The following is a 112,893-nucleotide window of genomic DNA, read 5'->3' as shown; positions in this document are numbered from 1 at the left end:
GGATCCGTCAGCGCCGCCGAGGTCGGGATCGGCACCAGACCCGCCCAGATGGCCCCAAGGTAGGCAATCGGGAAATCCACCGTATTGCCCAGCCGCATCAACACCATCTGCCCGGCCTCGGCGTGCTGCAGCAGCCCCGTCGCGGTGCCACGAATGGCGGCAATCAGGTCGGCATAGGTCCAGTCGTCGGAATGATCCGAATGCAGGATGCTCAGCGCCGGATGATCAGGTCGCGCGGCACCTGCACGCAGGACGTGATCGGCCATGTTGAACGGAGCGGGGCAGCGGGGGTGAACCCCTTGGGCAAAGATGGACAGCATGGCAAATCGGTAGCCCGCCCGCAGCGTCGTTGCAAGGCGTTGGGGCGCAGCTTATAGAAACGGTCATGACCGGAAAAAGCCCCAGATCTCTGATCGAAATCGCCCGCACCAGCGGCGAGGATATGCCTGCGCAGCCTCTCGACCTGGGGGCGCGGGTGCGCGATCTGCGCAAGGCGCGCGACTGGACGCTGGAACAGGCGGCGAAACAGGCGGGCATTGCGCGCTCGACCCTGTCCAAGATCGAGAACGGTCAGATGTCGCCCACCTATGACGCACTGAAAAAGCTGGCGGTGGGCTTGCAGATTTCTGTGCCACAGCTGTTCACCCCGCCACAGGCCGAGCGTGTGAACGGGCGTATGGCAGTCACCAAGAACGGGCAGGGCAACCAGCAGGCCACGGCGACCTATGAGCACGAACTGCTGGCCGAAACGCTGGTGAAAAAGCAGATGTTGCCGTACCGCGCCCGCGTGCGCGCCCGCAGCATGGACGAATTCGACGGCTGGGTGCGCCATGACGGCGAAGAGTTTCTCTATGTGCTGACGGGTGTCATCACCCTTTACACCGAGTTCTACGAGCCCATCGAGATGCGCCGTGGCGACAGTGCCTATTACGACGCCACCATGGGCCACAACGTGGTCAGCACCAGCCCCGAGGATGCGATGATCCTTTGGGTGACCTCGCTGACCTGACTAGTCACGGAACAGCCACGTCAGGATCAGGTGCGCCAGCGGCACCGTGACCAGCTGCACCACGATAAAGGCCGCGATATGGCCGGGATAGATGCCCGCAAACGTGTCGGAAAAGCCGCGTGCAATGGTCACCGCAGGGTTGGCAAAGCTGGTGGATGCGGTGAACCAATAGGCCCCCGTGATGTAGAAGGCGACCAACGCAGGCACTGCCTCGGGACGTGATTTCAGGCCGCCGAAGATCACGAACAACAGCCCGAACGTCGCCATCGCCTCGGACCACCATTGCGCGATACCGGTGCGGTGCATGGTGGTCGAGGCTTGCAGGATCGGTTGATCGAACATCGCATGTGTCGCCCAGACGCCGACGATCCCGCCCGCGATCTGAACCAGAACGTAACCGACGGCGGGGCGCGTCGTGATCTCGCCGCGCAGCCAAAAGGCCAGCGTCACAGCGGGGTTGAAATGCGCGCCCGAAACCGGCCCCAGCGTGGTGATGATCACGTAAAGCATACAGCCCGTGGCCACCGCATTGGCCAAGAGCGCGATGGCGGTGTTTCCGTCCGCCAGCGTCTGTCCCATGATGCCAGAGCCGACCACGCCCACCAACAGCAATGCGGTGCCCAGCCCTTCGGCCGCCAGTTTGCGCATCATTGCAGGGTGCCCGCCCGTTTCAGATGGGTCCGCAATGCGCCGGTCTTCCTGGAGCCGACCGGATGAACGAGAAAGGCGTGCAGGCGGCCAGGGCCGGTTTCATTCAGGATATGTTCCAACAGGATCGACCGGGCCGGGTTTCCGGTGCACAGCACAGCTACATTCATGCGACTGCCGCTACTGCCTGAATGTAACGGAGTCGTGACATCAATCCTGCCACCACCAGATTTCAGGCATGTAATTGGGCCCGTCACCGTAAATCGGGATTATTTCGGGGTGTTTCATCTGTTTGATATGGGCAATGCGCCCTTCCGAGTATTGCCAGAACGGAATGACATAGCGCCCCGCTGTCAGCACTCGGTCCAGCGCGCGGGTGGCGGCGACAAACTGGTCCTGTCCTTCGGCCCCCAGCATTGCGTCGATCATTGCATCGACGGCGGGGCTATTGATGCCGGGCAGATTGCGCGAGCCTTCGGCGTCGGCGGCTTCACTGCTCCAGTAATAGCGCTGTTCGTTGCCCGGAGACAGCGACAGGGCGCGGCGGAAATAGGTCATATCGAAATCGAAACTGTTGGTGCGGGCCAGAAACTGCGCATCGTCAACGGTTTCGATGGTGGCCGTGATGCCCAGACGTGCCAGCGCGCCCACATAGATATCGGCAATGGCGATGTTTTCGGTACTGCCTTTGGGCAGCAGGATGTCAAAGGTGAATGGCGTACCGTCGGGGCCGCGCAGGGTGCCGCCCTCGGCGGAAAATCCGGCCTCTTGCAGCAGTTTGGTGGCGGCCCGCAGACCCTTGCGATTGCGCGCGCTGCCGTCGGAAACGGGCAGGGCATAACCCGCAAGCGTGCCCTCGGGCAGATCGGCGGCAAAGGGGGTCAGCAGCGCGGCGACGTCGGGTGCGGCAGGGCCGGGTTGCATCGCCAGAACCGAATTCGAGAAATACGAGGTGATGCGCGGCTGCGCGCCCCCGGTCAGCGTGTCGTTGATATATTCAAAGTTGAACGCATGGATCAGTGCAGCACGCACCCGCCAGTCGTCAAAGGGCGCACGGCGGGTGTTCATGGCAAGGCCTGTCATGCCCGACGGCTTGCCATGGGGGATCTCTGTCTGCACCACATCGCCGTTCAGCGCGCGGGGGAAATCATATTGCGAGGTCCAGCGTTCGGCGTTGAACTCGCGGATTGCGGAAATCTCGCCCGCCTTGAACCCTTCAAGCAGCACGGTGCTGTCGCCGTAGAAATCAATGCGGATGCTGTCAAAGTTGTTGGTCCCGCGCCGCACCGGCACATCCGCGCCCCAATAGTCGGGGTTGCGGGTCAGTTGCACAAACCGCCCGCCTTCGTAATCGCTGACCACATAGGGACCAGTGCCCAGGGGCACATCCGAGAGCGGTGCATTGGCAAAATCGCGCCCCTCCCACTGGGCCTTGCTGAGGATCGGGCGCATACCCGCCAGCAGGGCCAGTTCGCGGTTTCCGGGCGCAAAGGTCATCTTGACCGCGCGCGGCCCGTCCTGCGTGATCGAGGTGATCTGCGCCCACAGCCCGTGGTATCTTGGATGCCCTTCGGTGCCCAAGGTCTTGTAACTCCAGATCACGTCTTCAACCGTAACGGGTGTTCCATCGGAAAAAGCCGCCTCGGGGCGCAGGACGAATCGCACTTCGGTCCGGTCGTCGGAAACCTCGACCGATTCGGCCAGCAGACCGTACAAAGTGAACGGTTCGTCCAGAGAGCGGCCCATCAAACTTTCGTGCGTGAAGGTGGCCAGCTGCCAGGGCACGTTGCCTTTTCGCACGAAGGGATTGAGGGAATCAAAGCCGCCGGTGTTGCCCAGCACGATGGCCCCGCCGCGCGGTGCGTCGGCGTTCACATAAGGGAGTGACACAAAATCGGGTGGCAGGGCGGGATCGCCATACATAGCTATGCCATGCAGGGGTTCGGTTGCAGCGGCGCCACCGCAGAGAATCAGTGCCGCAATTGTGATATTGCGAAGACCTTTTTGGAAAATATTGGAGCCCATTTTGGCGACAATTCCCTTCTGCCCTTGTTTTGCTTGCTCCAGCGGTATCTGGGCTTTCGGGTGATTTCAAACTTTTAGCTTGGCCCTGCGCCACAGATTGCTTATAAAGAACTCACTGCTCGATAGGTTTCTTGCCTGTATGAAACCTGCCTCAATAACTTAACGCCAGCTTCGTGCTGGCGTTTTTTTTGGCTCGGCGTCAACTGGCCGGTGCGACAGATGCATCCAGATCCCCCGCGCCGCACGGTTGGAACCGCGATCTGCGCTTTGGCGTTCCTTTTGCAGGTGCAGCATGGCAGAGTTGCCGCAGCATTCAGAAAACCCCGAAGGAGCATATCATGGCCATCACAACCGATCTGTCTGGCAAAACCGCCGTTATCACCGGGTCCAACTCGGGAATCGGGCTGGGCATTGCCAAGGAAATGGGCAAGGCGGGGGCCAATCTGGTTCTCAACAGCTTTACCGATTCCGAGGAAGATCACGATCTGGCCGCCGAGCTGGCGCGCAGTCTGGGTGTGGATGTGCGCTATATTCAGGCGGACATGTCCAAGGCCGAGGATTGCCGCCGTCTGGTTGTGGCCGCGGGCGGCTGCGACATTCTGGTGAACAACGCAGGCATCCAGCATGTCGCCGCAATCGAAGAGTTTCCGGTCGACAAGTGGGATGCGATCATCGCGATCAATCTCAGCTCGGCCTTTCACACCAGCGCGGTTGCGGTCACAGGTATGCGTGAACGCGGCTGGGGGCGGATCATCAACATCGCCTCGGCTCATGGTCTGACCGCATCGCCCTATAAATCCGCCTATGTTGCGGCGAAACATGGCATCGTCGGGCTGACCAAAACAGTCGCGCTGGAAACCGCGACCGATCCGATCACGGTCAACGCCATCTGTCCGGGCTATGTGCTGACTCCCATCGTCGAAAAGCAGATCCCCGACACGATGAAAGAATACAACATGACCCGCGAAGAGGTGATCCAGAACGTGATGCTGACCCGCCAGCCCAGCAAGGAATTTGCGACTACGGAACAGGTTGGCGGCACGGCGGCCTTCCTGTGCTCGGACGCGGCGGCACAGATCACCGGCACCACGATCAGCGTCGACGGCGGCTGGACGGCGCTTTAACGCGGGTCCGCCGATTTCATCTTGCCAATAAACTCCCGCCGGAGGCTCCTGAAGTCTGCGGCGGACCGAAAGGCTCTGATATGACACGCAAACGCATCAACCTGGCCCTGCAAGGTGGCGGCGCGCATGGCGCATTCACCTGGGGGGCGCTGGACCGCATTCTGGAGGACGACAGGATTGAAATCGCCGCCATTTCCGGCACCTCTGCGGGCGCGCTGAACGGCGCGGCGTTGAAATCCGGCATTGTCACCGGCGGGGCCGAGGGCGCGCGGGCGGCGCTGGATGCGCTGTGGCACGAGGTTGCGGGGCTGCAAGGTGTCGAGGCCGAAAGCTGGATGGCCCCTTTTGGGGTGCGCGGTGTCAGTCGGGCGATGGAGATGAATCCGCTCTATCTGATGGGCGAGGCGATCAGCCACGGGCTGTCGCCCTATGCGTTGGGGCCGTTCTATACCAATCCGCTTACCCCGATCGTCAAGGCGTTCAACTACGACAAGGTGTGCGCTGACGCTGGCCCCGAATTCTTCGTCAACGCCACGCGGGTGCGCAATGGCAAGCTGCGGGTGTTCAAGGCAGACGAGGTGAACGCTGATGTCATCATGGCTTCGGCCTGTCTGCCGACGCTGTTTCAGGCGGTCGAGGTGTTCGACAGCCAGACCGGACGCACCGAAGCGTTCTGGGACGGCGGTTATACCGGAAACCCCGCGCTGTTCCCGTTCTTCGAGAAAAGGCTGCCACCGGATATTGTGGTGATCAACATCAACCCGCTGGAGCGCGAGGATGTCCCTTATACGCCGCAACAGATCCAGAACCGGATCAACGAGATCAGTTTCAATTCGTCCCTGTTGCGCGAGATGCGGGCGATTGCGCTGGTGCAGCGGTTGCTGGACGACGGCACCATCCCCGAGGAGCGTATGGCGCGTGTGCACATGCACATGATTGCCGACGATGATCTGATGAACGATTTGTCGGTGGCCACCAAGACTGTGCCCAACGGTTATGTTCTGGGGCGGCTCAAGGAAGCGGGCCGTTTGGCGGCTGACACGTTTCTAAAGCAGCATTTCGATGATCTGAGCCAACGTTCCAGCATTGATATGCGGGCGATGTACAGCTGATCCTATTCCGGGGGCTGGGTCGGATCCTTGGCGTTCGGGTAAACCAGCCCTGCCGAGATCACCAGTTTTGCGGCGTCTTCTACGCTCATGTCCAGTTCGATGACCTCTTCGGCAGGGACAAAAAGCAAAAAGCCCGAGGTCGGGTTTGGCGTGGTTGGCAAAAAGATCGACATCAACGGGCCCAGATCGCCCGCACGGTTCCTGATTTCGCCTTTGGCGGTTGTCGAGACAAAGCCGATGGCCCAGATGCCGCGCCGGGGATATTCGACCAGACAGGCTTTTTCAAAGCTGCGCTCGGACTGGGCAAAGACGGTTTCGGAAATCTGTTTGATCCCCGAATAGATCGAGCGCACCACCGGCGTGCGTTCCACCAGGCTTTCGCCAAAGCGCAGGACCGAGCGGCCGATCAGCCCCTTGGCCATCCAGCCGACAACGATGGTGAACACCAGAAAGATGATCACTCCGATGCCGCGCACGTTGATCTGCGAGTCGCGGGCGAAGCCGAAGAAATCCTGGATCATCCGGTCGGGATGATAGGCGCGTGGCACGAAAGGCAGCACCATGCCGTCAATCCAGCCGACAACGGTCCAGATCAGCCAGATTGTCAGCCCCACGGGCGCAATCACCACAAGTCCGGTCAGGAAGGATGCGCGCAAACGCCCGAGCAGGCTGGCTTTGCGGCGTGGTTCCTCGTCAAAAGGTGTGTTCATCAGGTTCCCGGAAAAAGTGGATTCTACGATCCAGCGGCAGACGCTTCGAAAATAGGGATTTTACCGCCGCCTTCAACACCGGTTGGTGATTTGCAACAACGTCTTTCAGGTCAAATGGGTCATTTCGACTGCAATCTGTGCAGCCAGCCGTGCATTATTGCGCACAAGTGCGATGTTTGCGGTCAGCGAACGGCCTTCGGTCAGCTCGAAAATACGTTGCAACAGGAAGGGCGTGACCGCCTTGGCGCTGATGCCTTGGGCGTCGGCCTCGGCCTGGGCCTGTGCGATGATCGGGGCCAGCACTTGGGGTGCGATCTCGTCGCTTTCGGGGATCGGGTTGGCCACCAGTTGCCCGCCGGGCACGGCGAGGCGGGCGCGCATCTTGTGGGCGGCGGCGATCTCGGCGGCGTTGTCCATGCGCAGGGGCGCGTCAAAACCGGCGCTGCGCGACCAGAAGGCCGGCAGCGCGTCCTGGCCAAAGGCGATGACGGGCACGCCCTGGGTTTCCAGAACTTCCAGCGTTTTGGGGATGTCCAGAATCGCCTTGGGGCCTGCCGCCACCACGGTGACGGCGGTCTGTGCCAGTTCCATCAGGTCGGCGGAGATGTCAAAGGTCTGGTCCGCGCCCATGTGTACACCGCCGATGCCGCCGGTGGCAAAGACGCTGATGTTGGCCAGACGGGCGGCGATCATCGTGGCGGCGACGGTGGTGGCGCCGGTGCGTCCCTTGGCCATGCACACGGCCATGTCGGCGCGGCTGATCTTGTCCACATCCTTGGCCTGCGCCAATGCTTCCAGTTGCTTGTCGGTCAGACCCACATGCAAGCGGCCCTTGATGACAGCCATTGTCGCAGGCGTGGCCCCGGCGGCGCGCACGTCTTCCTCGACCTGCCGCGCAACCTCAAGGTTTTGCGGATAGGGCATTCCGTGGGTGATGATCGTGCTTTCCAGCGCGACAACGGGCGATCCGCTGGCCTGGGCGTTGGCGACTTCGGAGGAGCGGGCGTAGGAATGGGTCAATTTGGGGTGTCTCCTGAGACATAGATGGCGGCTGCTTCCAGAGCTTGCGCAAGGGCCGCGTGGCGGTCTGCGCCGCGGGCTTCTGCAGCGATATGGGCGGCCATGAAGGTATCGCCGGCGCCGGTCACGCGGGTGACCAGCACTTGCGGCGGTGTGGCGTGAATGACGCCGCCCGTGGCATCGCCTTCGGCGGCATCATCGCCGCCATTGGTAACCAGAACGCGGGCAGCGCCGCGGTCCAGCAGGGCGGCGGCGGCGTCGGGGGCGGTCGCAAAGGTTGTCTGACACAAAAGGCCGGCCTCTTCGCAGTTCACATAAAGCGTGCCACGGCGGTTGTTCAGAAAGGGCGTCAGCCGCTCGGCCTTGCCGGGCGAGGCGGGGGCGACGCGCAGATCGGCCTGTGCCAGCGCGTCGCCGGTGGCGATCTCGGCCAGCAGGTCCAGTGTCAGGTTGCCATCCAGCGCGACCAGCCCGGCGTAGGGCGCGGGCAGGGTGCCATCGGTCAGCGGGCGCAGGATCTTGGCGCCTGCGGCCTCAAGTGAATGGGCGTCTGCGATGGCAGCGATCAGCCCGTTTGCCCCCTCGACCGCCATGTAGCGGTCGGTCGGCAGGTCGTCCGACCGGTAAATGGTGTCGGTGATCATGCCACGCGCGGCGCAGGCGGCCATCAGCTCGTCGCCCTCGGCGTCGCGGCCAATCGCCGTCAGCAGCGCAGGCGTCAGGCCGAACCGCGCCAGTGTCATCGCGATGTTCATCGCCACGCCACCGGGCAGGCGGGTGATCCGTCCCGGCACGTCCGACCCCTGTCGCATGACCGAGGCAGAGCGCCCGATCACATCCCACAGGACCGATCCGATACACAAAATGTCTGCTGTCTTTTTCATCCGCGTTTCATGGCTGTTAGCGCTGCATTATGCAAGGCATTCGCTCCCTATTCGGGCACCTTGAACGTCAGCGCCGCCCACAGCGTTTCCCACATCGCGTCCTTGTCCCCCGCATAGGGGCGCAGCACCACCGCATCCAGCAGGTATTCGCTGCCCGGAGTGACGGGAATGGTGGCGACGCCCTGATCGTCGGTGCGGGTGGTGGTTACGTTAACGTCGCCTGCTGGATCGCGGTGGAAAATTTCGACCTGCGCATCGGTGCGCGGCGCGCCCTGATACAGCACCTGCACCTGCATGGTGCCGTCAAAGGCGGCGGAATATGGGTTGGTCAGGGCAACAAACTCGGTCTCCATGCCGGTGACCTTATCCGCGCCTTCACCATTGCCGACCCCCACCAGCGATTTGATGTAGCGGGCATAAACCTCGCGGAAATCCTGCTGTGGCCAGCCCGCGGCGATGTGGTCGGCCTCGGCGGTCCTGAAATCCTTGTGCTTGGCGAAAGACAGGAATTTTTCCCATTCGCTGTATTTCAGCGAGGATACAGTGGATTGATAGACCAGCACCAGCAGACCGTCGACCGCAGGCGCCGGGGTGTCGAGCGCGGGAATATCGCCCAGACGCCCGTCGACGGGCACGGATGTCTCGCCCATGATCATGTCAAAGCGGACGATGTTGCTTTTGAAGAAGGCCAGCGTCGATCCGGCAAAATTCTGACCGTTTTTCAGGTCAGCTTTCAGGTCTCCGCCGCTTTCGACTTGATACTGTTGCGGTTCGAGCCAAGACTCATGGGCAATGACCGCATTGGCCCCCGCAAAGGAGGCGAGGAACATGGCGGCGAGAAACACGAACCGGGACAAACGCATGATAAACCCTTTTGTTAAGTTAACGAGAAAGCTGCGCCGTATTGCAGCAATGTCAACCCTGTGGCTGCTGACGGTTGCGTCAGCGGCGAACGCGCACGAGATCCTGCCAACCATTGCGGACCTCAGCGATGAGGGCGGCACTGTCACGATCCAGATGCGCGCCAACGTCGAGGCGTTTCTTGCCGGCATCGACATGGACGCGGTCAGCGACACGGACGAGGCCGCGCAGGCCGAGGATTACGACGCCCTGCGCGCGCGGCCCGTGGAAGAGATTGAAGCGCAGATGACAGGGCTGGTCCAGCAGTGGAACGCCCTGCCGATGCTGCGGGCGGATGGCGAAGCGGTGCCGCTGGTGCTGCAAGGTTTCGAGGTCGCCGAAGCGCCTGACCCCGCGCAGCCGCGCCAGTCGTTGCTGACGCTGGTGGGGCAGCTGCCGTCGGGTGCATCCGAGGTGGTGGTGGCCTGGCCAAAGGGGCAGGGGTCGCTGGTGTTGCGCCAGCAGGGCGTCGATGATCCGTTCACCGGTTATGTGGAAAGCGGCGCGGACAGCGGTGCAATTGCCCTGTCAGGTGGCGGTGCGCTGACCGGTTGGGGCACTTTCGCGGGCTATATCCCCGTGGGGTTCGATCACATTCTGCCGCAGGGGCTAGACCATATCCTGTTTGTGCTGGGGCTGTTCCTGCTGAGCACTGCATGGCGGCCTTTGCTGTTGCAGATCAGTGCCTTCACCGTGGCGCATACGGTCACGCTGGCGCTGGGGGCGCTGGGGATCGTCAGCATACCGGGCAGCATTGTCGAGCCGCTGATTGCCGCCAGCATCGTTTACGTTGCGGTCGAGAATATATTCTGGCGCAAGCTGTCGCCGTGGCGGCCCTTTGTGATCTTCGGCTTTGGCCTGTTGCACGGGCTGGGGTTTGCCTCGGTGCTGGGCGAATTTGGTCTGCCTGCGGATCAGTTCATTCCGGCGTTGCTGGGGTTCAACGTGGGCGTCGAGGTGGGACAGCTGACTGTGGTGGCGCTGGCGGCGATCATCGTTGCACTGTCCGTCGCGGCGGCCCGTTCGGTCGAGCTGGACGGAGACGAGATCTTTGTGCAGGAGCGGGATGTGATGTTCCGCGCCATCTCGATCACGGGATCACTGGTGATCGCGCTGATCGGCGCGTGGTGGGTGGTCGAGCGGGTGTTCTTGTAACACCCGCCGCCTGTCGGTTTTTACATATCGGCCAACAGGGCCGTCAGGGCGGCCGAAGGGTCGTCCTGACCCCAGATTTCCGCACCAATGCCGAAAAAGTCGGTGAACGGAGCAAGGGCCGCGATTTGTGCGCGGTCCAGGTTGCCCTCGGCTATGACAGGGATTTCAATGACTTCGGACCACCACTGGAACAGCTCTGCCTCGGCAAAGCTGTCATCGTCGGGCGTCTTGCCCTGCACCGGACCAAAGGCGATGTAATCCGCACCCGCTTCGCCCGCCGACAGCCCGTCGTGGCGCGATCCGCCGCAGAAGGCGCCGACGATGGCATCGGGGCCCAGCACCTTGCGCGCATCTCGCACCGATCCGGGGATCGTCAGGTGCACCCCGTCCAGTCCCAGCCGTTCGGCCAGCGGCACGTTGTCGGTGATCACCAGTGCCACATCGCGCGCATCGGTCACCGCACGCAGCGCATCGGCGGCGCGGGACAGGCGGTCTTCGTCTTTGGTGTCCAGCGCCAGCCGCACACAGGCGATGGCATGGGCGTCCAGAACCCGCGCCAGCGTGTCGGGAAACTGCGACAGTTCCAGCTCGGGCGGGCTGATAAGGTAAAGTTGCGGCTGCTGCTCGGTCTCGGCCATGATCGTCTGATCCTTTGTCGTCACTGGCAGCGCAGATAGCGGATCGTGCGGGGAAAGGAAACACGCGCGTGCATGTGTCGGGGGGCTTTTCCACCGGCGCGGGGCTGTGTATGGGGGCGGCATGAGCGATATTCCTTTCTTTGTGCTGGTGCGCCCGCAGATGGGCGAAAACATCGGGTCCGCCGCGCGGGCGATGTGGAACTTTGGTCTGGACCGGATGCGCATCGTCGCACCCCGCGATGGCTGGCCGAACCAATCGGCTGTGGCGTTGGCCTCGGGGGCGGGGCGGTTGCTGGACGAGGCGCAGCTGTCGCCGGATCTGCCGGATGCTTTGGCCGACTGCACCTATGTCTATGCCACCACCGCGCGGGCGCGCGATTTGACCAAGCCGGTGCTGTCGCCCGAAGCGGCGATGCGTGATGCCGCTGACCGGATTTCACAGGGCCAGAAGGTCGCCGTGATGTTCGGCCCGGAACGCGCAGGGCTGGAGAACGAGGACATCGCGCGGGCCAATGCGATCATATCGGTGCCGGTGAACCCGAAATTCGCCTCGCTCAATCTGGCGCAATGCGTGTTGCTGGTGGGATACGAGTGGATGCGCGCCAGCGGCGAGGTTGTGCACCGCAGCGACGAGATGGCGGGCACCGACTGGGCGCAGGGCGTCGAGGTCGAGCATCTGGCCGTGCACTACGAGGATGCGCTGGACGAGGCGGGCTTTTTCTTTCCCGAACACAAGTCGGCCAGCATGCGCACCAACCTGCGCAACATGTGGAGCCGGATGCCGCTGACCCGCGCCGATGTGCAGATGTTGCATGGGGTGATGCGGCAGATGGTCCGATGGGCGCAAAAGCGGCCCTGATGGGGCATGATGGTTCTGGACCATCGCGCGGCGCGGCCCTAGGTTGCGCGTCAAAGACGAGGACCAGACAATGAGCGGCAAACGTAGCATTTTCGAAGAGGTCGCAAGCCCCGAGGCGGCGGCCAAAACCGCACCGGCCACTGGTGTGATCGACCGTGGACGGCGCGGCGCGCGGCGGGGCATCCGCATCTGGCTGATGGTGCTGTTTGCGCTGGTCTTTGTGATGATCGCCGTGGGCGGGCTGACGCGGCTGACCGACAGCGGATTGTCGATCACCGAGTGGAAACCCTTCACCGGCGCGATGCCGCCGCTGACGCAGGCTCATTGGGAAGAGGAATTTGCCAAATATCAGGCCATTGACCAGTTCCGCATCATGAACCAGTGGATGGATCTGGCTGATTTCAAAGCGATTTACTGGTGGGAATGGGGCCATCGCCAGCTGGGCCGTGTGATCGGGCTGGTCTGGGCCTTGGGCTTTGCCTATTTTGCCGTGCGCCGTCAGGTGCCGGTGGGCTGGAGCAAACGTCTGTGGCTGGTGGGGCTGCTGGGCGGCGCGCAGGGCGCGATTGGCTGGTGGATGGTGTCCAGCGGTGTAACGCAAGGCGAGGGCGCGACCAGTGTTGCCAGCTACCGGCTGGCCACCCATCTGGGGCTGGCGTTCATTATCCTGGGCGTGCTGACGTGGTACATATTACAGTTGGGCCGCACCGAACGCGACCTGATGCAAACGCGCCGCAGCAAAGAGGCCAGGCTGTTCGGCCTGTCCACCGGATTGCTGCATTTCGCGTTCCTGCAAATCCTGATCGGCGCGCTGGTCGCGGGCATTGACGCAGGCCGCAGCTATACCGACTGGCCGATGATGGGCGGGCAATGGTTCCCGCCCAATGCGTTTCCGGTCGAGCCGATGTGGCGCAACATCTTTGAAAGCCCCGGACTGGTGCAGTTCATTCACCGTATCACCGGCTATCTGCTGGCGGTCTTTGGCGTTGTGGTCTGGCTGCGCGGACGGCGCAGCGCGCACCGGCGCACGCGGTTTGCGTTCAACGCTGTCTTTGCCGCGCTGGCTTTGCAGATCGCCCTTGGCATCACCACCGTGCTGTATGGCGCGCCGTGGCAGGTGGCGATCCTGCATCAATGTCTGGCCGTGGTCCTGTGGGTCTTGATCCTGCGGGCGCGGTTCCTCACTGCTTACCCTATCCAATCCTCAATTCGTGAAGGCTGATCTTATATGACCCTCTATGACGCGCTGATGGCTTACGACCGTGATACACAGGCTTTGGCCCAGGTGGCGGGGCGTCTGGGGTGGGATCAGGAAACCATGATGCCACGCGGTGCCGCAGACCAGCGCGGCGAGGAAATGGCGGCGATGGAATCCGTGCTGCACGCGCGCCGTACCGCGCCGCAGGTGGGCGACTGGCTGGACGGGATCGACGACAGCACGCTGGACGCGGTGGGACAGGCGCAGATGCGCCATATCCGGCGTAGCCATGCCCGCGCGACCAAGGTGCCCGCTGCATTGGCCAGCAAACTGGCGCGGCTGACGTCGGTTGCCCAAGGCAAGTGGGCCGAAGCGCGCGCCGAGGATGATTTTGCCGCCTTTGCGCCGGTGCTAGACGAAGTTGTGGCGCTGAAGCGCGAAGAGGGCGCGGCGCTTGCTGCTGGCGGCGATCTGTATGACGCGATGCTGCAAGACTATGAACCCGGCACCACCGGAGCCGAGCTTGAGGCGATGTTTTCGGCCATGCGACCGGTTCTGGCAGAGCTGCGTGCCGCCGTGCTGGAGGCGGAAAAACCTGCCAGCCTGACCGGCACATTTGACGAAGCGGCGCAGATGAAGCTGAGCCGCCAGCTGGCGCGCACCTTTGGTTATGACATGCAGCGGGGCCGCGTCGACAAGGCGGTGCATCCGTTCAGCTCGGGCAGCGGCAACGATGTGCGCATTACTACGCGCACCAACCCGACCGACCCGTTCAATTGCTTTTATTCGACCATCCACGAGGTCGGCCACGCCACCTATGAGCAGAACATCGACCAGGCCTATCTGCTGACACCGCTGGGGCAGGGCGTGTCGATGGGCGTGCACGAAAGCCAAAGCCGCATTTACGAGAACCAGATCGGCCGCAGCCGCGCCTTTACCGGCTGGTTGTTCGGGCAGATGAAGGACACCTTTGGCGATTTTGGCATTGCCGACGAAGATGCGTTTTATGCCTGTGTGAACAGCGTCAACAACGGATATATCCGCACCGAGGCCGACGAAGTGCAATACAACCTTCATGTTCTGTTGCGCTTTGATCTGGAACGCGCGCTGATGTCGGGTGATCTGGCGGTTGCCGATCTGGAAGCCGCATGGAACGACCGGTTCAAGGCCGACTTTGGCTATGCTGTCGACAAGGCCAGCAACGGTGTGTTGCAGGATGTGCACTGGTCGGTGGGCCTGTTTGGATACTTCCCGACCTATTCGCTGGGCAATGTCTATGCGGGCTGCCTGCACCAGACGCTGCGCACCGCTGTGCCGGATCTGGATGACCATCTGGCGCAGGGCAACACCGCACCTGCCACTGACTGGCTGCGTGACAATGTGCAGGTCAATGGTGGGTTGTACGATCCGCGTGTGACCATCACAATGGCAAGCGGAATCGAGCCGACAGAGCTGCCGCTGATAGCCTATCTCAAGGAAAAATTTTCAGGCATCTATAACCTGTAGTATTTTGGTTTCAGTTGCGTTTGATTTGCACTGCATGATGTTTGTCAAAAGCCTTTTCGCATTGCAAATTGCACGCAAATCTATCAAATTCGGCAAAGGTAAGGCCGCAGGGTCCGACCTGCGCAGTTTTGGCTATGGAACAGATGCAATCTTCTGTGTGTTAGTCTAGTAAGAGAGAATTAACGAATCAAATGGAGGTTCATATGAAGAAGTTCATTTCAGCAGTCGCATTGAGCGCACTGATGGCGGGCTCGGCGATGGCGCAAGGCGTAGTGCGTCAGGTTGAAGTCGATGGCGCAACAGGTAACCCCGAATACCCCGTCTACGTGCTGGGTTCGAACGGTGTTAATTACATGTGCAAAGCAGACACCTTTGTGGATGATGGCGTTGTGAAACGTCTGTGCATCCGTGACGACGACGATGGTGCGGTTCTGTCGGCTGGGGATCTTGGCCCAGTTGCTGCCGGTGCTGGCGCATTGGTTCTGATCGCTCTGGCTGCGGGTGGCGGCAACGACTCGACAACAACTTCGACTTCGGCTTCGGACTAAGTCATAAGTATTTCCGCGCGGAAGCGCGGCCCGAAATAGAAAATGGCGGCTCTGTAAAGAGCCGCCATTTTGCGTTTTGACTGGTGTGGCCGACGCCGGATCAGCTGTCGCTGTCCGGCGTTTCACCTGCATCTTCGATAGCCGCAGTTGCGTCATCACCCTGATCGGCAATCCAGGCAACGCTGACAACTTCTTCGTTCTTGCCTGTGTTGAACACCCGCACACCGCCTGCACTGCGCGAGCGGAAGCTGATGCCTTCGACCGGCACGCGGATCGACTGGCCTTTGGATGTGGCCAGCATGATCTGGTCATCCATCTCGACCGGGAACGAGGCCACGATCTCGCCGCCGCGCATCGCCTTGTCCATCGCTGTAACACCCAGGCCACCACGTCCACGCACGGGGTAGTCGTGGCTGGAGCTCAGCTTGCCTGCGCCGTTCGCGGTGATGGTCAGGATCAGGTTTTCAGCCGCCGACATCTCGACATAACGTTCGTTCGAGAAGTTCGGATCGGCGGGGGCTTCTTCCTCGTCGCTATCCTCATCCGCCAGACCGGCCATGGCGCGACGCATCTTCAGATAGGCGGTGCGTTCTTCGGATGTGGCATCAAAGTGGCGGATGATCGACATGGACACCACGGATTCCTTGGCACCCAGTTTGATCCCGCGCACCCCGACCGAAGCGCGTGAGTTGAACACCCGCACGTCTGTTGCAGGGAAGCGGATGGCGCGGCCCGAGTTGCTGATCAGCATGACATCGTCGTCGTTCGACGCAATCCGCGCATTGATCAGCGTGGTGCCTTCATGCTCGCCCTCGAACTTCATCGCGATCTTGCCGTTGCGCATGACGTTGGTGAAATCCGACAGCTTGTTGCGGCGCACGGTGCCGGCCGAGGTGGCAAAGACCACCTGCAAGTCGTCCCAGTCGGCCTCGTCACGGTCCACCGGCATGATCGCCGCAACCGAGACTCCGGCCGGGATCGGCAGGATGTTGACGATTGCCTTGCCCTTGGAGGTGCGGCCCCCCTGAGGCAGGCGCCATGTCTTGAGCTTGTAGGACATGCCATCGGTGGTGAAGAACAGCAGCTGCGTATGGGTGTTGGCCACAAAGAGGGTGGTGATGACATCCTCTTCCTTGGTTTGCATCCCCGACACACCTTTGCCACCGCGTTTCTGGCTGCGGAAATCGGCAAGCGGCGTGCGTTTGATATAGCCGCCCGAGGTGACGGTCACGACCATGTCCTCGCGGGCGATCAGATCTTCGTCGTCCATGTCGCCGGACCAGTCCACAATCTCGGTGCGGCGGGGCACGGCGAACTGGTCTTTGACCTCGGCCAGCTCGTCCGAGATGATGCGCATGATCTTTTCGCGGCTGCTCAGGATTTCAAGGTATTCCTTGATCTTGCGGGCCAGCTCTTCCAACTCGTCGGTGACTTCCTTGACGCCGATCTGGGTCAGACGCTGCAAGCGCAGTTCCAGGATCGCGCGCGCCTGCGCTTCGGAGAGGTTATAGGTGCCGTCGTCGTTGGCGGTGTGGGTCGGATCGTCGATCAGCGCGATATAGGGCAGGATCGATTCCGCAGGCCACCGCCGCGTCATCAGCTTTTCACGCGCCTCGGCGGCGTCGGCCGACGACCGGATCGTTGCCACGACTTCGTCGATGTTGGTGACCGCAACCGCCAGACCACACAGGATGTGGCTGCGTTCGCGGGCCTTGCGCAGCAGGAAGGCCGTGCGGCGGGCCACCACGTCTTCGCGGAAATCAATGAAGTACGTCAGGAATTTGCGCAGGGTCAGCTGTTCGGGGCGGCCACCGTTCAGGGCCAGCATGTTGCAGCCGAAATAGGTTTGCATCGGAGTGAAGCGGAACAGCTGGTTCATCACCACTTCGGCGGTTGCATCACGCTTGAGCTCGATCACCACGCGCACACCGTTGCGGTCGGATTCATCCTGAACATGGGCGATGCCATCGATCTTTTTCTCGCGCACTTGTTCGGCGATTTTTTCGATCATCGTCGACTTGTTCACCTGATAGCAAATCTCGTCGATGATGATGGCAAAGCGGTCCTTGCGGATTTCTTCGACACGGGTCTTGGCGCGCATGATGACGCTGCCACGCCCCTCAAGATAGGCTTTGCGCGCGCCCGAACGGCCCAGCATGATGCCGCCCGTCGGGAAATCGGGGCCGGGGATATAGTCGATCAGCTCTTCCGAGGTCAGATCGGGGTTTTCAATCAGCGCCTGACAGGCGTCGATCACCTCGCCCAGATTGTGCGGCGGAATGTTGGTGGCCATGCCGACGGCGATACCACCGGCGCCATTCACCAGCATGTTGGGAAAACGGGCGGGCAGGACCGTGGGTTCGCGTTCTTTACCGTCGTAGTTGTCGATAAAGTTTACGGTTTCCTTGTCCAGATCGCTGGTCATGTAGGACGCGACCTTGTCCAGGCGGGATTCTGTGTAGCGCATCGCCGCAGCACTGTCGCCGTCCATCGAGCCAAAGTTACCCTGACCGTCGATCAAGGGCAGCGACATCGAGAAATCCTGCGCCATGCGCACCAGCGCGTCATAAATCGCGCTGTCGCCGTGCGGGTGATACGAACCCATGACGTCGCCCACCGATTTGGCGGACTTGCGATAGGTCTTGTCGTGCGTGATGCCTTTTTCGTACATCGAATAGATGATGCGGCGGTGAACCGGTTTCAGCCCGTCGCGCAGATCGGGGATTGCGCGGCTGACGATGACCGACATGGCATAATCCAGATAGGATGTGCGCATCTCGTGTTCGATGGTGACCGAGGGCCCGGAGAAAACGGGACGCTCTGGCGGCATTTCATCATTGTTCTCAGGTGTTTCTGGCGTGTCGTTCACTTGGCTGCCCGTCTTTTTCTGAGTGTCTATATGTTGTGAGCAACCCTATCAGAAGCGGTATATGAGGTGCAATGGCAGGCGTCTCTGTGACATTGGCAGCACAGCGGGTAGAGTGCCAACACATTGTTTTTATTGAAAATTAATCTGGCTGTGGCAGGATGAAAGAAAAGCAGCATGAAAGGTGCGCAAAATGCAGGTCTCGGAAACGGAAATGATGCTGAAGGGATACGGGCTGACCACGGCTGAATTCTTCTATCACATGCCCGATTATGCCCATGTGCTGAACAGCTATACATGGCAGGACTACGACACCGCCCCCGACCATCCGCGGCTGTTCGAATTTGTCGAATTCTGGCAGCGCGAGATCGAGGGGCCGCTACATTCGGTGCGTTTTACCCATCGCAAGCTGATTGCGCCGGGGGAATGGCGCAACCAGGTCGGTGAATTCCGAATTCATTGAACCGGATCAGAATCCGATGTGTTCCTTGAAGCTGTCCACCGCATTGTTCCAGCGCGACAGAATGCGTTCGAACGTATAGCGCGACATGCCGTCAACACCAGCGACGGCATGTTCGATCACGGCAAGGCCCTCATTGTTTTCATAGGCTTTGCCGAGATAGAAGTCGCGGTTCCAGTCGTGCAGAGTGCGCATAGATACGTTGCCTGAGGTTTGAAAGCTGGCCCGGAACTGGATATCGCGGCAATTGCGTCCGTCGTCGCAGCCGTAAAAATTGATATCGACCTTGGTGCCTTCCATCTCGGTCTTGATCTGCGGATCACCGTAGCTGTCAGTGACGATTTCAGTGGGATAGCCGGACTCGCCCAGCAATTTTGTCAACGTTTCAGGGTTCGACGCGCTGACGGACTGGGCCGATGACACTTGCGCCGAGGCCAGAACAAGAGCGGTTGCGGCGCTGGCAATATATGATTTCATATCCGGTTTCCTTTTGATCAGGGCCCCAGTCTCGCCAGCGTAACTGTCTATGTCAAATGAAGAAACCCGTCACGCAGAGCAGCTTGCGCCGCCCAGCACACAGAATTTCGCGCAGTGCGGGTGGTTCAGCGCGACGGGGCCTTCGGCCTGTTGCAAAGTGGTGCCCAGTTCGAATGCAGGGCTATAGGGCAGCAGGGTACAGGCCAGCACCGCAGGGCTGTCAGCGCCCTTGCGTTTGACCACCATGCGCGATGAGGAACACATGACCGCATCGGGGGACTTGTTCAGAATGCCCCAGCAGGCCGTGGTAATTTCGGGGACGTCAACCCGTTCGTCCATTTCAGGAAAAAGCACAGTCATTCCAGGGTTGTATGCGTCAATGTCAAAGTCGTGTCTGGCAAAGAAAGCGGCATATCCGGCGCGCGATTGGGTTTCGTCCTCTTCAAAGATCGAGCGCCCGGCAACCGCCATGCGAAAGCCGTTGTCGCGCAACCATTCCATGCCTTTCAGCGTATTGGCAAAACTGCCCGCGCCGCGTTCGGCGTCATGCAGGCTGGCGCGGTGGTGATCGACGGAAATGCGCAGGGTCAGCTTGCCGGGAAAGCGCGCATTCAGCTGTACCAATCCGTCCTGCATCCGTTTGCGCATCATCGGACGCATCGCGTTGGTCAATATCAACACATCATAGCCGCGTTCCAGCGCGGCCTGCGCCATGTCGATCATCTGGGGGTTCATGAACGGTTCGCCGCCGGTAAAGGCAATCTCGTGCACACCCCAATTGCGGTCGGCCAGCTGGTCCAGGTAATCGCGCACGTCATCAGCCGTGATATAGACCAATGCATCATTGGTCGGGCTGCTTTCGATATAGCAGTTCACGCATTCGATGTTGCACAGGGTGCCGGTGTTGAACCACAGCGTTTCGGGGTGGGTCAGCGCGACGGTTGCGCGTTCCTCGCCCTTGGCTGTGCGCTGTGGGTCTTGAAATTTGCCCGCGTTGCCCTGTGATTGAGCATCTGCAATGTCTTTCATTCCGGCGCACCCTCTGGTCTTTGCCTCTGTTTCTTTTGTGGTAGGGTAACCGAAAAGGCGTGAATAGCCGAAGCACTTGGCCTGACACTATTGTGATCGGGGCGGGTTTAGGGCATGTTTGCGCTAACATATCATGAAACAAGGGCCTACAGCATGGTTTCGCGCGTTATTCCGGTCGATCCTTTTGATCTGGTCATCTTCGGGGGCACGGGTGATCTGGCCCGTCGTAAAATCCTGCCGGGCTTGTTCCGGCGCTTCTGTTCGGGGCAAATGCCCGATGATGCGCGCGTTATCGGGGCCGCACGGTCCGAGATGACGCGGGAAGAATATCGCGCCTTTGTTGCCGAAGCGATTCGTGAATTTGGTGGTGGCAAGTCCTGCGAGAACGGCACGCTTGAGGCGTTCCAGACGCGGCTGGAATATGTCACGGTCGATGCCAAGGGGGACGATGGCTGGGCCGAGATGGTCAAGCTGATGGACGGGCGCGACGTGGTGCGGGCCTTTTACTTTTCGGTTGCACCCGGTCTGTTCGGCGATCTGGCGTCGCGCCTGCATCATTGGAAGCTGACCAATGACCAGACGCGGATTGTGGTCGAAAAACCCTTTGGCCGTGATCTGGCCACGGCCAAGGCGCTGAACGCCTCGCTGGCCGCGCATTTCGACGAAAGCCAGATTTACCGTATCGACCACTATCTGGGCAAGGAGACCGTGCAAAACCTGATGGCGGTGCGCTTTGGCAATATGCTGTTCGAACCGCTGTGGAACTCCCAATACGTCGATCACATCCAGATCACCGTGGCGGAAACCGTCGGAGTCGGGGGCAGGGGCGATTATTATGACCGTTCGGGTGCGATGCGCGACATGGTGCAGAACCACCTGATGCAGCTTTTGTGTCTGATCGCCATGGAACCGCCCAGCAAGTTCGACCCCGACGCGGTGCGGGACGAAAAGCTGAAAGTGATCCGGGCGCTTGATCCGGTTGCACCGCACCATGTGGTGCGCGGCCAATACGAAGCCAGCGAGGAGGGCCCCAGCTATCGCGAAGCTGTGGAAGACCCGCGTTCGCGCACCGAAAGCTATGTGGCAATGAAGGTCGGTATTTCAAACTGGCGGTGGGCGGGCACGCCGTTCTATCTGCGCACCGGCAAACGTCTGGTGGCGCGTTCCAGCGAGATTTCGGTGGTGTTCAAAGAGCTGAACCATTCAATCTTTGGCGAAAAGCAGGACCACCGCAACACCCTGTCGATCCGGCTGCAACCCAACGAAGGCATCACGCTGAATGTAACCATCAAAGAGCCGGGACCGGGCGGGATGCGGCTGGTTGATGTGCCCTTGGACATGACCTTTGCCGAAGCGCTTGGCGAGGACGCCGAAGAGACGCCTGACGCCTACGAACGGCTGATCATGGATGTGATCCGTGGCAACCAGACCCTGTTCATGCGCGGCGACGAGGTCGAGGCGGCATGGGCTTGGACCGACCCGATCATCGCAGGATGGGAGGCGCGCGGCGAAGTGCCCAAGCCCTATGAAAGCGGCAGTGCAGGCCCCGGTGATGCGGTGCAGATGCTGGCCCGCGACACCCGCGTCTGGCGCGAGGTAAAGCCATGATCTTACAAGAGTATCTTGACCGTGATTTGCTGGCGATGGAAGTGGCCAGAAAGATGGCGGGCGCTTTGGAAAACATCTTGTTGACCCATGATCGCGCCACTTTGGTGGTGCCGGGGGGGACAACTCCGGGCCCGATTTTCGACGTGCTGTCGGCGGCGCGGCTGGATTGGGACCGGGTCGATGTCACCCTGACCGATGAACGCTGGGTTGACGAAACTTCGGACCGCTCGAACGGGGCGCTGTTGCGGCGTCGGCTGCTGGTCGACCGTGCGGTGGCCGCGACGTTCAAACCGCTGTATCGCGACGGTCTGGATGTCGACGCCGGCGCTGTGCTGGTCAGCGAGGATCTGGATGCACATTTGCCGATTTCGGTGTTGCTGTTGGGGATGGGTGCAGACATGCACACCGCATCGCTGTTTCCAGGGGCCGAGGGGCTTGAGGCTGCTTTGGCCGCAGATGCCCCTGTGGCGCTGCCGATCTACGCCGAGGGTCAGGAGCCGCGCATCAGCCTGTCGGCGCATGTGCTGGATGGGGCAATGTCCAAACATCTGGTGATTTTTGGTGCCGAAAAACGTGCCGCTCTTGAACGCGCAGCCGATCTCACCCCCCGGAACGCCCCGATTGCGGCTGTTCTGGATGAATTGACCGTACATTGGGCAGAATGAACCATGTGGACTGATTTGAAGGCCAAAGCCGCAGCCGTGGCCGGGCGGCATATGCTTGACCTGTTTGAAACCAACCCGAACCGCGCTGAGGATTTCAGCGTACAGACGGGTGACATGCGTCTGGACTACTCCAAGACCAATCTGGATGATGAAAGCCGTGATGCCCTGCTGGCGCTGGCCGAAGCCGCAGGCTGGCAGGCAAAACGCGACGCGATGTTTGCGGGGGCGGCGATCAACGAAACCGAGGGGCGGGCAGTGCTGCACACGGCGTTGCGCAATCTTGATGGCGGCGCTGTCATGGTGGATGGCGCTGATGTGATGCCCGGCGTTCTGGACACGCTGGCGCGGATGCGGGCCTATGCGGATGCTGTACGTGCCTCGGGTATCACGGATGTGGTGAATATCGGCATCGGCGGTTCGGACCTTGGGCCTGCCATGGCTGCACGGGCCTTGTCCCCCTATTATGACGGGCCGCAGGTTCATTTTGTGTCCAACGTGGATGGTGCGCATATTGCCGACACGCTGGGCGGTTTGGATGCAAAGACGACGCTGGTGATTGTCGCGTCAAAAACATTTACCACCATTGAAACCATGACCAACGCCCGCACCGCGCGCGCGTGGATGCATGACCACGGCGGCGATCCGAAAGCGCAGTTTGCGGCTGTGTCCACAAGTCTGGAAAAAACCGCCGCGTTCGGAATTCCGGCCGAACGCGTGTTCGGGTTCGAGGACTGGGTTGGCGGGCGCTATTCGATGTGGGGGCCGATTGGCCTAAGCGTGATGATCGCCGTGGGGCCGAAAGCCTTTGACGCCTTCCTGCGCGGCGGGCAGGCGATGGACCGGCATTTCTGTGCGGCAGAAGGCGTGGAAAACATGCCATTGATGCATGCGCTGGTGGGCATGTGGCACCGTCAGGTTCTGGGCTATGGCACCCGCGCGGTGCTGCCATATGACCAGCGGCTGGCGCTGTTGCCGGCCTATTTCCAGCAGCTGGAAATGGAAAGCAACGGCAAGTCGGTCACGATGGACGGCCGGCCGGCCATGGTTGAAACCGGCCCCGTTGTCTGGGGGGCCGCGGGCACCAACGGGCAACATGCGTTCTATCAGCTGATCCATCAGGGCACCGATGTGATCCCTTGCGAATTCATGGTTGCGGCCCAGGGGCACGAACCCGATCTGCGCCACCACCACGATCTGTTGGTGGCCAACTGTCTGGCGCAATCCGAGGCGCTGATGCGGGGCCGGTCGCTTGACGCGGCGCGGGCCAGTGTGGCGGACAGATACGAAGGGGCCGAGCTGGAACGTCAGGCTGCGCACCGTGTGTTTGCGGGCAACCGTCCCTCGGTGACACTGGTCTATCCGCTGCTGGACCCCGAAACATTGGGGATGATCGTGGCGCTCTATGAACACCGGGTGTTTGTCGAGGGGGTGATTTTGGGCATCAACTCTTATGACCAATGGGGGGTCGAGTTGGGCAAAGAGCTGGCAACAGCCTTGCAACCGGTGGTCGAGGGGCGCGAGAGTGCCGAGGGCAAGGATGGATCAACGCGCGGGTTGGTGGACTTTGTGCATCGGTATCGCAGTTAAGCGGAGTGCCTGTCGGCACAGGCGATTTTTGCAATTTCCTTGCGGAAATCGCGGCCTCCGGCGGGGATTTATTGAACCAGAGAAGCGGGGGATTCAGGTTTCCCGCGCGCCATCCGCGATCAGGCGCTGCCGGATTTGCTGCGGAATTGGCATCCGCTCAGACCCGTCCTGCGTCAGCAGCACCATCACGCAGCTGAACGTCGCACGCTTGCGCCCTTCGGCCCAGATTGCCTGTTCCAATGTCATCGACGTGGTGCGCAGCGCACTGCATGTGGTGGTAATGACATAATCGGTATCGGCCCGGATTTCCTCGATAAAACGCACCTCGCCCGAGCGGATGACGATGCGCGGGCTGTCGGGGTCGTTCAGATTGCCGATGCCGTACATGCGCATGTGCCGGATGCGCAGCCGTTCGAACCAGACGAAATAGCGGGTGTTGTTGACGTGGTTCAGCGTGTCCAGATCGTCGTGGTGCACGCGGTCGGCCACGGCCAGAGGGGCGGCGGGGATGATGCCAAGCGCGGTTTGTTGGTCTGCATCCAGTTGACTGTGGTAAGGTATATCCATTTGACGATGCGTAAATCTGTGCAACCGCGCTTGCAAGCCCTGCTGACCCTTGGCAAACTCGGGACCAAGGGAGGATTGTGGACGCAGGGCAATGGTCAGGCGGCGCGCCTCTGTATTCTATGGAGAATGTGCTGATGCTTGGCCAAATGATGACTGCCCCCTTGACGATTTCTTCGCTGGTGGACCACGCCGCACGCTACCATGGCGACACAGAGATTGTCTCGGTCGAGACTGCGGGCGGCGTCGAAACCACAAGCTGGCGCGAAGTTGGCGCCAACGCGCGCCGTCTGGGCGATGCGCTGACCAAACTGGGGCTTGAGCCGCAGGCGCGCTGCGGTACGATCGCATGGAACAACCGCCGTCACCTTGAGATCTACTTTGGTGTATCGGGGGCGGGTTTTGTCTGTCACACGATCAACCCGCGTCTGTTCCCCGAACAACTGGTGTATATCATCAACCACGCCGACGATCAGGTGCTGTTTATTGATAAGACATTCGTGCCGCTTGTTGCTGCAATCCGTGACAAATGCCCGAACCTGAAACATGTGGTGTTGATGGAAGGCCGCGACGACGAGGCCGCCGCCGCCATCGAAGGTTTGCAATTCTATGACGAGCTGGTTGCCACGGGGGATGCCGGTTTTGACTGGCCCGACCTGGATGAAAACACCGCTTCGTCGCTGTGCTACACCTCGGGCACCACCGGCAATCCCAAGGGCGTTTTGTATTCGCACCGCTCGACCGTGTTGCACAGCCTTGTGGCCGCACTTCCTGACAGTCTGGACCTGTCGGCCACCAAACGGGTGCTGCCCGTGGTGCCGATGTTCCACGTCAATGCATGGGGCACGCCCTATGCCTGTGCGATGACGGGGGCGTCGATGGTGTTGCCGGGGCCGGGGCTGGACGGGGTGTCGCTGGTCAAGCTGATTGACGACTACAAGGTTTCGGTCGCTTTGGGCGTGCCGACGATCTGGCTGGGACTGGTGAACGAGGCGCTGAAATCGGGCAGCAAGCTGGCGACGCTGGAACGCACCGTGATTGGCGGTTCGGCCTGTCCGCCGTCGATGATCACCGCCTTCCGCGAGAATTTTGGCGTCGAGACCATTCACGCCTGGGGCATGACGGAAATGTCGCCGTTGGGGTCGGTCAACCAGCTGCTGTCCAAACACGACGCGCTGAGCGATGAGGCCCGCCACAAGCTGCGCGAAAATCAGGGGCGTCCGCCGTTCGGGGTCGAGCTGAAGATCGTGGATGAAGATGGCAAGGAGCTGCCCAACGATGGCACCGCGCAGGGCGATCTGCATGTGCGCGGGCACTGGATTCTGGACAGCTATTTCCGCAAATCCACCGAGGAGACGCTGACAAACGGCTGGTTCGACACCGGCGATGTGGCCACGATTGATCCTGACGGCTATCTGAGCATCAAGGACCGTTCCAAGGATATCATCAAGTCGGGGGGCGAATGGATCAGCTCGGTTGATCTGGAAAACATCGCGATTGCGCACCCCAAGCTGGCCGATGCTGCGGTGATCGGTGCGCGTCACGAGAAATGGGATGAACGCCCCGTACTGATTGCGGTCAAGGCCGAAGGGCAGGAGCCGACCGAGGCGGAAGTGCTGGCGATCTTTGACGACAAAATCGCCAAATGGCAAATTCCCGACCGTGTGGTGTTTACCGATGTGCTGCCGCGCAATGCCACGGGCAAGGTGCTGAAACGCAACCTGCGCGAAGAGTTTGGCGAGATCTTGATGAAGTAAGCTGAGCCTGCCTGGGTCAGATTTAGGGGCCGGTGCTGGATGCGCTGGCCCTTTTAGCTGGCGTGGGCAAACACGGATTGCGCAATTGAAATGCCAGCGCAGGTGTATGTCGCGCCGCGTGAAATCTCGTTCATGATGGAAGACTGGAGCGGGTAACGAGAATCGAACTCGTAACTAAAGCTTGGGAAGCTGCCGTGATACCTTTTCACCATACCCGCCGCAGGCTGGAGAGATAGCGGCTGGCCCGAGGGGCGTCAATCGTGATTTGTTGAAGGTTGGTGTATTGGCTGTTGATAATGCGTGGCGATGGCGGATCAGCTGCGCGCGGTGATCAGGTTGATGCGTGCGGGCACGCGCACGCCGCTGTCGGTGTCATAGGCGGCAAAGGCCTGCGCAATGCCGTTACGGATCGCCTTGCGGTCAGCATCGGTGGCGTTGAATTCGCGCATGATGCCAGAGGCGGGGCCGATGTGGCAGCTTTGCGCGGCCAGATCGTCCAGCGTTTCCAAAGCGCCCAGATGCAGGTCGACCGGCGTCACGGTGACATCCAGCCGGGCCGCGTGCAGCAGCTGCGTCACGCGGTTGGCATCTTCAAAGGCAAAGGGGCCGGGCAGGGTGCGGTCGACCTTGGCCGGGGTGCCCAGACGTTCGCGGGCGACGCGGGCGGGGTCCATGAACCACGGGTTCAGGTGGGCCGGGCCCCAGGCGGCCATCACCATGCGCCCGCCGGGGCGCAGGGCGTGGGCGAGGTTGGCAAAAGCCGCCGTTGTATCGGCAAAGAACATCACCCCAAAGCGCGAGATCAGGGCATCGGCTGCGCCTTGGGGAAAGATATGGGTTTGTGCGTCGGCCTCGGTCAGCGTCACATTGGGCAAATCGGCGGTGCGTGTGGCGGCCAGATCCAGCAGCACCGGCGAAATGTCATAGCCAAAGACAGCGCCCTGCGGCCCGACCGCCTGCGCGGCGCGCAGGGTGGCCGCCCCCGTGCCACAGCCGATGTCCAGCACGGTTTCGCCCGTCTGCAAGGCGGCGTGTTCCAGCACAACATCCAGAACAGGTGCCATCACCAGATCCAGCCCGCGCTGGTACTTTACCCATTTGTGCCCGGCCTCTGACGCCCAGAACGTTGCCTGATCGGTGTTGTCGCTCATTCGCGTCTGCGGCGCCGGCGCCCGCCCTCGGCCTTGTCGCCACCGCCGGTGTTGAAGGTGGCCGTGGGCAGGGTGACGATGGAATTCAGGATCGGGAAGGGTTCGACCGAGTTGGGGATCGCGCTGGCGTTCACGAAATGCTCCTGAAAGCGCGGCTCGATCGCGGTTTCGACCTTGTGGATCGCGCGCACGGTTTCCTCGATCTCCATGCGGGCCTCGCGGTTCAGCAGCGCGATGCGCGCGCCGGTGCCCGCGGCGTTGCCGGCCGAGGTGACCTTGTCCAGCGGTGCGTCGGGGATCATGCCCAGCACCATGGCATGTTTGGGCGAGATATGCGCGCCGAACGCGCCGGCCAGCACGATGCGGTCCACCTTGTCGACGCCGAATTTGTCCATCAGCAGGCGCGCGCCGGAATAGAGCGCCGCCTTGGCCATCTGGATCTCGCGGATGTCACGGTTGGTCACGGTGATGCGCGGCCCGCCACGGTCGGTGGCGTCATAGACCAGATAGGAATAGGTGCGCCCGTCTAGAAAACAGCGCTCGGTGCCGGTTTGTTCGGGGGCGCCGATCAGGCCGGGGGCATCGACGATCCCGGCCATGCGCATTTCGGCGACCATCTCGATGATGCCCGAACCGCAAATGCCGGTCACACCCGAGCCTGCAATCTCGGCGTCAAAGCCCTCTTCGTCCGACCACAGATCGCAGCCGATGACGCGAAAGCGGGGTTCCTTTGTGACAGGGTCGATCTCGACCCGTTCGATGGCACCGGGGGCGGCACGCTGGCCACTGCTGATTTGCGCGCCTTCAAAGGCGGGGCCGGTGGGCGACGAGCACGCCAGCACTTTTTCGCGGTTGCCCAGCAGGATTTCGGCGTTGGTGCCGACGTCGACAACCAGAACAAGGTCTTCGGATTTGTCAGGGGCCTCGGACAGGGCGACGGCGGCCGCATCGGCCCCGACATGGCCCGCGATACAGGGCAACAGATAGACCCGCGCCGAGGGGTGGATGTTCAGGTGCAAATCATCCGCGCGCATCCGCAAAGCGTTCGAGGTGGCCAGCGCAAAGGGGGCCTGGCCCAGTTCAAACGGATCAATGCCCAGAAACAGGTGGTGCATCACAGGGTTGCAGACAAACACCGCATCCACGATCAGCGCCTTGTCGATATGCGCCTCGATGCTGATCTGGGTGAACAGGGCGTTCATGCCCTCGCGCACCGCACTTGTCATTTCCTGCGCGCCATTGGCGTTCATCATCGAATAGCTGACACGGCTCATCAGATCTTCGCCAAAGCGGATCTGCGGGTTCATGATGCCCGACGAGGCCACAACAAGCCCCGATTGCAGGTCGCACAGGTGGGCCGCGATGGTGGTCGAGCCCAGATCGACGGCCAGCCCGTAAACCGAACCTTCGTAATAGCCGGGCCAGATGTGCATGATACGCGGCGCGTTCTCGCGGTCGCCCAGATGCACGGCGACGGTGACTTTCCAGTCGCCCTTGCGCAGCACCGGCTGCATTGTTTGCAGAATGTGCAGGTCGGCGTGGATGTTTTCCAGCGCCCATTGCTCGCGCAGGGCGTCGCGCAGCCGTTCCAGATCGCCCGAGGGGTCGTGCATGTCGGGTTGGCGGACCTCGACATAATACAGTTTGGTCGACGGGTTCATGGTGATGTCGCGCGCCTCGGCGCGTTTGCGCACCACCTGCTTGTGGACCTGGCTTTCGGGCGGCACGTCGATCACCACGTCGCCCTGCACCATGGCCTGACAGCCCAGACGGCGGCCATCCAGCATGCCACGTTTGGATTTATAGCGTTCCTCGACGCTGTTCCATTCGCTGAGCGCGTCGGCCTGCACGGTGACTCCGTGTTTCGAGAACTGGCCGTAACCGGGGCTGATCTGGCATTTGCTGCAAATGCCGCGCCCGCCACAGACGCTGTCCAGATCGACGCCCAGCTGGCGTGCGGCGGTCAGGATCGGGGTGCCTTTGGGAAAGCGTCCGCGCTTGCCCGAGGGGGTGAAAACGACGAGGGGGTCTTGGGAGGGATCGGTATTCATGAACGTGCCTTGCCTGTCTGTTGTCGCGAACATAGGGGTTTGGCAGGGAAGCGAAAGGTAGAGAGCGGCAAAATCGGGGTTGATGGCGTCATTTGGGCGCGCCTGAGGGGATTGACCACTGAATGCTCAGGGCGCGACTGCGGCTGGGCGCTGCCTGTTGTGCATGCTGCCTTGGGCCGGGGCCTTGGAGCTTTTGGGTTATTCCATCCCACGTGCATAGAAAATGAAACCCAGCAGGTTCAACAGCACCTGTGCCGCCAGCACCGTGGTTGATCCCGTGGGGTCGTAATCCGGTGCCACCTCGACCAGATCAATGCCCACGATCTCGTGCCCCTGCGCCACGCCCTGCAACAGTTCCAGCACCTCGTAATACAGGAACCCCCCATGGCTCGGCGTGCCGGTGCCGGGTGCAATCGACGGGCAAAAGGCGTCGATATCCAGCGTGATGTAAATCCGCGCGCCCAGCGGTATCCGCGCCAGCAGCGCCTGCGTGCCCATCTTGCGGGCCTGGCGCACCGAAATGATGTCAGACCCCATCGCCCGCGCATCGGCGTAGCCTTCACGCGCGGTGGAGGACACGTTGCGGATGCCCACCTGCGTCAGCCCCGTCACATAGGATTGTTCAGCAGCGCGGCGCATCGGGTTGCCGTGGCCGTGGCGCACGCCGTGGCGTTCATCGACGAAATCCAGATGCGCGTCGATTTGCAGGACGTGAATGTCGCCCTGGTCGTCAAAGGCGCGGATGCAGGGGATGTTCACCGAATGATCGCCGCCGATCACCACGGGCAGGGCGCCCGCCTTGAGTGCTGCGCGCACCCCCGCCTCGATATTGGCATGGCTGCCTTCGGTGTCGGTGTGGATGATATCGGCGTCCCCCATGTCGACGATGCGCACCGAGGCGGGCAGGTAGGTCGCGTCGTCCTCGTGGTCATAGGCCCCTGCGTGCCCAAAGCTGAACAGCGTCGATGCCTCGCGCACGCCGCGCGGCCCGAACCGCGCACCGGCCCGCCATTGCGTGCCTGCATCAAAAGGCGCACCCAAAATCGCCACATCGGCCTCCAGCGCGTCCCAATCCGGCTGATAGGGGCGCTTGCCAAAGGTCGAGATGCCGACAAATGGCAGGTCCAGCCGTCCGCTGTCGTATGAATTGGCCATTGCAGCCGCTCCTTTCTGGTGGGGTGGCCAGAGGATTGCGCAGGTAAAGCTGCCATGCAATCGGCCATTTGCCCTTTTCTTCCCGACCATCCCATGAAATAGGAAATTGCCAACCGTAACTCCGATGCGAGGTGTGACATGGAGATTCGCGAGGCTCTTACCTTTGATGATGTTTTGCTGGTTCCGGCGGCGTCCAGCGTGCTGCCCAGCACCGCTGACACGCGCACCTGGGTGACCCAGTCGATTGCAATGAACATTCCGCTGCTCAGCTCGGCAATGGACACAGTGACCGAAAGCCGGATGGCCATTGCCATGGCACAGGCGGGCGGGATCGGCGTGGTCCACCGCAATCTGGACATCGAGGCCCAGTCGCAGGAAGTGCGGCGGGTGAAACGCTTTGAAAGCGGGATCGTTTACAACCCGATCACCCTGCGCGCCGATCAGACCCTGGCAGATGCCAAGGACTTGCAAGAACGCTACCGCGTGTCGGGTTTTCCGGTGGTGGACGAAACAGGCCGTGTCGTGGGGATCGTGACCAACCGCGACATGCGCTTTGCCAGCGATGACAACACGCCGGTGCGGGTGATGATGACCTCTGAAAACCTGGCGATCCTTCAGGAACCCGCCGACCGCGACGAGGCGATCAGCCTGATGAAGGCGCGCCGTATCGAAAAGCTGCTAGTGACCGACGGCAAGGGCAAGCTGACCGGCCTGCTGACGCTGAAGGACACCGAACAGGCGGTTCTGAACCCCACCGCCTGCAAGGACGAGTTGGGCCGCTTGCGCGTGGCTGCGGCCACCACCGTGGGCGATGCAGGATTTGAGCGCTCGGAGGCGCTGATTGATGCGGGTGCCGACATGATCGTGATCGACACCGCACACGGACATTCCGAAGGCGTCGCCGAAGCAGTGCGCCGGGTCAAACAACTGTCGAACAAGGTGCAGGTCGTGGCGGGCAACGTGGCCACGGGTGCCGCTGTGCGCGCGCTGATCGATGCAGGTGCCGACGCGGTCAAGGTGGGCATCGGCCCCGGGTCCATCTGCACCACGCGCATGGTCGCCGGTGTCGGCGTGCCGCAGCTGACCGCCATCATGGATTGCGCGGCGGCCGCAGGCGACGTGCCGATCATTGCCGACGGTGGCATCAAGTTCTCGGGCGATTTCGCCAAGGCGATTGCCGCAGGTGCATCCTGTGCGATGGTCGGCAGCATGGTCGCAGGCACCGATGAATCCCCCGGCGAGGTGATCCTGTACCAGGGCCGCAGCTTCAAAGGCTATCGCGGCATGGGGTCGCTGGGTGCCATGGCGCGCGGCTCGGCCGACCGCTATTTCCAGAAGGACGCGGCAAGTGACAAGCTGGTGCCCGAGGGCATCGAAGGTCAGGTGCCCTACAAAGGCAGCGCCAACGCCGTGATCCACCAGCTGGTGGGCGGTCTGCGCGCGGCGATGGGATATACCGGCTGCGCCACCGTGGCCGAGATGCGCAAGAACTGTTCGTTCGTCAAAATCACCAACGCGGGTCTGTCGGAAAGCCATGTGCACGACGTCCAGATCACCCGCGAAAGCCCCAACTACCGCGTGGGCTAACCATCTGCGCCGACCCCATGCAGGGGTCGGAGCGCCCGAGCAATGCCGTTGGGGTGTTGTGCTGAAATCTAAAAATTGGATATTTATTTCATGATCTTGATCGACACTCTTAACCTGTGGTGCCACCCATGACGCCCGGTGCGCGGGTCGCCGCGGCGATCGAGATCATCGACGATATTCTGGCCGGTCAGGCCGCCGAACAGGCGCTGACCCGATGGGCGCGGGGCAGCCGCTTTGCGGGGTCCAAGGACCGCGCTGCGGTGCGTGATCTGGTCTTTGCCGCCCTGCGCACATGGCGCAGCGATGCGGTTCTGGGCGGCGGTGACGACGGCCGCGCGCGTATGATCGGACGGCTGCGTGCCGAAGGCGCGGACATCGATGCACTGTTTGACGACGCGGGCCACGCGCCTGCGCCCCTGACCGAAGAGGAACAACAGGCCGGGGCAACTCCGAGCGAAATCGGCGACCGCTGGAACCTGCCCGACTGGCTGTTGCCGCAATGGCAGGCCGCTTTGGGCGACGCTGCCGAAGCCACCGCCCTGATCGCGCAGGACCGCGCGCCGATCACGCTGCGCGTGAACACCCGTCAGTGTTCTGTTGCCGACGTTGTGTCCGCGCTGGAAAGCGAACAGGTGCTGACCGAGCCCAACAGCCTCAGCCCCACCGGGCTGACCGTCCTGAGCAACCCGCGCCGCGTGCGTCAATCGCAGGCCTATTCCGACGGCTGGATCGAGATGCAGGACGCCGCCAGTCAAGCGGTTGTCGATGCCATTCCCGAGGGTTCCCGTGCGCTGGACTATTGCGCCGGTGGCGGCGGCAAGGCGCTGGCCTTGGCAGCCCGCGGCTTTACGGTCTGGGCACATGACATTGCGCCGGGGCGTATGGCAGATATTCCCGACCGCGCTGAACGCGCTGCAGTGCAGATCCGCGTTGTTGCGCCGGATCAACTGCCCGCGAAAGAGAAATTCGACATTGTCCTGTGTGATGCGCCCTGTTCCGGCAGCGGTGCCTGGCGGCGCAGCCCCGAAGGCAAATGGGCGCTGACACAGGACCGTCTGGACGAATTGAACGCAATTCAGGACGACATTCTGGACACGGCCATGGCGCATATGGCCCAGAATGGCACGCTGGTCTATGTGACCTGTTCGGTGCTGAATTGCGAAAACGAAGACCGGATTGCCGCCTTTCTGGCCCGCCATCCGGAGTGGTCATGCAGCTATCAGCACCGTTGGGACATCAGCGCGGCAGGCGATGGGTTCTTTACCGCGCACTTGACCCAAAGCCAGGCTAAGAATACACAACCCTAAGGAGAGGCGTGACCACCCACTGGTTTTTGCTCCCCGTATCTCGCTGCAATTAATCAGCAGTTAATCCTTTCTGCGCGAAACTCGCAGGAACGATTCGAGAGTAGGGTGAAGTTTTGCAGGGCAGCGTACTGACAAAAGGGCCATTGGGGCGTATTTCTGAACTGGGCGCCCGGCGGCTGCGTTCTTTGACGATGGGGGCTGTGTTGCTGGGGATGATGGGCGCAATGGCGCCTGTCGGGGTGGTGCAGATCGGGCTGGTCACTTTTGCAATGACATTGTTTGTCTTGTCAGGGTTCATGTATGTATTCAACAGCCGCCAGAAACGTCGTCGCGCAATGGCTTTTGCCATAATGTCCGATTTTATCGAAAACGATGCGGCGCTGAGCATGGTCACCGATGGCGACGGGCGCATTCTGTCGATGAATGCGGCAGCACGCGCGCATCACGGCGAAGCCGAGGTTGAAACGCTGGCCGGCCTGCTGCGGGACACATTCGCCAATCCCGGTGGTATTATCTATCGTTTGAAAACCACTGCGGACGCAGAAGGTGCCGCGCATGAGGATATTGCGACACGCAAGAACCACATCCGGCTGGCGGTGCACCTCATGGGCTCGGATACATATTTGTGGCGGATGGAGACCGTGACCGAACGCACGCTCACCAAAGGGCATGATGGGCCGGGCCTGCCGATGGTCATGGTCGGGCGCACGGGGGCCATTCTGTTTATGAACGACGGCGCACGCGCCCTGATCGGCCATCGCGCCAAAACGCTGGATCAGTTGTTCGTGGACGGTGCACCCGTGTCGGGAGAAGTGTCAGAACTGTCCACTCAAAACGGGACGTTGCGGTGTTCGGTGACCGAAGTGGAAAGCGGCGCAGGACGTCGGGCGTTGTATCTGTTACCTATGGCGCAATCGGCCCAGGTGCCCGCTGACAGTTGGGGTGCTTTCGAAACATTGCCGGTGCCGCTGGTACTGATCGCATCCGACGGCCATGTCAAAGCACACAACACATCCGCGGCCACCCTGGTTGGCGAGGCCATGAAAAGCGGCGCGCATGTGACTTCTTTGATGGAAGGTTTGGGGCGCCCGATTGCGGATTGGCTGGCCGAAACACTGGCCGGCCGGGCGGTGCAAAATTCGGAATTTCTGCGTCTGAAACGCGCAGACAAGGAAATGTTCGTGCAGGTCAGCCTGCATCGCGTCACCGAGGATGGCGAGGCGAGTGTTATTGCGGTTTTGACGGATGCGACAGAACTGAAAACGCTGGAAGCGCAATTCGTACAAAGCCAGAAAATGCAAGCGATTGGCCAGTTGGCCGGCGGTGTCGCGCATGATTTCAACAATCTGCTGACAGCCATTTCGGGCCATTGCGATCTGCTGTTGTTGCGCCATGATCAGGGCGATTCGGATTATGGTGATCTGGTGCAAATCAACCAGAACGCAAACCGCGCGGCAGCTTTGGTGGGGCAATTGCTGGCCTTTTCACGCAAACAGACGCTGCGCCCTGAAATGCTCGACATGCGCGATACGCTTTCCGATCTGACGCATCTGTTGAACCGTCTGGTGGGCGAAAAGGTGACGCTGACCCTCAGCCACGACCCGATGTTGCAGGCGATCCGCGCTGACAAACGACAGCTTGAACAGGTTCTGATGAACCTGGTGGTAAACGCACGCGATGCGATGCCCGATGGTGGCGAGATCCGAATTGAGACGGAATGCACCACTCTGACCACACCGATGCAGCGCGACCGGGTGACCGTGCCGGTGGGTAATTACGTCACTGTGCGTGTGGTTGATCAGGGCACCGGAATTGCACCGGATAAGCTGCAAAAGGTGTTCGAACCATTCTTTACAACAAAACGCACTGGCGAGGGCACGGGGCTGGGTTTGTCGACGGCCTACGGCATTGTCAAACAGACCGGCGGTTTTATCTTTGTGGACAGCGTTGAGGGGCAGGGCACATGTTTTTCGCTGCTGTTCCCGGTTTTGGATGGCGCCCCTTTGCCCGTGCAAAAAATGGCGCTGCCCGGCGAGGTTGCAACCCCAAGTCATGGCGATGGAGTCATCTTGCTGGTCGAAGACGAGGCGCCGGTCCGTGCCTTTGCCAGCCGCGCCCTGCGGTTGCGGGGGTACACGGTGCTGGAAGCGGATTGCGCCGAATCCGCATTGAAAACACTGGAAGATTCCGATTTGAACGTCGATCTGTTTGTCACGGATGTCGTAATGCCGGGCAAGGATGGGCCTAGCTGGGTGCGAGAAGCCTTGAAAACGCGACCCGAAGTGCGTGTGGTGTTTGTGTCGGGCTATGCCGAGGACAAGCTGAATGACGATCAGGCAACAATACCGAATTCGGTGTTCCTGCCCAAACCATTTTCACTGGTTGAACTAACGGAAACGGTTCACAAACAGTTGCACTGACTTCGGTCAGGCAATGCTGTTGTAAAGGTCGAATTCATCGGAAAACTTGCGCCGGAACCGTTTTTCAACCTCGGGCGAGAGGTTTAAGGGCATTTCAGGCGACACGTTTTCGCGGGCAAGATTCAGCGATACGTCTAGTCGTGCACATAAGAACGCCTGCAACCGCGGCTGATCTTCATAGCGAAACAGGTGGGTTACACCGACACCGTTTGGCTGCGCTTCGAGAAACTTGAACTGGCTGCCCACATCGGCAAACCCGGGCTTGTTGCCTTTCATATAAGCCAGAACAAAATCATCGAAACTGATCCCGTGGGTCGCATTCGGCTTGCCCGCCATAAACGGTCGCTGACGATAGCGCCACCACGACCCCAGCCAACTGACGGGGTGGCGCATCACAGCCATCAGCTCAAGCTCGGTGTCACACACCTTGAGAAACATCGGCCGCACGAAACGGTTGTAGCGATAGACTGGCGCGTGTTTCAGCATGGGAGGCTCGGATATCGACATGTCCGCGCGCACACGCAACGCGCTTTCATATGCGGTGGTTCCGGTTTTTGGGACTGAAAGGAAGGCCAGACGTTCTTTAAAGAAAACAAGCATTTAAGTGAATGACCTCGCAAATTTCTTTGGAACTTTATACCGTTCACCACTCTTTAACAATTTTTGCCTCAATGTGGGACAGCAAAAATTTGATTGAAATGTTCTCATTTTGTCCGCATACAGAACACAATAGGAACATCGGCGCAGCACAGGCAGCGATTGCCGCCCCCTTCGGGGTATGACACTAAGGGACGATAACAATGGCAACGGCAGATCTATTGACCATGGACAACAAGAAACAAGCGGATAAACAAAAGGCGCTGGACAGTGCGTTGGCACAGATTGAACGGCAATTCGGCAAGGGTTCGATCATGAAACTGGGTGCCGAAGGGGCCATCCAGGATATCACCGCCAGTTCAACCGGATCGCTGGGCCTGGACATTGCACTGGGCATCGGCGGCTTGCCCATGGGCCGCATCATCGAAATTTACGGCCCTGAATCCTCGGGTAAGACCACGTTGACACTGCATTGTATTGCCGAGCAGCAAAAAGCCGGCGGTGTTTGCGCCTTTGTCGACGCCGAACACGCGCTTGACCCGCATTACGCCAAAAAACTGGGCGTGGATATTGACGAACTGCTGATTTCGCAGCCCGACACGGGCGAACAGGCGCTTGAGATCACCGATACGCTGGTGCGCTCGGGGGCGGTCAACATGGTTGTTGTCGATTCGGTTGCGGCGCTGACGCCGAAGTCGGAGCTTGAGGGCGATATGGGCGACAGCAGCGTTGGCGTTCAGGCCCGCCTGATGAGCCAGGCCATGCGCAAGTTGACCGGTTCGATCAGCCGCAGCAACTGCATGGTCATCTTCATCAACCAGATCCGTATGAAAATTGGCGTTATGTTCGGCTCGCCCGAAACCACCTCGGGCGGCAATGCGCTGAAATTCTACTCTTCGGTGCGTCTTGATATCCGTCGCATCGGATCGTTGAAAGACCGCGACGAAGTTGTCGGCAACGCCACACGCGTCAAAGTCGTCAAGAACAAGGTGGCAGCGCCGTTCAAACAGGTCGAGTTTGACATCATGTACGGCGAGGGCATCTCGAAAATGGGCGAGCTGCTGGATCTGGGGGTCAAGGCGGGTGTCGTCGAAAAATCCGGCTCCTGGTTCAGCTACGGGGATGAACGCATGGGGCAGGGCCGTGAGAATTCGAAACAGTTCCTCAAGGACAATCCCTCTGTCGCCATCGAGATCGAGGACAAGATACGCGCAGCGCACGGACTGGATTTCGGCGCTTCCTTTGGGGATGGCGGCGATGATGTGCTGGACGGATGACCTGCGCGTAACCCTGTGATTTTCTCAAGGCGCGCCACATTGGTGCGCCTTGTGCGTTTCGGGTGTCGCTTTGCATGGTGGACAGCGGCCAGATGGGCAGGTATCCCATCGCAAAGCTACCTTCCGCGCCAAAAAAGGCCCACACCACATGCCCACGCTGAACGACATACGATCCACATTTCTGAACTATTTTGAAAAGCAGGGGCACCAGATCGTGTCCTCCAGTCCGCTGGTTCCGCGCAACGACCCGACGTTGATGTTTGTGAACTCGGGCATGGTCCAGTTCAAGAACCTTTTCACAGGCGTTGAAACCCGCGATTACAACCGCGCGACCACTGCGCAGAAATGCGTGCGCGCCGGCGGCAAGCACAACGATCTGGATAACGTGGGTTATACCGCACGCCACCACACGTTCTTTGAAATGCTGGGCAATTTCAGCTTTGGCAACTATTTCAAGGAAGAAGCGATCACCTATGCCTGGGAATTGCTGACCAAAGGTTTTGGAATTCCGGCGGAAAAGTTGTTGGTTACCGTCTATCACACCGATGACGAGGCCGCGAACCTGTGGAAAAAGATTGCAGGCCTGCCCGATGATCGCATCATTCGCATCACCACTTCCGACAATTTCTGGCAGATGGGTCCGACCGGTCCCTGCGGTCCGTGCACCGAGATTTTCTATGACCACGGTGACCACATCTGGGGCGGCCCTCCGGGATCGCCCGAAGAAGACGGCGACCGCTTCATCGAAATCTGGAACGTCGTTTTCATGCAGAACGAACAGTTCGAAGACGGCTCGATGGTGCCGTTGGACATGCAGTCGATCGACACCGGCATGGGGCTGGAGCGGATCGGGGCGTTGTTGCAGGGCAAGCACGACAACTATGATACCGACCTGATGCGCAGCCTGATCGAGGCCAGCGCCGATGTGTCGCACAGCGATCCCGACGGACCGGGCAAGACGCACCATCGCGTGATTGCGGACCATTTGCGGTCGACCTCCTTCCTGATTGCCGATGGGGTGATGCCATCGAACGACGGGCGCGGCTATGTGCTGCGGCGGATCATGCGCCGGGCGATGCGTCATGCGCATCTGCTTGGGGCCAAGGACCCGATGATGTACAAACTGGTCCCCGCACTGGTCCGCCAGATGGGCGCGGCTTACCCCGAACTGGGGCGCGCGCAGGCTCTGATCACCGAAACGCTGGAACTGGAAGAAACCCGGTTCAAGCAGACGCTTGAGCGTGGTCTGAAACTGCTGGATGACGAGCTGACCGGTCTGGCCGAGGGGGCTGCCTTGCCCGGTGCGGCGGCGTTCAAGCTCTACGACACCTTCGGCTTTCCGCTGGACCTGACCCAGGATGCCCTGCGCGAAAAGGGCCGCAGCGTTGATACCGAAGGGTTCGACAGCGCCATGGCCGAGCAAAAGGCCAAGGCCCGTGCGGCCTGGTCCGGTTCCGGTGAGGCGGCGGATGCCACCGTGTGGTTCGATGTGGCCGACACCGCCGGCACCACCGATTTCCTGGGCTATGACACCGAAACCGCCGAAGGTCAGATCGTGGCGCTGGTGCAGGACGGTGCACAGGTCGACAGCGCGGCCGAGGGACAAACGGTGCAGATCGCGCTGAACCAGACACCGTTCTATGCCGAAAGCGGCGGGCAGGTGGGTGACACCGGTCTGATCCGCACGGAAAGCGGCACCGTACGTGTCACCGACACGCGCAAGACAGCGGGTGTTTTCACGCATATGGGCATTGTCGAAAAAGGCAGCCTGAACAAAGGCCAATCTGCCGTTCTTGAAGTGGATCACGCGCGGCGCACGTCGATCCGTGCCAACCACTCGGCGACCCACCTGCTGCACGAGGCCCTGCGCAATGCGCTGGGGGATCACGTGGCGCAGCGTGGCTCGCTCAATGCGGCGGACCGGCTGCGGTTCGACTTCAGCCACGCCAAGGCGCTGAGCGCCGAGGAGCTGTCGCAGGTCGAAGCCGAGATCAACACCTTTATCCGTCAGAATGCTCCGGTTGAAACCCGCATCATGACCCCCGACGACGCCCGCGCCATCGGTGCGCAAGCACTGTTCGGTGAGAAATACGGCGACGAGGTGCGCGTTGTCTCGATGGGCCGTGCGGATACCGGCAAGGGCGGCGACGGCCAGACCTATTCGATCGAACTGTGCGGCGGCACCCATGTGCGCCAGACCGGCGACATCGGTGCCTGCGTGATCCTGGGCGACAGCGCCAGCAGCGCAGGCGTGCGCCGGATCGAGGCGTTGACCGGTGCCGAGGCGCTTGCCTATCTGCGCGGGCAGGACACGCGTCTTTCTGCGGTCGCAGATGCATTGAAAGTACCCGCTGCCGAAGTGCCCGACCGCGTGCGCGCCCTGATGGACGAACGCAAGGCGCTGGCCAACGAAGTGGCGCAGCTGCGCCGCGAACTGGCGATGTCCGGCGGCGGCAAGGCCGAGCCCCAGGCCGAAGACGTCAACGGCACGGCCTTCCTCGCGCAGGTGCTGACCGGCGTGACGGGCAAGGATCTGCCTGCCCTGATCGACGCGCACAAAGAGCGTATCGGATCGGGCGCAATCCTGCTGATCGCGGATGATGGCGGCAAGGTCGCCGTCGCCGCCGGCGTGACCAAGGACAAGGTTGATACCGTCAGCGCCGTGGATCTGGTCAAGGCGACTGTCGCGGAACTGGGTGGCAAAGGCGGCGGTGGCCGTGCCGACATGGCCCAGGGCGGCGCCAAGGATGCCACACATGCAGATGCAGCCATTACAGCGGCAAAAGCCGTCATCGGAGGATAACATGCCCGCACTTTGGATCGCCCACGTCACCGTCACCGACGAAGAAGCCTATGCAAAATACGCCAAGCTGGCAGGCCCGGCCATCGCCGCCCACGGCGGTGCCTTTGTCGCACGCGGTGGCCGTTTCGTGCAGCTTGAAGGCAAAGAGCGCCCGCGCAACGTCGTCGCGCGTTTCCCTTCGGTCGAGGCGGCCGAGGAATGCTATCATTCGGACGCCTACCAAGAGGCGCTGTCCCATGCCCGTGGCGCATCGGAACGTGAGCTTCTGATCGTCGAAACCAGCGAGTAACCGGCCATTTCTTTTGGCCCAAAATATCCCGGGTGAATTGGCCGCAGGCCAAGGGGGCAGCGCCCCCGCACCGGGCAAAACAAAAAAGGCGCCCCGATCAGGGCGCCTTTTTCACATCTTATCCTGCCGAAATCAGGCCGATTTCGCCATCCGCTTGCGCTCGTGCGGGTCCAGATACCGCTTGCGCAGACGGATCGCGTTGGGCGTCACTTCGACCAGTTCGTCATCGTCGATATAGGCAATCGCCTCTTCCAGCGAGAGCGTGATCGGCGTGGTCAGGCGCACGGCTTCATCGGTGCCCGATGCGCGCACGTTGGTCAGCTGTTTGCCCTTCAGCGGGTTCACTTCCAGATCGTTTTCTCGGCTGTGCTCACCGATGATCATGCCAGTGTACACGGCTTCCTGCGCGCCGATAAAGAACTTGCCGCGGTCTTCCAGTTTCCACAGGGCATAGGACACGGAAACCCCGTTTTCCATCGAGATCAGAACGCCCGCGCGACGGCCCGGGATAACGCCCTTGTGCGGTGCCCAGCTGTGGAACACACGGTTCAGAACGCCGGTGCCGCGCGTGTCGGTCAGGAATTCGCCATGATAGCCGATCAGCCCGCGCGATGGCACATGGGCCACGATGCGTGTCTTGCCGGCGCCTGCGGGCTTCATCTCGACCAGCTCGCCCTTGCGCGCGCCGGTGATCTTTTCGATGACGGCGCCCGAATATTCATCATCCACGTCGATGGTGGCTTCTTCGATGGGTTCATGACGCACGCCGTCGATGTCCTGGAACAGAACCTGTGGACGCGAGATCGACAGCTCGAATCCTTCGCGGCGCATGTTCTCGATCAGAACGCCCATTTGCAATTCGCCACGGCCCGCAACTTCAAAGGCTTCGCCGCCGGGGGTGTCGCTGATCTTGATGGCGACGTTGCTTTCGGCTTCCTTGTGCAGGCGGTCACGGATGACGCGGCTTTGCACTTTCTTGCCGTCACGGCCTGCCAGCGGGCTGTCGTTGATGCCGAAGGTGACGGTGATGGTGGGCGGGTCGATGGGCTGGGCCGGGATCGCGTCAACGACCGAAGCATCGGCCAGCGTGTCGGCCACAGTTGCCTTGGTCATGCCCGCGATCGACACGATGTCACCGGCTTCGGCCACGTCGATGGCGGTCTGGTCCAGACCGCGGAAGGCCAGGATCTTGGTGCAGCGGAAGTTTTCGATCAGCTTGCCGTCGCGCGACATGGCTTTGATGGTCTGACCTGCCTTGACGGTGCCGGATTCAACACGGCCGGTCAGCAGACGGCCCAGGAAGGGATCGCCGCCCAGTGTGGTGGCCAGCATGCTGAAGGGTTGGTTGGCATTGGCCACCTGCGCCGGAGCGGGTACGTGGCTGAGGATCAGGTCGAACAGGGCGTCCAGACCCTTGCGCGGGCCGTCCAGTTCCATATCGGCCCAGCCGTTGCGCCCCGAGGCGTACATGGTCGGGAAGTCCAGCTGTTCGTCGGTGGCGTCAAGGTTGGCGAACAAGTCAAAGCATTCGTCCAGCGCGCGGTCGGGTTCGCCGTCGGCCTTGTCGACCTTGTTGACCACAACGATGGGGCGCAGGCCCAGCTTCAACGCTTTCGATGTCACGAATTTGGTTTGCGGCATCGGGCCTTCGGCGGCATCCACCAGCAGCACAACGCCGTCGACCATCGACAGGATACGTTCCACTTCGCCGCCAAAATCGGCGTGGCCGGGGGTGTCAACGATGTTGATCCGCGTGCCTTTCCATTCCACCGACGTGGGTTTGGCAAAGATCGTGATACCGCGTTCGCGTTCCAGATCGTTGCTGTCCATGGCGCGTTCGGTGGTCGCCTGATTTTCGCGGTAGGTGCCCGATTGTTTCAGCAATTCGTCGACCAATGTTGTTTTGCCGTGGTCAACGTGGGCGATGATTGCGATGTTGCGCAGTTCCATGGGTTCAGCCTTTAAGGGTAAGTTGCCGCGCGCATACCGTGCGGGTGCAGCAAAGACCAGTGAAAAAGGGTTATAACGCCCTTTGACGCCGATAGTTGCCGCAAAGCTGCGGGGTTTTCAGTGCTGGGCGCTGTTCGAAAACAGGTGGATCACCAGAATTCCGGCTATGATCAGGCACAGACCCGCCACCGCAGGCAGGTCCAGCCGCTGGTTGAACAGGACAAAACCGATGCCCGCGATCAGCACGATCCCCAGACCCGACCAGATGGCATAGACAATGCCCACCGGCATCACCTTGAGCGCCAGCGCCATGAAATAGAACGACAGGCCATAGAACACCACGACCGCCACCGACGGCCAGAACCGCGAAAATTGTTGCGAGGCTTGCAACGCCGTGGTGCCGAGGGTTTCGGTGACGATGGCGATGACCAGCCAGAGATAGTGCAGGGGCAAGGGATGTTCCTTTTTCGCAGGTCAGAGGGGCAGCGCAGTGCTGTCTTTGATGTCTTCCATCACAAAGCTGGACGAGATATCGGCAACAGGCAAGCTTGCGATCAGCTGTTGGTACAGGCGGTCATAATCGGCCATGTCCGCCACGCGGGCGCGCACAAGGTAATCCAGATCTCCGGTCATGCGAAAAACACTGAGGATGCCGGGAATGGCATTTGTGGCGGCAGAGAATTTTGACTGCCAGTCGGGATCATGGCTGCCGGTGCGGATCTGCATAAACACCATCAGCGGCAGGCCGATCTTGGCGGGGTCCACCAATGTGACGCGGGCGGTGATGATGCTCGCGTCTTCCATCAGACGGATGCGGCGCCAGCAGGCGTTGCGCGACAGTCCGACAACGTCGCTGAGCGAATCCAGGGATTGGCTGGCGTCGCGTTGTAATTCGTGCAGTAGTTTTCGGTCGATATCGTCTAAATTCAACATATATGCTCTATACAGTGGATATTTTCCCAATACAACAGGTGCTCCCCCCTAATTTTGGGACCACTTTCAGAGGGAAATCAGGCAGATTGGCGACAGATAAACAGGAGCTACCCCATGTTCGCACGCATTTTCCTTAGCCACCCGCGCACTGTCGACGAAAGCTATCTTGAACATCTGCTGTTCGCAGGCCGCTTCGCAATGCGGTTGTTTGCGGCGGGCGGTGCGGCGCTGGTGCATGCGGTGATCCCCTGTCTGTTCGAAAAAACCGCCAGCCGGATGATTGCGCAAATGTATGCGCAGACCCACAACCGGGGTCAATGACTGATGTGCCGTTGGGCGGCCTATCTGGGTGAACCGATCTTTATGGACGGGCTGGTAACCAGCCCCGGCCATGCGCTGGTGCATCAATCGCGCGCGGCCAGCGAATGCAAGACGGCGCTGAACGGCGACGGAGTGGGCGTGGCCTGGTATGGAGAGCGGGCGGAGCCGGGGCTGTATCGCGATGTTTATCCCGCGTGGTCCGATCCGAACCTGATGGCGTTGTGTCGCACGGTCAAAAGCCACGCCTTCATGGCCCATGTGCGCGCGTCAACCGGTTCGGCCACCAGCCGCAACAATTGCCATCCTTTCGCCTGCGGGCGCTGGAGCTTCATGCACAACGGGCAGGTCGGTGGCTTTGATCGCTTTCGCAGGCTGGCCGATATGGGCGTGTCCGATGCGCTGTATGCAAACCGGCGCGGGGCGACGGACAGCGAACTGTTGTTTCTCTATGCGATTGCCGAAGGTCTGGACGACGCGCCCGAGGCTGCGATGGTCACAGCCCATGCGCGGCTCGAGGCGATGTCGCGTGCCCATGGCACCACGCCGCACCTGCGGTCATCGGCGGCATGGATGGACGGGCAGCGGCTGTTTGTGCTGCGCACCTCGACCGACCATATTGCGCCCACGGTCTACTATCAGCGCCGGGCGGACGATCTGGGCTGGTTCGTGGTGTCCGAACCACCGGAACTGGGGCAGGCGGGCTGGACCGAACTGCCTGCGGGGCATCTGGCGGCGTTTTCGGACGGCGGAGTGGTGATTACACCGATGGCGGATGTTGCACGGGTGGCGGCCTGAGGGGTTAGGCGTCAGAACCGCAAACCGCCAAAAACTACCCCTTCAGCGCCGCGTTCAGGTTCTCGTCGACCTTCTCGAGGAACCCCATCGTCGTCAGCCAGCCCTGATCCGGCCCGACCAGCAGCGCCAGATCCTTGGTCATGAAGCCGCTTTCGACCGTGTCCACAACCACCTTTTCCAGCGTTTGCGCGAATTCGATCAGGGCCGAATTGTCGTCCAGTTTGCCGCGATGTTTCAGCCCGCCGGTCCATGCATAGATTGACGCGATCGAGTTGGTCGAGGTCTGTTCGCCCTTCTGGTGCTGGCGATAGTGGCGGGTGACCGTGCCGTGGGCGGCTTCGGCCTCGACGATCTTGCCGTCGGGGGTCATCAGCAGGGACGTCATCAGCCCCAGCGAGCCAAAGCCCTGCGCCACGGTGTCGGACTGCACGTCGCCGTCATAGTTCTTGCAGGCCCAGACATAGCCGCCCGACCATTTCATCGCCGAGGCGACCATGTCGTCGATCAGCCGGTGTTCGTACCAGATACCGGCGGCCTTGAATTTATCCGCGAATTCCGCGTCATAGACTTCCTGGAAGATGTCCTTGAACCGCCCGTCATAGGCCTTGAGGATGGTGTTCTTGGTCGACAGATAGACCGGATAACCGCGTTGCAGCCCGTAGTTCAGCGAGGCGCGGGCAAAGTCATAGATCGACGCATCAAGGTTATACATGCCCATCGCCACACCGGCAGCGGGCGCGTCGAACACCTCGCGCTCAATGGTCTCACCGTCGTCACCGACAAAGGTCATGGTCAGCTTGCCGGGGCCGGGAAAGCGGAAGTCGGTGGCACGGTACTGGTCGCCGTAGGCGTGACGGCCCACCACGATCGGCTGGGTCCAGCCGGGCACAAGGCGCGGCACGTTCTTGCAGATGATCGGCTCGCGGAAGATCACGCCGCCCAGGATGTTGCGGATCGTCCCGTTGGGCGAGCGGTACATGCGTTTCAGGCCAAACTCTTCAACCCGCGCCTCGTCCGGTGTGATCGTCGCGCATTTGACAGCAACGCCGACTTCCTTGGTTTTCTCGGCGGCATCAATGGTGATCTGGTCGTCGGTTGCGTCGCGGCTTTCGATGCCCAGATCGTAGTACAGAAGGTCGATGTCCAGATAGGGCAGGATCAGCTTTTTCTTGATAAACTCCCAGATGATGCGGGTCATTTCATCGCCATCCATCTCGACGATGGGGTTGTCCACCTTGATCTTGCTCATGCGCGTCACCTTTTCAATGGCGTTTGGGGTTGGTATCGGTCTAGCGTACAAGCTGCCGCGCGGAAAGAGTGTATACAAATGTATACCGTTTTGCCGCGCCCCGCTCGACACCACATCGGCGGATGCCCGCGCTGCGTGCGCAAATGCCCTGTTTGCGGGCGCTTTTCAGGGCCGCAGACAGAGAAACGCCGCTGCCTTGAGGGAAGACAACGGCGCGCAATGTGCCCGATCATCAGGCACATCAGGAAAAAAGGTTACTTGGCCGTGATGACCTGCATGACCAGTTTGTCATCAACTTTGACGGGGCCGTCTTCCTTGGCACCCAGCGTGTATTCGAACACGCCGGTTTTCATGCCGCCGGTCTCGCCGTGGACCATCAGCATCAGCATGTCGCCGGGCTTGACCTCTTCCTGGAGGATTGCGGCCACGTCCATGTTGTCGCCCTTGCGCAGCGGCGCATAGCCTACGACGGGACCGGGTTTCATATCGGCATCGGTACGGTGGACCACCATCCAGCCGTTTTCGCCGGCGACCACTTTATCAGCTGCAACAACGCCGTTTTCGACGGATTGGTCTGCGGCCTCGACAGAGGGGGCCATGGCGTGTGCAGCGGCAAAGACGCCGGTGGCAGAGACGGAAAGGGCGAGTGCGACAAGTGCGGTTTTCATGGTATCATCCTCTTGTTGATGGCGGCGCAGCCGGAAATCCCGACCCGCTTGAGAACAAGCACGCGCCGCGCAAGCAGAAGTTTCAACGTTGTGAAAAAAATCAGGCCCGCGCAAAAAACGCAGCAAGGCGCGGTCGCAACCATGCCCACAGCACCGGCGCACCGCGGTTTACGGGGGTGCCGACGCGGGTGTCGAGCTGGTCCATCGTGACATTGTATTCGATCCATGTGCCGCCACCGCTGTACAGGTTGCCCACAGGGGCCTGCGTGCGGTCAATGGCCTTGGCAAATTGTGCATCGGCGCTTTGGGCGGCTTCGAATTCATCCCACAGGGCGCGGAACTCACGGGCCTGATCCGCGGGCAGCAGGTTGAACAGACGATCCGCCGCGGCGGCTTCTTTCAGCGCCATCGCTTCGTGATCAACATTGCCGTGAATGGGCGCATCGCCCGCGTCGATTTCCACGATGTCGTGGATCAACAACATGCGGATGACGCGGGACACATCGACTTCGGGTGCAGCATGTTCGCCCAGCACGGCCACATAAAGCATGATGTGCCAGGAATGTTCGGCCGAGTTTTCGCACCGCGAGTCGTCCAGCAGCCGGGACGCGCGCAGGACGCCTTTGAGTTTATCGACTTCGCGCAGGAAATCTATTTGCCGGTCCAGACGGTCCTTTTGGTCTGCACTCAAGTCCAACAGGGGGGCGGTCTGGGTCATTGTCGGGCCTATGTTTCGGCTTTGGATTGGAATTCTTTCAGCTTTTTGACCAGAAAAGCGCGGCCTTGCTGTTCGGCCATCCGCGTGCGCACCGCCGTCAAGAACGCTTCTTCCAGCGTTTGCGACGATGCGCCCAGAACTTCGCCCAGCTTCATGAACAGCCTGTCATCTCCGATCTTGCGTTGAACGGCGATGCATTCTTCGGCCAGCTTGTTGGCCATGTCCTGGACGGAAGGGTCGGTCATCAGCGGCTGTTTTCAGTCAGGCGTCGTTTCACATAGTCGGTTGTGGTGTTGATCAGCGTATCAAGATGCGGTTCTTCAAAGAAGTGGCCGGCGCCTTCGACCTCGGTATGGGTGATGGTGATGCCTTTTTGCTCGTGCAGTTTGTTCACCAGCGCGGTTGTATCGGCGGGCGGCGCCACGCGATCAGCCGTGCCGTTGATCACCAGACCCGAAGCCGGGCAGGGCGCCAGGAACGAAAAGTCGTACATGTTCGCAGGCGGCGACACCGAGATGAAGCCGGTGATTTCAGGGCGGCGCATCAGCAGCTGCATCCCGATCCACGCACCGAACGAAAAGCCCGCAACCCAGCAATGTTTCGAGTTGTTGTTCATCGACTGCAAGTAATCGAGCGCCGAGGCGGCATCGGACAATTCGCCAATGCCCTGATCGTATTCACCCTGGCTGCGGCCCACGCCACGGAAGTTGAACCGCAGAACGGTGAACCCCATGTTGTAAAACGCATAGTGCATACGGTGGACCACCTTGTGGTTCATCGTGCCGCCAAACTGGGGGTGGGGATGCAGAACGATTGCAATCGGGGCGTCACGTTCTTTTTGCGGGTGATAGCGGCCTTCGAGGCGGCCTTCGGGTCCGGGAAAAATGACCTCGGGCATGGGCATCCTGTGCTTTGGCGTTTCAAGGAACCGGATTTCTTGACGAAATCACTCAGCCACCTTAGAACGGTTCTAAATGAAGCGATAGGCGCTTGCGCATATCGCGGTTCAAAGGGATGTAGGCCCTTGGCGCGCAGAGGTCAATCTGTCACTGCGTCCAGCGGCATTTGGAGGGCACGAGACATGAAGCTGTCGACAAAGGGAAGATACGCGATGGTGGCGCTGTCTGACATCGCCTTGCAGCCCGAAGGCACATTGGTGAGCCTTGGTGATATTGCAACGCGCCAGTCGGTGTCGCTGCCCTATCTGGAACAGTTGTTTGTCAAGCTGCGTCGCGCCGAATTGGTGACCTCGGTGCGCGGGCCGGGGGGCGGGTATCGTCTGTCGCGGCCGGCCTCGGATATTCGGGTGGTCGATGTGCTGGAAGCCGTCGATGAAAAGGTCGATGCGATGCACAAGGGCGCAGGGGCGTCGGGCGGCACCTCGGGCAGCCGTGCGCAATCGCTGAACAACCGCCTGTGGGAGGGGTTGAGCGCGCATGTCTATGTGTTTCTGCACCAGACTCGGCTGTCGGATGTGATCGACAACGAACTGGCACCCTGTCCGGCGGTGCCAAACCTGTTTGCGGTTGTGGACGAATAAAACGCGATCTGGGGGCGCTGCCCCCGTCCCTGCGGGACTCCCCCGGGATTTTTTGAACCAGAGAAAGTATGATGCGGATCTATCTGGATCACAATGCAACCAGCCCATTGCGGGCCGAAGCGCGCGCCGCAATGGTCGCGGCGATGGACGTGGTGGGCAATCCCTCCAGCGTTCACGCCGAAGGGCGCGCGGCCAAGTCGCTGATGGAGCGCGCACGGGCGGATGTGGCCGAGGCGCTGGGGGCGGTCGAGGCGGACATTGTGTTCACCTCGGGTGCGACCGAGGCGGCGGGGCTGGCCTGTGCGGGGCGTGATCTGGCCGGTGCTGCGGTAGAGCATGATGCGGTCGGTGCCTGGGTGCGCGATGCGCTGGCGGTGGATGCGCAAGGGCGCGTAACCGTCGAAGATGCGGGCGGGTCGGTGTTGCAACTGGCGAACTCCGAAACCGGTGTGATCCAGAATGTGCCCGCGGGGATCGCCGTGTGCGACATGACACAGGTCTTTGGCAAGATGCCGCTGGACTTCATGGCATCCGGCGCGCGCATGGCATTGGTGTCGGCGCACAAGCTGGGCGGACCCAAGGGCATCGGCGCGCTGGTCTTGCGCCGTGGCCAGGAAGTGCCAGCGCAGATCAAGGGCGGAGGGCAGGAAATGGGCCGCCGTTCGGGCACCGAAAACATCCTTGGAATGGTCGGTTTTGCCGCCGCCGCCAGGGCTGCGGTGCGCGACGTGCAGGGCGGGCGTTGGGATCGGGTTGCAGAACTTAGAAATATTCTAGAAAACGGTCTTGAGGCTGCGTCAAAGAAGACTATTTTTGTCGGGAAAGATGCGGGCGATTCAGAATCGCTGTCTGTGCCCCACAGGCTGCCCAACACCAGCTGTTTCGTCACCCCCGGATGGAAGGGCGAAACGCAAGTGATGCAGATGGATCTGGCGGGATTTGCCGTCTCGGCAGGGTCGGCCTGTTCCAGTGGTAAGGTGCGCGCCAGCCGGGTGCTGACCGCCATGGGCTTTGCGCCCGCCGATGCTGCCAGCGCCGTGCGCGTGTCGCTGGGGCTGGAGACGACAGAGGATGATGTGCTGCGGTTCATAGATGCATGGACCGGCAAGCTGAGAAAACACGAGGCGCGCGCCGCATAAAGCGCGGCGTCTTAATGGAAGGAAGTCTGGTTTGGACAAAGTACTGGAAAATGACGGCGTTAAAGAGGGCGTCGATCAAGAGACCGTTGACGCGGTTCGCGAGGTGGGCGGTGCCTACAAGCATGGCTGGAACACCGACATCGAAATGGAATACGCCCCCAAGGGGCTGACCGAGGACATCGTCAAGCTGATTTCCGAGAAGAACGAAGAACCGGCTTGGATGCTTGAATGGCGGCTGGAAGCCTATGCGCGCTGGCTGACCAAGGAAGAGCCTGACTGGGCGATGGTCGATTACCCTGAAATCGACTTTCAGGACCAGTATTACTATGCCCGCCCCAAAAGCATGGAGGTCAAGCCAAAGTCATTGGACGAGGTCGACCCCAAGCTGCTGGAAACCTATGCCAAGCTGGGTATTCCGCTGAAGGAACAGATGATTTTGGCCGGTGTCGAAGGCGCGGAAAATGCACCCGCCGAAGGCCGCAAGGTGGCGGTGGATGCGGTGTTCGATTCCGTATCCGTCGGCACCACCTTTCAGGCCGAGTTGAAAAAGGCCGGCGTCATCTTCTGCTCGATCTCGGAAGCGATCCGCGAGCATCCCGAGCTGGTAAAGAAATACCTTGGATCGGTCGTGCCGGTGTCGGACAACTTTTATGCCACGCTGAATTCGGCCGTGTTTTCGGACGGTTCGTTCGTCTATGTGCCACCGGGCGTGCGCTGCCCGATGGAGCTGTCGACCTATTTCCGCATCAACGCGGAAAACACCGGCCAGTTTGAACGCACGCTGATCATCGCGGACAAGGGCAGCTATGTGTCCTATCTGGAAGGGTGTACCGCTCCTGCACGCGACATCGCACAGTTGCACGCTGCCGTGGTCGAGATCATCATCGAAGAAGACGCCGAAGTGAAATATTCGACCGTTCAGAACTGGTATCCCGGTGACGAGAACGGCAAGGGCGGCATCTATAACTTTGTGACCAAACGCGCCGATTGCCGGGGCGACCGGGCAAAGGTGATGTGGACACAGGTGGAAACCGGGTCTGCCGTTACGTGGAAATACCCGTCGTGCATCCTGCGCGGGGACGATTCACAGGGTGAATTCTATTCCATCGCCATTGCCAACAACATGCAGCAGGCCGACACGGGCACCAAGATGGTGCATCTGGGCAAGCGCACCAAATCGCGGATCGTGTCCAAAGGCATCAGCGCGGGCAAGGCGCAGAACACCTATCGCGGCCTGGTGTCGATGCACCCCAAGGCCAAGGAATCGCGCAACTATACGCAGTGCGACAGCCTGTTGATCGGTGACAAATGCGGGGCGCACACGGTGCCCTATATCGAGGTCAAGAACAACTCGTCCCGCGTCGAGCACGAGGCGACCACATCCAAGGTGGATGATGACCAGCTGTTCTATTGCCGGTCGCGCGGCATGGACGAGGAAGAGGCCGTGGCGCTGGTGGTCAACGGGTTCTGCAAGGACGTGTTGCAAGCGTTGCCGATGGAATTTGCGATGGAAGCCCAGGCACTTGTCGCGATTTCGCTGGAAGGGTCGGTGGGCTGAGCCATGGCTGCGGGCGACCCCATAGCTTTGCATTGGTGGAAGGCGGTGCCGAATTTCGGTGACGCGATTTCAGCCATGGTGGTGGCCCATGTGTCGGGCCGCCCCGTGACCCATGCGGGCGCGGGCAAGGCAGACCTGTTTGCTGTGGGTTCGATCATTCAGGTGGCGCGGCGCGCGCATCAGGATGCGCGTGCAGATGGCGTGAAACCGTGGATCTGGGGCAGCGGGATGCTGGCGCCGGTGAACCGTGATTTCCTGTCGCATGTGCAGATTGCAGCGGTGCGCGGGCCGGTCTCGGCGGCGCTGTTGCAGCTTGAAACCGACAGCTTTGGCGATCCGGGCCTGTTGATTTCCGAGGTTGTCACGGACCTGCCTGAACGCAGCGACCGCATCGGGATCGTTCCGCATCATACCCTGGTGGACGCGGCAGCCACGCTGGCCGCCGATCTGGGCTATCTGCTGATCGACCCGCGCGGCGTTGCCAATGACGTGTGCCGCCAGATTGCATCTTGCGCGCATATATTTGCCTCGTCACTGCACGGGCTGATCGTGGCCGATGCTTACGGCGTGCCAAACACCTGGGTCGCGCCCACAGGGCAGGGCCATCTGAAATACCACGACTATGCAGCCGGCGTGGGCCGCAGCCTGATTGCGCCCCTCGCCATGGGTGATATTGCAGGCTTTGACCGTGCCTCTGCCCAGCCACCGCAGGCCTATGCGCAGGGTATTGCCCGTGCCCGCGCCGCGCTGAAATCTACATTCCCGGCACCTTTGCGTGCCGCACCGCATATGGCGTCAGCCTGACGCCCCGAGATGAAGAAAGAGACAGATATGTTGAAAATCAATAACTTGCATGTGCAACTTGAAGAAGAAGACAAACAGATCCTGAAGGGTGTGAACCTTGAGGTGGAGCCGGGCAAGGTGCACGCAATCATGGGCCCGAACGGGTCGGGCAAATCGACACTGTCCTATGTTCTGGCAGGCCGCCCCGGTTATGCGGTGACCGAAGGCACCGCGCATCTGGGCGACGTTGACTTGCTGGAGATCGAGCCGGAAGAACGCGCCGCTGCCGGCCTGTTCCTGGCCTTTCAGTACCCCGTTGAAATCCCCGGCGTCGGCAACATGACCTTTTTGCGCACTGCTGTGAACGCACAGCGCAAGGCGCGCGGCGAAGAGGAAATGAGCGCCGCCGAATTCCTGAAAGTGATCCGCGCCAAGGCGAAAACGCTGAAAATCGACGCCGACATGCTGAAACGCCCCGTCAACGTGGGGTTTTCGGGTGGCGAGAAAAAGCGCAATGAAATCCTGCAAATGGCGATGCTGGAACCCAAGATGTGCATCCTGGACGAGACGGATTCGGGTCTGGACGTGGACGCAATGAAGCTGGTGTCCGAAGGCGTGAACGCGCTGCGCGACGAAGGGCGCGGGTTTCTGGTGATCACCCACTATCAACGTCTGCTGGACCACATCAAACCCGATGTCGTGCACATCATGGCCGATGGCCGTATTATCAAGACTGGCGGCCCCGAACTGGCGCTGGAAGTCGAAAACAACGGCTACACAGATATCCTGTCCGAGGTGGTGTAATGGCGGTTAAGAAACAGATTAACACAGCCGAAACCGAGGCGCGCATCGACACGCTGGACCTGCCGCAAGCCGGCTGGTCGGCGCCGTCGCGCGCTGATGCCCTGCTGCGTTTGCGGGCGATGGGCATGCCGGGCCGTCGTGACGAATACTGGAAATTCACCCGTCCCGACGCGCTGGTACAGGCAACTGCCCCCGCTGCCGATATCTTTGACAACGACGAAGCGCCGTTGATGGATGGCCAGCCCTGTTTGCGTGTGGTTTTTGTCGATGGTGTTTTTGATGCCGATGCCTCGGACGATCTGGCGCTTGAAGGGATCGAAATCAGCCGTCTGGCCGACACGACCGCCGACATTCACTGGGCGCAATCATTGCACGGCACGCTGGAAGCCGCAGGGCAGACACCTGTTGCGCGGCCTCTGGCGGCGTTGGCCACAGCCTTTGCCACCGACGGTTTGTTGATCCGTGTGACAGGCCAGCCGTCCAAGCCGGTCAACGTGATCTATAATCGCGCAAACGACAGCGCCGATGTGATGCTGCACCATGTGGTCAAGCTGGAACAGGGCGCAGCGCTGACCTTGCTGGAAAGCGGCCCTGCGGCGGCGCGGTTGAATACGGTGATGGAAGTGGACGTGGCCGACAAGGCTGCCTTCCACCACGTCCGCACCCAAGGGCGTGACCATCAGCGGCTGGCTGCGACCCATGTGTTTGGCCGTCTGGGCGCGGAAAGCACGTTCAAATCCTTTACCCTGACCGCCAATGGCAAGATGACGCGCAACGAATGTGTGCTGGAGCTGACCGGTGACGACGCGGTGGCCCATGTGGCCGGTGCCTGCGTGGGCGACGGTGATTTCCATCACGATGACACGGTGTTCGTGACCCATGACGCGGTGAACTGCGAAAGCCGCCAGGTGTTCAAGAAGGTGCTGCGCAACGGTGCCACAGGCGTGTTCCAGGGCAAGATCCTGGTCAAGGCCGGTGCACAGAAAACCGACGGCTACCAGATTAGCCAGTCGCTGCTGCTGGACGGCGACAGCCAGTTTTTGGCCAAGCCCGAGCTTGAGATCTATGCCGACGATGTGGCCTGTTCGCACGGCTCGACCTCGGGCGCAATCGACGAAGAGGCGCTGTTTTACCTGCGCTCGCGCGGTGTGCCCGAAGACGCGGCGACGAACCTGCTGACGCTGGCCTTTCTTGCCGAAGCCGTGCAGGAAATCGAAAACGAGGACCTGCGTGCCGACATTGAAACCCGCATGTCGGGCTGGCTAGAGCGTCATCGCAGCTGATGGCCGTCACAACTGACATCGTGGCCACCTACAGGGGGCCGGCCGCGGTGATCCGCAAGCTGCTGGGGCAGGGCCCGCGTGAAGACCGTGCGCTGGTCTATGTGATGGCGGGCTGTCTGATCGTCTTTGTTGCGCAACTGCCGCGTCTGTCGCGCGAGGCGCATCTGACGGGGCAAGAGTTTGACATGCTGGTGGGCGGCGCGCTGCTCGCTTGGATATTCATCATGCCGCTGGTGCTTTATGTGCTGGCCTTTGTGGCGCGGCTGCTGGGCCGCGTTCTGGGCGGGCACGGCACCGGCTATGGCGCACGGCTGGCGCTGTTCTGGGCGGTTCTGGCCTCCAGTCCGGTGATATTGTTGCACGGTCTGGTTGCGGGCCTTATCGGTGCCGGTCCTGCTTTGACATCTGTCGGCGTTGTCTGGCTGTCGGTCTTTGGCTGGTTCTGGGTCGGCGGTTCTCTTGCTCAGGAAAGGGCACAGACATGAGCACGCGCGGATTCGACTGGACCGGCCTTGCCGTATTGTCCTTGCGCAGTCCACGGGATGCGGCGGCGGTTCTGATCGGCTGGCAACTGCCACGCAGCGTCATCTGGACGGCGCTGGCACTGGTCTGTTGCTGCAATGCGATTTTCGCCGGCCTGTCCGAAATGCTGTTTCCCGCGCCGGTCGGGATGATGCCGCCGGTCCTGTTGAACCCGCTGATGCTGTTCCTGCTGCTTACCGGGGGGCTGGTGGTGTCGGTCCACATCCTGCTGTGGGCTGGACGCGCTGTGGGCGGGCAGGGCGCGCTGGAAGATGTCGCAGTTGTGTTGACGTGGTTGCAGGCCCTGCGCGTGGTGGCACAGGTGATTTTGCTGGTGCTGTTGATTGTATCGCCCACGCTTGCCGGACTGTTTTCGATCACGGTGATGTTCATGGGGTTGTGGATCATGGCAAATTTCATCGCACAGGCCTTGTCGTTTGACACGGCCTGGAAGGCGTTCGGGCTGATGGTTGCCCTGACCGTCGGGTTTATGTTCGGGGTGATCGTGTTGCTGTTGATAACAGGTCTTGGAGCTTGGGGGCTTGATGCCAATGTATGATGTCGCAAAAATTCGGGCCGACTTTCCGATCCTGTCGCGCGAGGTGAACGGCAAGCCGCTGGTTTATCTCGACAACGGCGCCTCGGCGCAAAAACCGCAGGTGGTGATCGACGCGATCACCCAGGCCTATGGCCATGAATATGCCAACGTGCACCGCGGGCTGCATTACCTGTCGAACCTTGCCACCGACAAATACGAGGCGGTGCGCGCCACCATCGCGCGGTTCCTGAATGCGGGCTCCGAAGATGACATCATCTTCAATTCGGGCACGACCGAGGGGATCAACATGGTGGCCTACGGCTGGGCCATGCCGCGCCTTCAGGCGGGCGACGAGATCGTGCTGAGCGTCATGGAGCATCACGCGAACATCGTGCCCTGGCATTTCCTGCGCGAACGGCAGGGGGTTGTGTTGAAATGGGTCGATGTGGACAGCACCGGCGCACTGGACCCACAAGCGGTGATTGACGCCATCGGCCCCAAGACCAAACTGGTTGCCGTCACCCATATGTCCAACGTTCTGGGCACCCATGTGGACGTAAAAGCGATCTGTGCCGGTGCCCATGCCAAAGGCGTGCCTGTGCTGGTCGACGGCAGCCAGGCCGCTGTGCACATGCCGGTGGACGTGCAGGACCTCGGTGTCGATTTCTACGCGATCACCGGCCACAAGCTTTATGGCCCCTCCAGTTCGGGCGCGATCTATGTGCACCCCGACCGGATGGCCGAAATGCAACCCTTCATGGGCGGCGGCGACATGATCCGCGAGGTGACCAGGGACACGGTCACCTACAACGACCCGCCGATGAAGTTCGAGGCCGGCACCCCCGGCATCGTCCAGATGATCGGCCTTGGCGTGGCGCTGGATTACATGATGGGCCATGGCATGCAGGCCATTGCCGATCACGAGGCAACTTTGCGTGACTACGCCGTGCAACGCCTGGGCGGCCTGAACTGGTTGCAAGTGCAAGGCACCACACCGGACAAGGGCGCGATCTTCAGCTTCACCCTTGATGGCGCGGCCCATGCCCATGACGTGTCGACGATCCTTGACAAGAAGGGCGTCGCCGTGCGCGCGGGGCACCATTGTGCAGGCCCGCTGATGGAGCACCTTGGCCTCACCGCCAGCTGCCGCGCGTCCTTTGGCATGTACAACACCACAGCCGAAGTCGACGCATTGGTTGACGCCTTGGAACTGGCACACGACCTCTTCGCCTGATCCCATGCTTCTTTTGGCACCAAATATCCCGGGGGACGCCCGCAGGGCGGGGGGCTGGCCCCCGTCCACGAACTGCACCAGACAGGGCATTTAACAATTGCAGGCCATGCGCCGCAAAGCTATACCGCCCCAAGTGGACCATTAGCTCAGCTGGATAGAGCGCTGCCCTCCGAAGGCAGAGGCCAGAGGTTCGAATCCTCTATGGTCCGCCACTTTCACATCTCATGTCTTTGTTTTCGTTGTGTTGTATTGGATTTCGGGGTGTGCCGCCCCCTATATGATCCCCTGCGGCGTGTAGGACCTCATTTGAGCAAGCGGTCGGCAAACAAGTCGAAGCCTTTAGGACTTGAGCTTATGATCTCCGTCTGACTGACAGGACTCCGGTTGGCCCTTGGTCGGTCCTCTCTTCATCGCTCGCGGGTCCCTATGTTTCTCGTTGTGCGGGTACGTATTTTCGCGCCTGCAAGTGCAGTCGGGCGATACCGCTCACCTTTCGCCCATACGGCTCAAGCGATCCGAGCCATCTCGTTTGCCATCGCTACAACAGCCACATTCATGTGCGCGCCAGCTCATCGAGGCGGTCAGCGCATTGCGAAATCGGCGCATTTCGATCCTGCACCAAACGCAGGACCGTTCGTGCCCCATGGATGAACTGCTTGCGTAGATAACGATGGCCGTGCTTGGAGATTGCAATCAATCCTGGTGTGGCGCGCGTCGTGACCTGCTGTGGGATCAGGCCAAGCCGGGCAGATAGCTGCGATTTGGCGGGATGGCAGTTCACATTCCATAAGGACAGGCCTGACCAACGAAAGCGCGTCTTTTCAGTTCAAGCGGCAAGACTGGTACTGACCGATTGTATTCTGTGTTCAACGGTAACTTTGTGCCGCCCAGCGGACGCCCGGTCGGAATGTCCGCGATATATGTTGACTTGGGATGTCGGTATTAGGGTCCAGACCCTAAGTGCGCAGCTATGATACCTCAAGGGATCAGTTTGCACGAACTTCAGCATTTTTTGAAAAAACAGGCGTTTGTCGTGAAACTTTTCCGACGTACAGGCGTTACTTGAATATCTGCGCGACACTGCCTTTCTCGTCCCCCGAGTTTCCAAGCAGTCCCGCACCCGCGCAGCAAAAAGGGCGCCGCCCGGCGCCCTTTTTCGCATGTGGAACTGATAGGCGGTTGTTCAGCCGCCCCAGGTGCGCACAACGCCGCAGTCCATGTGGACAAAATTCGAGCCGGAGTAGCGCCCGACGCCGCCACCGTGGCAGGCCGAGGCGGCCTTGGCCATCTGGTTGACCGATCGCGAGGCCAGACGCAGGTCAGCGGCCTGACCTTTCATGTGAAGCGAATTCTTGGCAACACCGCGGCTGCGCGCACGCAGCATGGCGTTGGTTTTCGGAGACCGGTAGCCCGACAGCAACATATAGGGTTCGTTGATGTCCATCAGGTTGTGTGCGGCGGCCATGATATCAACGGTGCGCAGGTCCATCTTGACCACATCATCGGTGCGCCAGTCGCGCATGAAGTGGTTGATTTCCTTGAACGCGTCCTTGATATAGTCGCCTTCGATCCAATAGATCATATCCAGACGCTCGCCTGTGCGGCCAGAATACATTTTGATGCGGCGGATATCGCCGGCGCCGCGCAAAAAGCCGGCTGCGTTGGCGAAAGTTGGTGCTGCTGCTACGGTCGTTGCAGCGAACGCGCCCAATAGGGCGCGGCGGGTCAAGCCCGTAGAGCGAATTTCAGTCATGATCTTGCGCGTCCCGTATGTCTGCCTGACCGTGATGTTACACGGCCTGTTTCATCTCATCCCCAGATGCATGGTCTGTATGTCATAGCAAGAATCGTTAACCAAGTGCTGAATCCTGCGGGTTCCATCTATCAAGAGTTTTAGGCGAATTTTTGCGCATATTTGGGAAATTGTGCCTTTTTGGCACGAGACCGATGCAAGCCAGCCGCAGGGGAGAAACTTATCGAAATTCCCGCATAAAAGTGAGTGGACACCTCTAGGTTAGACATAGGAAAAACGACTTCAACAGTTTGCGACCATTCCAACCGGGGGAAATATGACGCTTACAGGCAACAGAATTTGGGCGGTCTTTGCGGCGCTGGCAACGATCATCACACTGTGGAGCGTGCCAACGCCTGCATCTGCGCAGGTCACTGCGTTCAAGCAAGCGGTTGCCGAGGGCGCGGCACGCGACAAGGACATCGCCGCCTTTTATCAGGCCAATGGCTACAAAAGCATCTGGACCGGTCGCACCAGCCGCGAGCGCAAGCGCCGTGCAGAGCTGATGAAAGCGCTGAACAATGCCGGCGATCATGGTCTTCCGGTGTCCCGCTATGATCCCGATGGCTTGCTGGCAAAAATGAAGGCCGCCAAATCCCCGCGCGATCTGGGTCTTGTCGAGGTCGAGATCAGCCGCGTTTTCCTGCAATATTCGCGCGACGTGCAAACCGGCGTGCTGGTGCCCTCGCGCATCGACAGCCGCATCGTGCGTCAGGTGCCCTACCGCGACCGCACATCCTATCTGGTGAACTTCGTCAAATCTTCGCCTTCTGGCTTCCTCAAGGCGCTGCCGCCCAAAACCCAGGAATACACCGCGTTGATGAAAGAAAAGCTGCGCATGGAACGTTTGCTGGCAAAGGGCGGCTGGGGGCAGAAAGTGCCTGCTTCGGCGCTGAAACCCGGCCAGTCGGGCAATGCCGTGGTCATTCTGCGCAACCGTCTTATGGCGATGGGCTTTCTGGGCCGCACAGCCTCGCAATCCTATGACGCCAAGATGACGGCGGCGGTTCAGCAGTTCCAGCTGGCCCATGGTCTGGCTGCAGACGGCGTGGCTGGGCAATCGACAATTGTCGAGATGAACCGGACGGTGCAGGAACGTCTGCAATCCATTATCGTTGCAATGGAACGCGAACGCTGGCTGAATCAAGAGCGTGGCCGCCGTCATATTCTGGTGAACATTCCCGACTTTACAGCCAAGGTGTTCGACAACGGCAAGCTGACGTTTGAGACCCGTTCCGTGGTTGGTGCCAACAATTCGGACCGCCCGACGCCCGAGTTTTCCGACGTCATGGAATTCATGGTGATCAACCCCAGCTGGTATGTGCCGCGTTCGATCGTGACAAAGGAATATCTGCCCGCCTTGCAGCGCAACCCCAATGCGGTCAGCCACATCGAGATTACCGACAGCAGGGGCCGCAAGGTCAACCGGGGGGCTGTGAATTTCAGCCAGTACACGGCGCGGACCTTCCCCTTTGCCATGCGCCAGCCGCCCAGCAAGGGCAACGCGCTGGGTCTGGTGAAATTCATGTTCCCGAACCAGTACAACATCTATCTGCACGACACGCCGTCCAAGAACCTGTTTGCACGCGAATCCCGCGCGTTCAGCCACGGCTGTGTGCGTCTGGCCGATCCGTTCGACTTTGCCTATACCCTGTTGGCCAAACAGACGAATGATCCCAAGGGGCTGTTCCAGTCGAAGCTGGCCACAGGCGTCGAACAAACGGTCAACCTGGAACAACCGGTGCCGGTGCACATCATCTACCGGACGGCCTTTACCACACCCAAGGGACACACCCAGTACCGCCGCGATGTTTATGGGCGTGATGGCAAGATCTGGAACGCCCTGTCGCAAGCAGGGGTGGCCTTGCGCGCGGTTCAGGGGTAATTCGGACCCCAACAGGGGACAGTGGTCCCCGCAAGGGGGTACGCATATGTCTTATTCGGTGAAAGAGATTGCAGCGGCGCTGGGGGCGGAGGCCTTTGGCGCCGTTGACCTTTTGATCACGGGTGTGAACGAACCTGCCCTCGCCACAGCCGACCAGCTGGCCATGGCGACCTCTGCCAAATACGCCGAGAGCCTGCCCGATGGCGCCGCACGCGCCGCTGTGCTGTGGCAGGGGGCCGACTGGCAGGCGCTGGGACTGGAGGCGGCGATTGTGCCTGCGCGGCCCCGATTTGCCATGTCCGGTCTGACCCGGATGCTGGACCGGGGGCAGGGGTTTGGCACAGGCATTCACCCCAGTGCCGTGATCGATCCAACTGCCGAGATTGCCGCCGATGTCAGCATCGGGCCGCTGTGCGTGGTGATGGCAGGGGCGCGGATCGGGGCGGGCTCGGTCATCGGGCCGCAGTGTTTCATAGGTACGCAGGCGGTGCTGGGCGCGGGCGCATACCTGCGCGAACAGGTCAGTATCGGGGCCTATTGCCAGATCGGGGACCGCTTTGTCGCGCAGCCGGGCGGGCGCGTGGGGCCTGACGGGTTTTCCTTTGTCACGCCCGAGGTGTCGGGGGCCGAGCAGGCGCGCGCCTCGCTGGGCGCGGACAATGATGCCAAGCCGCAGGCCTATGCACGCATCCATTCGCTGGGGGCCGTGATCATCGGGGATGACGTGGAACTGGGCGCGAACTCGACCATCGACAGCGGCACCATCCGCGCCACCCGCATCGGCAATGGCACCAAGATCGACAACCAGGTGCAGGTCGGCCACAACTGTGTCATCGGCAACGACACGCTGCTATGCGCAGGTGTGGGTGTTGCCGGATCGACCGTGGTGGGCAACAACGTGGTGCTGGGCGGGATGACCGGCGTGGGCGACAATCTGACCATCGGTGACCGTGTTATTTGCGGCGGTGGCACCAAGGTTTTGTCGTCGGTGCCTGCGGGCCGCGTCATGCTGGGCTATCCGGCGACGAGGATGGAAACCCAATTGGAAACCTATAAGGCCCTGCGCCGTCTGCCGCGCCTGTTCCGCGATGTCGCTGCTTTGCAGAAAACAGTTTTCAAGTCGGACAACAGTGACTAAGTCTTTGCGCGAACCGTGGACCAAGTGGGGGACGACCTAATGAGCGTCAAGGACAAGGTTATCGCAATTATCGCTGAACAGGCTGTGCTTGAGCCATCCGACGTGTCGCTGGACAGCACGTTGGAAAGCTTGGGAATCGACAGTCTGGGGCTGGTCGAAAGCATTTTCGCCATCGAGGAAGAGTTCGACATTACTGTGCCCTTCAACGCCAATGATCCCAGCGAAAGCGATTTCGACATTTCGACCGTGGCGTCGATTGTTGCGGGCATCGAAAAGCTGATGGCGGAGCAAAAGGACACCGTATGAAACGGGTTGTCATTACCGGCGCGGGCACTGTCAACGCGCTGGGACACAACGTGGCCGATACGCTCGAGGCCATGCGTGAAGGCCGCTGCGGCATCGGTCCGCTGGAATTTCAGGACGTGGACAGGCTGGCCATCCGTATCGGTGGGCAGGTGCGCGGATTCGAGGCCGAGGGGCGCTATAACCGCCAGCAAATGAGCCTGTATGATCGGTTCACCCAATTCACGCTGGCCGCAGCGAAAGAAGCAATCACGCAATCGGGCCTGACCTTCAGTGGTGAACTGTCCGCCAAATCAGGCGTGGTTCTGGGCACTGCGGGCGGCGGCGTCAGCACCTGGGATGCGAATTATCGCAGCGTCTACGAAGAGGGCAAGAATCGCGTTCACCCCTTTGTTGTCCCCAAGCTGATGAACAATGCTGCCGCCAGCCATGTCAGCATGGAATATAACCTTAAAGGGCCATCCTTCACCGTCTCGACCGCCTGTGCCTCGTCCAATCACGCGATGGCGCAGGCCTTCCAGATGGTGCGCACCGGCATGGCGCCTGCAATGGTCACGGGCGGGTCCGAATCGATGCTGTGTTTTGGCGGGGTCAAGGCATGGGAAGGGCTGCGCGTGATGTCGCGCGATGCCTGCCGCCCGTTCAGCGCCAATCGCAACGGCATGGTGCAAGGCGAAGGCGCGGGCATCTTCGTGTTCGAGGAGTTGGAACACGCCCGCAAACGCGGCGCTGAAATCCTGTGTGAAGTGGCCGGCTTTGCCATGTCGTCCGACGCCAGTGACATCGTGATGCCATCCAAGAACGGCGCTGCGCGTGCGATGGCGGGGGCGCTGGCAGATGCGCGGCTGAACGCAGACGAGGTGGGCTATATCAACGCCCACGGCACCGGCACGGCGGCCAACGACAAGACCGAATGTGCGGCCGTGGCGGATGTGTTCGGTCCGCACGCCGACAAGCTGATGATTTCGTCGACCAAGTCGATGCACGGCCACCTGATCGGCGGCACCGGCGCGGTTGAATTGCTGGCCTGTATCATGGCGCTGCGCGACGGGGTGATTGCGCCCACCATCGGCTATGAAGAACCCGACCCCGAATGCGCGCTGGACGTGGTCCCCAACGAGGCGCGCGACGTGGCCGTCGATGTTGTGCTGTCCAATGCCTTTGCCTTTGGTGGCATGAACGCGGTCTTAGCCCTGCGAAAATTTGGCTGAGCGCTTCTGAGCGTAGTCGGTAAAGCAAAAGGCCGCGCCCTGTTCAAGGACGCGGCCTTTGCGCTCGCCCGAAGGCGCCGCGTTATTGTTCGATCACCGACGATTTTTCAAAACTGTCGGTAAAGCCCTTCAGCGACAGCGTCAGGTTTACCGTTTGATCGGGGGCCAGTGCCGGTACGATGGTGATGGTGGCGTTGGCACCGCGTTTGAATGCGGCGACGTCCTCTGCCACCAGACCGATACGGGCATAGCAGCCGACAGGGTTGCAGAAAGCATAGGGATAGGTGCGCGCCTTGCCGTTATCCACAGCGATTTTCAGCTGTGCGGGCAGCGATGTTTCCAAAGGCACAACAAGGGTTGCGCCGGCCACGGCCTTGCCACCTTCGGGCAGACGGAACAGAGAGAATTCGGCAACAGGCGAGCCCTGACCGTCATCCAACAGCTGGTACATCTGGCAGGGGTCTGTTTCGGCTTCGGTCTTGATGCAGCGTATTTCAAACGCGCCGATCGTCTCGGAAGTGTAGGGTTTGCCCAGTTCGGGATCTGCATCCGCGTCGGCACCCAGGCTCAGCTGTGATTCAATCTCGGTGGCGGAGCCGGATTGGGTTTCGACCGGTGTTCCTTCGGTCGCCGTTGTCTCGGGTGTCGTTGTCGTGTCCTGCGCCAGAACGGACAGCGGCGCGCCCAGCGACAATGCAGCAGTCAACAGCAGGGTTTTGATCGAATTTGACATCTTAACTTCCAGACTTGGTTGCTTTGAGTTCCAGTTAGCACGCAAGGGCGGCACTGTCAGCGGCAGCAGTCATGAAATGTGCTGAATTCAGGCAGTTTTCTGCCACCGGGCGCAGCAAGGGAATAGGCAAAAGAAAAGAGGACCCGTCAGGACCCTCTTTTCAAATGATTTCTCCCCGTCGGACTGGCCGACTTGTTTTAAAGAGAACCTAGGCAAAGACACATAATCGGTCAACTGGAAATCTGTGAAACCTTCAAGTTTGTCGACGGGACAAAGAAATTTCCGAGCTGCCCGGGTGTTACGGCCTGTTCTTACATCAAAAAAGGCCGCACCCGAGGGCGCGGCCAGTCTGACAGGGAGGAAGTCATTCCGCCGCAAAAGGACATGTCGCTGCGGAATGAAAATCACTATGGCCCTAAAAGGTTAAGTTTGTATGGTCAGCGCAACAGGTTTTGCCCGAAGCAAAACCGTCAAGGAACAGGACAGTTTGATGGAAGATGCAGTATTTGTTGGTGGCGGCGGGCCGGATTATGGCACCAAACAGGGGCTAAGCCTGAAATATGCCAACCGTCACGGGCTGATTGCGGGGGCCACTGGCACAGGCAAGACCGTGACACTGCAAATTCTGGCCGAGGGATTTTCGGCTGCCGGCGTGCCGGTGTTCATGGCCGACGTCAAAGGGGATTTGTCCGGTCTGGCCAAGGCGGGCAGCACGGGTAACAAATTGCATGTTCCCTTTACCGAACGCGCGGCAACCATCGGATTTGCAGAGTATTCCTATCAGGCCTTTCCGGTCACGTTCTGGGATCTGTTTGGCGCACAGGGCCATCCTGTGCGCACCACAGTGTCGGAGATGGGGCCGCTGTTGCTGAGCCAGCTTCTGGAACTGAGCGAGGCGCAAGAGGGCATTCTGAATATTGCCTTCCGTCTGGCCGACGAAGAGGGCCTGCCGCTGCTGGACCTCAAGGACTTGCAGGCGCTGCTGGTCTGGATCGGTGAAAATGCCAAAGACCTGTCGCTGCGCTATGGCAATGTGTCCACCGCGTCGATCGGGGCGATCCAGCGGCGGTTGCTGGTGTTGGAAAATCAGGGCGGAACGAACCTGTTCGGTGAACCGGCGCTGGATCTGGCCGACCTGATGCGCTGTGATGCTGACGGGCGGGGCATGGTGAATATTCTGGCCTCGGACAAGCTGATGGGCGCGCCCAAGCTTTATGCGACCTTCCTGTTGTGGCTGCTGAGCGAGCTGTTCGAGGAGCTGCCCGAAGTGGGTGACCCCGACAAACCCAAGCTGGTGTTTTTCTTTGACGAAGCGCACCTGCTGTTCGAAGACGCCCCCAAGGCGCTGGTCAACAAGGTGGAACAGGTGGCGCGGTTGATCCGCTCGAAAGGCGTTGGCGTGTATTTCATCACCCAGAACCCTGCGGATGTGCCCGAAGATATCCTTGGACAGCTTGGCAACCGTGTGCAGCACGCCCTGCGCGCCTTTACTGCCAAGGATCGCAAGGAACTGCGCATGGCGGCCGAAACCTACCGCGAGAACCCCGCCTTTGACACCGAACAGGCCATCCGCGAGGTCGGCGTGGGCGAGGCCGTGACATCGATGTTGCAGAAAAAAGGTGTGCCGGGGATCGTCGAGCGCACGCTGATCCGTCCGCCGTCGTCGCAACTGGGGCCAATCACTGCGAATGAGCGGGCAGAGGTTATGGGGGCTTCGGAAATGGCAGGCAAATATGACATGCCGCTGGACCGCAAGTCGGCTTTTGAAATTCTCAAGGAACGTGCGGCCAAGGCTGCCGCGGATGCTGCCAGGGCCGAAGCACAGGCGGAAGCGGCCGAAGAGCCCGGGGTGCGAGATTTCAACGCGGGCCGACGCTATTCCGGCACGCGGGTGACACGCTCAACCTCACGTTCGACCCGCAGCAGCACCAGTTTCGGCGATCAGATGACCAAGATGGTGGTCAAGGAACTGACCGGCACCACGGGGCGTCGCATTGTACGCGGCATTCTGGGCGGGTTGTTCAAGGGGCGGTAACGGTCTTGCCGCGCCACATGATGAACGCGCCCGACAGCACAATCAGACCGGCACCGACAAAGGTGGCGGTCGTCAGATCCTCGCCAAAAACAAGGACGCCCAGGCCGATCCCGAACAGCAGCCGCGTATAGCGGAACGGGGTGACGGCCGAGACATCGCCCACGCGCATGGCGCGCATCAGCATGGCATAGGCGGTGACGCCTGCAAGGATGGCACCAGCGAGCCACAGGGAGGTGGCGGGGGCGGGCCAGTAGAACGGCTTTGCCTCCCACAGCGAAAACGCGACACCCGCGACGATGACGGCCAGAAAGCCGTAAAAGCCCAAGATCGCCGTGTTGAGCGATTTTGGCGCCGCGCGGCTGGCCAGATCGCGGCCTGCAAAGCCGATCATCCCGAGGATGGCAAAGATTGACAGGGCCGAAAACCCGTTGCTGCCCGGCTTCACAATAACGATCACACCGATCAGCCCGATGACAATCGCGCTCCAGCGCCGCCAGCCGACCTGTTCGCCAAAGACCAGCGCAGCCCCCGCCACCACCAGCAGCGGGGTGGCTTGCAAGATGACCGTGGCCGACGACAGCGGGGTAAGGGCAATGGCCAGAACATAGAACAGGCGGCCTGCCATTTCGAACAGGCTGCGAATTTGCATCACCCGCGACATCGCTGGGCGAGAAAACAGTGCAGCCCCGCTGGCGCGGGCTATCAGGGCAAAGCACAGTGCGCCGCCAAGACCGAAAATGATCAGGATCTGGCCCAGAGGCAAGTCGGATGCTGCGATTTTGATAAAGGCGTCTTCGACGGCAAAGGCAGCCATCGCGCCAATCATGAACAGGCTGCCGGTCAGGTTGTCACGCGGGGATGATAGGGTGAGCGTCATGGGGCGTGCCTGTATTTTGTTATTCTGCGGATCTGTGGCAGTTAAGTCGGCAGAACACCAGATGGCAGAAGCAGGATGTTTCGCACCTCTACCCGCAGTCGGGCGCAGACCTGGCGTTCTGCTCAAACAAAAAAGGCCCGCGCGTGGTGCACGGGCCTTTTCTGAATTCGGTTTATGATCGGTGTCACCGCTCGGGGATCAATCCGCGCGGGCTGAACCGTAGCACCAGCAACAATACCAGACCCATCGTCAGCAGACGCATATGCGCCGCACTTTCGATCAGGTGCACCTTCAGCGGCGATCCGTCGGTCATGCCCGAGGTGATGGCCTGCATCAGCAACAGCCCCATAGGCTCGACCTGAACCCACAGGAACCAGATCAGGAAACCACCCAGCACAGCGCCAAGGTTGTTGCCCGATCCGCCGACAATCACCATCACCCAGATCAGGAAGGTAAAGCGCAGCGGCTGGTAGGTGCCCGGTGTCAGCTGACCGTCCAGCGTCGTCATCATCGCACCGGCAATGCCACAGATCGCACTGCCCAGGATGAACACCTGCAAATGCCGCGCGGTCACGTCCTTGCCCATGGCTTCGGATGCGTTTTCGTTGTCGCGGATGGCGCGCATCATGCGACCCCATGGGCTGTGCAGCGCCCGCTGTGCCAGCACGAACAGGATCACCAGAACCACGGCGAACAGACCCGCGTAGACCAGCTTGACCCAGATCGTGGACGCGGTGACGGGGTCCATACCCAGACTTGCAGCCCGTTCCAGAAACGCAGGATCGCTTTGCAGCTCGATCTCGTAGGGGGCCGGGCGGGGCAGGCCGATCACGTTTTTCACACCCCGGCTCAGCCAGTCCTCGTTTTTCATCACGGCGATGATGATCTCGGCGATGCCCAGCGTGGCGATGGCCAGATAGTCGCTGCGCAGGCCAAGAGCCGTCTTGCCGATGATCCACGCCACGCCTGCCGCCAGCAGCCCACCAACGGGCCATGCCACCAGCGTCATCCAGCCCCATGCAGCCCCACCGGGGTTAAGGCCGCCCAGATAGCCGGTCGATGCAGGATCAATCGCCTCGATCCGTGCGACCGACGGGTCAAACAGCGCGCGGTACACAAAGAACCCGCCAATGAGCAGCACCAGTACCACAACCGTGCGCAGCCAGCCTGCAGGCATCCGTTTGATCACCAATGCGGTTACCACAATCGTTGCGGCCCCCATCAGCAGGGCAACGATGACACCGCCGCCGCCTGCGGCCCAGGCTTCGGTGGTCGGGGGCATGGACACCAGAACCGTGGCCAGACCGCCCAGGGCGACAAAGCCCATGATGCCGACATTAAACAGCCCCGCAAAGCCCCATTGCAGGTTCACCCCCAGGGCCATGATCGCGCTGATCAGGCCAAAGTTCAGGATAAACAGCGCCGAGTTCCAGCTTTGCAGAAATCCCGTACCGAGGATCAGCACGGCAACCAGCGCGAAGAGCGCAGTGTTTTTGAGTGTCTCGTTCATACCGATTTCCCCGCAAACAATCCGGTGGGCCGGAACAGCAACACGATCAGCAGGATCACGAAGCTGACGGCGAATTTATAGTCGGTGCTCAGAAGCTGGGCCAACCCGTCGGGGGCCAAACTTTCGGGCAGAGCATAGCCTGCAACCTTTTTCCACGCATAGGTCACCATGACTTCGGAAAAGGCGATGGTGAACCCGCCCGCGATGGCACCCAGCGGACTGCCCAGACCGCCAACGATGGCGCTGGCAAAGATCGGCAGCAGCAGCTGGAAATAGGTGAACGGCTTGAACGACTTGTCCAGCCCGTAAAGGACGCCCGCCACGGTCGCCAACGCGGCCACGATCAGCCATGTGATCATCACCACACGCTCGGGGTTGATCCCCGACAACAGCGCCAGATCCTCGTTGTCGGAATAGGCGCGCATGGATTTGCCGGTGCGGGTGCGGTTCAGGAACCAGAACAGGGCAATCACCACGAGCACGGCGGTAATCACCGTGATCCCTTGGGTGGTTTTGATCGCCAGCCCTTCCTCAAGCCCGGTCATCTCCTTGAACGTGCGCACCGAGACGATAAACCGTTCGCCATCGGCAAAACGCTGGTCGTCGGGGCCAATGATGAAGCGCACCAGACCGTTCATGATGAACATCACGCCCAGCGACACGATCACAAGGATCACCGGCTTGGCCTTTTGTTCGCGGTAGAATTTATAGACCACACGGTCCGTGAACAGCAGCAGCGCCATACAGCCCAGAATGCCAAAGGGCAGGGCCAGCAGCGCCGTGGGCACCGGCCCCAGCGAGATGCCCCAGCTTTGGAACAGCCAGGTGAACAGGATGGTCACCATGGTGCCGAAGGCCATCGTATCGCCATGGGCAAAGTTGGAAAACCGCAGGATGCCATAGATCAGCGTGACCCCCAGCGCCCCCAGCGCAAGCTGGCTGCCATAGGCAATCGCGGGGATCAGGACAAAGTTGGAAAGCGCCACAAAGGCGTTGAGAAGATCCATTATGCACGGCCTCCGGTATGGTTAGTGCCCTTGAGGCCGTGATGGCGGGCGTAGAGTGACAGATACATATCCTCAGCCCCCCAAGAACGATTTGCGGACTTCGGGATCGGCCAGCAGTTCCTTGCCGGTGCCCGTGAACGCATTCGCCCCTTGCACCAGAACATAGCCTTTGTCCGCAATCTCAAGCGCCTGACGCGCGTTCTGTTCCACCATCAGGATCGGGATGCCGGTGCGGGCGACCTCGATGATGCGGTCAAACAGCTCGTCCATGACGATGGGGCTGACACCCGCCGTCGGTTCGTCCAGCATCAACACCTTGGGCCGTGTCATCAGCGCGCGACCCACGGCGACCTGCTGGCGTTGACCGCCCGACAGCTCGCCCGCCGCCTGACGGCGCTTTTTCTTGAGGATGGGGAACAGGTCATAGACCTGCGCCATCGTATCGCGGAAATCATCGCGGCGGATGAAAGCGCCCATTTCAAGGTTCTCTTCCACCGTCATCGAGGTGAAAATGTTCGAGGTTTGCGGGACAAACCCCATGCCCTTGGCCACGCGGTCCTGCGGGCTTAGGTCGGTGATATCCTCGCCGTCCAGCCGGACCGAGCCCTGGCGCACGTTCAACATTCCGAACACGGCCTTCATCGCGGTGGATTTGCCCGCACCGTTGGGGCCAACGATCACGGCAATCTCGCCTGCGTCCACGGCCACGGTGCAATCGTGCAGGATGTCGGGGCCGTTGCCATAGCCGCCCGTCATGCTGTCACCGATCAGAAAGGCGTTGCGCGTGTTCATCGCACCGCCCGTGCCGGGGTGGGCTGACATGGTGCCGCCGCCCTTGGGGTTGGCGATCGACGCATCCTTGTTGCCGCGTCCGTCGGTATAGGGATTGCCACTCATGCGCCCACCTGCTCTTTGTTTTTCAGGCCGGTGCCCAGATAGGCCTCGATCACGTGCTCGTTGGCCTTGATCTCGTCCAGCGTACCTTCGGCCAGAACCTTGCCTTCGGCCATACAGATGACCGGGTCGCAAATCTTGCCGATGAAATCCATGTCGTGTTCGATGACGACAAATGTATAATTGCGCTCCTGGTTCAGGCGCAGGATCGCGTCGCCAATGGTGTTCAGCAGGGTGCGGTTCACACCGGCGCCGACCTCGTCCAGAAACACGATCTTGGCGTCGACCATCATGGTACGCCCCAGTTCCAGCAGCTTTTTCTGCCCGCCCGAGATCTGGCCTGCCTTGTGGTCGGCCAGATGTTCCACCGTCAGAAACTCCAGAACCTCGTCGGCCTTGGCGCGCAGGGCGCGTTCCTCGTCAGCGATGCGTTTGCGGCCGAACCAGGTGTTCCACAGGGTTTCGCCCGACTGGTTGCCCGGCACCATCATCAGGTTTTCGCGGCAGGTCATTGACGAGAATTCATGGGCGATCTGGAACGTGCGCAGCAGCCCCTTGTGGAACAGCGTGTGCGGCGGCAGGCCGGTTATGTCCTCTCCGTTCATGGTGACACGGCCAGAGGTTGGTTTAAGAACCCCCGCGATCACGTTGAAAAGAGTTGTTTTTCCTGCGCCATTAGGGCCAATCAGCCCGGTGATCGACCCCGGCTGGATCGACAGGCTGGCGCCATCCACGGCGTGAAAGCCGCCAAAATGTTTATGAATGTCGTCGACGACGATCATCGGCGTTGTATCCCCTGTGTGTATGCGGCCCTCATTGAACGGGGTCCGCTTCATACTGGAAACGGCCCGAAAGTGACTTCGGGCCGTCTCGACGTTTCGAACTTGGATCAGCGGTATTTGATTGTGGAATACTTGCCGTCAGCGAATTCGATTTCCTGATAGTTGCCAGCCGATTCACCGGGTCCGATCAGTTCAACGGCGGATGCGCCTTCATAGTCGACATCCTTGCCTTCTTTGAGCAGCTCAAGTGCCTTGGCCAGTTCACCGGGATAGATTTTCTCGCCGGGTGCGTTGGCAACGTCCATGACCTTGTCTTTGAAATCGGCCGAGTCCATCGAATCTGCCGCCTGCATCGCCAGCATGATCAGCGCCGCAGCGTCATAGCTTTCCGGGGCGAATGCGCCGGTACCGTCAAAGCCGGCCGCTTTGGCCAGTTCGACGAACTTGGCAGCGCCCTCGCTGTCGGTGCCGGGATAGGCGCCATACGAGCCGTTCAGTTCAGCACCGAAGTTTTCATTCAGCTTTTCACCAACCATACCGTCGGGGAAATAGAACGTGTCAAACGCACCCGTGTCGATGGACGAACGGACAATGCCCGAGCCGCCCTGGTCAACATAACCGGCGACGACCAGCGCTTCACCGCCCGCCGAGGCCAGCGCGCCGACTTCAGCCGAATAGTCCGCTTTGCCGTCTTCGTGCGCTGTCGAGATGGTGACAGTCCCGCCGGCTGCTTCAAAAGCCGCCTGGAACGAATCTGCCAGACCCTTGCCATAGTCGTTGTTGGTATAGGTCAGCGCGACCTCCTTGACGCCGCGATCTTGCAGGATCTCGGTCATGATGACGCCCTGACGCGCATCCGATGGGGCGGTGCGGAAGAACAGGCCGTCATCTTCGGCTGTCGACAGGCCGGGCGATGTGGCCGAAGGCGAAATCATCACGATGCCGTTAGGGCGTGCTGCGTTTTGCAAAATCGCGCCGGTCACGCCAGAGCAGTCCGCACCCATGATCGCGTTGACCTTGTCGGATGTGATCAGACGTTCGGCAGCCGAAGTGGCGGCACCGGCGTCGATGCATGTGCTGTCGCCGCGGATTGACGTTACTGTTGCACCGTCCAGCAGCATGCCGCTTTCGGTTACTTCGGCCATCGCCAGTTCAGCGCCCGCGCCCATGGCAGGTGTGATCGATTCCAGAGGGCCGGTAAAGCCGAGGATCACGCCGATTTTGACCTCTTTCGCGTGGCCGGCAGCAAAAGCCGAACCCGTCATCAAGGCGGTGGCCGCGGTGGCCATCAAAAACTTTTTCATATGGTAACTCCCTTATTGGAACTTTGCGTTCTGGATCGAAGCCTAAGCAGGTCGTTCTGAAAAGAAAAGGCATATTAGGCGGCTTTGTCCCGATCTAACATCATTGGAAAGTCAGGATTTTCGACCTAGCTGTATATTTTGGAAAATAATTCCAACAACAATTTGGAGGCCCCGGTGCGAATGAAAATGATTCTGTCAGTGATGTGGGCGTTTTGGGCCGGGTTCGTGGGCCCACAGGCCCATGCGCAACAGACTTCGGCGGGTTCTGTCAGCTTCTCTGCACAGGTCGATAATCTGGATGCGCCCTGGGCCTTTGCATTTCTGCCGGATGGCGCGCTGCTGATTACCGAACGCGCAGGCAAACTGTGGCATGTGTCAGCAAACGGTGCGCGCACCGATGTGTCTGGCGTCCCGCAGATCGCGGCAAACGGGCAGGGCGGGTTGCTGGATATCACCCTGCCACGCGATTTTGCAGACAGCCGCACGGTCTTTCTGACCTATGCCAAACCTCAGGCCAAAGGCGGCGCGGGGACGGCGCTGGCGTCGGGCAGGCTGTCGCCAGACGGTTCTGCGCTGCGCGACGTGCAGGTGTTGTTCGAGATGAAGCCCGGCAACCGGGGCGGCGCGCATTTCGGCAGCCGTGTGGTCGAGGCGACGGATGGCACGCTGTTCGTCACCATGGGCGAACGCGGACAACGCCCGCTGGCACAGGATCTGGCACAGCATAACGGCAAGATCGTGCGGGTGATGCGTGACGGTTCGGTGCCTGCGGACAACCCCTTTGTGGGGCGGTCCGGCGCTTTGCCCGAAATCTGGTCCCTTGGTCATCGCAACCCGCAGGGCGCGGCGCTGGACAGCGCGGGGCGTCTGTGGGTTGTCGAACACGGGGCCAAGGGCGGTGACGAGGTGAACCTGATTGTCAAAGGGGGCAACTATGGCTGGCCGGTGATCAGCTATGGCCGCCATTACAGCGGTGCCAGGATCGGGGAAGGCACGCACAAGGAGGGGATGCAGCAGCCCGCGCATTACTGGGACCCGTCCATCGCCCCATCGGGCGCGATGTTTTATGACGGCACGATGTTCCCCGAATGGCAGGGTGATCTGTTTGTCGGATCGTTGAAGTTCAACTATATCAGCAGGTTGCGCATCAAAGGTGGCGCTGCGCAAGAGGTCGAGCAGATCAAATCAGTCCAAACAGCGCGCGTCCGCGACATCCAGACAGCGCCAGATGGCAGCATTTGGTTTCTGGCGGTCGCTGACGGCACGCTGTACCGGATGGCGCGGTAATCAGATGCTTAGACGTGCCGCGTGCGAGCCGCGCTCGCGGTAGGGGGTGGTGTCGTAATGCGCACGATAGCATTTCGAGAAATGCGAAGGCGAGGCAAAGCCGCAGGCCAAAGCCACGTTGATGACGCTCATATCGGTCTGCATCAACAGGTTGCGCGCTTTTTGCAGGCGCAGTTCCATGTAATAGCGTTTGGGTGACCGGCTGAGATAGCGGCGGAACAACCGTTCCAGCTGGCGGGTCGACATGCCCACATCCTTGGCCAGAACCGACGGGCTGATCGGCTCTTCGATGTGGGTTTCCATGATCTGGATCACCTGACTCAGCTTGGGATGGCGCACGCCGATGCGGGTGGGCACAGACAGGCGCTGGGTGTCCTGATCGGTGCGGATCGACGAATAGATCAACTGATCGGCAACCGCATTGGCCAGATCTTCGCCGTGGCTGTCGGCAATCAGTTTCAGCATCAGGTCAATCGACGAGGTGCCGCCCGCCGTGGTGATGCGTGTGCCATCCACGACAAAGACCGATTTGGTCAGGTTCACCTCTTCGAATTCTTCGGCAAAGCTGTCCTGATTTTCCCAGTGAATCGTTGCCTTTTTGCCATCCAGCAATCCTGCACGGGCCAGTGAATAGGCCGCGGTACACAGCCCCGCCATGCGCAAGCCCTTGCGCGCCTCGCGGCGCAACCAGTTCAACAGGCGCTTTGTGGTGGCGTCCTGTACATCGATTCCGCCGCAAACCATCACGATGTCGTCACGAGTCAGCTCTTCCAGATCGCCTTCCAGCTTGAACGCGGTTCCGGCAGAACACACGGCCGTGTCGCCGCCTTCACCTATAATCTTCCATTCATACAGCTCGCGCCCGGCCATACGGTTGGCGATGCGCAGGCTTTCGACCGCCGCGGAAAAACACAACAGCGTAAAATCATTCAGCAAAACAAAGACGTAGCGTTGCGGTTTCTCGACCGATTCCGGTCGTGTGGCAGCGGTGCGCGTTTGGGACATCGCGGCGTCCTTCTCATACAGTTTCGACGAAGACACGACACCTGTCCACAGACGTCTTTTTCATCGGGCCTTTTGCGGCCATGGCGAAGACACTGCCCATGCATGTGCTGCGACGTCAAGTGGTCGCAATTGACGTATGGCCAGTCTTAGCACGCTTTTGTATAAGCGCCTGCACACAGTGGCTGGATAGCAGCCCGAACACGGAGAGACGTTATGAGCGAATGGTCGAAATCGGATTGGCGCAACAAGCCCCAGATCCAGATGCCTGACTATATGGATAAGGCAGCACTGGATGCGGTGACCGCACAGTTGTCCAAGTATCCGCCGCTGGTCTTTGCGGGCGAGGCACGCAAGCTCAAGGCGCATCTGGGTGCGGCCAGCCGTGGCGAGGCGTTTCTGTTGCAGGGCGGCGATTGCGCCGAGGCCTTTGATCAGTTCAGTGCCGACAGCATCCGCGACACGTTCAAGGTGATGTTGCAAATGGCGATGGTTCTGACCTTTGGCGCCAAGGTGCCTGTGGTCAAAGTGGGCCGCATGGCGGGCCAGTTCGCCAAGCCGCGCAGTGCACCGACCGAGGTGATCGACGGCGTCGAGCTGCCCAGCTATCGCGGTGACATCATCAACAGTCTGGACTTCACGCCCGAAGCGCGTATTCCCGATCCCGCCAAGATGCTGCAAGCCTATACACAGGCGGCAGCCACGCTGAACCTGTTGCGGGCTTTTTCGACCGGGGGTTTTGCCGATATGAACCGCGTCCATTCGTGGACGCTGGGCTTTACCGATGGTGATGATGCCGCGAAATATGCCGAGATTGCCAACCGCATTCAGGACACCATTGATTTCATGGGGGCCGTCGGCATCAATTCGAACAACACGCACGAGTTTTCGACGGTTGATTTCTACACCAGCCACGAAAGCCTGCTGCTGGAGTATGAAGAGGCGCTGACACGGATTGATACGACCACTGGCAAATGGCTGGCTGGGTCGGGGCATATGATCTGGATCGGAGACCGCACGCGCCAGCCTGACGGGGCGCATGTGGAATTTGCCCGTGGCGTTCAGAACCCGATCGGTCTGAAATGTGGTCCGACAACCACGGCTGAAGATCTCAAGGTGTTGATGGCCAAGTTGAACCCCGAAAACGAAGCGGGCCGTCTGACCCTGATTGCACGCTTTGGTGCGGGCAGCGTGGGCGACCACCTGCCACGTCTGATCAAGGCGGTGCAGGAAGAAGGTGCAAATGTGTTGTGGACCTGTGATGCAATGCACGGCAACACGATCAAATCGTCCACGGGTTACAAAACCCGTCCGTTTGAAAGTGTGCTGCGCGAAGTGCGCGAATTCTTCGGCGTCCACGAGGCCGAGGGCACCATCCCCGGTGGCGTGCATTTCGAGATGACCGGGCAAGACGTGACCGAGTGCACCGGTGGTGTACGGGCCGTCAGCGACGAAGACCTGTCAGACCGCTACCACACCGCCTGCGATCCGCGCCTGAACGCCAGCCAGTCGCTGGAACTGGCATTCCTTGTGGCCGAAGAACTGACCGCCCGCCGCAATGGTCGCAACGGGCAACAACAAGCGATGTGATCGCCTTTCAGCAAGGATTTGATGATGAAATCCTTGCTGTTTACCTTTTCTGACAAAAGATGCGCGCGCTCAATTTGTATCGGCGTCGTTCTTGACCAAGCGCAAATAGGGAACGTCACCGATCCGGCGTCCTTTGACAAAGGGTTTTGCAGCTTCAGCCATGCCGGTTTCGCGCCGCGGTGTTTCGGGTTGCGGGGCATTCGTGGGCATCGGGGCGGCTGCCGGCGCCGCGATGTTCCTGATATTCACAGCTTCAATGTCAAAACGCCGTGGTTTGCGTCCAATGGTGCCACGCGCCACGAAACACCCCAGTGCCCGGCTGACATCACCCAGATCGCTTTTCAGCGGCAGCAAGATCATCCGCGCTTCAAGCGTAGGTTTGTCGAAACCGGACGGCGATGCCAGGCGCAATTCGCTGACCGCAGGGCGCTGGAACACCTCTTCCAGCGTATCGCTTAGCTGGCGACGTCCATCGGGCGAGACCAGCGAGGTCAGCGGCATACCGCGCACTTCCATGCCCATCAGATCGCTCAGGTGGCTGCCCGCAATGCGCAAACGCGCCATGCCCGGGGCGATGCGTTCCAGGATAAACGTATATTCCAACGCAGATTCGATCCCGCGCGGATCAATCTCGGCCCGCTTGGGCATCATGCGGCTGCCGCGCAACGCCTGCCAGTACCCTTCCACCTGGGATAGGGCGGAAAAGCCGGAATCTGCCTGAAAGTCCGTCATAGCCACAACATTTCGCGGGTTCCTGTCAAAGAAATCCATCGCCACCACACCTTAAGCTGTTTGTGTGGCACGGTCTGCCACCAAGTTACCAAACCATTAATACCTGATACTATCGTTAATCGGGCCGATATCTTAATAGATGGTTAACGCGCGCGGTTTCATTAGAGTGCGCGCGGATTATTGCTTGCTTCTTTATGGGCCCAGACCCTGGTGCGCTTTGGGTTGCCCAGCATACCCCATTGGCCGTATTGCTCGGACATGAGCCAAATATCCCAAACCCCCGCCCTTCATTCGATGACCGCCTTTGCCACCTGCGCAGGGGAAAGCGGCGCCTATCGCTGGAATTGCGAATTGCGCAGCGTCAACGGCAAGGGGCTGGACATTCGCGTGCGCGCACCCGACTGGGTTGACGGGTTGGAGGTCGCCCTGCGCGGGCTGGTGGCGGCGCAGGTGACTCGGGGCAATGTGACACTGAATGTGCGCGTCAGCCGCGAAGACGCCTCTGGCACACTGCAAGTCAGCGCGGGGCAGTTGTCTGCGGTGCTGGCCGCACTGACCGAGATCGAGTCGCAGGCGATGGATCTGGGTCTGTCGCTGGCCCCGTCCAAGGCCACCGATATTGCGGTGATGCGAGGCGTGCTGGAACAATCCAGCGGCGAACAGGATATCGCGCCCTTGAAAGCGGCACTTGAAGCCGATGTCGCCGCGATGCTGCGCGACTTTGTGCAGATGCGCGCGGGCGAGGGCGCGGCACTGGCAAGGGTGCTGCACGGGCAACTGGATCAGGTTGCTGCGCTGACAGCCGAAGCCGCACATATTGCCGAGGCCCGCAAAGACGAGGTGGCGCAGGGTCTGCGCCGCAACCTTGCCCGCATCGTTGAAAATGCCGACGGTCTGGACGCGGCCCGCATCGCGCAAGAGCTGGCCCTGCTGGCGGTCAAGGCCGACATCACTGAGGAAATCGACCGTCTGGGCGCCCATGTCGCTGCGGCGCGTGATCTGGTCAATGTCGCCGGTCCCGTGGGCCGCAAGCTGGATTTCCTGATGCAGGAGTTCAACCGCGAGGCCAACACCCTGTGTTCCAAGGCGCAAAATACCGAACTGACGCGGGTGGGGCTGGCGCTGAAGGCGCTGATCGACCAGATGCGTGAACAAGTGCAGAATGTGGAGTAACCGCCAATGACCAACGAACGCCGCAAGAATGACCGTCGGGGGTTGCTGATGATCCTGTCTTCGCCTTCGGGTGCGGGCAAAAGCACATTGGCCAAACGTCTGCGCGCCTGGGACACCTCGATCAGCTTTTCGGTTTCTGCCACGACACGCCCGCCGCGTGTGGGTGAGGTGGACAAGTTCGATTATCACTTTGTGTCTGAAAACGACTTTAAAACCATGGTCAACAACGACGAGATGCTGGAACACGCCCACGTCTTCGGCAATTTTTACGGCTCTCCCACAGCCCCCGTACGCGAGGCGATCGAGCAGGGCAACGATGTGCTCTTTGACATCGACTGGCAGGGCGCGCAGCAGATCCGCAATTCGGCGTTGGGCATGCACACGCTGTCGGTGTTCCTGCTGCCGCCCAGCATCACCGAACTGCGCCGCCGCCTGGAAGCGCGCGGGCAGGACAGCAAAGAGGTGATCGACCAGCGTATGAAGAAGTGCTGGGACGAGATCAGCCATTGGGACGGATATGACTACGTTTTGGTCAACGACGATCTGGACGAAACCGAGGACAGCCTTAAAAAGATCATCGACGTCGCGCGGATGCGGCGCAGCCAGCAGCCGAACCTGACCGAGCATGTGCGCAAACTTCAATCCGAGTTTCAGGAGCAGTTATGACCATTTTCGCCTTGGGCGCGGATCGCCCCGACATTCACCCCGACACATGGGTCGCGCATGACGCCAACCTGATCGGCAAGGTTGTGATGGAAGAGGGCAGCAGCGTCTGGTTCGGGGCCACCATCCGCGCCGACCACGAAGAAATCCGCATCGGGCGCGGCAGCAACGTGCAGGAAAACTGCGTGATGCACATTGACGCGGGCTATCCGCTGACCATTGGTGAAAACTGCACCATCGGGCACAAGGTCATGCTGCATGGCTGCACCATCGGCAACAACAGCCTGATCGGCATGGGTGCGACCATCCTGAACGGGGCAAAGATCGGCAATAACTGCCTGATCGGGGCAGGGGCGCTGATAACCGAAGGCAAGGTGATCCCCGACGGGTCGCTGGTGATGGGCGCGCCGGGCAAGGTGGTGCGTGAACTGGACGCCGCCGCGATCAAAGGGCTTGAGGCCAGTGCGCTGCATTATCAGGACAACATGCGCCGTTTCCGCGATACCATGACCAAGGTCGGCTGAAATGCGCAACGAAAAAGGGTCGCTGATCCGCCCCGTCCCGCTGCCCGGCAGCGCATCGCGCCCGGTGGTCACGCCGCTGTCGCCCTCGGTGGTCTATGCCAGTGACACGCCCGACATGCTGGACCGCCAGTACGAAGGTGATCTGCACGGCTATACCTACAGCCGCGAGGGTCACCCCAACGCGGATGTGGTTGCGGGCCTGCTGGACCGTATGGAAAACGCACCGAACCCCGGAGTTGTGACGTCAAGCGGCATGGCGGCTGTGTCTGCTGTTTTGCTGGGGCTGCTGAAATCGGGCGATCATGTGATTGGCGGCAACCAGCTGTATGGCCGGTCGCTGCGCATGATGGCCGAAGACCTGCCGCGTCTGGGCATCGAAACCACGCTGGCCGATCCTGGCGACGTCGATGCGGTGCGCGCCGCCCTGCGACCCGAGACGCGGATGATTCTGGTCGAGGTGGTGTCGAACCCGACGCTGCGCGTGGCCGATATGGTGGGGTTGGCAAAACTTGCGAAAGAAACCGGCGTGCTGCTGGTGGTCGACAATACGTTCACCACACCGCGCGCCTATCAGCCGTTTGAACATGGCGCCGACATCGTCATCCATTCGGTGACCAAGCTGCTGGCGGGCCATTCCGACGTGATGCTGGGCTATGTCGCGGCGCGTGATGCGGCGATCAACACGCGGTTGCGGGACTTTACCGTGACGGCGGGCATGACACCCAGCCCGTTTGATTGCTGGCTGGCCGAGCGCGGGATGCTCAGCTTTGATTTGCGGTTCGAGCGGTGCCAGTCCACAGCGATGAAACTGGCCGATGCCCTAAGCACTTGTATCGGCGTGAAACGGGTGATCTATCCGGCCCGTCACGACCATCCCGACCACGACCGCGCTGCCGATCTGCTGAAAGGACGCTGGTGCAATATGGTCAGCTTTGAACTGGACGGCGGGCGCGCGGCTGCGAATGCGTTCACCACTGCCGCCGAGGGGCTCAGCTTTGCGCCGACCCTTGGGGACGTGGGCACCACGCTGTCGCATCCGGCCTCGTCCTCGCACCGTGCGCTGAGCGCTGAACGCCGCGCTGCCCTTGGCATGTCCGAAGGGTTTTTCCGCGTGTCCGTCGGTCTGGAAGACCCCGATACGCTGGTGGCGGTTTTTGAACGCGCAGTTGCCGCCGCGATGCAGGGCTGAGGGCGGTGCCACAAGATCATGTGATCCGTGCCATGCTTGAGGCGCTGCCGATGCCGGGGCTGGTGGTCAACCAGTCCGAGGTGATCGTCGGGGCCAATCTGGCTGCGCGCAACCTGATTGGGCAGCGGATCGAGGGGCGGCCCTATGTCACCATGCTGCGCCAGCCGTCGCTGCTGGACGCGGTCGAGGCCTGTCTGCGCGAGAGCAAGACGCGCACGGCGCCCTATCTGTCAAACGACGGCGCGCAGCACACCACGTTTTCGGTGCATGTGGCACAGGTTGTCGCCGACGGTGATGCGCCGATGGTGTTGCTGACCTTCGAGGATGTGACCCATGTGCAGCAAGCAGGCCAGATGCGCCGCGATTTTGTGGCCAACGTCAGCCACGAACTGCGCACACCGCTGACTGCGCTGATGGGGTTTATCGAAACCCTGCGCGGTCCTGCGCGCAATGATCCCGCAGCGCAGGCGCGGTTTCTGGGCATCATGCAGGATCAGGCCGAGCGGATGAACCGGCTGGTTGGCGATCTGCTGTCGCTGAGCCGTGTCGAGGGCGACGAGCGGGTGCGGCCGACAACGCAGGTGAACCTGCGTGAATGTCTGGCGTCGGTTGTGGCGCTGATGACGCCGTTGGCGAACGAGGCGGGTGTGACGCTGGTGTCTGATCTGGGCGACGAACCGGTGGTTGTGGCGGGCGACCGTGACCAGTTGGTGCAGGTGGTCAGCAACCTGATCGAAAACGCAATCAAATATGGCGGCAACGACCGCAGGGTTACTTTGCGGCTGGCTGTGGATGACTATCTACGGCCACTGCGCGGCCCGGGTGCAACCATTGCGGTTGCGGATGAGGGGCCGGGCATTGATCCTGTCCATCTGCCACGGCTGACCGAACGGTTCTATCGCGCCGACAACCACCGCAGCCGTGAACTGGGGGGGACGGGGCTGGGGCTGGCCATCGTTAAGCACATCGTCAACCGCCACCGTGGACGGCTGCGCATTGACAGCGTGCTGGGGCAGGGAACGACGGTGCAGGTTGTGCTACCGTGGGTGCCGTCCGGGGAAAACCTGGCCACATAGGTCAGTGCCCGGCCGTCGCACCAACGGTGCGCCGGTGATAAATGTGTTGCCGACAGCCGTTCACTTTGCGCACACCGAAAGGCCGACGGTGCTGTGCATCGCGATGCCGGGCTTTGGTGAAGTATGGACAGACCTGGAATTGTCCTGCCCAAAACCCCAATCCCTTAAAAAAACGCACGCAAATCCCGCTTTCCTGCCGGTTGTCATAAAACCGTTACGCAACTGTCACAAAAGCATAGCGTCCGGGGCCTAGGTCGGCGGCAAGGACGCCAATGGGGGTGCTCCACGACTATGAAACACGCAAACAGGAGACTGAAATGTCCTTTGTAAAACTTGCAACTTCCACATTCGCCATCGCGGCTGTCGCTGCCGGTGCTGCTGCCGCCCGTGACCAGGTTCAAGTGGCCGGTTCTTCGACCGTTCTGCCCTATGCCTCGATTGTGGCCGAAGCCTTTGGCGAAAACTTTGACTTCCCGACACCTGTTGTGGAATCGGGCGGCTCGTCCGCCGGCCTGAAACGCTTTTGTGAAGGCGTGGGCGAAAACACCATCGACGTGGCCAACGCCTCGCGCAAGATCAAGGACAGCGAAGTCGAAGCCTGCGCCGCCAATGGCGTGACCGACATCATCGAAGTCCAGATCGGTTATGACGGCATTGTTTTCGCCAGCGACATCAACGGCAAGAGCTTTGAGTTCACGCCGACAGACTGGTACAAGGCCCTGTCCGACAAAGTCGTTGTAGACGGCGCGCTGGTCGACAACCCCTACACCACATGGGATCAGGTGAACCCCGCGTTCCCCGCCCAGCCGATCCAGGCCTTTATTCCCGGCACCAAACACGGCACGCGTGAAGTGTTCGAAGAAAAAGTGATCCTCGCAGGCTGCGAAGAAACCGGTGATTTCGAAGCGTTCAAAGCTGCCAACGGCGACGACAAGAAAGCCGCTGAAAAGGCCTGTATCTCGCTGCGCACAGATGGCAAGTCGGTCGACATCGACGGTGACTATACCGAAACACTGGCCCGCATCGAAAGCAATGCGGACGGCATCGGCGTGTTCGGTCTGGCCTTCTACGAAAACAACACCGACAAGCTGCAAGTGGCAACCATGTCGGGTGTGACACCTTCGACCGAAAGCATCTCGACCGGCGAATACCCCGTGTCGCGTCCGCTGTTCTTCTACGTCAAGAAAGCGCACATCGGCGTGATCCCCGGCCTGAAAGAATACGCTGAATTCTTTGTCGCTGACGAGATTGCAGGCCCCGACGGCCCACTGGCTGCTTACGGTCTGGTGGCTGATCCCGAACTGTCGAAAACCCAAGCCGTGGTTGCCGACGAAGTCGTCATGGGCGGCGCGTCCTGATCTGCGATTGAACAACAGGAAGGCGGCGCAGCCAAAGCGCCGCCTTTCATCAATCCCGTCTTGAGACGCATCAAGACAAATGACGATTTGGGTGTGCAATGGCCCACCCGCCGGGGGATAGAGAATGTCCGATCTTATTAACGACCTCATCGGTGGCAGCACTGCCGGTTTGATGGTCATTGTGGTGCTGGGGCTGTCTGCCTTGGGGTTCTATATGGCCCGCAGCCGCGCGATAGCCTCTGGTGGTGGCGACCGCCGCAACCTTCACTCACTGCCAAACTATTACGGCTGGAACGCCGCCATGATGACCGCAGTGCCCGCATTGGGCGTTCTGGTCATCTGGCTTTTGGCGCAACCGATGATGATCGACAGTGCCGTGTTCAAGACAATCCCCGACAGCGCAATTGCCGAAGGCTCGTCACGCGGGTTGGTGATGAGCGATGTACGTCGGCTGGCCGACGGTCTGGACGTGATCGTGCAGCGTGGTGTGATGGACGCAGACCGCGCGGCCACATTGGATGCAAGCACCACCGATCTGCGCGCCACCTTGGCCGCCGAAGGCGTGGCGCTGGGGTCGGTCGTAGAACAACCGGTTCTGGACGCGGCCCAGATGTATCGCGCACAATCCTCTACGGGCCGCTTCTGGATGACGGTTCTGGTCTCGGTGATCGCGCTGCTGGCGTTTGTGCTGTCGCTGCGTCTGGCCACCGCTGATTTCCGCGCACGCAACGTGGTGGAAAAGGGCATTCTGGCGCTGCTGATCCTGTCGGCCAGCATCGCGATCCTGACCACGGTGGGCATCGTATTGTCGATGCTGTTTGAATCGATCAACTTCTTCCGCCTGCATTCCTGGACCGACTTTTTCTTTGGCAGCACATGGGCCCCGAACTTTCGCGGTGACAGCGACCTGTCGATCCTGCCGCTCTTGTGGGGCACGCTGTATATCTCGATCATCGCGCTTCTGGTGGCCGTGCCCATCGGGCTGTTCTCGGCCATCTACCTCAGCGAATACGCAGGCCCCAAGGTGCGCAGCGCAGCCAAGCCGCTGTTGGAAATCCTCGCCGGTATTCCCACAATCGTCTACGGTCTGTTTGCCTTGCTGACGGTTGGCCCCGCATTGGTCAAGATTTTTGGCCGCGGCGAAGAGGGGCTGTTGGGTGTCGAATGGATGAGCGGGGCCACATCGGTGCTGACCGCCGGTCTGGTGATGGGCATCATGTTGATCCCTTTTGTCAGCTCGCTGTCCGATGACATCATCAACGCGGTGCCGCAGGCGATGCGCGACGGCTCGCTGGGCCTTGGTGCCACGCATTCCGAAACCATCCGTCAGGTGGTGCTGCCCGCCGCGCTTCCCGGCATCGTCGGTGCCATTCTGCTGGCTGCCAGCCGCGCCATTGGCGAAACCATGATCGTGGTGCTGGGGGCAGGGGCCATTGCCAAGATTTCGGCCAACCCGCTTGAGGCGATGACCACCATCACCACCCGTATCGTCAGCCAGTTGACGGGCGACACCAACTTTGCCAGCCCCGAAACGCTGGTGGCCTTTGCCTTGGGTCTGACCCTGTTTGTCCTGACCCTGGGGCTGAATGTGATCGCGCTTTATATCGTGCGCAAATACCGCGAGCAGTATGACTGATGACTGACATGACATCCGACACCCCGCACGTTCACGGCTCGCTTTTGCAAGCCGACGCCCGCACCCGCAAACGCAACGCCGCCGAAACACGGTTCAAGTTCTACGGCATTGCGGCAATTGCCGTGGGTCTGCTGATGCTGGCTATCCTGCTGGTCAACATCGTTGGCCGCGGAACAGGCGCCTTTACCCAGACGTTCGTGACGCTGGATGTGGCCTTGCTTGAGGCAAAGCTGGATAAGAACGGCAACCGCAACATTGAAGAGATGAAGAAGGTTTCGACCTTTGGCTATGCGCCGCTGCTGAAAACGGCGATGGCAGACATGGTGGAAAAGACCGGCATGGACGGCGATATCCAGGCCGCCGACATGGCCGACATCCTGTCCAAGGGTGCACCGGCGCAGCTGCGGGATTATGTTCTGGCAAACCCGCAGATGGTCGGACAGGTTGTGCAGTTCAACTTTCTGGCCTCCAGCCGTGTTGATGGTTATCTCAAGGGCCGCGTCAGCCGGGAGAGCATTGCAAACGACAAGAATATCAGCTCTGAACAGCTTGATTTTGTGGATAAACTTGTAGAAATGGGCACGTTGAAGAAGAAGTTCAACCTGTCCTTTATCACCGGTGCGGACGCGTCAGACGCACGCCCCGAAGCGGCCGGCATGGGGGTTGCGATGGTCGGGTCGTTCTTCATGATGTTGGTGGTGCTGGTCCTGGCGCTGCCCATCGGGGTTGCGGCCAGTATCTATCTGGAAGAATTCGCGCCCAAGAACTGGATCACGGACATCATCGAGGTCAACATTTCGAACCTGGCAGCGGTGCCGTCGATCGTGTTCGGTATTCTGGGTCTGGCGGTTTTCATCAACTATATGCACCTGCCCACATCAGCGCCGCTGGTCGGCGGTCTGGTGCTGACTTTGATGACGCTGCCCACGATCATCATTTCGACCCGCGCGTCGCTGAAAGCCGTGCCGCCGTCGATCCGAGATGCGGCTTTGGGGGTAGGGGCGTCGAAAATGCAGTCTGTATTCCACCATGTGCTGCCCTTGGCTGCACCCGGCATCCTGACAGGCACGATCATCGGTCTGGCACAGGCGCTGGGGGAAACCGCACCGCTGCTGCTGATCGGTATGGTGGGCTTTATCGCATCGAACGCACCCGACGGTATCGCCAGCGGGCTGCTGTCTCCGAACTCGGCCATGCCTGCGCAAATCTACGAATGGGCCAAACGGGCCGACCCGGCGTTTTATGAACGCGCGTGGGGTGGTATCATCATCCTGCTGGTCTTCCTGCTGGCCATGAACACAATCGCGGTCATCCTGCGGCGGCGCTTCGAGCGGCGTTGGTAAGAAAGGAACGATGGACCAATGAAAGATCTAATGGCGGAGAGAACCGTGGATACCCAGAAACTGAAAATCAGTGCGCGCAACGTGCAGGTCTATTATGGCGACACACATGCCATCAAGGACGTGAACGTCGACATTGAAGACAAAACCGTCACGGCATTCATCGGGCCTTCGGGTTGCGGCAAGTCGACTTTCCTGCGTTGTATCAACCGGATGAACGACACAATTGATGTGTGCCGCGTACAGGGCGACATCATGATCGACGGCGAAGACATCTATGACAAGCGCGTTGATCCGGTGCAGTTGCGGGCCAAGGTGGGCATGGTGTTCCAAAAGCCGAACCCGTTCCCCAAGTCGATCTATGACAACGTGGCTTACGGTCCGCGCATTCACGGTCTGGCCAAGAACAAGGCCGACCTGGATGACATCGTTGAACGTGCCCTGCGGCGCGGGGCCATCTGGAACGAGGTCAAGGATCGTCTGGATGCGCCCGGCACCGGTCTTTCGGGCGGCCAGCAACAACGTCTGTGCATCGCACGCGCCGTGGCGACCGAACCCGAAGTGCTGCTGATGGACGAGCCATGCTCGGCGCTGGACCCGATTGCCACCGCGCAAGTCGAGGAATTGATTGATGAATTGCGCCAGAACTATTCGGTGGTGATCGTCACCCACTCGATGCAGCAGGCCGCGCGCGTCAGCCAGAAAACCGCGTTCTTTCACCTTGGGAATCTTGTCGAATACGGCGAGACGGGCACGATCTTTACCAACCCGACCGACCCGCGCACCGAAAGCTATATCACTGGCCGTATCGGCTGAGGAGCAGTAATAATGTCGTCAGATCAACACATTGCATCCGTTTTTGACCGCGACCTGGAGACCATTCAGGCGCAGATCATGAAAATGGGCGGACTGGTAGAAGAAGCGATTTTGGAGGCTGCGATCAGCCTTGAAACCCGCGACGAAGAACGCGCCGAGGCGGTCCGCAAGGCCGACAAGAAGATCGACGCGCTGGAAGAAACCATCAACGAAGAGGCCGCCCGCGTCATCGCCTTGCGCGCGCCGATTGCGGTGGACCTGCGGCTGATCCTGAGCGTGATCAAGATCAGCGCCAACCTGGAACGCATTGGCGACTATGCAAAAAACATGGCCAAGCGCACCGGCGTTCTGGCGCAGTTGTCGCCGGTCAGCGACAGCGCAGGGGCGCTGCGCCGCATGGCGCGCGAGGTCGAGCGGATGCTCAAGGACGCGCTGGACGCCTATGTGAACCGCGACGCGGAACTGGCGCAGGACGTGATCGACCGCGATATGGAAGTCGACCAGATGTACAACGCTCTGTTCCGCGAATTCCTGACCTTCATGATGGAAGATCCGCGCAACATCACCGCCTGTATGCACCTGCATTTCATTGCAAAGAACGTCGAGCGCATGGGCGACCATGTGACCTCGATTGCCGAACAGACCGTGTATCTGGTCACCGGCGTGCATGCCGATGAAAACCGTTCCAAAGCCGACACCACGTCGGTTCAACCGCTGTAAAGGGGCCGGATCATGTCAGCCGATCAACCGCGTGTGCTTGTCGTCGAGGACGAACCGGCACAGCGTGAAGTTCTGGTCTATAACCTGTCTGCCGAAGGCTTTGATGTGGTCTCGGCAGGCAATGGCGAAGATGCGATGATGATGATCGACGAGGCGTCGCCGGACATCATCGTATTGGACTGGATGATGCCGCACCTGAGCGGGATCGAGGTGTGTCGCAGGTTGAAGATCAAGCCGGAAACCCGTGATATCCCAGTGATAATGCTGTCTGCGAGATCCGAAGAGGTCGACAAGGTGCGGGGCCTGGAAACGGGTGCCGACGATTATGTGGTCAAACCCTATTCGATGATCGAACTGATGGCCCGTGTGCGCAGCCAGCTGCGCCGTGTGCGACCCGCGACGGTGGGTGTGCAGTTGCATTATGAAGATATCATTCTGGACGCCGAACGCCATCGCGTCACGCGCGGTGAAACCGAAGTGAAGCTGGGGCCAACCGAATTCCGGTTGCTCAGCACGTTCATGGAAAAACCGGGACGTGTCTGGAGCCGCGAAAGTCTGCTGGACCGTGTCTGGGGGCGCGACATCTATGTCGATACACGCACCGTCGATGTACATATCGGGCGGCTGCGCAAAGCACTGACAGTGACAGGTGGAACCGATCCGGTGCGCACGGTGCGCGGTGCCGGCTACGCCTTGGGCTAAGCAGAAACGACAGAAGCCGTGCGGTAACACCCGCGGCTTCTGTATCCGGTTTGTCGACCGGGTAATGGTGTGAATAATATAACATAATATGGATTATACGTTTCAGGTGGTGCCGTAGGGTGGATTCACAAACGAAGTGCAAATTCCTTACTAAAACAGAGAGTTGCACGGAGGATGAAGAATGGGAACCCACTACTGTCACCTGAAGCTGGACGAACGTCGCAAGCTTGCAAAGTGGCTTGAAGCCAAAATGCCGATTTCAGAGATCGCGGATCGACTGGGTCGCGACCCGTCCACGATCTACCGAGACATTAAGCGTAATCGGTACACGGACGACGAACTTCCTGAGCTAAACGGGTATCACGCGCTCGTCGCTCAGGACAAATATGAGCAGCGCCGCGCGATCCATCGCAAGATGATCATTCACCCTGATTTGAAAGCCGCGATCGAAGACCGCCTGAAGGCTGGCTGGTCCCCCGAACAGATCGCCGGCCGGATGCGGCTCGAACGGCACCCGATCCGCGTGAGCCACGAGACGATCTATCGCTTTGCCTATTCCAAAGACGGTCGCGAGGAACAGTTCTACCGCCATCTCCCTGAGCATCGCCGTCGCCGCCGGCCGCGTGGTTACCGCAGGCACAACAGAACCCACATATTCGACGTTCAAAGCCTGTCACACAGGCCTGAGCGCGTCTCAGAACGCCTGGAATTCGGCCATTGGGAGTGCGACTTGATGATGTTCCGCAAGGAGCATGGGAAGGTAAACGTGACGTCACTGGTCGAGCGCGTCAGCCGCTATGCCGTCGTGATGCGTAATGAAGACCGCCAATCCAAACCGATCATGGAGTCCCTGATCAACGGGTTGGCTCCCCTGCCCGCCGACGCGCGCCAGTCGATCACCTTTGATCGCGGCACCGAGTTTTCGGCATGGAAGCATCTCAAGGCCGGGATCGGTGCGGATGCCTGGTTCTGTGACCCGCAAGCGCCCTATCAGAAAGGCACTGTTGAGAATACGAACAACAGGCTGCGCCGATACCTGCCAAGATCAACCGCACCGACGGCGCTGACAAATCGATATTTGAGGTCGATTTGCCACCGCCTCAACGCAACGCCGCGCAAGTGCCTTGGCTACCGGACGCCCGCTGAGGTCTTTGAAAGCAACCTGATGGAAATACAGAACCGGTTGGAGTAAAACGAGATATCAAGAACTGCACTTCACCGTGAGTTCACATAGGCGCGCGCGCTACCTTCAAGTAAGACTCTTGTTATAAAACAATGAGTTATCTAAAGGGAATGGTGCGCGCTACCCTCAAATGCGTCTCCTAAGTGCGCTCAGGTTTCCACATCCGGGCGCGACCGCCCCGTCAGGTTGGGCAAATCGCTGATTTCAAGGGCCGCCGCGCGCACCGCCTCAAGCACTTGTTCGACAGGAGCTGCATAATCGCTCTGCTTGACGAACTGTTCCAGATACAGGCGCACCGTGGCGCCCTCGGTGCCTGTGCCGGACAGGCGGAACACGGCGCGCGCGCCGCCTTCAAAAAACAGACGAATGCCCTGCGCCGCACTGGTCGCCCCGTCCACCGGATCGGTATAGGCAAAATCGTCGGCCCTGGTGACGTTCAAACCGGCAAAGCGCTGCCCTGGCAGACTGTCCAGTTGCGCACGCAGATGGGCCATCATGTTGTCGGCGCGTGCGCTTTCGACCGCCTCATAGTCGTGGCGCGCATAATAGTTGCGCCCGAAACGCTGCCAGTGGTCAGCCTGGATCTCGGCCACGCTTTTGCCGCGCGCCGCCAGAATGTTCAGCCACAGCAGTACCGCCCATAACCCGTCTTTTTCGCGTACATGATGTGATCCGGTGCCGGCACTTTCTTCGCCGCAGATGGTCACGCGGCCGGCATCCAGCAATGTGCCAAAAAACTTCCATCCGGTCGGCGTTTCAAAGCATGGAATGCCAAGCGCTTCGGCCACCCGGTCTGCTGCGGCGCTGGTGGGCATCGAGCGTGCAATGCCTGCGATGCCGTTCTTGTACGCCGGTACCAGATGCGCATTGGCCGCCAGCATGGCCAGACTGTCCGAAGGCGTGATGTATGTCCCCTTGCCCACAATCATATTGCGGTCGCCGTCGCCATCCGATGCGGCACCCATGTCCGGGGCAGCTTCCGACATCATCAGATCCATCAGTTCCTTGGCCCAGATCGGGTTTGGATCAGGGTGACCTTTGCCGAAATCCTCGGAAGGTACACCGTTCACAACCGTGCCTTTGGCGGCCCCCAGCGTATCCTCAAGGATCGCGTGCGCATAGGGCCCCGTAACCGCATGCATGGCGTCAAAGCGCATGGTAAAGCCGCCTGCGAACAGCGCGCGAATGGCATCGAAGTCAAACAGGCTGGCCATCAGGTCGCTGTAATCGGCCACGGGATCAACAACGTCGATCACCATGGTGCCGATCCGGGTCTGGCCGACGGTGTCCAGGTTGATGTCGTCAACTTCGGCAATGTCATAGCTTTTGATCGCCAGCGTCGCGTCGTGAATGCGCGCCGTCAGCGCTTCGGATGCGGGGCCGCCGTTGGCTGCGTTGAACTTCAACCCGAAATCCGCGTCAATGCCGCCGGGGTTGTGGCTGGCCGAGAGGATGAAGCCGCCATCGGCCCCGTTCAGCCGGATCAGATGCGAGGCGGCAGGCGTCGACAGCAAGCCGCCCTGCCCTACGATGATACGCGCAGCACCTTGGGCAGCAGCCATTTTCAGGATGGTCTGGATTGCCGGACGGTTGAAGAATCGCCCGTCGCCACCCAGCACAAAACACTTGCCCGCGCCGCCGCCGATGGCCGTAAACGTCGCTGAGACGTAATTTTCCAGATAATGCGGCCCCATAAAGGTGCGCGTCTTTTTGCGCAGGCCCGAGGTGCCGGGTTTTTGGTCATTGAAAATTGTAGTCGAAATCGTCTTGATTGTCATAACAGGCGGCCTTTTGCGGCGTCATTGAATGGGGCAACTTGTTTCGTGCAACTGCGCGGTTGTCAACGTGACGAAACAGCATTCTGTCAGCGGATTTTGACCTGTAATCGTTTTTTCTGACCTTACGTCGCAGTGAAACGCAATTCCGTTCTGCGGTATTGGCAGTGGGTTCTTTTGGGCCTAGGGTTGCCCTAGAGGAACCGGGAAGGAGGAAGTCCCGGCTCACCAAAATGGGAGGATTCACATGGCCAATTCCGTGTGCGCAGGTCATCGAGTGGACCTGAGATGACTGCTATGACCTATGAAGAAGCAGCGGCACACCTGACCGCCACGAACCCTGTATTTGAACTGACTACCGCCAGTATTCGTGGCGTTGACTATAAGGTTTACAAGAACATTCCGGGCGATGTCGCCGCGTTGATGCGCCACAGCCGCGCAGCGATGCAGGATGGCGCAGCCGAATATCTGGTGTTCGAGGACGAGCGCTGGACCTATGACCAGTTTATCGCGGATGTAGACCGTCTGGCTCATATACTGGCCAACAGGTTTGACGTGGCACGCGGCACACGCGTGGCACTGGCCATGCGCAATTGCCCGGAACTGTTGCTGGGCATCATGGCGATTGCGTCGCTGGGCGGCGTGGTGGTTTTCCTGAACGGCTGGTGGACCACACAAGAGCTGGACTATGCCCTGCAAGACAGCAACGCCAGGCTGGTTCTGGCCGACGGCGACCGCGCTGCGCGTCTTGCGCCGCTTGAGCCGTCACTGGGTCTGACCATCATCGGCACACGTGATGCAAAAACGCCAGTGCGCTATGCCGATCTTGTGCGCGACGTGGGCGATGTGGCGCCCGCCGATGTCGGCATCGACACCGATGACGACTTTGCGATCATGTATTCCTCGGGAACGACCGGCAAGCCCAAGGGCGTGGTGTTGACCCATCGTGGCGTGGTCAATGCAGTCTATTCCTGGTTGCTGACCTTTGTCATGGCCCCGCTGATCGACCCGCCCGAAGATCCCGATGCGCCGGTACAGCGCCCTGTTGCGCTGATCGTGACGCCCCTGTTTCATGTCACGGCGACACATCCGTGTTTCATGCTGTCGATGCCTGCGGGTGCCAAGATTGTGGTCATGTCCAAATGGGATGCGCGCCGTGCGGTCGAGTTGATCCGCGACGAAGAAGTGACCCGTTTTCTGGGTGTTCCGACACAATCCGCCGATCTGGTGGTGGCCGCGCGCGAGATGGGCGAAGAGTTGCCCTTGCTGACCTATATCGGCAGTGGTGGTGCCAAACGTCCCGCGCCTCAGGTGGCCGAGATTGCTGAAACGTTCAAGAATGCCGCCGTTGCGACCGGCTGGGGCATGACCGAGACCAACGCCATGGGCATCGGACTGGTTGGCGACGAATATCTGGAACGCCCCGGAGCCGTAGGCCGGTTGTATCCGGCGGTGCAGGAACTGCGGTTTCTGGACGATGTCGGTCAGCCTGTGGGTGTGGGCGAAGTGGGGGAAATCACGGTTAAAAGCCCCTGCAACATGCGTGAATACCTGAACAAGCCCGAGGCCACCGCCGAAGTGCTTCAAGACGGTTGGCTGCGCTCGGGGGATCTGGGGTTCATCGATGAAGACGGCATTGTCACCATCGTGGACCGAAAGAAAAACATCATCATTCGCGGCGGCGAGAACATCGCCTGTCTGGATGTCGAAGGCGCATTGCACCGTCATCCCGCCGTGGCCGAGGCCTGTGTGTTCAGCGTGCCGCACGACCGTCTGGGCGAAGTCGTGGGCGCGGGTGTGCAGGTGAAACAGGGCCATTCGATAGACGAAGAAGACCTGAAGGCGTTCCTGCGCGACCATATCGCCAAATTCAAAGTGCCCGAACATTTCTGGTTCCAACGCGACCCCCTGCCCCGTGGCACCACCGACAAAATTGACCGGCGCGCCCTGCAAGCTGCCTGTCTGGGAAAGGACAATGCACATGCCTGAATTCGTCACCACCGAGGTCCGTGGCCCGATCCTGATCGTGACCATGAACCGCCCCGAAGTGTACAACGCCGTGCACCCGCCAATGCACATGGAAATGGACGCAATCTGGAACGATTTCCGCGACAACAACGACCTGTGGGTGGCCGTGCTGACCGGCGCGGGCGACAAGGCATTCTCGGCCGGTAACGATCTGAAACACAGCGCATCCGGCAAGGGCGGCACGATCCCTGACAGTGGCTTTGCGGGGCTCAGCAAACGCTTTGATCTGGACAAGCCGGTGATCGCCGCCGTGAACGGTTTTGCCATGGGCGGCGGCTTTGAAACCGCGCTGGCCTGCGACATCATCATCGGGGCAGACAATTCCACCTATGCCCTGCCCGAGGTCAAGGTCGGCTTTTTCGCAGCCACAGGGGGTGTTCAGCGCCTGTCGCGGTTCATGTCGCGCACCAAGGCGAACGAACTTCTGTTCACCGGTCGCCACATGGACGCGACCGAGGCGCTTGGCCACGGCATCCTGAACGCTGTTGTCCCGCAAGCCGACCTGATGGATGCCGCCATGAAGATGGCCGAGGACATTGCATCACAATCACCTTCTTCCGTGCGCGCCACCAAACGGGTGCTGAACGAAATGGCCCGTGCCGAAGGTTTGGACGACAGTCTGGCCTACAGCTACGAGGTGCTGGGCGCGCTGATGAAAACCGAAGATCACCGCGAGGGCGTCACGGCCTTTGTCGAGAAACGCAAACCCAACTGGGTTAACCGATAGAAATCGAAAGAGAGGGCCGAACATGGCAAAATCAACGCCGGAAATGAACAACCTTGAGATGTCCGAGGGCAACAAGCCGTTGCTGAACGCGGTCATCCGTCACATCCGTGACAACGTCGATCCGATCACCGATGAATTCTTTCGTCTGGGCGAAGGCCGCGCCGATCGTTGGTCCTATGCGCCGGGTCAGCTGGAGCTGCTGGAGGGTGCCAAGCAAAAGGCCCGTGACGCGGGGCTGTGGAACTTCTTCCTGCCCAACGCCGAAACCGGTGAAGGCCTGTCGAACCTGGATTACGCCTATATCGCCGCCGAGCTGGGCAAAAGCCCGCTGGCACCCGAAACCCTGAACTGTTCGGCGCCCGACACCGGCAACATGGAAGTGCTGGAACGTGTCGGCACCCAGGCCCAGAAAGACAAATGGCTGAAGCCGCTTCTGGCCGGTGAAATTCGTTCGGCCTTTGCCATGACCGAACCCGATGTTGCCTCGTCGGACGCCAAGAACATCTCGACCTCCGCCGTGCTGGAAAACGGCGAATGGGTCATCAACGGCGAGAAATATTATATCTCGGGTGCGGGCGATCCGCGCTGCAAGATCATGATCGTGATGGTCAAAACCTCGCCCGACGCGGAAACCTTCCGCCAGCAGAGCCAGATCCTTGTGCCCATCGACACCCCCGGTGTTGAAATCCTCGGGCCGATGCATGTCTTTGGCCATGACGACGCGCCGCACGGTCACATGCACATCAAGTTCACCAACGTGCGCGTGCCCGAGGAAAACATCCTGTGGGGCGAAGGCCGTGGCTTTGAAATCAGCCAGGTCCGCCTTGGGCCGGGCCGTATCCACCACTGCATGCGCTCGATCGGTCAGGCGGAAAAAGCGCTGGACCTGCTGATGGACCGCGCGATCAACCGCAAGGCCTTTGGCAAGCGGATCGTCGACCTTGGCAAGAACATGGAAACCATCAGCCGCGCACGGATCGAGATCGAGGCGATGCGCCTGATGGTTCTGAAAGCGGCCAAGGCGATGGACGTTCTGGGCAACAAAGAGGCCCGCATCTGGGTCAGCATGATCAAGGCGATGGTGCCGGAAAAGGTCTGCCAGATCATCGACCAATCCATGCAGGTGCACGGTGCCACAGGTCTGTCGCAGTGGTCGCCTTTGGCAAATATGTACACCGGCCAGCGCACGCTGCGCTTTGCGGACGGTCCCGACGAGGTGCATCACCACGTCGTCGCCCGCGCCGAAGTGGCTGAGTTCCAGGAAAGCAACGAACGTCAGCTTGCCGCGCACGGCAAGACCCAGGGCAAGGTGTTTTCGGGACCATGAGCAAGATGTTCGATCTGACCGGAAAAGTGGCGCTTCTGACGGGCGCGTCCAAGGGCATGGGGCTGGCGATGGCCACCGCATTGGCCGAGCACGGCGCAACCGTTGTGATCTCTGCGCGCAAGCAGGATCAGCTGGACGAAGCCGCCGCTGACATCAACAAAACCGTGGGCGCAACGCGTGCCCACGGTGTCGCCTGCAACGTGGGCTACAAGGACCAGCTTCAGGCGCTGGTCGACCAGACCCGCAAGATCGCAGGGCCCATCGACATCGTTGTCGGCAATGCGGGTGTGAACCCCTATTACGGCAAGACCTCGCAAATCCCCGACGATGCCTATCACAAGACGATGAACGCCAACGTGTTGTCGAACCAGTGGCTGGCCACGATGGTCGCCCCCGACATGATTGAAAAAGGGTCCGGTTCGATGATGTTCACATCCTCCATCGGTGCGTTCAAACCGTCGGAAATGCTGGGCACCTACGGCATGTCGAAACTGGCGCTGATCGGACTGGTGCGCAATCTGGCACAGGAATTCGGGCCGCACGGCATCCGGTTCAACGCGATCTGCCCCGGATTGGTCAAAACCGACTTTGCCCGCGAACTGTGGGACAACCCCGAGGTCGAAAAGCGCATTCAGGGCGAGATTCCGTTGCGCCGTCTGGGCGAGCCTGACGATTTCGGTGGTCTGGCCGTCTATCTGGCGTCGGATGCCAGCAAATATATGACCGGACAGGCGCTGACCGTCTGTGGTGGGTCGAACATGTGGACATAAGCAATGGAATTAAAAGATAAAATTGTTGTCGTGACCGGCGCCGCCAGCGGCATCGGGCGCGCCATGTGTGTGGCTTATCGCGCCGCAGGTGCCACGGTTGTCTGTGTTGACCGTGATACCAGAGGGGCGGCTGAGACCGCCAACAGCATCGACGGTCTGGCCATCGAAGTCGACGTGTCCAGCGAGCAGCAGATCGTTGCGATGATCGACCGTGTCGAGGCCGAGGTTGGCCCGATTGATCTGTTCTGCTCGAACGCCGGTATCTCGATCGCCGGCGGTGTCGAAGTGGACAATGACGGCTGGCAGCGCATCTGGGAAATCAACGTGATGTCCCACGTCTGGGCCGCGCGCAAGCTGGTGCCGCTGATGACGGCACGCGGTGGCGGCTATCTGCTGAACACCTCGTCGGCGGCGGGTCTGCTGAACCAGGTGGGCAGCGCGCCATATGGTGTGACCAAACACGCGGCTGTGGGTCTGGCCGAATGGCTGGCGATGACCTATGGCGATCAGGGGATCAAGGTTTCGGTCCTGTGCCCCCAAGCCGTGCGCACCGAGATGACGCGCGGCCACGAAGAGCACGTTGCCGCCATCGACGGCATGATGGAACCCGACGTGGTTGCCCAGGCCTGTATCGAAACCATCCGCAATGAAACGTTTCTGGTTCTGCCCCACCCCGAAGTCATGGGGTATATGCGCAACAAAACCGACAATTATGACCGCTGGATTGGCGGTATGCGTAAACTGAACCGTAAATACGGACAGTTCGACGACGCCTAGTCAAAATAGGAGCAGGCAAGCGGGCAGCGCCGCTTGTCGGCAGTTTTCACCTTTGAAGGACAGAAATATGATCGGTTACACCACATTGGGCGTCTCTGACATGACCCAGGCAAAGCAGTTTTATACAGACCTCTTTGCATCGAAACAGGCCAAGATCGTGACAGACCTCGGCCGCATTGCCTTTATCAGCACGGGCCGCGGGCAACCGATGCTGGCGGTTTGCGAGCCCTATGACAAAGAGCCTGCGACATCTGGAAACGGCACGATGATCGCCTTCACGGCGGACAGCAAGGAAGACGTAGACACGCTTTATGCCCGTGCCATCGAACTGGGCGCCACGGATGAGGGCGCACCGGGCCAACGTATCGCCGACCGGTTCTATGGTGCCTATGTGCGCGACGTTGACCACAACAAGTTGTGCTTTTTCGTCTTTGGTTAACAGGCAGCGGCACGGTCTCGCGTGCCGCACCCACTAGTCGCGCGGTGTAATTTCTCGGATCAGCCCCTCTTGGGCGGTCGAGGCGACCAGCACGCCGTTCTGATCGTAAATACTGCCCCGGTTGAACCCGCGCGCGCCACCCGTCCAAGGGCTGTCCATCGTATAGAGATGCCAGTTTTCAAATTGCACCGGCGCGTGGAACCACATCGCGTGATCAAGACTTGCGGTCATCACATTGCCGCTCATCCATGTCAGCCCGTGCGGGCGCAGCGACGATCCCAACAGGTTCATGTCCGACGCATAGGCCAACATACAGTGCTGCATTTGCGGGCTGCTGCCTTTGGCGGCGGCCATGCGGAACCAGGTGTGGTTTTCATCCGACACGATTTCAGGCTCGAACAGGTCGCGCGGGTCTACGTCGTGCAGCTCGATAGGGCGCGGCCGCATGAAATCGGCGCGGCGGTGTTCGGGCACGCGGTCCAGTTCCTCGGCCCGCAGCACGTTGCGGTCGGGCCAGTTTTCGGGGCCGGACACCTGTGGCATCGGATGCTGGTGATGGCGGCCCGGTTCCTCGACGTGAAAGCTGGCCGACATGTTCAGGATCTGCTTGCCGTGCTGGATCGCCACCACGCGCCGCGTGGTAAAGCTGCCGCCGTCGCGGGCGCGGTCCACCTGGTAGATCACCGGAATTTCGGGATCACCGGGACGGATGAAATAGGCATGCAACGAGTGACACAGCCGGTCGGGCACGGTGCCATAGGCGGCCGCCAGCGCCTGTGCCACCACCTGACCGCCAAAAATCCGCGTCGAGGTTTCGCCACCCTGCCCGGTCCCGCGGAACAAATCGACCTCTAGCCGTTCGATTTCAAGCAGGTTCAGCAGGGTTTCCTGGGCATCTGTCATGTGGCGCGGGCCTTTGCGTAATCAATGAAAAAGTCGAAGCTGGCAGGGTTGGCCATCGAGTCGCGGTTCACGACGCGGGCCGGATCACCGCCCAAAAGCAGCTTTTTCACCGGAACTTCAAGCTTTTTACCCGATAGTGTGCGCGGGATGTCAGTGACTTCGATGATTTCATTGGGCACGAAACGGGCCGAAACGCTGGTGCGGATGGCCGCGTTGATGCGCTCTTTCAGGGCATCGTCCAGCGTCTGACCTTTTGTGGGCACCACGAACAACGGCATAAAGCTTTCGCGGCCCAGAAACTCAAGATCGACCACCAGACTGTCCATCACTTCGGGCAGCCCTTCGATCGCCTGATAGATCTCGGCCGAGCCCATGCGCAGCCCCTTGCGGTTGATCGTGGCATCGGATCGCCCGAAAATCACAGATCCGCCGCGCGCGTTGATCTCGATCCAGTCACCGTGCCGCCAGATACCGGGATAGGTATCGAAATAGGCATCATGCAAACGGCTGCCATCGTCGTCTCCCCAGAAATACAAGGGCATCGAGGGCACTGGCTGGGTGCACACCAGTTCGCCCACGGCGTCGATCAATTCCTTGCCCTCTTCGTCGTAAGAACGCACCGCATTGCCGAGTGCCCGACACTGCATTTCGCCTGCGCGCACCGGCAATCCGGGATGGCCCAGTACAAAGGCCCCTGCCAGATCGGTGCCGCCCGAAATGGGGGCCAGCCAGACGTCTTCTTTCACCTCTGAGTAAATCCAGTTGTATGCATCTTCGGACAGCGGCGATCCGGTCGAACCAAGCGCGCGCAATGCGGAAAGATCAACCTGCGTGCGCGGTGAAATACCGGCCTTGAGGCAGCCTGCAAAAAATGCAGCACCCGCACCGAAATAGGTCAGCCCCTCGTCCGCAACCACGCGCCAGACCACGCCCATGTCGGGGAAATGCGGTGCGCCGTCATACATCACCAGCCGTGCGCCCTGCCCCAAGGCCGAGAATTGCGAGTTCCACATGATCCAGCCCGAAGACGTCAGCCAGGCATAGCGGTCTGTCGGGCCCAGATCCTGATGCAGCGATTGCTTGGCCGATTCCAGAACGATGCCGCCGTGTCCGTGCACGATAGGTTTGGGATTGCCCGTGGTGCCCGACGAATAGACGATCCACAACGGATGCTCGAAAGGCACCTGACAGCTTTCCAGCTTGGCCGCGCGGTCCGTCAGCGTTTCCCAGTCGGTCCAGCCCACGGGCAATGCCTGGGCCACCGGTACCATGATGCGCCCTGTCACGCTGGGCAGCCCCTCGCTGATCTGCCGGATCACCGCGCTGCGGTCTATCGGCTTGCCCGCGTGGGTATAGCCGTCTTGGGCAATCAGTACCTTGGGCTCGATCTGTTTGAACCGGTCCAGAATGGCCACATGCCCCATATCAGGCGCGCACAATGACCACACAGCCCCCAGCGATGCGGTGGCCAGAAAGGCAACAACCGAAACCTGCGTGTTTGGCAGGATCGCCACCACGCGGTCGCCCTGCCCCACACCCATATCCGCCAGATGCGCGGCAACCGACGCCACCTGATTGCGTAGCTCGGCCCATGTCAGGCTGACGCGATCAAAGGTTTCCGATTGCACGACCACGGCCACCTCGTCGGGCCGTGTATCGGCATGACGCAGCAGATGGTCGACATAGTTCAGTTTGGCCCCCGGCCCCCATTCCGCGCCCGGCATCTGGTTCTTGGCCAGAAAGGTGGTGGGCGGCACGGACGCGGGCAGATCGAAAAACTGCCAGATGGCAGACCAGAACCCTTCCAGGTCAGCCACCGACCAGTCCCACATCGCCGGATAGTCGGCAAAGCGCAGCCCGCGTTCGCGTTCAAGCCAGCGTTCGAACCGTGCAATCGACGTGTTGGCGGCGCGCTCTGGGCTTGGGGTCCACAGTATGCGTCGTTCGCTCATGTCAGGGCTCCGTGTATCAATGCTTTTAGCTCGGGACGTGCGGGATAGCTGCTTGACGGGCTGAGTTGCGTGAAAAAGACCACGGACAGATCATGCACAGGATCAATCCAGAAGAACGTGGATGCCATGCCGCCCCAGCTGAAATCGCCCACCGATGACGGCGTGCGGGTGCGTGCGGGGTTCAGCACGGTTGACCCGCCAATGCCAAAGCCGGTGCCTGTCATCGGCTGTTCGGCAAAGCTGGAAGGACCCATGCTGGCGATTTCTCCGGGCAGGTGGTTGGACATCATGAACCGCAGCGTCGCGGGCGACACCAGACCCTGTCCGCCGGTGCGCAGCGCCTCGCAAAAGCGCATGTAATCGTCAATGGTTCCCACCAGCCCGCCGCCGCCCGACAGGGTGCTGGGCGCGCGAAACGGGGATTTTCCGGCCACATCCACACAGCGCAAGGTCTCGGCGCTTTTGCTTTCGGCGTTGTTCAGCGCCATCGCACCACTGGCCAGCGGCGTATACAGCGACGCGAAACGATCCAATGCGCCCTCGGGCACGGCAAAGCGGGTTTCGCGCATGCCCAGCGGGTCAAAAATACGGCTTTGGAAAAACGCATCCAGCGTCTGCCCTGACAAAACCTCGACCACACGGCCGATCACGTCGATGCCGACGGAATATTCCCAGCGCGTACCCGGCTGAAAGGCCAGCGGCATCTGTGCCAGCCGTTGCGTGACCTCTGCAAGCGGCCCCTCCGAGGCACCGAACAACAGCTTGGCCTCTTCCATCGCCTTTGGCAGCACACCGGGGTTGAACGGATAGCTGAAACCGCCCGTATGGGTCACGGTCTGGTGCAGGGTCGGCACCGGGCAGCGTTCGACCTGATCAATCGCTGTGGCACCGTCAACCAATGCATACATCTCTGAAAACTCGGGCAGCACAGCCGACAGCGGCGCATCCAGATGAATGCGCCCTTCCTCGGCCAGCATCATCAGCGCCAGCGAAGTCACGGGTTTGGTCATCGAATAAATCCGCGCCACCGTATCGCGGGTGAAGGGCGCGGCACTGGCCACGTCCCGCAAGCCGGTCTGATGATAGAAAACCTCGGCACCGCTTTGGTTGACCAAAACGCTGCTGCCTGCAAATTTTCTTTCATCTACATAGCGTTGCATCCATGGTTTGATGCGATCAAGACGGGTTTTATCAAGTGTGGGCATGGTGTTATCCTATCATCCGCGCCATCGCGGTGGCTGTTTCATCTGTGAACCATGGCAGGTTCGCCGCGCTTTCGGTCTCAACAGCTTGTTCGATCTGGGCAATTGTATCGCCACGCAGTTGCGCCTTGACCGACGCATAGGCAGTTGGCGGAATCTGCGCAAACTCCCGCGCCGCATTCAAGGCGGCCTGTCCCAACCCGTCAGATTCGACAATTTCATCCACCAGTCCGGCGGCTAAAGCGGATTTTGAATCAATGGGTTGCCCGCGCATCATCATGCGACGCGTCATATTCGAATCCAGCATGGCCCGCGCGATCCCCAGCGGACCCGCAGGAAAGCCGACGCCCACCCGCACCTCCGCCAGACCGAACTGGGCGCGTGGCACGGCAATGCGGTGGTCTGACGCCAGCACAAAGAACAAACCGCCCGCAATTGCAGGCCCGTTGATGGCACAGATTACCGGTTTGGGGCAGGCAAACAGCGCCATGAAGCCTTGATTCAGCCCGTCCACGATGGCGCGTTGATCGTCGCGGATAAAGTGTTGCGCCTGTTTCAGGTTCAACCCTGCGGAAAACACCTTGCACCCAGACGACAGCACTATCGCGCGTACATCATTATCGCCAGACAACGCATTCATAACATTGCGAAACCCCATCAGGGTTTCAGGTTCCAGTGCATTGACCGGTGCGCGGTTCAAGACCAGCTCGACAATACCGTCGCCATGGTCGATTTGCGTGATCCACGTTTGATCTGCCATCATGTCCCCCTGTTTTGGTGTCAATGTGACGGCTATTCCAGCACTGTCAAAGGCCAAAAACAGGGTGTGACGCTGCGTTGAGCGACAGGGTGACCTTCATCTTGCCGGATAAACTCCGGGGGGTGGCGCGTCAGCGCCGGGGGGCTGGCCCCCCGACACCGCCAAAGGGTCAGACCTCCAGCCATTCCTTGCGCACGTCTTCCCGCGCTTTCAGCTCTTGGGGCGTGCCCTCGAATACCACTTGGCCGTGACCCATCACATAGACGCGGTGGGCGATGTCCAAAGCGATCGACAGCTTCTGTTCAACCAACAGCGTCGACACCCCCCGCTTTGCGATTTCCTGCAAGACTGAGGCGACCTTTTGCACCATTTGCGGGCTCAGGCCCTCGGTCGGTTCGTCAATCATCACCAGATCGGGGTCACCCATCAGCGTGCGGCACATGGTCAGCATCTGCTGCTCGCCGCCCGACATCACCGATGCCTCGACGTCCGCGCGCTCGTTCAGGTTCGAGAACATGTCGAACATGTCCTGCATGGCCCAACGGCCCGCCCCGTCTTTTTGGCCCGGTTTCAGGCCCAGGATCAGGTTTTGCCGTGTGGTCAGACCCGGAAAGATATCACGGTTTTCCGGCACATAGCCGATGCCAAGGTTGGCAACCTCGAATGCCTTTTTACCCGCGATTTCCTGACCACGGAACTTGACCGATCCATGCGGGACAACCTCGCCCATGATCGCCTTGCAGGTGGTCGAACGCCCCACCCCGTTGCGCCCCAACAGGGCGACGATCTCGCCCTCCTGGATGTTCAGGTTCACCCCTTGCAGGATGTGTGATTTGCCATAGTAGGCGTGCAGATCGGTGACTTCGAGCATCAGTGTTCTGCCTCCAGTGCAGCGCCAAGATAGGCTTCTTGAACCTTGGGATCGCCGCGCACGTCCTCGGGGCGGCCGGTGGCGATCAGCTCGCCATAGACCAGCACCGAAATCCGGTCGGCCAGACCAAAGACCACGCCCATGTCATGTTCGACCATGATCAGGGTTTTGCCCTCGGTCACGGTGCGGATCAACTCGACGATATAATCGGTTTCCGAATGGCTCATGCCGGCGGTGGGTTCGTCCAGCATGATGACGTCGGCGCCGCCGGCGATGGTAATGCCGATTTCCAGCGCGCGCTGTTCCGCATAGGACAGCGTGCCCGCAGGCAGGTCGCGCCGGTTGGTCAGGTTGATCTGTTCCAGAATCTGTTCCGCCCCTTCGGTCAGCGCACGGCTGCGCCCGACCATGGCCCAGAAGTTGTATTTGTAGCCCATCGACCACAGCAACGAACACCGGACGTTTTCAAAGACGGTCATCTTGGGAAAGATGTTGGTGATCTGGAATGACCGGCTCAGCCCCATGCGGTTGATCTCGAACGGGGCCTTGCCCGCCAGATCATTGCCATGCAATCGCACCGAGCCAGAGGTTTGCGGAAACCGTCCGGTGATCAGGTTGAACAGGGTAGACTTGCCCGCCCCGTTCGGCCCGATGATGGCGTGGCGTTCGCTTTGCCCGACAGCCAGATTGACGCCGCGAATGATCTCGGTCTTGCCGAAACTCTTGCGCAGGTCTTTCAGTTCAAGTGCAGCGGTGGTCATGCGGCACCTCCTTGGGATGTACTGGATGCAGTGTTGGCCTCGGCCCATGCCGTGCGCAGCGTTGGAAGCATCATGCGCATGATGGCAAAGGCAACAACGGTGACCGCGATGGCAACGGCCCAAGGCAGCACCGTGTGGCTGTCAAAGGTTGTCCAGAACACGGTCATTTCCTCGTCGCCAACCGACGCGTGGCGGAAATGAAAGGTCATTTCGACCAGGGCAGACAGGCCCAATATGCCGATCAATGCAGGTATCAGCGTTTTCAGATAGGGCACGATCAGCCCCGACGCCTTGCCCAGTCGGATCGCAGGCACATGCATCATCAGCAGACCCGCCAGCCCTCCGGGAAAGAACATCACGGTCGCAAGGAACAGCACGCCTGCATAAAAGGCCCAAAGTTCGGTTTGCAGCGACAGAACGGTTTGCAGCAGGGTAAAGGCGATGGCCCCGATGATCGGCCCGAAGAAAAACCCGACACCGCCCAGGAATGTCACCAGCAGGATGACACCGGACGAGGCAGTGTTCAGGTTCTCTTCGGTGACGATTTCATAGTTGATGGCAAACAGCCCGCCCGCGATACCGGCGAAAAAGCCCGAGAAGATAAAGCTGTAAAAGCGCACCCAGCGGGACGAATAGCCCAGAAACTCGGCCCGTTCGGGGTTGTCGCGCACCGCGTTCGCCATGCGCCCGATAGGGGTGCGCGAAAACAAATACATCAACAGCGCCGACAGCATCAGCCAGAAGGCGATCAAGTAGTAAACCTCGATCTGGTGCAGGAACTCGACACCAAAGAAGGGATTGGCATAGGTCCGGTCGCCCGATACGCCTTCTTCTCCGCCAAAGAAGGCGACGATGATAACCGAACAGGCGGCAATCAGTTCACCCACACCCAGCGAGATCATGGCAAAGACCGTGCCCGCGCTGCGGGTCGAGAAACTGCCGATGATCATCGCCAGCCCCATGCCGAACAGCCCGCCGAAAAGCGGCAGAACCGGCAGCGGCAAAAGGGCGAAGAAATCGGTCATCGACATCACATGCATACAGGCAAAACCGCCGACGCCCGCATAGACCGCATGGCCAAAGCTCAGCATCCCGCCCTGCCCCAGCAGCATGTTATAGGCCAGCGCAAAGATGATCGTGATGGCCATCTGGTTCATGATGGTAATCGCCGAGTTGTCGGTAAAGATGAAGGGCATGACCAACAGGAACAGTCCGGCAATGACCCAGGGCATGGCCGCGATCCGAAGGCCACCTGCCCGCATCCGCTGGGCGGGTTTGGTCGGATCGGTGGTGATCTGGTTTTCTTTCATAGGATTGCTCATGCGTCACGGTTCCCAAACAGGCCGTAGGGGCGGAAAATAAGGATCAGCACCATCAGGATATACGGAAGGATGTCAGCGATTTGCGGACTTGTGACGGTCCAGATGTCCCGGAACATACTGTCGCCCAGGTTTTCCGGTGTGGAAATGCCGATGCCGTTCAGGATGTCTTCCATCCGGATGTTATAGGATTTGGCGAAGGTGGTGATCCAGCCGATCAGCAATGATGCCACCAATGCGCCCCACAATGATCCAAGCCCGCCGATGACGATCGTTACAAAGACGATCGACCCAAGCACAAAGGCCATGCCGGGGAACGTGCCCAGAACCGGGCCCGCAATCACACCGGCCACGCCGGCCAGCGCGGTGCCAACACCAAAGACACCCATAAAGATCAGCGGTACATTGTGGCCCAATGCCTCGACCGTGCGCGGATAGCTGAGGGCCGCCTGAATGATCATGCCAACGCGCGTCTTGGTCAGCACATACAGCAGACCGATAAAGATCGCGATCGAGATGAAGATCATGAACACCTTGTAAGCCGGGATGGAATTGCCCGAGATGGCAAAGGCGGTAAAGTTCAGGACTTCGGGGATCTGATAAGGCAACTGGTTCTTGCCCCAGATGAATTGCACCAGCTCTTCGATCAGCAGCGCAAGGCCAAAGGTAAAGATCAGTTCCGGCACATGGCCGTATTGGTGGACGCGGCGCAGGCCATAGCGTTCCACTCCGGCGCCAATGACCCCGACGATCAGGGGTGCCACCAACAGACCCATCCAGAACCCCAGCGCGATGCTGATCTGGTAGGCGAAATAGGCACCCAACATGTAAAAGCTGGCATGGGCGAAGTTCAGAACGCCCATCATTGAGAAAATCAGTGTCAGACCGGCAGACAGCATAAACAACAGCAGTCCGGTCACCAGCCCGTCGATAAGATTGACGAGTACGAGGTCCATGCGGGGTCCCTCCGAGGTAGGATGTGGCGATTTTGTTATGAAACGGCCCGCCCCGGTTCAGGGGGCGGGCCAGACAGACAGACCCTTACGGGCGTTTCATGTCACAGGTTGTTGCGATGTCAGCCGAGGCGTCCTTGACCGTATACTGGACTTTCAGGCCATAGCCCGAGTTGTCCATGTCATAGGGTGCTGCGACTGGCTGGTGACCAAAGATGTGGATGTCCTGAATGACCTGGTGATCCTGCGGACGCATGTACATGTCTTCGGTGCTCCACAGGCTGTCTGTGAAGTGCATGCCTTCCAGCGCGGTGGCCACTTTGACAACGTCTGTCGCAGTGCCCGCCGCGTCGATGGCTTGTGCCAGCATCTGCATCACGTTGGTGATGCGGGTCTGGGACATGTTGCCATCAGGATACTTGGCCTTGAACGCTTTCACATATTCCTGCGTTTCGGGCTTGGGCGGCGGGTTGTCGTCGCCTTCTGCCACCAGATACAGGGAATCCACGCCGCTTTCGCCAAAGGCAGCGGTGATGCCATCAGCGGCAGCATAGTAGGTAAAGATCGGACCTTCGAACCCGTTTTCAAGGATCGACTTGCCCAGGCCCAGCATGTCCGCGCCCCAGTTACCAGTGATGACCGCATCGGCACCCGAAGACACGATTTTACGGCTGTAAGGGGTGAAATCCTTCACCTTGCCGATAGGATGCAGTTCGTTGCCGACGATTTCGATGTCGGGGCGTTTTTCAGCCAGCATCGACACGGCAGCATCTGCCACGGCCTTGCCGAACGAATAGTCCTGACCGATCACATAGACTTTTTTGATGTCCTGATTTTCAGCAATCATATCCGTCAGCGCGGCCATTTTCATGTCGACATGCGGATCAAAGCGGAAGTGCCAGAAGTTACATTTTTCGTTGGTCAGCGCAGGGTCGACCGCAGAATAGTTCAGGAACAGGACCTGGCTGTCGGGGTTGCGACGGTTGTGCTTGTCAATCGCCTCGGTCAGTGCGTTCGCAACGCCCGAGCTGTTGCCCTGAACGATGTAGCGCGCGCCCTGGTCAATCGCGACCTGCAACTGGATCAGCGATTCCTTGGGGCTGATCTTGTTGTCGAAGGCCAGGATTTCGAACATGTCGCCGCCCAGAACGCCACCCTTGGCGTTGACCAGTGTTTCAGCTGCGAATTCAAACTGGTGCAGCCCGTTTGTGCCGGTGCTGGCAAAGGGTCCGCTGAGCGGATCAATAAAAGCAATTTTGACATTGTCGGCAAATACTGCGGCGGTGCTGACAGATAGCGCCAGCGCGGCACCGAGGCCGAGCTTGATAGATTTACGCATTAAGGTTCCTCCCTAGAACATACCCCGACTTACACTTGCGTGCATTAGCTATGCGTCGGTGTGCAAAAAGAGTTGCATACTGGTGGGATAAGTCAAGCTTTCGCCAAGCCGAGGGTGCCGGTTTCGCGCCTCATTATGTGTCGCTTGCAGAGGTCAAATTTTGGGCACTGACCGGTCGCGGGCACTCTGGTAGGTCCTGCCTGAGGGCAGAGGATCAAGTGGGACACTTAAGTATTTGAAATTAAATAATTAAGTTGAAAATTCGTTGAGCTAATCTTGAGATTATCCGACATGTTCAGGTGCCAAAAATAGCGGCAATCCGGCCGAAATTTTTCAAAATTCAACGAGAAAATTACTGGAAAATACCGCCTGACACGCGCCCTGTATCACAATTTACGCTGCGTCGTTTTGCGGTCTCTGCTTCCGCTCTGCAAAATTGAATTTCGCTTAGAACAATGATTCTTTGACCCATCGACAAAGCGCCGGATCAGCCACCGTGGCTCAGCGCTGCCGCTGCGTCGATCAACAATCTGCCATAGGCTTGCTCAAGGTGTTTTTTCTTAACATGGAATGACGGACCGCCCACGTTCAGCCCGTAAACACCGCGTCCGCTGAGTGCAAAGACCGGTGCGGCAATGCCGTTCACATCAGGCCGCCAGTCACCATAACTGCGGCAGTACCCAAGGCTTTCATATTCCGACAAAGCCTGATCAAAAGCGATCTGACGGTCGGCGTGCCCCTCGGGGTCTTTGGCTTTTGTGCGCTCGAACATGAGCGCGCGGTCATCTGCGTTCATGCCAACCAGTATGGCCCGACCGATGGCGGAATGAAAAATCGGCAGCCGCGCGCCCACATGCATGGTCAGTGAAACGTTCTCCATCGACTTTTCCACCGCCACATAGACCGCATCGGTCTGATAGGCCTGCGCCAGCGCCACGGTGATATAGCTGTTGGGGCCGTTTGACAGCGCACGCATGGTGTCGCGCGCGCGGTCGACCATATCCATCGACGCCAGCACCGAAAAACCCAGCCGCAGCACCCCCGCGCCCAACTGGTACGTTCCCGTACGCGGGTCAGCCACAAGGTATTCCAGCACGCACAGCGTATGGGTCAGCCGCGACACCGTAGGCTTGGGCAGCCCGGTGCGCGCAGCGAAATCCTGATTGGTCAGCGCCTGCTCGCCCTGTTTGAAGCAGCGCAGAATATCGAGCCCGCGAGCCAGGGCCGTAATAAAGTTGCGGTCTTTGTCTTCCGCCGCTTGGTCCGCGAGATCAAGGTCGTTCATTCGTTTTGCTCCAGTGCCTTTAGCCCGTGTTGGGCGAACAATGGCACATACTGTCCCATCTGCATCGCCCTTTCGGGGTTTGAGGCGTTCCCGTCCAGTGCCCGTTTCAGCACACCCTGAATAATCGCAGTCATGCGGAAGAAACAGAAGGCCACATAAAACCCGATGTTGTCGATAGGGCCAATGCCACGCCGTTCGCAATATTTGGCAACAAACTCGGCATCGGTGGGCAGCCCCATGGCGGTGCGGTCAACTCCGGCCATGCCGCGCCCTTCGGGCGTGGCTGGCATTTGCCATTGCATCAGCACCGCCGCAAGGTCGGCAAAGGGATGGCCGATGGTGCTCAGCTCCCAGTCCAGAATGGCCAGACATTTGGTGCCATCCTTTTCAAACATCATGTTGTCAATGCGATAGTCACCATGCACCAGCGTACGCTGGCCATCGTCTGCGGGGATCTGGGCGGACAGCGCGTCCATCAAAGTGTCCATCTCGGGCACGGTTTCGGTTTCGGATGCGCGGTATTGTTTGGACCAACGGCCGATCTGACGTTCGTAATAGTTGCCCGGGGGGCCGAAATCCGACAGGCCCACCGCGTCGATGTCCACATCGTGCAAGGCTGCCAGAACGCGGTTCATGTCGTCCAGCACGGCGGTGCGATCCGCTTTGGCCAGTTCCTCCAGCGTTGGGAGATTGAAGTTGCGCCCGTCGATATGGTCCATGATGTAGAAATCGGACCCGATGATCGCGGGGTCTTCACACAGCAGGTGCATCTTGGCTACGGGTACATCGGTATCGGCCAGCGCGGATTGCACGCGAAACTCGCGGTCGACTGCGTGGGCCGATTTCAGCAATTGTCCGGGGGGCTTGCGGCGCAGCACATAGTTGCGCGTGGGCGTTTTCAGCAGAAAGGTCGGGTTCGACTGACCGCGTTGGAACTTGTCTGCCTCGATCGGGCCTTTGAACCCCGGCAGGTTGGCCGCCAGATAGGTTTCGACCGCGTCGAGATCCAGCGTTTGTGTGTCTTGGCTCATCTGTTTGACCCTCAGCTATATGTCAGCAAATCCTGATCGGTGTCGAAATGCGGTGTGGCGTTGAACTGATGCACGAAATGGCGCGTGCCGGAAAAGACAAATTTGGTCACGGCAGTGTTCTTGATCTGAAGATTCAGCTCCATCATCATCCGCGCAGGCGCTTCCAATGCGCGCGCCACCAGTTGCCCGATCACGCCGCCCGACGAAACCACAAGCACCCGTTTGGCACCGTCACGGGTCGCCTGCTGCATGGCCGCTGCGGTGCGCTCGGTGAAATCCTGATAGGTTTCCGAGGCATCCGGCAAGCCGCCCGCCTGCCATTCCAGCACCGTTTCACGCAGGGTGCGAAAGTGTGTCTTGCGGTCGCCCCGGACCGTGTCGGGCACATTGCCCTGAAAGCGGGCCTGCAACAGATCGTGAAAGTCGTATTCGTCAAAGCCTGCGTAGACTTCCGTATCGCCGCGATAGCCCATCGAGGTCAGCGTGTCGCGCTGACGCTCCAGCGTGCCGGTGACCAGACGGTCGGGCGTCCAGCCGGTGCTGCGCAGCCAGTTGCCCACGGCTGCTGACTGACTATGCCCCTTGTCGCTGAGACAGTCATAGTTGTCGGCCCCAAAGGAGGCCTGTCCGTGGCGGATCAGATAGAGCTCTGCCATTGCTGGGCGCCCTACCCTGTGAACTCGGCGGCCAGCCGCTTGCCTGCCGCCTCGTATTCGGCCGCAATCCGTTCAACGACCGCTGACGCGGGGCCGACGGATGTGACAGCGCCAATGCCCTGCCCTGCGCCCCAAATGGATTTCCACGCCTTCGGCTTGGAAGACCCGTCGCCAAAGTTCATCGAAGACGCATCGGCCGATGGCAGGTTGTCGGGGTCCATGCCGGCCGCTGCAATCGAGCCGCGCAGATAGTTGCCCGACACGCCGGTGAACAGCGAGGAATAAACGATGTCTTCGGCGGTGCTATCAGCAATCATCTGTTTGTATTCGGATTGGGCGTTGGCCTCGTCCGTGGCGATGAACGCCGAACCGACATAGCCCAGGTCGGCCCCCATGGCGCGTGCGGCCAGCAGTGCCTCGCCCGATGCAATCGCGCCAGACAGCAGCAACGGGCCATCGAACCAGCTGCGGATTTCACGGATCAGCGCAAAGGGCGATTGCATGCCCGCATGACCCCCGGCACCGGCAGCCACGGCTACCAGACCGTCAGCACCCTTGCTGATCGCCTTCTTGGCGAAGGTGTTGTTGATGACATCATGCAGCACGATGCCGCCACAGGAATGCGCCGCCTCGTTGACCTCTTCGCGTGCGCCCAGCGAGGTGATCCAGATCGGCACCTTGTGTTTCACGCAAATCTCCAGATCCCGATCCAGACGCCCGTTCGACCGGTGGACAATCTGGTTGACCGCAAAGGGGGCCGCAGGACTGTCGGGATTGGCCTGGTTGTGGCGGTCCAGCTCTTCGCTGATCTGCGTCAGCCAGGTGTCCAGCAACGGATGCTCGCCCTCGGCCTCGCGGGCGTTCAGCGCCGGAAAGCTGCCGACGACGCCCGCCTTGCACTGGGCAATGACCAGTTCGGGAACGGAAATGATGAACAGGGGCGATGCCACCATGGGCACGCGCAGCCCTTGCAGGGCCTTGGGAAGATGGCTGTCGTCACGGGGCATCGGCATATGTCTTTCAGATTGGGTAAGGGATGGGCTGTGTGCCCATCCGGTTGTTGTGATGGTATAGGCGGCAGACGTGCCGCCGCGCTTGTTAGAGAACCTCAAACAGACCCGCCGCCCCCATGCCGCCGCCGACACACATGGTACAAACCACGTATTTCGCGCCGCGACGTTTGCCTTCGATCAGCGCGTGGCCAACCATGCGCGCGCCCGACATGCCGTAAGGGTGACCAATGGAAATCGCCCCGCCGTCCACGTTCAGCAACTCGTCCGGAATGCCCAGCTTGTCACGCGATGCGATGACCTGGCAGGCAAAGGCCTCGTTCAGCTCCCACAGGCCGATGTCTTCGATCTTCAGCCCATGTGCTTCCAGCAGCTTGGGTACGGCATAGATCGGGCCGATGCCCATCTCGTCCGGCTCACAGCCCGCGGCCATGACGCCGACATAACGGCCCAGCGGTTGCAAACCGCGACGCTCGGCTTCCTTGGCTTCCATGACCACGGCAGCGGATGCACCATCAGACAGTTGCGACGCGTTGCCCGCGGTGATGAATTTACCTTCTTTCAGGTGAATGCCGTCCTTGAACACGGGTTTCAGGCCTGCAAGGCTTTCGGCGGTGGTGCCGGGGCGGTTGCCCTCGTCCTTGTCCAGAGTGACCTCGTGTTTGGAAATCTCCTTGGTTTCCTTGTCCTGGATCATCATGGTGGTGGTCATCGCAACGATTTCATCGTCGAAACGGCCAGCTTGCTGCGCCTGATGGGTCAGTTCCTGGCTGCGGGCGGAATATTCGTCCTGCGCCTCGCGGCTGACATTGTAACGTTCGGCCACGTTCTCGGCGGTTTCCAGCATGGTCATGTAAATCTCGGGCTTGGTCTGCTTCAGCCACGGATCGGCGCTCACGCGCATTTCGGGCGTCTGCACCAACGAAATGCTGTCCACACCACCGCCAATGACAATGTCCATGCCGTCGGTGATGACCTGCTTGGCCGCCGTGGCAATCGCCATCATGCCCGAGGCACACTGACGGTCCAGCGACATGCCACCCACGGTGACAGGCAGACCGGCGCGAATGGCGGCCTGACGGGCGATGTTGCCCGCCTGATACCCCTGCTGCAAGGCCGAGCCGAAGACGCAATCCGCGATTTCCGACCCGTCAAGGCCGGCGCGTTTTACGGCGTTTTCAATGGCATGGGCGGCAAGCGCCTGAGGAGTGGTGGCGTTGAACGCACCGCGATAGGCCTTGCCGATCGGGGTGCGGGCGGTGGATACGATAACTGCGTCACGCATGGGTTGGGTTCCTTGTAGGTTGGACGGGATTTTCGGGGCGCTGCCCCGGACCCCGGGATATTTGGGGCCAAAAGAAAGTTACCAGTCGAGTTTGATGCCCTTCGCCTTGGCGGCAGAGAGCGCGAATTTGCGGGTTTGTCCGAAAGCGTCGTTCAGTTCTTCCTGACCTTCGGCGGCCGAGATCGCATCCCATTGGGCGGCGACCGCCTCGGGGGTGATGTCGCCCTCGATCAGCGCGCC

107 protein-coding genes, 2 tRNA genes and 2 pseudogenes (2 of these 111 running past the window's edge) are annotated in these 112,893 nt (G+C 60.3%); 57 read left to right on the top strand and 54 right to left on the bottom strand.

Annotated elements, in window-relative coordinates:
• Positions 1-320, bottom strand: the beginning of a protein-coding gene (locus DSM107133_RS10610) for a class I adenylate-forming enzyme family protein (RefSeq protein WP_114295433.1). The gene continues 1,219 nt to the left of window position 1, outside the view; only the first 320 of its 1,539 coding nucleotides appear in the window; its start codon is at positions 318-320; the stop codon falls past the left edge of the window.
• 65 nt (positions 321-385) lie between these two features.
• On the opposite strand from DSM107133_RS10610, the gene DSM107133_RS10605 reads away from it, so the two are divergent.
• On the top strand, positions 386-1,009 hold the full coding sequence (locus DSM107133_RS10605; RefSeq protein WP_114295432.1) for an XRE family transcriptional regulator: 624 nt from the start codon (positions 386-388) through the stop codon (positions 1,007-1,009).
• Here DSM107133_RS10605 and DSM107133_RS10600 read toward each other — a convergent pair whose 3' ends face one another.
• The 3 genes and pseudogenes from DSM107133_RS10600 to DSM107133_RS10590 all read right to left on the bottom strand — a co-directional run bounded on the left by DSM107133_RS10600 (position 1,010) and on the right by DSM107133_RS10590 (position 3,580).
• Positions 1,010-1,660, bottom strand: coding sequence for an MIP/aquaporin family protein (locus tag DSM107133_RS10600; RefSeq protein WP_114295431.1), 651 nt, complete (start codon positions 1,658-1,660; stop codon positions 1,010-1,012).
• 71 nt (positions 1,661-1,731) lie between these two features.
• Positions 1,732-1,827: pseudogene (locus DSM107133_RS10595) on the bottom strand (arsenate reductase ArsC); the annotation flags it as partial.
• A gap of 40 nt (positions 1,828-1,867) precedes the next feature.
• Positions 1,868-3,580 carry an extracellular solute-binding protein gene (locus tag DSM107133_RS10590; RefSeq protein ID WP_114295603.1) on the bottom strand — a complete coding sequence of 571 codons (1,713 nt, stop codon included), beginning with the start codon at positions 3,578-3,580 and terminating at the stop codon, positions 1,868-1,870.
• Positions 3,581-4,020: 440 nt separating this feature from the next.
• On the opposite strand from DSM107133_RS10590, the gene DSM107133_RS10585 reads away from it, so the two are divergent.
• Positions 4,021-4,806 (top strand): 3-hydroxybutyrate dehydrogenase, encoded by a 786-nt coding sequence (locus DSM107133_RS10585; protein WP_114295430.1) that lies wholly within the window; start codon positions 4,021-4,023, stop codon positions 4,804-4,806.
• 80 nt (positions 4,807-4,886) lie between these two features.
• Positions 4,887-5,918: a patatin-like phospholipase family protein gene (locus DSM107133_RS10580; protein WP_114295429.1), complete on the top strand. Its 1,032-nt coding sequence runs from the start codon at positions 4,887-4,889 to the stop codon at positions 5,916-5,918.
• Positions 5,919-5,920: 2 nt separating this feature from the next.
• On the opposite strand, the gene DSM107133_RS10575 is transcribed toward DSM107133_RS10580, so the two are convergent.
• The 4 genes from DSM107133_RS10575 to DSM107133_RS10560 form a co-directional block, all read right to left on the bottom strand.
• Positions 5,921-6,628: a DUF502 domain-containing protein gene (locus DSM107133_RS10575; protein WP_114295428.1), complete on the bottom strand. Its 708-nt coding sequence runs from the start codon at positions 6,626-6,628 to the stop codon at positions 5,921-5,923.
• Between the two features lie 105 nt (positions 6,629-6,733).
• Positions 6,734-7,648: a pseudouridine-5'-phosphate glycosidase gene (locus tag DSM107133_RS10570; protein WP_114295427.1), complete on the bottom strand. Its 915-nt coding sequence runs from the start codon at positions 7,646-7,648 to the stop codon at positions 6,734-6,736.
• Positions 7,645-8,532 (bottom strand): PfkB family carbohydrate kinase, encoded by an 888-nt coding sequence (locus DSM107133_RS10565; RefSeq protein ID WP_037928671.1) that lies wholly within the window; start codon positions 8,530-8,532, stop codon positions 7,645-7,647. Before DSM107133_RS10565 ends, DSM107133_RS10570 begins: the two co-directional genes overlap by 4 nt.
• 47 nt (positions 8,533-8,579) lie before the next feature.
• Complete coding sequence (locus DSM107133_RS10560) at positions 8,580-9,395, bottom strand: DUF4198 domain-containing protein (protein ID WP_240310691.1); 816 nt, start codon at positions 9,393-9,395, stop codon at positions 8,580-8,582.
• A 49-nt stretch (positions 9,396-9,444) separates the two neighbouring features.
• Between DSM107133_RS10560 and DSM107133_RS10555 the strand changes: the two genes are divergently transcribed.
• On the top strand, positions 9,445-10,587 hold the full coding sequence (locus DSM107133_RS10555) for a HupE/UreJ family protein (protein WP_240310690.1): 1,143 nt from the start codon (positions 9,445-9,447) through the stop codon (positions 10,585-10,587).
• Between the two features lie 20 nt (positions 10,588-10,607).
• On the opposite strand, the gene DSM107133_RS10550 is transcribed toward DSM107133_RS10555, so the two are convergent.
• Positions 10,608-11,225: a thiamine phosphate synthase gene (locus DSM107133_RS10550; RefSeq protein ID WP_114295426.1), complete on the bottom strand. Its 618-nt coding sequence runs from the start codon at positions 11,223-11,225 to the stop codon at positions 10,608-10,610.
• A 121-nt stretch (positions 11,226-11,346) separates the two neighbouring features.
• On the opposite strand from DSM107133_RS10550, the gene DSM107133_RS10545 reads away from it, so the two are divergent.
• The 4 genes from DSM107133_RS10545 to DSM107133_RS10530 all read left to right on the top strand — a co-directional run bounded on the left by DSM107133_RS10545 (position 11,347) and on the right by DSM107133_RS10530 (position 15,336).
• Complete coding sequence (locus DSM107133_RS10545; RefSeq protein ID WP_114295425.1) at positions 11,347-12,084, top strand: RNA methyltransferase; 738 nt, start codon at positions 11,347-11,349, stop codon at positions 12,082-12,084.
• Between the two features lie 70 nt (positions 12,085-12,154).
• A complete protein-coding gene (gene ctaA, locus DSM107133_RS10540; protein WP_114295424.1) occupies positions 12,155-13,306 on the top strand; it encodes a heme A synthase in 1,152 nt (383 codons plus the stop codon).
• 6 nt (positions 13,307-13,312) lie between these two features.
• Complete coding sequence (locus DSM107133_RS10535) at positions 13,313-14,788, top strand: carboxypeptidase M32 (protein ID WP_114295423.1); 1,476 nt, start codon at positions 13,313-13,315, stop codon at positions 14,786-14,788.
• Between the two features lie 203 nt (positions 14,789-14,991).
• Positions 14,992-15,336, top strand: a complete 345-nt coding sequence (locus tag DSM107133_RS10530; RefSeq protein WP_114295422.1) for a hypothetical protein — start codon at positions 14,992-14,994, stop codon at positions 15,334-15,336.
• A gap of 100 nt (positions 15,337-15,436) precedes the next feature.
• Here DSM107133_RS10530 and gyrA read toward each other — a convergent pair whose 3' ends face one another.
• Positions 15,437-18,205, bottom strand: a complete 2,769-nt coding sequence (gyrA, locus tag DSM107133_RS10525; protein ID WP_114295421.1) for a DNA gyrase subunit A — start codon at positions 18,203-18,205, stop codon at positions 15,437-15,439.
• A gap of 190 nt (positions 18,206-18,395) precedes the next feature.
• Here gyrA and DSM107133_RS10520 point away from each other — a divergent pair, with 190 nt between their 5' ends.
• Entirely contained in the window at positions 18,396-18,665 is a 270-nt protein-coding gene (locus DSM107133_RS10520; protein WP_114295420.1) for an usg protein, read from the top strand.
• Positions 18,666-18,671: 6 nt separating this feature from the next.
• Here the strand turns inward: DSM107133_RS10520 and DSM107133_RS10515 are convergent, their stop codons facing one another.
• A complete protein-coding gene (locus DSM107133_RS10515; RefSeq protein ID WP_114295419.1) occupies positions 18,672-19,139 on the bottom strand; it encodes a YbjN domain-containing protein in 468 nt (155 codons plus the stop codon).
• A gap of 69 nt (positions 19,140-19,208) precedes the next feature.
• The gene (locus DSM107133_RS10510) at positions 19,209-20,168 is read right to left on the bottom strand and encodes a radical SAM protein (RefSeq protein WP_114295418.1); all 960 of its coding nucleotides are present in this window, start codon (positions 20,166-20,168) and stop codon (positions 19,209-19,211) included.
• Positions 20,169-20,321: 153 nt separating this feature from the next.
• Between DSM107133_RS10510 and zwf the strand changes: the two genes are divergently transcribed.
• The 3 genes from zwf to pgi are packed head-to-tail and all read left to right on the top strand — an operon-like array spanning position 20,322 to position 24,028.
• Complete coding sequence (gene zwf, locus DSM107133_RS10505; RefSeq protein ID WP_114295417.1) at positions 20,322-21,776, top strand: glucose-6-phosphate dehydrogenase; 1,455 nt, start codon at positions 20,322-20,324, stop codon at positions 21,774-21,776.
• Positions 21,773-22,441, top strand: coding sequence for a 6-phosphogluconolactonase (gene pgl / locus DSM107133_RS10500; RefSeq protein ID WP_114295416.1), 669 nt, complete (start codon positions 21,773-21,775; stop codon positions 22,439-22,441). The genes zwf and pgl overlap by 4 nt, the downstream gene beginning before the upstream one ends.
• Positions 22,442-22,444: 3 nt before the next feature.
• Positions 22,445-24,028: a glucose-6-phosphate isomerase gene (gene pgi, locus DSM107133_RS10495; RefSeq protein ID WP_114295415.1), complete on the top strand. Its 1,584-nt coding sequence runs from the start codon at positions 22,445-22,447 to the stop codon at positions 24,026-24,028.
• A 93-nt stretch (positions 24,029-24,121) separates the two neighbouring features.
• Here pgi and DSM107133_RS10490 read toward each other — a convergent pair whose 3' ends face one another.
• Positions 24,122-24,595, bottom strand: a complete 474-nt coding sequence (locus tag DSM107133_RS10490) for a thioesterase family protein (protein WP_114295414.1) — start codon at positions 24,593-24,595, stop codon at positions 24,122-24,124.
• Positions 24,596-24,729: 134 nt separating this feature from the next.
• Between DSM107133_RS10490 and DSM107133_RS10485 the strand changes: the two genes are divergently transcribed.
• Positions 24,730-26,349 carry a long-chain-fatty-acid--CoA ligase gene (locus DSM107133_RS10485; RefSeq protein ID WP_114295600.1) on the top strand — a complete coding sequence of 540 codons (1,620 nt, stop codon included), beginning with the start codon at positions 24,730-24,732 and terminating at the stop codon, positions 26,347-26,349.
• Between the two features lie 144 nt (positions 26,350-26,493).
• Here the strand turns inward: DSM107133_RS10485 and DSM107133_RS10480 are convergent.
• The 4 genes from DSM107133_RS10480 to speB form a co-directional block, all read right to left on the bottom strand.
• Positions 26,494-26,567, bottom strand: a tRNA-Gly gene (locus tag DSM107133_RS10480).
• A 96-nt stretch (positions 26,568-26,663) separates the two neighbouring features.
• A complete protein-coding gene (locus DSM107133_RS10475) occupies positions 26,664-27,500 on the bottom strand; it encodes a class I SAM-dependent methyltransferase (RefSeq protein WP_114295413.1) in 837 nt (278 codons plus the stop codon).
• On the bottom strand, positions 27,497-29,551 hold the full coding sequence (locus DSM107133_RS10470; protein WP_114295412.1) for an ASKHA domain-containing protein: 2,055 nt from the start codon (positions 29,549-29,551) through the stop codon (positions 27,497-27,499). Before DSM107133_RS10470 ends, DSM107133_RS10475 begins: the two co-directional genes overlap by 4 nt.
• A gap of 198 nt (positions 29,552-29,749) precedes the next feature.
• On the bottom strand, positions 29,750-30,706 hold the full coding sequence (speB, locus tag DSM107133_RS10465) for an agmatinase (RefSeq protein ID WP_114295411.1): 957 nt from the start codon (positions 30,704-30,706) through the stop codon (positions 29,750-29,752).
• Positions 30,707-30,844: 138 nt separating this feature from the next.
• Between speB and guaB the strand changes: the two genes are divergently transcribed.
• Positions 30,845-32,293, top strand: coding sequence for an IMP dehydrogenase (gene guaB, locus DSM107133_RS10460; RefSeq protein WP_114295410.1), 1,449 nt, complete (start codon positions 30,845-30,847; stop codon positions 32,291-32,293).
• Positions 32,294-32,421: 128 nt separating this feature from the next.
• Positions 32,422-33,600: an RsmB/NOP family class I SAM-dependent RNA methyltransferase gene (locus DSM107133_RS10455; protein ID WP_114295409.1), complete on the top strand. Its 1,179-nt coding sequence runs from the start codon at positions 32,422-32,424 to the stop codon at positions 33,598-33,600.
• 49 nt (positions 33,601-33,649) lie between these two features.
• On the opposite strand, the gene DSM107133_RS10450 is transcribed toward DSM107133_RS10455, so the two are convergent.
• Positions 33,650-33,949 carry a hypothetical protein gene (locus DSM107133_RS10450; protein WP_240310689.1) on the bottom strand — a complete coding sequence of 100 codons (300 nt, stop codon included), beginning with the start codon at positions 33,947-33,949 and terminating at the stop codon, positions 33,650-33,652.
• Position 33,950: 1 nt separating this feature from the next.
• On the opposite strand from DSM107133_RS10450, the gene DSM107133_RS10445 reads away from it, so the two are divergent.
• Positions 33,951-36,020: an ATP-binding protein gene (locus tag DSM107133_RS10445; RefSeq protein WP_240310688.1), complete on the top strand. Its 2,070-nt coding sequence runs from the start codon at positions 33,951-33,953 to the stop codon at positions 36,018-36,020.
• Between the two features lie 6 nt (positions 36,021-36,026).
• On the opposite strand, the gene DSM107133_RS10440 is transcribed toward DSM107133_RS10445, so the two are convergent.
• Positions 36,027-36,620: a gamma-glutamyl kinase gene (locus tag DSM107133_RS10440; protein WP_114295408.1), complete on the bottom strand. Its 594-nt coding sequence runs from the start codon at positions 36,618-36,620 to the stop codon at positions 36,027-36,029.
• Positions 36,621-36,628: 8 nt separating this feature from the next.
• On the opposite strand from DSM107133_RS10440, the gene DSM107133_RS10435 reads away from it, so the two are divergent.
• The 4 genes from DSM107133_RS10435 to DSM107133_RS10420 all read left to right on the top strand — a co-directional run bounded on the left by DSM107133_RS10435 (position 36,629) and on the right by DSM107133_RS10420 (position 40,986).
• On the top strand, positions 36,629-36,802 hold the full coding sequence (locus DSM107133_RS10435; RefSeq protein WP_162792164.1) for a hypothetical protein: 174 nt from the start codon (positions 36,629-36,631) through the stop codon (positions 36,800-36,802).
• A gap of 18 nt (positions 36,803-36,820) precedes the next feature.
• Positions 36,821-37,894, top strand: a complete 1,074-nt coding sequence (recA, locus tag DSM107133_RS10430; protein ID WP_114295407.1) for a recombinase RecA — start codon at positions 36,821-36,823, stop codon at positions 37,892-37,894.
• Between the two features lie 148 nt (positions 37,895-38,042).
• Positions 38,043-40,697 (top strand): alanine--tRNA ligase, encoded by a 2,655-nt coding sequence (gene alaS, locus DSM107133_RS10425; protein WP_114295406.1) that lies wholly within the window; start codon positions 38,043-38,045, stop codon positions 40,695-40,697.
• A 1-nt stretch (position 40,698) separates the two neighbouring features.
• On the top strand, positions 40,699-40,986 hold the full coding sequence (locus DSM107133_RS10420; protein ID WP_028956638.1) for a DUF1330 domain-containing protein: 288 nt from the start codon (positions 40,699-40,701) through the stop codon (positions 40,984-40,986).
• Between the two features lie 132 nt (positions 40,987-41,118).
• Here DSM107133_RS10420 and typA read toward each other — a convergent pair whose 3' ends face one another.
• From typA to DSM107133_RS10405, 3 genes are all read right to left on the bottom strand, one after another.
• A complete protein-coding gene (gene typA, locus DSM107133_RS10415) occupies positions 41,119-42,936 on the bottom strand; it encodes a translational GTPase TypA (protein WP_114295405.1) in 1,818 nt (605 codons plus the stop codon).
• A 117-nt stretch (positions 42,937-43,053) separates the two neighbouring features.
• Positions 43,054-43,383 carry a multidrug efflux SMR transporter gene (locus tag DSM107133_RS10410; protein ID WP_114295598.1) on the bottom strand — a complete coding sequence of 110 codons (330 nt, stop codon included), beginning with the start codon at positions 43,381-43,383 and terminating at the stop codon, positions 43,054-43,056.
• A gap of 27 nt (positions 43,384-43,410) precedes the next feature.
• Positions 43,411-43,869 (bottom strand): Lrp/AsnC family transcriptional regulator, encoded by a 459-nt coding sequence (locus DSM107133_RS10405; protein WP_114295404.1) that lies wholly within the window; start codon positions 43,867-43,869, stop codon positions 43,411-43,413.
• 114 nt (positions 43,870-43,983) lie between these two features.
• Between DSM107133_RS10405 and DSM107133_RS10400 the strand changes: the two genes are divergently transcribed.
• Positions 43,984-44,190, top strand: coding sequence for a DUF6356 family protein (locus DSM107133_RS10400; protein WP_114295403.1), 207 nt, complete (start codon positions 43,984-43,986; stop codon positions 44,188-44,190).
• A gap of 3 nt (positions 44,191-44,193) precedes the next feature.
• Positions 44,194-44,985 carry a class II glutamine amidotransferase gene (locus DSM107133_RS10395; protein WP_114295402.1) on the top strand — a complete coding sequence of 264 codons (792 nt, stop codon included), beginning with the start codon at positions 44,194-44,196 and terminating at the stop codon, positions 44,983-44,985.
• Between the two features lie 34 nt (positions 44,986-45,019).
• Here DSM107133_RS10395 and DSM107133_RS10390 read toward each other — a convergent pair whose 3' ends face one another.
• From DSM107133_RS10390 to DSM107133_RS10370, 5 genes are all read right to left on the bottom strand, one after another.
• Entirely contained in the window at positions 45,020-46,234 is a 1,215-nt protein-coding gene (locus DSM107133_RS10390; protein ID WP_114295401.1) for an NADP-dependent isocitrate dehydrogenase, read from the bottom strand.
• A gap of 254 nt (positions 46,235-46,488) precedes the next feature.
• Complete coding sequence (locus DSM107133_RS10385) at positions 46,489-46,902, bottom strand: hypothetical protein (protein WP_114295400.1); 414 nt, start codon at positions 46,900-46,902, stop codon at positions 46,489-46,491.
• A 100-nt stretch (positions 46,903-47,002) separates the two neighbouring features.
• On the bottom strand, positions 47,003-47,620 hold the full coding sequence (locus DSM107133_RS10380) for an HD domain-containing protein (RefSeq protein ID WP_114295399.1): 618 nt from the start codon (positions 47,618-47,620) through the stop codon (positions 47,003-47,005).
• Between the two features lie 8 nt (positions 47,621-47,628).
• A complete protein-coding gene (locus tag DSM107133_RS10375) occupies positions 47,629-47,865 on the bottom strand; it encodes a hypothetical protein (protein WP_114295398.1) in 237 nt (78 codons plus the stop codon).
• Positions 47,865-48,518 (bottom strand): alpha/beta hydrolase, encoded by a 654-nt coding sequence (locus DSM107133_RS10370; protein ID WP_114295397.1) that lies wholly within the window; start codon positions 48,516-48,518, stop codon positions 47,865-47,867. The genes DSM107133_RS10375 and DSM107133_RS10370 overlap by 1 nt, the downstream gene beginning before the upstream one ends.
• A gap of 183 nt (positions 48,519-48,701) precedes the next feature.
• Between DSM107133_RS10370 and DSM107133_RS10365 the strand changes: the two genes are divergently transcribed.
• From DSM107133_RS10365 to DSM107133_RS10320, 10 genes are all read left to right on the top strand, one after another.
• Positions 48,702-49,160: an Rrf2 family transcriptional regulator gene (locus DSM107133_RS10365; protein ID WP_114295396.1), complete on the top strand. Its 459-nt coding sequence runs from the start codon at positions 48,702-48,704 to the stop codon at positions 49,158-49,160.
• Positions 49,161-49,228: 68 nt separating this feature from the next.
• On the top strand, positions 49,229-50,299 hold the full coding sequence (locus DSM107133_RS10360; RefSeq protein ID WP_114295395.1) for a cysteine desulfurase family protein: 1,071 nt from the start codon (positions 49,229-49,231) through the stop codon (positions 50,297-50,299).
• Positions 50,300-50,330: 31 nt separating this feature from the next.
• The gene (gene sufB, locus DSM107133_RS10355) at positions 50,331-51,857 is read left to right on the top strand and encodes a Fe-S cluster assembly protein SufB (protein ID WP_240310687.1); all 1,527 of its coding nucleotides are present in this window, start codon (positions 50,331-50,333) and stop codon (positions 51,855-51,857) included.
• Between the two features lie 3 nt (positions 51,858-51,860).
• Positions 51,861-52,661, top strand: coding sequence for a polysaccharide pyruvyl transferase family protein (locus DSM107133_RS10350; protein WP_114295394.1), 801 nt, complete (start codon positions 51,861-51,863; stop codon positions 52,659-52,661).
• Positions 52,662-52,688: 27 nt separating this feature from the next.
• Positions 52,689-53,444 (top strand): Fe-S cluster assembly ATPase SufC, encoded by a 756-nt coding sequence (sufC, locus tag DSM107133_RS10345; protein ID WP_114295393.1) that lies wholly within the window; start codon positions 52,689-52,691, stop codon positions 53,442-53,444.
• Positions 53,444-54,727, top strand: a complete 1,284-nt coding sequence (sufD, locus tag DSM107133_RS10340; RefSeq protein ID WP_114295392.1) for a Fe-S cluster assembly protein SufD — start codon at positions 53,444-53,446, stop codon at positions 54,725-54,727. Before sufC ends, sufD begins: the two co-directional genes overlap by 1 nt.
• Positions 54,727-55,212 (top strand): YIP1 family protein, encoded by a 486-nt coding sequence (locus DSM107133_RS10335; RefSeq protein WP_114295391.1) that lies wholly within the window; start codon positions 54,727-54,729, stop codon positions 55,210-55,212. Before sufD ends, DSM107133_RS10335 begins: the two co-directional genes overlap by 1 nt.
• A complete protein-coding gene (locus DSM107133_RS10330; protein WP_114295390.1) occupies positions 55,209-55,808 on the top strand; it encodes a YIP1 family protein in 600 nt (199 codons plus the stop codon). Before DSM107133_RS10335 ends, DSM107133_RS10330 begins: the two co-directional genes overlap by 4 nt.
• Positions 55,801-57,021, top strand: coding sequence for a cysteine desulfurase (locus tag DSM107133_RS10325; protein ID WP_114295389.1), 1,221 nt, complete (start codon positions 55,801-55,803; stop codon positions 57,019-57,021). The genes DSM107133_RS10330 and DSM107133_RS10325 overlap by 8 nt, the downstream gene beginning before the upstream one ends.
• A gap of 135 nt (positions 57,022-57,156) precedes the next feature.
• Positions 57,157-57,233 (top strand) — tRNA-Arg (locus DSM107133_RS10320).
• Positions 57,234-57,655: 422 nt separating this feature from the next.
• On the opposite strand, the pseudogene DSM107133_RS10315 reads toward DSM107133_RS10320, so the two are convergent.
• Together DSM107133_RS10315 and DSM107133_RS10310 are read right to left on the bottom strand one after the other, a co-directional pair.
• Positions 57,656-57,775: pseudogene (locus DSM107133_RS10315) on the bottom strand (IS110 family transposase); the annotation flags it as partial.
• A gap of 429 nt (positions 57,776-58,204) precedes the next feature.
• A complete protein-coding gene (locus DSM107133_RS10310) occupies positions 58,205-58,774 on the bottom strand; it encodes a DUF882 domain-containing protein (protein ID WP_114295387.1) in 570 nt (189 codons plus the stop codon).
• Between the two features lie 316 nt (positions 58,775-59,090).
• Between DSM107133_RS10310 and DSM107133_RS10305 the strand changes: the two genes are divergently transcribed.
• Genes DSM107133_RS10305 through DSM107133_RS10290 form a run of 4 tightly spaced genes read left to right on the top strand, consistent with a single transcriptional unit; the run spans position 59,091 to position 63,350 of the window.
• Positions 59,091-60,698: a L,D-transpeptidase family protein gene (locus DSM107133_RS10305; protein ID WP_114295386.1), complete on the top strand. Its 1,608-nt coding sequence runs from the start codon at positions 59,091-59,093 to the stop codon at positions 60,696-60,698.
• A gap of 46 nt (positions 60,699-60,744) precedes the next feature.
• Entirely contained in the window at positions 60,745-61,836 is a 1,092-nt protein-coding gene (lpxD, locus tag DSM107133_RS10300; protein WP_114295385.1) for a UDP-3-O-(3-hydroxymyristoyl)glucosamine N-acyltransferase, read from the top strand.
• A gap of 39 nt (positions 61,837-61,875) precedes the next feature.
• Positions 61,876-62,142, top strand: a complete 267-nt coding sequence (locus DSM107133_RS10295; RefSeq protein ID WP_114295384.1) for an acyl carrier protein — start codon at positions 61,876-61,878, stop codon at positions 62,140-62,142.
• On the top strand, positions 62,139-63,350 hold the full coding sequence (locus DSM107133_RS10290; protein ID WP_114295383.1) for a beta-ketoacyl-[acyl-carrier-protein] synthase family protein: 1,212 nt from the start codon (positions 62,139-62,141) through the stop codon (positions 63,348-63,350). Before DSM107133_RS10295 ends, DSM107133_RS10290 begins: the two co-directional genes overlap by 4 nt.
• Positions 63,351-63,432: 82 nt before the next feature.
• On the opposite strand, the gene DSM107133_RS10285 is transcribed toward DSM107133_RS10290, so the two are convergent.
• Positions 63,433-64,083: an invasion associated locus B family protein gene (locus DSM107133_RS10285; protein ID WP_114295382.1), complete on the bottom strand. Its 651-nt coding sequence runs from the start codon at positions 64,081-64,083 to the stop codon at positions 63,433-63,435.
• 490 nt (positions 64,084-64,573) lie between these two features.
• Here DSM107133_RS10285 and DSM107133_RS10280 point away from each other — a divergent pair, with 490 nt between their 5' ends.
• Positions 64,574-66,118, top strand: coding sequence for a helicase HerA-like domain-containing protein (locus DSM107133_RS10280; RefSeq protein ID WP_114295596.1), 1,545 nt, complete (start codon positions 64,574-64,576; stop codon positions 66,116-66,118).
• Here the strand turns inward: DSM107133_RS10280 and DSM107133_RS10275 are convergent.
• From DSM107133_RS10275 to DSM107133_RS10250, 6 genes are all read right to left on the bottom strand, one after another.
• Positions 66,105-66,995, bottom strand: coding sequence for a DMT family transporter (locus DSM107133_RS10275; RefSeq protein ID WP_114295381.1), 891 nt, complete (start codon positions 66,993-66,995; stop codon positions 66,105-66,107). The two genes, DSM107133_RS10280 and DSM107133_RS10275, sit on opposite strands and share 14 nt — an antisense overlap.
• Positions 66,996-67,179: 184 nt before the next feature.
• A complete protein-coding gene (locus DSM107133_RS10270; RefSeq protein ID WP_114295380.1) occupies positions 67,180-68,505 on the bottom strand; it encodes a branched-chain amino acid ABC transporter permease in 1,326 nt (441 codons plus the stop codon).
• Complete coding sequence (locus tag DSM107133_RS10265; RefSeq protein WP_114295379.1) at positions 68,502-69,512, bottom strand: branched-chain amino acid ABC transporter permease; 1,011 nt, start codon at positions 69,510-69,512, stop codon at positions 68,502-68,504. Before DSM107133_RS10265 ends, DSM107133_RS10270 begins: the two co-directional genes overlap by 4 nt.
• A gap of 72 nt (positions 69,513-69,584) precedes the next feature.
• Positions 69,585-70,409, bottom strand: coding sequence for an ABC transporter ATP-binding protein (locus tag DSM107133_RS10260; protein WP_114295378.1), 825 nt, complete (start codon positions 70,407-70,409; stop codon positions 69,585-69,587).
• Entirely contained in the window at positions 70,406-71,188 is a 783-nt protein-coding gene (locus DSM107133_RS10255) for an ABC transporter ATP-binding protein (protein WP_114295377.1), read from the bottom strand. The genes DSM107133_RS10260 and DSM107133_RS10255 overlap by 4 nt, the downstream gene beginning before the upstream one ends.
• Before the next feature lie 107 nt (positions 71,189-71,295).
• Positions 71,296-72,492, bottom strand: a complete 1,197-nt coding sequence (locus tag DSM107133_RS10250) for an ABC transporter substrate-binding protein (RefSeq protein WP_114295376.1) — start codon at positions 72,490-72,492, stop codon at positions 71,296-71,298.
• 180 nt (positions 72,493-72,672) lie between these two features.
• Between DSM107133_RS10250 and DSM107133_RS10245 the strand changes: the two genes are divergently transcribed.
• Positions 72,673-73,779, top strand: a complete 1,107-nt coding sequence (locus tag DSM107133_RS10245; protein WP_114295375.1) for a PQQ-dependent sugar dehydrogenase — start codon at positions 72,673-72,675, stop codon at positions 73,777-73,779.
• On the opposite strand, the gene DSM107133_RS10240 is transcribed toward DSM107133_RS10245, so the two are convergent.
• Complete coding sequence (locus DSM107133_RS10240; RefSeq protein ID WP_114295595.1) at positions 73,780-74,784, bottom strand: GlxA family transcriptional regulator; 1,005 nt, start codon at positions 74,782-74,784, stop codon at positions 73,780-73,782.
• 213 nt (positions 74,785-74,997) lie between these two features.
• Here DSM107133_RS10240 and DSM107133_RS10235 point away from each other — a divergent pair, with 213 nt between their 5' ends.
• Positions 74,998-76,371 carry a 3-deoxy-7-phosphoheptulonate synthase class II gene (locus DSM107133_RS10235; protein WP_114295374.1) on the top strand — a complete coding sequence of 458 codons (1,374 nt, stop codon included), beginning with the start codon at positions 74,998-75,000 and terminating at the stop codon, positions 76,369-76,371.
• 69 nt (positions 76,372-76,440) lie between these two features.
• Here DSM107133_RS10235 and DSM107133_RS10230 read toward each other — a convergent pair whose 3' ends face one another.
• Complete coding sequence (locus DSM107133_RS10230) at positions 76,441-77,103, bottom strand: PAS domain-containing protein (protein ID WP_240310686.1); 663 nt, start codon at positions 77,101-77,103, stop codon at positions 76,441-76,443.
• Positions 77,104-77,361: 258 nt separating this feature from the next.
• Between DSM107133_RS10230 and DSM107133_RS10225 the strand changes: the two genes are divergently transcribed.
• The 12 genes from DSM107133_RS10225 (at position 77,362) to DSM107133_RS10170 (ending at position 89,492) form a co-directional block, all read left to right on the top strand.
• Positions 77,362-78,276, top strand: coding sequence for a YicC/YloC family endoribonuclease (locus DSM107133_RS10225; RefSeq protein ID WP_240310685.1), 915 nt, complete (start codon positions 77,362-77,364; stop codon positions 78,274-78,276).
• A 6-nt stretch (positions 78,277-78,282) separates the two neighbouring features.
• Entirely contained in the window at positions 78,283-78,942 is a 660-nt protein-coding gene (gene gmk, locus DSM107133_RS10220) for a guanylate kinase (RefSeq protein WP_114295371.1), read from the top strand.
• The gene (locus DSM107133_RS10215) at positions 78,939-79,463 is read left to right on the top strand and encodes a gamma carbonic anhydrase family protein (protein ID WP_114295370.1); all 525 of its coding nucleotides are present in this window, start codon (positions 78,939-78,941) and stop codon (positions 79,461-79,463) included. The genes gmk and DSM107133_RS10215 overlap by 4 nt, the downstream gene beginning before the upstream one ends.
• A gap of 1 nt (position 79,464) precedes the next feature.
• Positions 79,465-80,652, top strand: a complete 1,188-nt coding sequence (locus tag DSM107133_RS10210) for an aminotransferase class I/II-fold pyridoxal phosphate-dependent enzyme (RefSeq protein WP_114295369.1) — start codon at positions 79,465-79,467, stop codon at positions 80,650-80,652.
• Between the two features lie 32 nt (positions 80,653-80,684).
• Positions 80,685-81,728 (top strand): ATP-binding protein, encoded by a 1,044-nt coding sequence (locus tag DSM107133_RS10205; RefSeq protein ID WP_114295368.1) that lies wholly within the window; start codon positions 80,685-80,687, stop codon positions 81,726-81,728.
• Between the two features lie 317 nt (positions 81,729-82,045).
• Positions 82,046-83,086 carry a substrate-binding domain-containing protein gene (locus DSM107133_RS10200; RefSeq protein WP_114295594.1) on the top strand — a complete coding sequence of 347 codons (1,041 nt, stop codon included), beginning with the start codon at positions 82,046-82,048 and terminating at the stop codon, positions 83,084-83,086.
• Between the two features lie 124 nt (positions 83,087-83,210).
• The gene (pstC, locus tag DSM107133_RS10195) at positions 83,211-84,722 is read left to right on the top strand and encodes a phosphate ABC transporter permease subunit PstC (RefSeq protein ID WP_240310684.1); all 1,512 of its coding nucleotides are present in this window, start codon (positions 83,211-83,213) and stop codon (positions 84,720-84,722) included.
• Complete coding sequence (pstA, locus tag DSM107133_RS10190; protein WP_114295367.1) at positions 84,722-86,065, top strand: phosphate ABC transporter permease PstA; 1,344 nt, start codon at positions 84,722-84,724, stop codon at positions 86,063-86,065. Before pstC ends, pstA begins: the two co-directional genes overlap by 1 nt.
• A gap of 18 nt (positions 86,066-86,083) precedes the next feature.
• The gene (pstB, locus tag DSM107133_RS10185; protein ID WP_028956570.1) at positions 86,084-86,878 is read left to right on the top strand and encodes a phosphate ABC transporter ATP-binding protein PstB; all 795 of its coding nucleotides are present in this window, start codon (positions 86,084-86,086) and stop codon (positions 86,876-86,878) included.
• A gap of 12 nt (positions 86,879-86,890) precedes the next feature.
• On the top strand, positions 86,891-87,598 hold the full coding sequence (phoU, locus tag DSM107133_RS10180; RefSeq protein ID WP_114295366.1) for a phosphate signaling complex protein PhoU: 708 nt from the start codon (positions 86,891-86,893) through the stop codon (positions 87,596-87,598).
• Positions 87,599-87,610: 12 nt separating this feature from the next.
• Positions 87,611-88,300 carry a phosphate regulon transcriptional regulator PhoB gene (gene phoB / locus DSM107133_RS10175; protein WP_114295365.1) on the top strand — a complete coding sequence of 230 codons (690 nt, stop codon included), beginning with the start codon at positions 87,611-87,613 and terminating at the stop codon, positions 88,298-88,300.
• Between the two features lie 181 nt (positions 88,301-88,481).
• The gene (locus DSM107133_RS10170; protein WP_243253545.1) at positions 88,482-89,492 is read left to right on the top strand and encodes an IS30 family transposase; all 1,011 of its coding nucleotides are present in this window, start codon (positions 88,482-88,484) and stop codon (positions 89,490-89,492) included.
• A 140-nt stretch (positions 89,493-89,632) separates the two neighbouring features.
• On the opposite strand, the gene DSM107133_RS10165 is transcribed toward DSM107133_RS10170, so the two are convergent.
• Positions 89,633-91,261, bottom strand: a complete 1,629-nt coding sequence (locus DSM107133_RS10165; RefSeq protein WP_114291995.1) for an alpha-D-glucose phosphate-specific phosphoglucomutase — start codon at positions 91,259-91,261, stop codon at positions 89,633-89,635.
• Between the two features lie 285 nt (positions 91,262-91,546).
• On the opposite strand from DSM107133_RS10165, the gene DSM107133_RS10160 reads away from it, so the two are divergent.
• The 6 genes from DSM107133_RS10160 (at position 91,547) to DSM107133_RS10135 (ending at position 97,326) form a co-directional block, all read left to right on the top strand.
• Positions 91,547-93,247, top strand: coding sequence for a class I adenylate-forming enzyme family protein (locus tag DSM107133_RS10160; protein WP_114291996.1), 1,701 nt, complete (start codon positions 91,547-91,549; stop codon positions 93,245-93,247).
• Complete coding sequence (locus tag DSM107133_RS10155) at positions 93,240-94,013, top strand: enoyl-CoA hydratase-related protein (RefSeq protein WP_114291997.1); 774 nt, start codon at positions 93,240-93,242, stop codon at positions 94,011-94,013. The genes DSM107133_RS10160 and DSM107133_RS10155 overlap by 8 nt, the downstream gene beginning before the upstream one ends.
• 43 nt (positions 94,014-94,056) lie before the next feature.
• Positions 94,057-95,340, top strand: a complete 1,284-nt coding sequence (locus tag DSM107133_RS10150; RefSeq protein ID WP_114292026.1) for an acyl-CoA dehydrogenase family protein — start codon at positions 94,057-94,059, stop codon at positions 95,338-95,340.
• A complete protein-coding gene (locus DSM107133_RS10145; protein ID WP_240310385.1) occupies positions 95,337-96,110 on the top strand; it encodes an SDR family oxidoreductase in 774 nt (257 codons plus the stop codon). Before DSM107133_RS10150 ends, DSM107133_RS10145 begins: the two co-directional genes overlap by 4 nt.
• 3 nt (positions 96,111-96,113) lie before the next feature.
• Positions 96,114-96,887 carry an SDR family oxidoreductase gene (locus DSM107133_RS10140; protein ID WP_114291998.1) on the top strand — a complete coding sequence of 258 codons (774 nt, stop codon included), beginning with the start codon at positions 96,114-96,116 and terminating at the stop codon, positions 96,885-96,887.
• Between the two features lie 67 nt (positions 96,888-96,954).
• Positions 96,955-97,326, top strand: a complete 372-nt coding sequence (locus DSM107133_RS10135; protein ID WP_114291999.1) for a VOC family protein — start codon at positions 96,955-96,957, stop codon at positions 97,324-97,326.
• A gap of 33 nt (positions 97,327-97,359) precedes the next feature.
• Here the strand turns inward: DSM107133_RS10135 and DSM107133_RS10130 are convergent, their stop codons facing one another.
• The 15 genes from DSM107133_RS10130 to DSM107133_RS10060 form a co-directional block, all read right to left on the bottom strand.
• Complete coding sequence (locus DSM107133_RS10130) at positions 97,360-98,229, bottom strand: acyl-CoA thioesterase II (protein WP_114292000.1); 870 nt, start codon at positions 98,227-98,229, stop codon at positions 97,360-97,362.
• Positions 98,226-100,181, bottom strand: coding sequence for an acetoacetate--CoA ligase (locus tag DSM107133_RS10125; protein ID WP_114292001.1), 1,956 nt, complete (start codon positions 100,179-100,181; stop codon positions 98,226-98,228). Before DSM107133_RS10125 ends, DSM107133_RS10130 begins: the two co-directional genes overlap by 4 nt.
• On the bottom strand, positions 100,178-101,386 hold the full coding sequence (locus DSM107133_RS10120; protein WP_240310387.1) for a serine hydrolase domain-containing protein: 1,209 nt from the start codon (positions 101,384-101,386) through the stop codon (positions 100,178-100,180). Before DSM107133_RS10120 ends, DSM107133_RS10125 begins: the two co-directional genes overlap by 4 nt.
• A 4-nt stretch (positions 101,387-101,390) precedes the next feature.
• Positions 101,391-102,146, bottom strand: coding sequence for an enoyl-CoA hydratase/isomerase family protein (locus tag DSM107133_RS10115; protein ID WP_240310388.1), 756 nt, complete (start codon positions 102,144-102,146; stop codon positions 101,391-101,393).
• A gap of 166 nt (positions 102,147-102,312) precedes the next feature.
• Positions 102,313-103,017 (bottom strand): ABC transporter ATP-binding protein, encoded by a 705-nt coding sequence (locus DSM107133_RS10110; RefSeq protein WP_114292002.1) that lies wholly within the window; start codon positions 103,015-103,017, stop codon positions 102,313-102,315.
• Positions 103,014-103,775: an ABC transporter ATP-binding protein gene (locus DSM107133_RS10105; RefSeq protein ID WP_114292003.1), complete on the bottom strand. Its 762-nt coding sequence runs from the start codon at positions 103,773-103,775 to the stop codon at positions 103,014-103,016. The genes DSM107133_RS10110 and DSM107133_RS10105 overlap by 4 nt, the downstream gene beginning before the upstream one ends.
• Positions 103,772-105,097 (bottom strand): branched-chain amino acid ABC transporter permease, encoded by a 1,326-nt coding sequence (locus DSM107133_RS10100; RefSeq protein ID WP_114292004.1) that lies wholly within the window; start codon positions 105,095-105,097, stop codon positions 103,772-103,774. Before DSM107133_RS10100 ends, DSM107133_RS10105 begins: the two co-directional genes overlap by 4 nt.
• Positions 105,094-106,050, bottom strand: a complete 957-nt coding sequence (locus DSM107133_RS10095; protein ID WP_114292005.1) for a branched-chain amino acid ABC transporter permease — start codon at positions 106,048-106,050, stop codon at positions 105,094-105,096. Before DSM107133_RS10095 ends, DSM107133_RS10100 begins: the two co-directional genes overlap by 4 nt.
• 85 nt (positions 106,051-106,135) lie before the next feature.
• Positions 106,136-107,386, bottom strand: a complete 1,251-nt coding sequence (locus DSM107133_RS10090) for a branched-chain amino acid ABC transporter substrate-binding protein (protein WP_114292006.1) — start codon at positions 107,384-107,386, stop codon at positions 106,136-106,138.
• A gap of 487 nt (positions 107,387-107,873) precedes the next feature.
• Positions 107,874-108,671, bottom strand: a complete 798-nt coding sequence (locus tag DSM107133_RS10085) for an IclR family transcriptional regulator (protein WP_114292007.1) — start codon at positions 108,669-108,671, stop codon at positions 107,874-107,876.
• Complete coding sequence (locus DSM107133_RS10080) at positions 108,668-109,702, bottom strand: phosphotransferase family protein (RefSeq protein WP_114292008.1); 1,035 nt, start codon at positions 109,700-109,702, stop codon at positions 108,668-108,670. Before DSM107133_RS10080 ends, DSM107133_RS10085 begins: the two co-directional genes overlap by 4 nt.
• Before the next feature lie 11 nt (positions 109,703-109,713).
• Entirely contained in the window at positions 109,714-110,358 is a 645-nt protein-coding gene (locus DSM107133_RS10075; RefSeq protein ID WP_114292009.1) for a histidine phosphatase family protein, read from the bottom strand.
• Between the two features lie 11 nt (positions 110,359-110,369).
• Positions 110,370-111,365, bottom strand: coding sequence for a nitronate monooxygenase family protein (locus DSM107133_RS10070; RefSeq protein WP_114292010.1), 996 nt, complete (start codon positions 111,363-111,365; stop codon positions 110,370-110,372).
• A 91-nt stretch (positions 111,366-111,456) separates the two neighbouring features.
• Positions 111,457-112,653, bottom strand: a complete 1,197-nt coding sequence (locus DSM107133_RS10065; protein ID WP_114292011.1) for an acetyl-CoA C-acyltransferase — start codon at positions 112,651-112,653, stop codon at positions 111,457-111,459.
• Positions 112,654-112,731: 78 nt separating this feature from the next.
• Positions 112,732-112,893, bottom strand: partial view of an SDR family NAD(P)-dependent oxidoreductase gene (locus DSM107133_RS10060; protein WP_114292012.1) — the 3' portion only. Its footprint extends 756 nt past the window's final position; 162 of the gene's 918 nt are visible here — the last part of the coding sequence; the start codon falls outside the window, past its right edge; it ends in the stop codon at positions 112,732-112,734.

It is taken from the genome of Pseudosulfitobacter sp. DSM 107133 (genome assembly GCF_022788695.1).
GTDB lineage: Bacteria > Pseudomonadota > Alphaproteobacteria > Rhodobacterales > Rhodobacteraceae > Pseudosulfitobacter.
This window is presented reverse-complemented; position numbering and strand designations above follow the sequence as displayed.

What these genes read in the sequence shown, in the direction of transcription:
- DSM107133_RS10265 (WP_114295379.1), bottom strand. Translation starts at nt 69,512, where the DNA reads ATGGATCTTCTCAACGCCTTTGTGGCGCTTTCCAACTTTGTCCTGATC.
- DSM107133_RS10515 (WP_114295419.1), bottom strand. Translation starts at nt 19,139, where the DNA reads ATGAAATCATATATTGCCAGCGCCGCAACCGCTCTTGTTCTGGCCTCG.
- DSM107133_RS10405 (WP_114295404.1), bottom strand. Translation starts at nt 43,869, where the DNA reads ATGTTGAATTTAGACGATATCGACCGAAAACTACTGCACGAATTACAA.
- pstA (WP_114295367.1), top strand. Translation starts at nt 84,722, where the DNA reads ATGACTGACATGACATCCGACACCCCGCACGTTCACGGCTCGCTTTTG.
- DSM107133_RS10070 (WP_114292010.1), bottom strand. Translation starts at nt 111,365, where the DNA reads ATGCCCCGTGACGACAGCCATCTTCCCAAGGCCCTGCAAGGGCTGCGC.
- pgl (WP_114295416.1), top strand. Translation starts at nt 21,773, where the DNA reads ATGATCTTACAAGAGTATCTTGACCGTGATTTGCTGGCGATGGAAGTG.
- pstC (WP_240310684.1), top strand. Translation starts at nt 83,211, where the DNA reads ATGTCCGATCTTATTAACGACCTCATCGGTGGCAGCACTGCCGGTTTG.
- DSM107133_RS10215 (WP_114295370.1), top strand. Translation starts at nt 78,939, where the DNA reads ATGACCATTTTCGCCTTGGGCGCGGATCGCCCCGACATTCACCCCGAC.
- sufC (WP_114295393.1), top strand. Translation starts at nt 52,689, where the DNA reads ATGTTGAAAATCAATAACTTGCATGTGCAACTTGAAGAAGAAGACAAA.
- DSM107133_RS10255 (WP_114295377.1), bottom strand. Translation starts at nt 71,188, where the DNA reads ATGATCGTCGTCGACGACATTCATAAACATTTTGGCGGCTTTCACGCC.
- alaS (WP_114295406.1), top strand. Translation starts at nt 38,043, where the DNA reads ATGCCCACGCTGAACGACATACGATCCACATTTCTGAACTATTTTGAA.
- DSM107133_RS10230 (WP_240310686.1), bottom strand. Translation starts at nt 77,103, where the DNA reads ATGACGGACTTTCAGGCAGATTCCGGCTTTTCCGCCCTATCCCAGGTG.
- DSM107133_RS10170 (WP_243253545.1), top strand. Translation starts at nt 88,482, where the DNA reads ATGGGAACCCACTACTGTCACCTGAAGCTGGACGAACGTCGCAAGCTT.
- DSM107133_RS10090 (WP_114292006.1), bottom strand. Translation starts at nt 107,386, where the DNA reads ATGCGTAAATCTATCAAGCTCGGCCTCGGTGCCGCGCTGGCGCTATCT.
- DSM107133_RS10165 (WP_114291995.1), bottom strand. Translation starts at nt 91,261, where the DNA reads ATGACAATCAAGACGATTTCGACTACAATTTTCAATGACCAAAAACCC.
- DSM107133_RS10280 (WP_114295596.1), top strand. Translation starts at nt 64,574, where the DNA reads ATGGAAGATGCAGTATTTGTTGGTGGCGGCGGGCCGGATTATGGCACC.
- DSM107133_RS10150 (WP_114292026.1), top strand. Translation starts at nt 94,057, where the DNA reads ATGAACAACCTTGAGATGTCCGAGGGCAACAAGCCGTTGCTGAACGCG.
- DSM107133_RS10485 (WP_114295600.1), top strand. Translation starts at nt 24,730, where the DNA reads ATGCTTGGCCAAATGATGACTGCCCCCTTGACGATTTCTTCGCTGGTG.
- DSM107133_RS10400 (WP_114295403.1), top strand. Translation starts at nt 43,984, where the DNA reads ATGTTCGCACGCATTTTCCTTAGCCACCCGCGCACTGTCGACGAAAGC.
- DSM107133_RS10420 (WP_028956638.1), top strand. Translation starts at nt 40,699, where the DNA reads ATGCCCGCACTTTGGATCGCCCACGTCACCGTCACCGACGAAGAAGCC.
- typA (WP_114295405.1), bottom strand. Translation starts at nt 42,936, where the DNA reads ATGGAACTGCGCAACATCGCAATCATCGCCCACGTTGACCACGGCAAA.
- DSM107133_RS10135 (WP_114291999.1), top strand. Translation starts at nt 96,955, where the DNA reads ATGATCGGTTACACCACATTGGGCGTCTCTGACATGACCCAGGCAAAG.
- DSM107133_RS10390 (WP_114295401.1), bottom strand. Translation starts at nt 46,234, where the DNA reads ATGAGCAAGATCAAGGTGGACAACCCCATCGTCGAGATGGATGGCGAT.
- DSM107133_RS10200 (WP_114295594.1), top strand. Translation starts at nt 82,046, where the DNA reads ATGTCCTTTGTAAAACTTGCAACTTCCACATTCGCCATCGCGGCTGTC.
- DSM107133_RS10225 (WP_240310685.1), top strand. Translation starts at nt 77,362, where the DNA reads ATGAGCCAAATATCCCAAACCCCCGCCCTTCATTCGATGACCGCCTTT.
- DSM107133_RS10375 (WP_114295398.1), bottom strand. Translation starts at nt 47,865, where the DNA reads ATGACCGACCCTTCCGTCCAGGACATGGCCAACAAGCTGGCCGAAGAA.
- DSM107133_RS10245 (WP_114295375.1), top strand. Translation starts at nt 72,673, where the DNA reads ATGAAAATGATTCTGTCAGTGATGTGGGCGTTTTGGGCCGGGTTCGTG.
- lpxD (WP_114295385.1), top strand. Translation starts at nt 60,745, where the DNA reads ATGTCTTATTCGGTGAAAGAGATTGCAGCGGCGCTGGGGGCGGAGGCC.
- DSM107133_RS10270 (WP_114295380.1), bottom strand. Translation starts at nt 68,505, where the DNA reads ATGAACGAGACACTCAAAAACACTGCGCTCTTCGCGCTGGTTGCCGTG.
- guaB (WP_114295410.1), top strand. Translation starts at nt 30,845, where the DNA reads ATGGAGATTCGCGAGGCTCTTACCTTTGATGATGTTTTGCTGGTTCCG.
- DSM107133_RS10605 (WP_114295432.1), top strand. Translation starts at nt 386, where the DNA reads ATGACCGGAAAAAGCCCCAGATCTCTGATCGAAATCGCCCGCACCAGC.
- DSM107133_RS10235 (WP_114295374.1), top strand. Translation starts at nt 74,998, where the DNA reads ATGAGCGAATGGTCGAAATCGGATTGGCGCAACAAGCCCCAGATCCAG.
- gmk (WP_114295371.1), top strand. Translation starts at nt 78,283, where the DNA reads ATGACCAACGAACGCCGCAAGAATGACCGTCGGGGGTTGCTGATGATC.
- DSM107133_RS10145 (WP_240310385.1), top strand. Translation starts at nt 95,337, where the DNA reads ATGAGCAAGATGTTCGATCTGACCGGAAAAGTGGCGCTTCTGACGGGC.
- DSM107133_RS10535 (WP_114295423.1), top strand. Translation starts at nt 13,313, where the DNA reads ATGACCCTCTATGACGCGCTGATGGCTTACGACCGTGATACACAGGCT.
- DSM107133_RS10260 (WP_114295378.1), bottom strand. Translation starts at nt 70,409, where the DNA reads ATGAGTGGCAATCCCTATACCGACGGACGCGGCAACAAGGATGCGTCG.
- DSM107133_RS10440 (WP_114295408.1), bottom strand. Translation starts at nt 36,620, where the DNA reads ATGCTTGTTTTCTTTAAAGAACGTCTGGCCTTCCTTTCAGTCCCAAAA.
- DSM107133_RS10310 (WP_114295387.1), bottom strand. Translation starts at nt 58,774, where the DNA reads ATGACTGAAATTCGCTCTACGGGCTTGACCCGCCGCGCCCTATTGGGC.
- DSM107133_RS10085 (WP_114292007.1), bottom strand. Translation starts at nt 108,671, where the DNA reads ATGAACGACCTTGATCTCGCGGACCAAGCGGCGGAAGACAAAGACCGC.
- DSM107133_RS10120 (WP_240310387.1), bottom strand. Translation starts at nt 101,386, where the DNA reads ATGCCCACACTTGATAAAACCCGTCTTGATCGCATCAAACCATGGATG.
- DSM107133_RS10585 (WP_114295430.1), top strand. Translation starts at nt 4,021, where the DNA reads ATGGCCATCACAACCGATCTGTCTGGCAAAACCGCCGTTATCACCGGG.
- ctaA (WP_114295424.1), top strand. Translation starts at nt 12,155, where the DNA reads ATGAGCGGCAAACGTAGCATTTTCGAAGAGGTCGCAAGCCCCGAGGCG.
- DSM107133_RS10080 (WP_114292008.1), bottom strand. Translation starts at nt 109,702, where the DNA reads ATGAGCCAAGACACACAAACGCTGGATCTCGACGCGGTCGAAACCTAT.
- DSM107133_RS10560 (WP_240310691.1), bottom strand. Translation starts at nt 9,395, where the DNA reads ATGCGTTTGTCCCGGTTCGTGTTTCTCGCCGCCATGTTCCTCGCCTCC.
- DSM107133_RS10555 (WP_240310690.1), top strand. Translation starts at nt 9,445, where the DNA reads ATGTCAACCCTGTGGCTGCTGACGGTTGCGTCAGCGGCGAACGCGCAC.
- DSM107133_RS10240 (WP_114295595.1), bottom strand. Translation starts at nt 74,784, where the DNA reads ATGTCCCAAACGCGCACCGCTGCCACACGACCGGAATCGGTCGAGAAA.
- DSM107133_RS10360 (WP_114295395.1), top strand. Translation starts at nt 49,229, where the DNA reads ATGATGCGGATCTATCTGGATCACAATGCAACCAGCCCATTGCGGGCC.
- DSM107133_RS10395 (WP_114295402.1), top strand. Translation starts at nt 44,194, where the DNA reads ATGTGCCGTTGGGCGGCCTATCTGGGTGAACCGATCTTTATGGACGGG.
- DSM107133_RS10305 (WP_114295386.1), top strand. Translation starts at nt 59,091, where the DNA reads ATGACGCTTACAGGCAACAGAATTTGGGCGGTCTTTGCGGCGCTGGCA.
- DSM107133_RS10285 (WP_114295382.1), bottom strand. Translation starts at nt 64,083, where the DNA reads ATGTCAAATTCGATCAAAACCCTGCTGTTGACTGCTGCATTGTCGCTG.
- DSM107133_RS10140 (WP_114291998.1), top strand. Translation starts at nt 96,114, where the DNA reads ATGGAATTAAAAGATAAAATTGTTGTCGTGACCGGCGCCGCCAGCGGC.
- DSM107133_RS10365 (WP_114295396.1), top strand. Translation starts at nt 48,702, where the DNA reads ATGAAGCTGTCGACAAAGGGAAGATACGCGATGGTGGCGCTGTCTGAC.
- DSM107133_RS10065 (WP_114292011.1), bottom strand. Translation starts at nt 112,653, where the DNA reads ATGCGTGACGCAGTTATCGTATCCACCGCCCGCACCCCGATCGGCAAG.
- pgi (WP_114295415.1), top strand. Translation starts at nt 22,445, where the DNA reads ATGTGGACTGATTTGAAGGCCAAAGCCGCAGCCGTGGCCGGGCGGCAT.
- zwf (WP_114295417.1), top strand. Translation starts at nt 20,322, where the DNA reads ATGGTTTCGCGCGTTATTCCGGTCGATCCTTTTGATCTGGTCATCTTC.
- recA (WP_114295407.1), top strand. Translation starts at nt 36,821, where the DNA reads ATGGCAACGGCAGATCTATTGACCATGGACAACAAGAAACAAGCGGAT.
- DSM107133_RS10370 (WP_114295397.1), bottom strand. Translation starts at nt 48,518, where the DNA reads ATGCCCGAGGTCATTTTTCCCGGACCCGAAGGCCGCCTCGAAGGCCGC.
- DSM107133_RS10075 (WP_114292009.1), bottom strand. Translation starts at nt 110,358, where the DNA reads ATGGCAGAGCTCTATCTGATCCGCCACGGACAGGCCTCCTTTGGGGCC.
- DSM107133_RS10100 (WP_114292004.1), bottom strand. Translation starts at nt 105,097, where the DNA reads ATGAGCAATCCTATGAAAGAAAACCAGATCACCACCGATCCGACCAAA.
- DSM107133_RS10450 (WP_240310689.1), bottom strand. Translation starts at nt 33,949, where the DNA reads ATGGCAAAAGCCATTGCGCGACGACGTTTCTGGCGGCTGTTGAATACA.
- DSM107133_RS10550 (WP_114295426.1), bottom strand. Translation starts at nt 11,225, where the DNA reads ATGGCCGAGACCGAGCAGCAGCCGCAACTTTACCTTATCAGCCCGCCC.
- DSM107133_RS10455 (WP_114295409.1), top strand. Translation starts at nt 32,422, where the DNA reads ATGACGCCCGGTGCGCGGGTCGCCGCGGCGATCGAGATCATCGACGAT.
- DSM107133_RS10590 (WP_114295603.1), bottom strand. Translation starts at nt 3,580, where the DNA reads ATGTATGGCGATCCCGCCCTGCCACCCGATTTTGTGTCACTCCCTTAT.
- DSM107133_RS10105 (WP_114292003.1), bottom strand. Translation starts at nt 103,775, where the DNA reads ATGACCACCGCTGCACTTGAACTGAAAGACCTGCGCAAGAGTTTCGGC.
- DSM107133_RS10155 (WP_114291997.1), top strand. Translation starts at nt 93,240, where the DNA reads ATGCCTGAATTCGTCACCACCGAGGTCCGTGGCCCGATCCTGATCGTG.
- DSM107133_RS10295 (WP_114295384.1), top strand. Translation starts at nt 61,876, where the DNA reads ATGAGCGTCAAGGACAAGGTTATCGCAATTATCGCTGAACAGGCTGTG.
- DSM107133_RS10510 (WP_114295418.1), bottom strand. Translation starts at nt 20,168, where the DNA reads ATGAAAGACATTGCAGATGCTCAATCACAGGGCAACGCGGGCAAATTT.
- speB (WP_114295411.1), bottom strand. Translation starts at nt 30,706, where the DNA reads ATGGCCAATTCATACGACAGCGGACGGCTGGACCTGCCATTTGTCGGC.
- DSM107133_RS10600 (WP_114295431.1), bottom strand. Translation starts at nt 1,660, where the DNA reads ATGATGCGCAAACTGGCGGCCGAAGGGCTGGGCACCGCATTGCTGTTG.
- DSM107133_RS10545 (WP_114295425.1), top strand. Translation starts at nt 11,347, where the DNA reads ATGAGCGATATTCCTTTCTTTGTGCTGGTGCGCCCGCAGATGGGCGAA.
- DSM107133_RS10160 (WP_114291996.1), top strand. Translation starts at nt 91,547, where the DNA reads ATGACTGCTATGACCTATGAAGAAGCAGCGGCACACCTGACCGCCACG.
- DSM107133_RS10250 (WP_114295376.1), bottom strand. Translation starts at nt 72,492, where the DNA reads ATGAAAAAGTTTTTGATGGCCACCGCGGCCACCGCCTTGATGACGGGT.
- DSM107133_RS10445 (WP_240310688.1), top strand. Translation starts at nt 33,951, where the DNA reads ATGTCCGATTTTATCGAAAACGATGCGGCGCTGAGCATGGTCACCGAT.
- DSM107133_RS10210 (WP_114295369.1), top strand. Translation starts at nt 79,465, where the DNA reads ATGCGCAACGAAAAAGGGTCGCTGATCCGCCCCGTCCCGCTGCCCGGC.
- DSM107133_RS10325 (WP_114295389.1), top strand. Translation starts at nt 55,801, where the DNA reads ATGTATGATGTCGCAAAAATTCGGGCCGACTTTCCGATCCTGTCGCGC.
- DSM107133_RS10580 (WP_114295429.1), top strand. Translation starts at nt 4,887, where the DNA reads ATGACACGCAAACGCATCAACCTGGCCCTGCAAGGTGGCGGCGCGCAT.
- DSM107133_RS10470 (WP_114295412.1), bottom strand. Translation starts at nt 29,551, where the DNA reads ATGAATACCGATCCCTCCCAAGACCCCCTCGTCGTTTTCACCCCCTCG.
- DSM107133_RS10520 (WP_114295420.1), top strand. Translation starts at nt 18,396, where the DNA reads ATGCAGGTCTCGGAAACGGAAATGATGCTGAAGGGATACGGGCTGACC.
- DSM107133_RS10130 (WP_114292000.1), bottom strand. Translation starts at nt 98,229, where the DNA reads ATGACAGATGCCCAGGAAACCCTGCTGAACCTGCTTGAAATCGAACGG.
- DSM107133_RS10095 (WP_114292005.1), bottom strand. Translation starts at nt 106,050, where the DNA reads ATGGACCTCGTACTCGTCAATCTTATCGACGGGCTGGTGACCGGACTG.
- sufD (WP_114295392.1), top strand. Translation starts at nt 53,444, where the DNA reads ATGGCGGTTAAGAAACAGATTAACACAGCCGAAACCGAGGCGCGCATC.
- DSM107133_RS10490 (WP_114295414.1), bottom strand. Translation starts at nt 24,595, where the DNA reads ATGGATATACCTTACCACAGTCAACTGGATGCAGACCAACAAACCGCG.
- DSM107133_RS10330 (WP_114295390.1), top strand. Translation starts at nt 55,209, where the DNA reads ATGAGCACGCGCGGATTCGACTGGACCGGCCTTGCCGTATTGTCCTTG.
- DSM107133_RS10435 (WP_162792164.1), top strand. Translation starts at nt 36,629, where the DNA reads ATGACCTCGCAAATTTCTTTGGAACTTTATACCGTTCACCACTCTTTA.
- phoB (WP_114295365.1), top strand. Translation starts at nt 87,611, where the DNA reads ATGTCAGCCGATCAACCGCGTGTGCTTGTCGTCGAGGACGAACCGGCA.
- DSM107133_RS10115 (WP_240310388.1), bottom strand. Translation starts at nt 102,146, where the DNA reads ATGATGGCAGATCAAACGTGGATCACGCAAATCGACCATGGCGACGGT.
- phoU (WP_114295366.1), top strand. Translation starts at nt 86,891, where the DNA reads ATGTCGTCAGATCAACACATTGCATCCGTTTTTGACCGCGACCTGGAG.
- DSM107133_RS10290 (WP_114295383.1), top strand. Translation starts at nt 62,139, where the DNA reads ATGAAACGGGTTGTCATTACCGGCGCGGGCACTGTCAACGCGCTGGGA.
- DSM107133_RS10385 (WP_114295400.1), bottom strand. Translation starts at nt 46,902, where the DNA reads ATGAAAACCGCACTTGTCGCACTCGCCCTTTCCGTCTCTGCCACCGGC.
- DSM107133_RS10575 (WP_114295428.1), bottom strand. Translation starts at nt 6,628, where the DNA reads ATGAACACACCTTTTGACGAGGAACCACGCCGCAAAGCCAGCCTGCTC.
- DSM107133_RS10565 (WP_037928671.1), bottom strand. Translation starts at nt 8,532, where the DNA reads ATGAAAAAGACAGCAGACATTTTGTGTATCGGATCGGTCCTGTGGGAT.
- DSM107133_RS10125 (WP_114292001.1), bottom strand. Translation starts at nt 100,181, where the DNA reads ATGAGCGAACGACGCATACTGTGGACCCCAAGCCCAGAGCGCGCCGCC.
- DSM107133_RS10335 (WP_114295391.1), top strand. Translation starts at nt 54,727, where the DNA reads ATGGCCGTCACAACTGACATCGTGGCCACCTACAGGGGGCCGGCCGCG.
- DSM107133_RS10205 (WP_114295368.1), top strand. Translation starts at nt 80,685, where the DNA reads ATGCTTGAGGCGCTGCCGATGCCGGGGCTGGTGGTCAACCAGTCCGAG.
- pstB (WP_028956570.1), top strand. Translation starts at nt 86,084, where the DNA reads ATGAAAGATCTAATGGCGGAGAGAACCGTGGATACCCAGAAACTGAAA.
- DSM107133_RS10275 (WP_114295381.1), bottom strand. Translation starts at nt 66,995, where the DNA reads ATGACGCTCACCCTATCATCCCCGCGTGACAACCTGACCGGCAGCCTG.
- DSM107133_RS10475 (WP_114295413.1), bottom strand. Translation starts at nt 27,500, where the DNA reads ATGAGCGACAACACCGATCAGGCAACGTTCTGGGCGTCAGAGGCCGGG.
- DSM107133_RS10350 (WP_114295394.1), top strand. Translation starts at nt 51,861, where the DNA reads ATGGCTGCGGGCGACCCCATAGCTTTGCATTGGTGGAAGGCGGTGCCG.
- DSM107133_RS10530 (WP_114295422.1), top strand. Translation starts at nt 14,992, where the DNA reads ATGAAGAAGTTCATTTCAGCAGTCGCATTGAGCGCACTGATGGCGGGC.
- DSM107133_RS10380 (WP_114295399.1), bottom strand. Translation starts at nt 47,620, where the DNA reads ATGACCCAGACCGCCCCCCTGTTGGACTTGAGTGCAGACCAAAAGGAC.